General features: G+C 66.9%; 91 protein-coding genes, 1 tRNA gene, 1 pseudogene and 1 riboswitch. Of the genes and pseudogenes, 46 read left to right on the forward strand and 47 right to left on the reverse strand.

All coding sequences use genetic code 11. The features are described from left to right. From QZ951_RS18990 to QZ951_RS19000, 3 genes are all read left to right on the forward strand, one after another. On the forward strand, positions 1-825 hold an 825-nt coding region (locus QZ951_RS18990), incomplete at its 5' end, for an EF-Tu/IF-2/RF-3 family GTPase (RefSeq protein WP_293003487.1). A gap of 141 nt (positions 826-966) precedes the next feature. Further along, positions 967-2,802, forward strand: a complete 1,836-nt coding sequence (locus QZ951_RS18995; protein WP_293003488.1) for an AAA family ATPase — start codon at positions 967-969, stop codon at positions 2,800-2,802. Between the two features lie 576 nt (positions 2,803-3,378). After that, a complete protein-coding gene (locus tag QZ951_RS19000) occupies positions 3,379-3,780 on the forward strand; it encodes a hypothetical protein (RefSeq protein WP_293003489.1) in 402 nt (133 codons plus the stop codon). Positions 3,781-3,797: 17 nt separating this feature from the next. Here QZ951_RS19000 and QZ951_RS19005 read toward each other — a convergent pair whose 3' ends face one another. Further along, on the reverse strand, positions 3,798-6,389 hold the full coding sequence (locus QZ951_RS19005; protein ID WP_293003490.1) for a M36 family metallopeptidase: 2,592 nt from the start codon (positions 6,387-6,389) through the stop codon (positions 3,798-3,800). A 229-nt stretch (positions 6,390-6,618) separates the two neighbouring features. After that, positions 6,619-7,572: a helix-turn-helix domain-containing protein gene (locus QZ951_RS19010; RefSeq protein ID WP_293003491.1), complete on the reverse strand. Its 954-nt coding sequence runs from the start codon at positions 7,570-7,572 to the stop codon at positions 6,619-6,621. On the opposite strand from QZ951_RS19010, the gene QZ951_RS19015 reads away from it, so the two are divergent. Next, positions 7,521-7,988 carry a nuclear transport factor 2 family protein gene (locus QZ951_RS19015; protein ID WP_293003492.1) on the forward strand — a complete coding sequence of 156 codons (468 nt, stop codon included), beginning with the start codon at positions 7,521-7,523 and terminating at the stop codon, positions 7,986-7,988. The two genes, QZ951_RS19010 and QZ951_RS19015, sit on opposite strands and share 52 nt — an antisense overlap. Here QZ951_RS19015 and QZ951_RS19020 read toward each other — a convergent pair. Further along, on the reverse strand, positions 7,976-8,311 hold the full coding sequence (locus QZ951_RS19020; RefSeq protein WP_293003494.1) for a DUF4143 domain-containing protein: 336 nt from the start codon (positions 8,309-8,311) through the stop codon (positions 7,976-7,978). The genes QZ951_RS19015 and QZ951_RS19020 overlap by 13 nt on opposite strands. Before the next feature lie 175 nt (positions 8,312-8,486). Further along, on the reverse strand, positions 8,487-9,230 hold the full coding sequence (locus tag QZ951_RS19025) for a Sir2 family NAD-dependent protein deacetylase (protein ID WP_293003496.1): 744 nt from the start codon (positions 9,228-9,230) through the stop codon (positions 8,487-8,489). 187 nt (positions 9,231-9,417) lie between these two features. Between QZ951_RS19025 and QZ951_RS19030 the strand changes: the two genes are divergently transcribed. Further along, complete coding sequence (locus QZ951_RS19030) at positions 9,418-9,996, forward strand: glycine zipper 2TM domain-containing protein (protein WP_293003498.1); 579 nt, start codon at positions 9,418-9,420, stop codon at positions 9,994-9,996. Between the two features lie 86 nt (positions 9,997-10,082). Here QZ951_RS19030 and QZ951_RS19035 read toward each other — a convergent pair whose 3' ends face one another. The 3 genes from QZ951_RS19035 to QZ951_RS19045 all read right to left on the reverse strand — a co-directional run bounded on the left by QZ951_RS19035 (position 10,083) and on the right by QZ951_RS19045 (position 12,936). Next, a complete protein-coding gene (locus tag QZ951_RS19035) occupies positions 10,083-11,417 on the reverse strand; it encodes an MATE family efflux transporter (RefSeq protein WP_293003500.1) in 1,335 nt (444 codons plus the stop codon). Between the two features lie 457 nt (positions 11,418-11,874). After that, positions 11,875-12,231 carry a glyoxalase superfamily protein gene (locus QZ951_RS19040; RefSeq protein WP_293003502.1) on the reverse strand — a complete coding sequence of 119 codons (357 nt, stop codon included), beginning with the start codon at positions 12,229-12,231 and terminating at the stop codon, positions 11,875-11,877. A gap of 15 nt (positions 12,232-12,246) precedes the next feature. Beyond that, positions 12,247-12,936: a hypothetical protein gene (locus tag QZ951_RS19045; protein ID WP_293003504.1), complete on the reverse strand. Its 690-nt coding sequence runs from the start codon at positions 12,934-12,936 to the stop codon at positions 12,247-12,249. A 49-nt stretch (positions 12,937-12,985) separates the two neighbouring features. On the opposite strand from QZ951_RS19045, the gene QZ951_RS19050 reads away from it, so the two are divergent. Then, positions 12,986-13,264: an acylphosphatase gene (locus tag QZ951_RS19050; RefSeq protein ID WP_293003506.1), complete on the forward strand. Its 279-nt coding sequence runs from the start codon at positions 12,986-12,988 to the stop codon at positions 13,262-13,264. A gap of 66 nt (positions 13,265-13,330) precedes the next feature. Here QZ951_RS19050 and QZ951_RS19055 read toward each other — a convergent pair whose 3' ends face one another. Both QZ951_RS19055 and folE read right to left on the reverse strand, forming a co-directional pair. Then, positions 13,331-14,317: an acyl-ACP desaturase gene (locus QZ951_RS19055; RefSeq protein WP_293003508.1), complete on the reverse strand. Its 987-nt coding sequence runs from the start codon at positions 14,315-14,317 to the stop codon at positions 13,331-13,333. Positions 14,318-14,597: 280 nt separating this feature from the next. Further along, complete coding sequence (folE, locus tag QZ951_RS19060; protein ID WP_293003510.1) at positions 14,598-15,140, reverse strand: GTP cyclohydrolase I FolE; 543 nt, start codon at positions 15,138-15,140, stop codon at positions 14,598-14,600. A gap of 201 nt (positions 15,141-15,341) precedes the next feature. Here folE and QZ951_RS19065 point away from each other — a divergent pair, with 201 nt between their 5' ends. The 3 genes from QZ951_RS19065 (at position 15,342) to QZ951_RS19075 (ending at position 17,574) form a co-directional block, all read left to right on the forward strand. Continuing rightward, positions 15,342-16,142, forward strand: coding sequence for a ParB/RepB/Spo0J family partition protein (locus QZ951_RS19065; RefSeq protein ID WP_293003512.1), 801 nt, complete (start codon positions 15,342-15,344; stop codon positions 16,140-16,142). A gap of 120 nt (positions 16,143-16,262) precedes the next feature. Beyond that, positions 16,263-17,045, forward strand: coding sequence for a SprT family zinc-dependent metalloprotease (locus tag QZ951_RS19070; protein WP_293003514.1), 783 nt, complete (start codon positions 16,263-16,265; stop codon positions 17,043-17,045). Positions 17,046-17,172: 127 nt separating this feature from the next. Then, positions 17,173-17,574 carry a CBS domain-containing protein gene (locus QZ951_RS19075; protein WP_293003516.1) on the forward strand — a complete coding sequence of 134 codons (402 nt, stop codon included), beginning with the start codon at positions 17,173-17,175 and terminating at the stop codon, positions 17,572-17,574. Between the two features lie 23 nt (positions 17,575-17,597). On the opposite strand, the gene mnmG is transcribed toward QZ951_RS19075, so the two are convergent. From mnmG to vgrG, 4 genes are all read right to left on the reverse strand, one after another. After that, positions 17,598-19,487: a tRNA uridine-5-carboxymethylaminomethyl(34) synthesis enzyme MnmG gene (mnmG, locus tag QZ951_RS19080; protein ID WP_293003518.1), complete on the reverse strand. Its 1,890-nt coding sequence runs from the start codon at positions 19,485-19,487 to the stop codon at positions 17,598-17,600. Between the two features lie 125 nt (positions 19,488-19,612). Next, positions 19,613-19,942, reverse strand: coding sequence for a DUF962 domain-containing protein (locus QZ951_RS19085; protein ID WP_293003520.1), 330 nt, complete (start codon positions 19,940-19,942; stop codon positions 19,613-19,615). Positions 19,943-20,889: 947 nt separating this feature from the next. After that, positions 20,890-21,057 (reverse strand): hypothetical protein, encoded by a 168-nt coding sequence (locus QZ951_RS19090; RefSeq protein WP_293003522.1) that lies wholly within the window; start codon positions 21,055-21,057, stop codon positions 20,890-20,892. Between the two features lie 47 nt (positions 21,058-21,104). Beyond that, positions 21,105-22,679: a type VI secretion system Vgr family protein gene (gene vgrG, locus QZ951_RS19095; RefSeq protein ID WP_293003524.1), complete on the reverse strand. Its 1,575-nt coding sequence runs from the start codon at positions 22,677-22,679 to the stop codon at positions 21,105-21,107. Positions 22,680-22,746: 67 nt separating this feature from the next. Between vgrG and QZ951_RS19100 the strand changes: the two genes are divergently transcribed. Further along, on the forward strand, positions 22,747-23,793 hold the full coding sequence (locus tag QZ951_RS19100) for an SUMF1/EgtB/PvdO family nonheme iron enzyme (protein ID WP_293003526.1): 1,047 nt from the start codon (positions 22,747-22,749) through the stop codon (positions 23,791-23,793). Positions 23,794-23,797: 4 nt separating this feature from the next. Here the strand turns inward: QZ951_RS19100 and QZ951_RS19105 are convergent, their stop codons facing one another. The 11 genes from QZ951_RS19105 to QZ951_RS19155 form a co-directional block, all read right to left on the reverse strand. Then, complete coding sequence (locus tag QZ951_RS19105; protein ID WP_293003528.1) at positions 23,798-26,035, reverse strand: hypothetical protein; 2,238 nt, start codon at positions 26,033-26,035, stop codon at positions 23,798-23,800. Between the two features lie 5 nt (positions 26,036-26,040). Further along, positions 26,041-28,779 carry a type VI secretion system Vgr family protein gene (locus QZ951_RS19110; RefSeq protein ID WP_293003530.1) on the reverse strand — a complete coding sequence of 913 codons (2,739 nt, stop codon included), beginning with the start codon at positions 28,777-28,779 and terminating at the stop codon, positions 26,041-26,043. 229 nt (positions 28,780-29,008) lie between these two features. Next, positions 29,009-29,464 (reverse strand): T6SS effector amidase Tae4 family protein, encoded by a 456-nt coding sequence (locus tag QZ951_RS19115; RefSeq protein ID WP_293003532.1) that lies wholly within the window; start codon positions 29,462-29,464, stop codon positions 29,009-29,011. A 51-nt stretch (positions 29,465-29,515) separates the two neighbouring features. After that, complete coding sequence (gene tssH, locus QZ951_RS19120; RefSeq protein ID WP_293003534.1) at positions 29,516-32,230, reverse strand: type VI secretion system ATPase TssH; 2,715 nt, start codon at positions 32,228-32,230, stop codon at positions 29,516-29,518. Positions 32,231-32,244: 14 nt separating this feature from the next. After that, positions 32,245-33,369 (reverse strand): type VI secretion system baseplate subunit TssG, encoded by a 1,125-nt coding sequence (tssG, locus tag QZ951_RS19125; protein WP_293003536.1) that lies wholly within the window; start codon positions 33,367-33,369, stop codon positions 32,245-32,247. Beyond that, a complete protein-coding gene (gene tssF, locus QZ951_RS19130) occupies positions 33,333-35,177 on the reverse strand; it encodes a type VI secretion system baseplate subunit TssF (protein ID WP_293003538.1) in 1,845 nt (614 codons plus the stop codon). The genes tssG and tssF overlap by 37 nt, the downstream gene beginning before the upstream one ends. Positions 35,178-35,183: 6 nt before the next feature. Further along, complete coding sequence (gene tssE, locus QZ951_RS19135) at positions 35,184-35,690, reverse strand: type VI secretion system baseplate subunit TssE (RefSeq protein ID WP_293003540.1); 507 nt, start codon at positions 35,688-35,690, stop codon at positions 35,184-35,186. 111 nt (positions 35,691-35,801) lie between these two features. Further along, positions 35,802-36,308 (reverse strand): type VI secretion system tube protein Hcp, encoded by a 507-nt coding sequence (locus tag QZ951_RS19140; RefSeq protein ID WP_293003542.1) that lies wholly within the window; start codon positions 36,306-36,308, stop codon positions 35,802-35,804. A gap of 31 nt (positions 36,309-36,339) precedes the next feature. Further along, positions 36,340-37,833 carry a type VI secretion system contractile sheath large subunit gene (gene tssC, locus QZ951_RS19145; RefSeq protein ID WP_293003544.1) on the reverse strand — a complete coding sequence of 498 codons (1,494 nt, stop codon included), beginning with the start codon at positions 37,831-37,833 and terminating at the stop codon, positions 36,340-36,342. 3 nt (positions 37,834-37,836) lie between these two features. Then, positions 37,837-38,343, reverse strand: coding sequence for a type VI secretion system contractile sheath small subunit (gene tssB, locus QZ951_RS19150; protein WP_293003546.1), 507 nt, complete (start codon positions 38,341-38,343; stop codon positions 37,837-37,839). Positions 38,344-38,379: 36 nt separating this feature from the next. Beyond that, positions 38,380-39,219 carry a tetratricopeptide repeat protein gene (locus tag QZ951_RS19155; protein WP_293003548.1) on the reverse strand — a complete coding sequence of 280 codons (840 nt, stop codon included), beginning with the start codon at positions 39,217-39,219 and terminating at the stop codon, positions 38,380-38,382. On the opposite strand from QZ951_RS19155, the gene tssJ reads away from it, so the two are divergent. Genes tssJ through icmH form a run of 3 tightly spaced genes read left to right on the forward strand, consistent with a single transcriptional unit; the run spans position 39,183 to position 42,035 of the window. Then, positions 39,183-39,821, forward strand: a complete 639-nt coding sequence (gene tssJ, locus QZ951_RS19160; protein ID WP_293003629.1) for a type VI secretion system lipoprotein TssJ — start codon at positions 39,183-39,185, stop codon at positions 39,819-39,821. The genes QZ951_RS19155 and tssJ overlap by 37 nt on opposite strands. A gap of 30 nt (positions 39,822-39,851) precedes the next feature. After that, complete coding sequence (tssK, locus tag QZ951_RS19165) at positions 39,852-41,201, forward strand: type VI secretion system baseplate subunit TssK (protein WP_293003551.1); 1,350 nt, start codon at positions 39,852-39,854, stop codon at positions 41,199-41,201. A 39-nt stretch (positions 41,202-41,240) separates the two neighbouring features. Next, positions 41,241-42,035, forward strand: coding sequence for a type IVB secretion system protein IcmH/DotU (icmH, locus tag QZ951_RS19170; protein ID WP_293003553.1), 795 nt, complete (start codon positions 41,241-41,243; stop codon positions 42,033-42,035). Positions 42,036-42,071: 36 nt separating this feature from the next. On the opposite strand, the gene QZ951_RS19175 is transcribed toward icmH, so the two are convergent. The 7 genes from QZ951_RS19175 to QZ951_RS19205 form a co-directional block, all read right to left on the reverse strand. After that, positions 42,072-43,409 carry an NADH:flavin oxidoreductase/NADH oxidase family protein gene (locus QZ951_RS19175; protein ID WP_293003555.1) on the reverse strand — a complete coding sequence of 446 codons (1,338 nt, stop codon included), beginning with the start codon at positions 43,407-43,409 and terminating at the stop codon, positions 42,072-42,074. Between the two features lie 116 nt (positions 43,410-43,525). After that, positions 43,526-44,344, reverse strand: a complete 819-nt coding sequence (gene mutM, locus QZ951_RS19180; RefSeq protein WP_293003558.1) for a bifunctional DNA-formamidopyrimidine glycosylase/DNA-(apurinic or apyrimidinic site) lyase — start codon at positions 44,342-44,344, stop codon at positions 43,526-43,528. 86 nt (positions 44,345-44,430) lie between these two features. Next, positions 44,431-45,435: a DUF4340 domain-containing protein gene (locus tag QZ951_RS19185; RefSeq protein ID WP_293003560.1), complete on the reverse strand. Its 1,005-nt coding sequence runs from the start codon at positions 45,433-45,435 to the stop codon at positions 44,431-44,433. 75 nt (positions 45,436-45,510) lie between these two features. Next, complete coding sequence (locus QZ951_RS19190) at positions 45,511-46,887, reverse strand: Gldg family protein (RefSeq protein ID WP_293003562.1); 1,377 nt, start codon at positions 46,885-46,887, stop codon at positions 45,511-45,513. An 18-nt stretch (positions 46,888-46,905) separates the two neighbouring features. After that, on the reverse strand, positions 46,906-47,649 hold the full coding sequence (locus QZ951_RS19195) for an ABC transporter permease subunit (RefSeq protein WP_293003565.1): 744 nt from the start codon (positions 47,647-47,649) through the stop codon (positions 46,906-46,908). Further along, positions 47,649-48,614, reverse strand: a complete 966-nt coding sequence (locus QZ951_RS19200) for an ABC transporter ATP-binding protein (RefSeq protein ID WP_293003567.1) — start codon at positions 48,612-48,614, stop codon at positions 47,649-47,651. Before QZ951_RS19200 ends, QZ951_RS19195 begins: the two co-directional genes overlap by 1 nt. Positions 48,615-48,951: 337 nt before the next feature. Then, positions 48,952-49,833 carry a lysophospholipid acyltransferase family protein gene (locus QZ951_RS19205; protein ID WP_293003568.1) on the reverse strand — a complete coding sequence of 294 codons (882 nt, stop codon included), beginning with the start codon at positions 49,831-49,833 and terminating at the stop codon, positions 48,952-48,954. 47 nt (positions 49,834-49,880) lie between these two features. Between QZ951_RS19205 and dtd the strand changes: the two genes are divergently transcribed. The 6 genes from dtd (at position 49,881) to QZ951_RS19235 (ending at position 58,282) form a co-directional block, all read left to right on the forward strand. Next, complete coding sequence (dtd, locus tag QZ951_RS19210; protein WP_293003570.1) at positions 49,881-50,327, forward strand: D-aminoacyl-tRNA deacylase; 447 nt, start codon at positions 49,881-49,883, stop codon at positions 50,325-50,327. A gap of 4 nt (positions 50,328-50,331) precedes the next feature. Beyond that, on the forward strand, positions 50,332-50,574 hold the full coding sequence (locus QZ951_RS19215) for a hypothetical protein (RefSeq protein ID WP_293003571.1): 243 nt from the start codon (positions 50,332-50,334) through the stop codon (positions 50,572-50,574). Positions 50,575-50,646: 72 nt separating this feature from the next. Beyond that, a complete protein-coding gene (ttcA, locus tag QZ951_RS19220; RefSeq protein WP_293003572.1) occupies positions 50,647-51,588 on the forward strand; it encodes a tRNA 2-thiocytidine(32) synthetase TtcA in 942 nt (313 codons plus the stop codon). Then, a complete protein-coding gene (locus QZ951_RS19225; protein ID WP_293003573.1) occupies positions 51,578-52,525 on the forward strand; it encodes a TraB/GumN family protein in 948 nt (315 codons plus the stop codon). The genes ttcA and QZ951_RS19225 overlap by 11 nt, the downstream gene beginning before the upstream one ends. A 10-nt stretch (positions 52,526-52,535) precedes the next feature. Further along, on the forward strand, positions 52,536-54,290 hold the full coding sequence (locus QZ951_RS19230) for an autotransporter assembly complex family protein (RefSeq protein WP_293003574.1): 1,755 nt from the start codon (positions 52,536-52,538) through the stop codon (positions 54,288-54,290). Then, positions 54,287-58,282 carry a translocation/assembly module TamB domain-containing protein gene (locus tag QZ951_RS19235; protein WP_293003575.1) on the forward strand — a complete coding sequence of 1,332 codons (3,996 nt, stop codon included), beginning with the start codon at positions 54,287-54,289 and terminating at the stop codon, positions 58,280-58,282. Before QZ951_RS19230 ends, QZ951_RS19235 begins: the two co-directional genes overlap by 4 nt. Positions 58,283-58,289: 7 nt before the next feature. On the opposite strand, the gene QZ951_RS19240 is transcribed toward QZ951_RS19235, so the two are convergent. The 5 genes from QZ951_RS19240 to waaA form a co-directional block, all read right to left on the reverse strand. Next, positions 58,290-59,516: an MFS transporter gene (locus QZ951_RS19240; protein WP_293003576.1), complete on the reverse strand. Its 1,227-nt coding sequence runs from the start codon at positions 59,514-59,516 to the stop codon at positions 58,290-58,292. A 107-nt stretch (positions 59,517-59,623) separates the two neighbouring features. Further along, positions 59,624-61,345, reverse strand: a complete 1,722-nt coding sequence (locus QZ951_RS19245) for an ATP-dependent DNA ligase (RefSeq protein ID WP_293003577.1) — start codon at positions 61,343-61,345, stop codon at positions 59,624-59,626. Between the two features lie 18 nt (positions 61,346-61,363). Beyond that, complete coding sequence (locus QZ951_RS19250; protein WP_293003578.1) at positions 61,364-61,759, reverse strand: GFA family protein; 396 nt, start codon at positions 61,757-61,759, stop codon at positions 61,364-61,366. Positions 61,760-61,816: 57 nt separating this feature from the next. Then, positions 61,817-62,908 (reverse strand): ligase-associated DNA damage response exonuclease, encoded by a 1,092-nt coding sequence (locus tag QZ951_RS19255; RefSeq protein WP_293003579.1) that lies wholly within the window; start codon positions 62,906-62,908, stop codon positions 61,817-61,819. A 124-nt stretch (positions 62,909-63,032) separates the two neighbouring features. Then, the gene (gene waaA / locus QZ951_RS19260; protein WP_293003580.1) at positions 63,033-64,328 is read right to left on the reverse strand and encodes a lipid IV(A) 3-deoxy-D-manno-octulosonic acid transferase; all 1,296 of its coding nucleotides are present in this window, start codon (positions 64,326-64,328) and stop codon (positions 63,033-63,035) included. A 51-nt stretch (positions 64,329-64,379) separates the two neighbouring features. Between waaA and QZ951_RS19265 the strand changes: the two genes are divergently transcribed. Together QZ951_RS19265 and QZ951_RS19270 are read left to right on the forward strand one after the other, a co-directional pair. After that, positions 64,380-65,312 carry a hypothetical protein gene (locus QZ951_RS19265; RefSeq protein ID WP_293003582.1) on the forward strand — a complete coding sequence of 311 codons (933 nt, stop codon included), beginning with the start codon at positions 64,380-64,382 and terminating at the stop codon, positions 65,310-65,312. 4 nt (positions 65,313-65,316) lie between these two features. Continuing rightward, positions 65,317-66,393, forward strand: a complete 1,077-nt coding sequence (locus tag QZ951_RS19270) for a hypothetical protein (RefSeq protein WP_293003584.1) — start codon at positions 65,317-65,319, stop codon at positions 66,391-66,393. On the opposite strand, the gene waaC is transcribed toward QZ951_RS19270, so the two are convergent. Continuing rightward, complete coding sequence (waaC, locus tag QZ951_RS19275; protein ID WP_293003586.1) at positions 66,362-67,369, reverse strand: lipopolysaccharide heptosyltransferase I; 1,008 nt, start codon at positions 67,367-67,369, stop codon at positions 66,362-66,364. The genes QZ951_RS19270 and waaC overlap by 32 nt on opposite strands. A 225-nt stretch (positions 67,370-67,594) precedes the next feature. Here waaC and QZ951_RS19280 point away from each other — a divergent pair, with 225 nt between their 5' ends. The 10 genes from QZ951_RS19280 to QZ951_RS19325 all read left to right on the forward strand — a co-directional run bounded on the left by QZ951_RS19280 (position 67,595) and on the right by QZ951_RS19325 (position 80,134). Continuing rightward, positions 67,595-68,527, forward strand: coding sequence for a tetratricopeptide repeat protein (locus QZ951_RS19280; protein ID WP_293003589.1), 933 nt, complete (start codon positions 67,595-67,597; stop codon positions 68,525-68,527). 44 nt (positions 68,528-68,571) lie between these two features. Then, complete coding sequence (locus QZ951_RS19285) at positions 68,572-69,771, forward strand: L,D-transpeptidase family protein (protein WP_293003591.1); 1,200 nt, start codon at positions 68,572-68,574, stop codon at positions 69,769-69,771. A 92-nt stretch (positions 69,772-69,863) separates the two neighbouring features. Further along, the gene (locus QZ951_RS19290) at positions 69,864-70,679 is read left to right on the forward strand and encodes a TIGR00266 family protein (RefSeq protein WP_293003592.1); all 816 of its coding nucleotides are present in this window, start codon (positions 69,864-69,866) and stop codon (positions 70,677-70,679) included. Between the two features lie 5 nt (positions 70,680-70,684). Next, on the forward strand, positions 70,685-71,821 hold the full coding sequence (locus QZ951_RS19295) for a M48 family metallopeptidase (protein ID WP_293003593.1): 1,137 nt from the start codon (positions 70,685-70,687) through the stop codon (positions 71,819-71,821). A gap of 163 nt (positions 71,822-71,984) precedes the next feature. After that, positions 71,985-73,733: an ABC transporter ATP-binding protein/permease gene (locus QZ951_RS19300; RefSeq protein ID WP_366943993.1), complete on the forward strand. Its 1,749-nt coding sequence runs from the start codon at positions 71,985-71,987 to the stop codon at positions 73,731-73,733. 383 nt (positions 73,734-74,116) lie between these two features. Then, on the forward strand, positions 74,117-76,276 hold the full coding sequence (locus tag QZ951_RS19305; protein WP_293003595.1) for a DUF1631 family protein: 2,160 nt from the start codon (positions 74,117-74,119) through the stop codon (positions 76,274-76,276). Positions 76,277-76,501: 225 nt separating this feature from the next. Then, positions 76,502-77,335: a lysophospholipid acyltransferase family protein gene (locus QZ951_RS19310; protein ID WP_293003596.1), complete on the forward strand. Its 834-nt coding sequence runs from the start codon at positions 76,502-76,504 to the stop codon at positions 77,333-77,335. Further along, entirely contained in the window at positions 77,335-78,315 is a 981-nt protein-coding gene (locus QZ951_RS19315; protein WP_293003597.1) for an SDR family oxidoreductase, read from the forward strand. Before QZ951_RS19310 ends, QZ951_RS19315 begins: the two co-directional genes overlap by 1 nt. A gap of 172 nt (positions 78,316-78,487) precedes the next feature. Beyond that, positions 78,488-79,015 carry a Dps family protein gene (locus tag QZ951_RS19320; protein WP_293003598.1) on the forward strand — a complete coding sequence of 176 codons (528 nt, stop codon included), beginning with the start codon at positions 78,488-78,490 and terminating at the stop codon, positions 79,013-79,015. Between the two features lie 69 nt (positions 79,016-79,084). Next, positions 79,085-80,134: an oligopeptide/dipeptide ABC transporter ATP-binding protein gene (locus tag QZ951_RS19325; protein WP_293003599.1), complete on the forward strand. Its 1,050-nt coding sequence runs from the start codon at positions 79,085-79,087 to the stop codon at positions 80,132-80,134. 6 nt (positions 80,135-80,140) lie between these two features. Here the strand turns inward: QZ951_RS19325 and QZ951_RS19330 are convergent, their stop codons facing one another. Both QZ951_RS19330 and QZ951_RS19335 read right to left on the reverse strand, forming a co-directional pair. Next, positions 80,141-80,776 carry an FMN-binding negative transcriptional regulator gene (locus QZ951_RS19330; protein WP_293003601.1) on the reverse strand — a complete coding sequence of 212 codons (636 nt, stop codon included), beginning with the start codon at positions 80,774-80,776 and terminating at the stop codon, positions 80,141-80,143. A gap of 10 nt (positions 80,777-80,786) precedes the next feature. After that, complete coding sequence (locus QZ951_RS19335) at positions 80,787-81,569, reverse strand: M48 family metallopeptidase (protein ID WP_293003602.1); 783 nt, start codon at positions 81,567-81,569, stop codon at positions 80,787-80,789. A gap of 62 nt (positions 81,570-81,631) precedes the next feature. Here QZ951_RS19335 and QZ951_RS19340 point away from each other — a divergent pair, with 62 nt between their 5' ends. Together QZ951_RS19340 and QZ951_RS19345 are read left to right on the forward strand one after the other, a co-directional pair. Beyond that, a complete protein-coding gene (locus QZ951_RS19340; protein WP_293003603.1) occupies positions 81,632-82,120 on the forward strand; it encodes a DUF4864 domain-containing protein in 489 nt (162 codons plus the stop codon). Positions 82,121-82,189: 69 nt separating this feature from the next. Further along, a complete protein-coding gene (locus tag QZ951_RS19345) occupies positions 82,190-82,378 on the forward strand; it encodes a hypothetical protein (protein ID WP_293003604.1) in 189 nt (62 codons plus the stop codon). A gap of 123 nt (positions 82,379-82,501) precedes the next feature. Here QZ951_RS19345 and QZ951_RS19350 read toward each other — a convergent pair whose 3' ends face one another. The 4 genes from QZ951_RS19350 to QZ951_RS19365 all read right to left on the reverse strand — a co-directional run bounded on the left by QZ951_RS19350 (position 82,502) and on the right by QZ951_RS19365 (position 84,794). Beyond that, entirely contained in the window at positions 82,502-82,840 is a 339-nt protein-coding gene (locus QZ951_RS19350) for a type II toxin-antitoxin system RelE/ParE family toxin (RefSeq protein ID WP_293003605.1), read from the reverse strand. Next, positions 82,828-83,085, reverse strand: coding sequence for a type II toxin-antitoxin system Phd/YefM family antitoxin (locus tag QZ951_RS19355; protein ID WP_293003606.1), 258 nt, complete (start codon positions 83,083-83,085; stop codon positions 82,828-82,830). The genes QZ951_RS19350 and QZ951_RS19355 overlap by 13 nt, the downstream gene beginning before the upstream one ends. A 43-nt stretch (positions 83,086-83,128) precedes the next feature. Further along, positions 83,129-83,926: an SDR family oxidoreductase gene (locus tag QZ951_RS19360; protein WP_293003608.1), complete on the reverse strand. Its 798-nt coding sequence runs from the start codon at positions 83,924-83,926 to the stop codon at positions 83,129-83,131. Positions 83,927-83,990: 64 nt separating this feature from the next. Further along, on the reverse strand, positions 83,991-84,794 hold the full coding sequence (locus QZ951_RS19365) for an inositol monophosphatase family protein (RefSeq protein ID WP_293003609.1): 804 nt from the start codon (positions 84,792-84,794) through the stop codon (positions 83,991-83,993). Positions 84,795-84,877: 83 nt separating this feature from the next. Then, positions 84,878-85,120, forward strand: a riboswitch (cobalamin riboswitch). 59 nt (positions 85,121-85,179) lie between these two features. On the opposite strand from QZ951_RS19365, the gene QZ951_RS19370 reads away from it, so the two are divergent. Both QZ951_RS19370 and QZ951_RS19375 read left to right on the forward strand, forming a co-directional pair. Continuing rightward, a complete protein-coding gene (locus QZ951_RS19370; protein WP_293003610.1) occupies positions 85,180-87,063 on the forward strand; it encodes a TonB-dependent receptor in 1,884 nt (627 codons plus the stop codon). Positions 87,064-87,163: 100 nt separating this feature from the next. Then, positions 87,164-87,709 carry a cob(I)yrinic acid a,c-diamide adenosyltransferase gene (locus tag QZ951_RS19375; RefSeq protein ID WP_293003612.1) on the forward strand — a complete coding sequence of 182 codons (546 nt, stop codon included), beginning with the start codon at positions 87,164-87,166 and terminating at the stop codon, positions 87,707-87,709. Between the two features lie 34 nt (positions 87,710-87,743). On the opposite strand, the gene QZ951_RS19380 is transcribed toward QZ951_RS19375, so the two are convergent. From QZ951_RS19380 to QZ951_RS19390, 3 genes are read right to left on the reverse strand one after another with little or no spacing between them, the layout of a single operon-like run. Continuing rightward, entirely contained in the window at positions 87,744-88,535 is a 792-nt protein-coding gene (locus QZ951_RS19380; RefSeq protein WP_293003614.1) for a putative DNA-binding domain-containing protein, read from the reverse strand. Beyond that, positions 88,528-89,364 carry a DUF692 domain-containing protein gene (locus QZ951_RS19385; protein WP_293003615.1) on the reverse strand — a complete coding sequence of 279 codons (837 nt, stop codon included), beginning with the start codon at positions 89,362-89,364 and terminating at the stop codon, positions 88,528-88,530. Before QZ951_RS19385 ends, QZ951_RS19380 begins: the two co-directional genes overlap by 8 nt. A 28-nt stretch (positions 89,365-89,392) precedes the next feature. Next, positions 89,393-89,740 carry a hypothetical protein gene (locus QZ951_RS19390; protein WP_293003617.1) on the reverse strand — a complete coding sequence of 116 codons (348 nt, stop codon included), beginning with the start codon at positions 89,738-89,740 and terminating at the stop codon, positions 89,393-89,395. A 179-nt stretch (positions 89,741-89,919) separates the two neighbouring features. On the opposite strand from QZ951_RS19390, the gene QZ951_RS19395 reads away from it, so the two are divergent. The 9 genes from QZ951_RS19395 to QZ951_RS19435 all read left to right on the forward strand — a co-directional run bounded on the left by QZ951_RS19395 (position 89,920) and on the right by QZ951_RS19435 (position 100,801). Further along, on the forward strand, positions 89,920-90,837 hold the full coding sequence (locus QZ951_RS19395; protein WP_293003618.1) for an AraC family transcriptional regulator: 918 nt from the start codon (positions 89,920-89,922) through the stop codon (positions 90,835-90,837). Between the two features lie 96 nt (positions 90,838-90,933). Further along, positions 90,934-91,010: transfer RNA gene (locus QZ951_RS19400), tRNA-Ile, on the forward strand. A gap of 76 nt (positions 91,011-91,086) precedes the next feature. Further along, positions 91,087-91,710 carry a 2OG-Fe(II) oxygenase family protein gene (locus QZ951_RS19405; protein WP_293003619.1) on the forward strand — a complete coding sequence of 208 codons (624 nt, stop codon included), beginning with the start codon at positions 91,087-91,089 and terminating at the stop codon, positions 91,708-91,710. A gap of 61 nt (positions 91,711-91,771) precedes the next feature. Next, complete coding sequence (locus tag QZ951_RS19410) at positions 91,772-94,405, forward strand: fused MFS/spermidine synthase (protein WP_293003620.1); 2,634 nt, start codon at positions 91,772-91,774, stop codon at positions 94,403-94,405. 190 nt (positions 94,406-94,595) lie between these two features. Continuing rightward, positions 94,596-96,911 (forward strand): hypothetical protein, encoded by a 2,316-nt coding sequence (locus QZ951_RS19415; RefSeq protein ID WP_293003621.1) that lies wholly within the window; start codon positions 94,596-94,598, stop codon positions 96,909-96,911. 93 nt (positions 96,912-97,004) lie between these two features. Next, on the forward strand, positions 97,005-97,895 hold the full coding sequence (locus QZ951_RS19420) for a peptidylprolyl isomerase (protein ID WP_293003622.1): 891 nt from the start codon (positions 97,005-97,007) through the stop codon (positions 97,893-97,895). After that, positions 97,892-98,851: a HupE/UreJ family protein gene (locus tag QZ951_RS19425; protein ID WP_293003623.1), complete on the forward strand. Its 960-nt coding sequence runs from the start codon at positions 97,892-97,894 to the stop codon at positions 98,849-98,851. Before QZ951_RS19420 ends, QZ951_RS19425 begins: the two co-directional genes overlap by 4 nt. 28 nt (positions 98,852-98,879) lie before the next feature. Then, positions 98,880-99,278, forward strand: a complete 399-nt coding sequence (locus QZ951_RS19430; protein WP_293003624.1) for a hypothetical protein — start codon at positions 98,880-98,882, stop codon at positions 99,276-99,278. Between the two features lie 179 nt (positions 99,279-99,457). Further along, a complete protein-coding gene (locus QZ951_RS19435; protein ID WP_293003625.1) occupies positions 99,458-100,801 on the forward strand; it encodes a hypothetical protein in 1,344 nt (447 codons plus the stop codon). Between the two features lie 60 nt (positions 100,802-100,861). Here the strand turns inward: QZ951_RS19435 and QZ951_RS19440 are convergent, their stop codons facing one another. Further along, positions 100,862-103,780, reverse strand: a complete 2,919-nt coding sequence (locus QZ951_RS19440) for a penicillin acylase family protein (RefSeq protein WP_293003626.1) — start codon at positions 103,778-103,780, stop codon at positions 100,862-100,864. 118 nt (positions 103,781-103,898) lie between these two features. On the opposite strand from QZ951_RS19440, the pseudogene QZ951_RS19445 reads away from it, so the two are divergent. After that, a pseudogene (locus tag QZ951_RS19445) lies at positions 103,899-104,192 on the forward strand (VapC toxin family PIN domain ribonuclease); the annotation flags it as partial. 83 nt (positions 104,193-104,275) lie between these two features. Next, a complete protein-coding gene (locus QZ951_RS19450; RefSeq protein WP_293003628.1) occupies positions 104,276-105,310 on the forward strand; it encodes an NADP-dependent oxidoreductase in 1,035 nt (344 codons plus the stop codon). Positions 105,311-105,620 lie beyond the last annotated feature (310 nt).

The following is a 105,620-nucleotide window of genomic DNA, read 5'->3' on the forward strand; positions in this document are numbered from 1 at the left end:
CGCGAACTGCTCAACGGCTTCGTCGACTGGGCGCCCGGCCCGCAGCCGCGCACCGCCACGTTCAACGCCAACGAGCACGAGATCTATCCGGAGCACAAGAAGTTCAGCGGCTTCGTGTTCAAGATCCAGGCGAACATGGACCCGAAGCATCGGGATCGCGTCGCCTTCCTGCGGGTCTGCTCCGGCGTCTACCGGAAAGGCATGACCCTGCACTCGGTGCGCCTCGGCGGGCCGGTGCGGATCAACAGCGCCCTGACCTTCATGGCTAGCGATCGCGAAGCGGTGGAGGAAGCCTACCCGGGCGACATCATCGGCCTGCACAACCACGGCACGATCGCCATCGGCGACTCGTTCACCGAGGGCGAGGCGCTGAACTTCACCGGCATCCCGAACTTCGCACCGGACCTGTTCCGCCGCGTGATCCTGAAGGACCCGCTGAAGTCCAAGCAGCTCAACAAGGGTCTCGATCAGCTTTGCGAAGAGGGTGCCACCCAGGTCTACCGCCCGATCACCAACAACGACGTGATCCTGGGTGCCGTCGGCGTGCTGCAGTTCGAAGTGGTGCAGTACCGGCTGCGCGACGAATACAGCGTCGAGTCGATCTTCGAAGCCGCCACGGTCTCGACGGCGCGCTGGGTGTCCTGCGACGACCCAAAGAAGCTCAAGGAATTCCGCGACAAGAACGAGACCCGGCTGGCGATCGACCATGCCGGCTATCTGGTCTACCTCGCGTCGTCGAACGTCAACCTGTCGATGACCAAGGAACGGTTTCCGGACATCCGGTTTCTGGATACCCGCGAGCAGGGGGCGGCGGTGGAGCGTTGAGGTAGACGCTGGGCGGCAGCGGAACGACCTGCCTGAGTAGCGAGCGCTCTTCGCACGATGGCAAGTTTGTCCATCGCGTTTGTGCGCAAAGCGCATCCTACATTACTCCAGTAAGCACAACATCACGAGGAGCGGCCAGCCATGCGACTGCTGCATTACATCGAAATCGAGAATTTCAAGCGTTTCGGCGAGAGGCAGCGCATCGAGCTGGATCACCCGGCGGTACTAATAGGCCCCAACAACTGCGGCAAGACCAGCGCCATTCAGGCACTGGCACTTTGGTCCCAGGCGGTGCAAACCTGGTTCGACGCCAAGCGGGATTCGTCGGCCAAAGAGCGCACGGCTACCTCGATCAACCGTTTGAATATTGTGGCGGTGCCGGTTCAGCGCACGCGCTTCTTCTGGCACAACACCCAAGTGCGCAAAGGCAACAAGGAAATTCCGTTGATCATTACGGTCGGCGTGGAATTCAACGGGAATGTTCACGCGCTTCCGATGCGTTTCCGCAATCAGGGTGACGAGCTCGTGTATTGCACGCCGGACGATGCCGTACTCGCCGATCTTGCACTGCTGGGGTACGCCGCGAAGATCAAGGTGGAGCTGCTGTACCCGATGTCCGGGCTGGACACCGAAGAGCCGGTCCTGCAGCCCGGGCGCGTCGATGTGCTGCTTGGCCAAGGCCGCACGGCAGATGTGCTGCGCAATCTGTGCCTGACCGTTGCAAAGTCATCGACCACGGATTGGCAGCGCGTTGCCGCGCTGATGCAGCGACTGTTCAAGGTGGAACTAGGCACGCCCGAAGAAACCACACGCGGCAGCATCACGCTCAGCTATCGGCAGGCCGAGGTGAAGGAGGCGCTGGATATTTCGTCCGCCGGCCGCGGCATGTTGCAAATGCTGCTGGTGTTCGCGTACTTATATTCACACAAGGGTGGCGTGCTGCTGGTGGACGAACCTGATGCCCACCTGGAGATTCTTCGTCAGAAGCAGGTGTACGTGCTGTTGCGCGACATCGCCAGCGAAAATGGCTCGCAGGTGGTCATGGTCACTCACTCGGAAGTGATCTTGGACGAGGCACTGGACAAGAACCTGACCCTGCTGCTGGAAGGTCGCGCCGACGATCTGGCCCGCAAGCAGGATATTCGCAATAGCCTCAAGCACTTTGGGGCAGAGCATTACGTTAAGGCACGCCAACGCGGTTATGTGCTGTACGTCGAAGGCGGCACCGATGTGGACATGCTGCGGGCGCTTGCGCAGCGCCTTGAACACCGGGCTGCGGAGCTTTGGGATGAGCGCATCAACACTTTCTACGTGCAGAACAATTATCCGCAGCAGGATGCAGATGCAGAGTTGGAGCGAGTGGAGGGCGGCTTCGGCATTACTCCAAGGGACCACTTCAACGCGCTGCGCAATCTGCTGCCGACACTGCGAGGTCTCGCGATTCTCGATAACGACGGCCAGAACCGTCAGGACCGCGACGAAGGCTCGCTGACCCTGCGCTATTGGCGGCGCTATGAAGCCGAGAACTACTTCATTACCCCTGAACTGCTACGCCGCTACGCAAGAAGCCACAATCCACCCAATGATCTGTTTACCGACCAGGCCCACACGGCGATCGATGCGGCGCTGGTCGAGGTCATCACGGAGTCCGTGTTTGATGGCAGCCGGGAGGATTATCAAGCTTGGGCTGCTTCGCCCCCAGATGCTGCACGCTTGATATGGGAATCCAAGACCGAACGCCGCAAGCTGAGCGCGCTAGCAGAAGACTTCTTCCGTCGGTTGGCCCAGCGTACGGGTGGCGGCATGTTGCTAACCAAGGGCGAACTGCATCTCCTCGTCCCCTTCGCTGAGTTATCAGCGTCCGCCAAGGCCGAAGTGCTGGTCAAGCTGGATTTACTGGCGGACCTATTTCTTCAAGCGCAGCGAGCTCGGGACGCAATGCTGCCGGACGGGAGTGCGATAACGTCGCCCGGATGAAATCCAGGCTACGCGTGGTCTCTCACAGCTGGTTGCTGAGTAACCATACGGCTCGCATTGCGGCGGCACCGCACGAATTCACCCCATTTCGATTGCCGTCGCCTCCACACGCATAGCTTGTAATGAACGCACGATGTCGCGCCGGGAATTACGGTGACCCCTTCTCCAATCACGATGTCAGTCGAACGTCTCGACGCCGAGCACGGGAACGCACCAAGCCCTCCTTAAGCATCCAACCCCCTCAACCACTCATCCGTCGCCGCATCCGCCTGAAACATCAGGTTCACGCGCAGCGATCCGGCTGTGATGTCGGATGGCACTCTTGGGGTGGTGATCATGCTCAGCAGGTTGATCGGCTGGCCGTCGAGGCAATAGCATTCCACCAATGCTGGGCCCTCGTTGGTCGGGGCGCTCGTTACGGTGACACGTTACCCATTCACCACATCGTTCGGTCGAAGTTGATGCGATCGCCCACTGCCCTCCCCCGCTATCCCAAGGGAAGGAAGACCGGCCGCTCAAGCGCTCAGTCTTTCGCAGAGCCCCCAACGAGATCGCCTTCACGCCACCCGCCATCGGATGACGCTCGATGCGGTGATAGACAACAAACTCGGCATCCGGCTGCACATCCTCGTATGCGCAGTGGAAGCCTCGCTCGAGCTTCGGAGTGACGCTGCGTTTGATCTCGATGGCCTACGGGCCTTTGCCGGGGATGGTCAGCACGAGGTTGACCTCCGCACCCAAGGCGGTGCGGACGAGGCAGGCCTGCGCGCCGTCAGGGGCAGCGGCTACCTCGGCGATGGCGTCGGCAGGCCAGACCGCACCGGGCGTGCAGATCCCCGCAAAGCGATCGGCGATGTCCACCTGCATCGCGACCGGCTTGCTATCCGCCTGACGCAGCCATCTCGCCGGCCGCAAGTCTCGCCGTCAGACCGCAGAATCTGCGCCGGTCCTTTCAGCCAACGCCTCGCGCCAAGCTGACTCCGCCCGCGGCCGACTCAGCGCAGGATCGGCAACAGGCCGGGCAGAGACAGATAGCTTTCGCGGACGCCCCCGAAGTTCATGGAATTGCGATCCGGACCGCGGGCCAGCAGGCCCATGCCCCGGCGGGCAAATGCATCGGCGATGCGGGCGGCATCTCGGCGGTCGCGAGCGCGCGCGGCGGCGATGAGTGCATCGCGTGCTTCCAGCAGCGTCGGCGCGACGGGCGTCATCTTCAGGCCGGCGATCAGGTAGTCCTTCATTCGCGTCTGGGCTTCGAGATGGCTGTGGCGCGGATCGTTGAGCAGGTTGACGTAGGCTTCCCAGAGGGCGTTGCACCAGATGCTTCCGGCGTTGTGAACCTGCGAATTGGGCAGGGCCGCCGGCCCCGGATTGATCGGTGCGCGGTCGGGCAGCGGCTCGCCATCGGCGATGTGCCGGAAGGTCAACGGAAACAGGTCGAAGTCGGTCGAGTACGGCGCTCGGCGAATGCCGAAGTAGCCATTGCGGCTCGAGAAGTGCGACACGCCGTGAGCACCCTGATGACGATCGTTTCCCGGGATCAGGCGATCGTCTTCGCGAACCGACAGCAGCAGCGCATTGAAATCGCTCCAGCCTTCGCCCATCGCGCGGCCCTGCTGGTTGATCAAGCCCATCGAATCGCCGATCAGACGGTTGCTGGCGTAGTGGAACCACTCGTGGGCGACGATCTGGTTGTCCAGCGTGCTGTCGACGTCGAAGCTGGTGTCGCGACGCATGCGGATGCGCACCGGCCCGGCTGCCAGCCCACCGCGAAGGCGGTCGGCATCGGGACCGGACACGCTGAGCACCGGGATATCGACGCCGGGTGCCGCCATGGACAGGTTGAATGGCGTCGCGGCGCCCGACGTGAAAACCACGCCGACCGCGCCTGCCGCGTCGGCATTGATCACCTGCTGGGCCCCCGTGCAGGCGTTGGACGCGGTCAGCAGCGCAATGCGGCCGACGACCGCGGCGGGATCGAGCGACGCCGGCTGGCAGGCGTTGTTCTCCGCACTCCCCGCTGCGGCAATCGCAACCAGGTCCGCTTGCAGATCGAACCGCTGCGGGCCGATCACCGAGGTGCCAAACGGCAGCGAGCCGGCGATCGCCGCCGGTGCCGTCACCGTCACTTCGCCCGGTGCGGGCAGCGAGAAGTTGTAGTCCCACAGGAACATTTGCATGCGCGGCGACTGCCCGTCGGCCGGCGTTCGCATGTTCGCGTTGTTGCGGCCGCTGTAGTCCTGGCTTTCGGCGAGGATCGGGTCATTGCCGACACCGCCGCGTCCGTAATTGTCGGTCTGGGCGTTGCCTGCCGCTTCGTCGAAACCGTTGTCGTACCACCAGTCATGCAGCCAGTTGTTGACGTAGAACAGGTTGACGCCCGCGTGCTGGCGCTGCGTCATGGGTGTTGGGTCGCCGTCCACCGCATAGGGGTAGTCGAAGCTCGAGGAACCGCTGAGCGTCGGGCGCAAGTCGGCACTTTCGGGCGTGAAGCCGTCGGGTGCAGCGAGATCGAGGTAGGCGTCGACATTGTTGCCGCGGGTGACGCCGGCACCGGCCGCCAGCCAGGGATCGGCGCTGACGATCGGGCTGCTGGCCAGGGTCACCAGCTGGGTCGCCGCCCGTAATGGAGGCGCCTCGATATTCGGGAACCGCCCCTCGAACGGCACCAGCGCGTTGCCGCGCGGGCTGTCGAACGGTTGCCGGATGCCGTTGGCATCGGCGAACACCCGATAGCTGTACTCGGCGTCCTCGACCAGATTCTTGCGCGCCAGCACCTCGCCGTCGTCGGCGGCAATCACGCTGGCGTAGGCCAGCATCTCGCCGTCGTCACCGGCCTGCCCGGACAGCTCCACGTAGTACGCAGGCCGCAGCGTATTGCCGAGCGCGTACCACACCGGTTTGCTGCGCGGTGCCGCGTCGAACCGCAGCGTGCGGGTACGGGTTCCCGCGCGGGGGGAGGGGTCGAAGTGGGTGTAGTCACCGAACCGTCCTCCGGCCTTGAATGACGGCGTCACGGACCCGGAGCCGAGCAGATCGGCATGCGCCAGCTCCAGCGCGCGTTCGGCCGCAAGGCGATGGCCGCTGCCCGGTGACGATGTCGCATCGGCAAAACTGCCGGACGTGGCGACCAGCCGCAGATCGCGATCCATCATCACGTTCAGCTCCCGGCCCAGCACCGGCAAGCCGGCGTGTTGCTGGCGGAACCGCGCGATCAGGGCGCCACGCCCGGTGTCGTGCAGCTCGAACATCCGCGCGTCCGAGACTTGCGCGGCGGTGATCCGCAACGCGTCCTGTTGCGCGCGCAGGTAATGGCGCGCCGCGTCGCCCGCCGCCTGAGCAGGACGCAGCGGCTGCAGGCGCGCTGGTGGCAGATCGGCCGCCGGCCACAGGAAAGTGGCGGCACCGCGCGCGGCGTCGAACTCGGACGGAAGGCCGTCGAGCGTCGGCAGGCGAACGCGGGCAACGGCCGGATCGCTGCTCGCGCGAAGCTGCGCGGCCAGCGCGGCATCATGATTCGCCGGACCCGCCCAGGCGGCTGCGCCCACGAGAAAGAGTGCCGACACTCCGATCGAACGTGCATGCATGGGGCGTGATCCCGCAAGTGATGACCCGGGGATGACGACACTGCAATTGCGGCGGAGCAAGGATTCCGGTCAAGGCCGACAGCCCGAACCGATGAACGGCGCGTCAGTCCATTGCGCCGCAGCCCGCAGATTCACTGACGTGCTGGCCTGGAGTGACGGTGACACCTTGCTCGTTCACCTTATTGATTGACCGTCTCGACGCCGAGCACGGGCACGTCCCAAGCCCGCCTCAAGCATCCAACCCCCTCAGCCACTCATCCGTCGCCGCATCCGCCGGAAACAGCAGATTCACGCGCAGCGAACCGGCGGTGATGTCGGACGGCACGCCGGGGGTGGTCATCATGCTCAGCAGGTTGATCGGCTGGCCGTCGAGGGAATAGCGCTCCAGCAGCGCAGGTGCTGCGTCGGTCAGGGCGGCGGGTATCGCGAGCCATGCCTGCATGTGCGGATAAGCGGCGATGGCGCGGACCCGCGCGTGGCAGGTGGCGTCGCGCACAATGCATTGCCAGTAGCCGGGCACCCAGCTTTCGGGTTCGCGCATGTAGCGGACCAGACCGTCCGGATGAAAGCTGAGCGTCAGCAAGTTGCGCACCGGCTGGCTGCCGCCCGCATCGGGCCAGACGCTGGCGGGCAGTTCGAGCATCGCCAGCAAGCGTTCCAGCGGCGCATTGGTGGCGAGCACGTCGTAATCGGCGTCCAGCAGCATCGCCGGGTATGGCGCCTGCTGCTCGATCAGCCGCCATGCGGCCTGGCGGATCGGCGCGTAGGCGGCTTCGCGCAACGGGCCTTCGGGGACCGGCGGCAGGAACCCGGCAGCTTCGAACAGTGCGTTGCGATCGACCATCGACAAGGCCAGCGCGCCGGCAAGGCGAGTCAGCAGATCGCGGCCCGGCTTGGCGCGGCCGGATTCGAGAAAACTCAGATGGCGCTGGGTGGTGCCGGTGGCCGTCGCCAGATCAAGTTGCGACAGCGCGCGAACACGGCGGTGTCGGCGCAGCAGGTCGGGCAGCGTGTGGCTCATGCCGGAATCATGCGCGGCACGCGCGCGCGGTCGCCATTCCCTGCCGGGAATTGAGGCGGCGCGGATCGCCAGCGGATGCTCGTGTTCCCACTCCTTGGACGCGCACCGACATGACGGCACCGATCGACATCTTCCCCCGCTGGCAGGCCTGGATTGCTGCATTCGACGATGCGGTGGCCCGCGATGACTGGTCCGGGCTGGCCGAGTTCCTGACCGAGGACGTGGTCTACCGGGTCAGCGGCTCGCCGTTCGACTGCCATCTGCGCGGCCGCGATGCGGTGATCGCCGGTTTCGCGCGCTCGGTGCGCGGCTTCGACCGGCGCATGCAGCGGCGCGATTGGTCTGCGATCGGCATCCGTGTGTATCCGTCGGGTTACGTTACCTGTCGCATTCACAGCGCCTATCGCCTCGACGATGCCAACGCCATCTCCTTCGAAGCGACCGGACACTGGGGCTTTCGCGATGGCCGGATCGACCTGATGCTCGATTTCTACGACGACAGTCAGCGCGACGTGCAACTCGCCCTCGGTGCGCTGACGGCGCTGCAGGGCCATGTCGACCCGCGTTATGCCGACTGACGCAGCCGGTCGCAAAGTTCCACCAGCGAAATCGCCTCCACCCCACCTGCCATCGGAAATCGCTCTGCGCCGGGATAGACGACAAACCCAGCATCCGGCTGCACGTCCTCGCAGGCATGGTGGAAGCCGCGTTCGAGCTTCGGGCTGACGCTGCGCTTGATCTCGATGGCCCACGGGCCTTTGCCGGGAATGGTCAGCACGAGGTCGATCTCCGCACCGACGGCGGTGCGGTAGAAGCAGGTTTGCGCGCCTTCCGGGGCGGCGGCGAGCAGCGGTTCGATGACCCTGCCTTCCCAGCCGCTGCCGGCGATCCTCGGACCCAAAGCGGGATGTTGCGTTGCGGAATCGCCGTGAGACCTTGCCGATGCACCACATTCTTGGGTCGAAGTCGGTGCTGCGCGCCAATCGCCCCGTTACCAGCGCGTCTCCGCTGGCGCAGGGAAAAGGGCGCAGCAGATCAAGCGTCCGGCCGGTAGCGCGGACCGAGCCCCCAGGCCGCTACACAGGAAACAACGCCGCCAGGCCCACGGATGCCGGCAGCCGCAGCCGTTCGCCGTACAGCGCGGAAGCCTCGTTGTCTTCGGGATTGAGCTCGACCATGCGCGCGCCGCGAGCTCGGGCGCGTTCGGCGAAGCCGGCCGCCGGCCAGACCGCGCCGGAGGTGCCGATGCCGACGAACAGGTCGGCGTCGTCGACGAGCATCGCAGCGTGTTCGAACACGTCCGCGTTCACGGCGTCTTCAAACCACGTGATGTCCGGGCGCAGCCACGGCGCGCGCTCGGGCGAGTTGCCGGCGGCGCAGTCCGGGCAGCGGCGGCTGGCGAATGCGCTGTCCGCCATGTCTTCGCGGACGCCATGCACCGGGCAGCGCAGCCGCCACAGGCTGCCGTGCAGTTCGGCCGCGACGTGGACACCGGCGCGCTGCAGCAGGCCGTCAATGTTCTGCGTGATGACGTGGATGCCCGGGTGCTGCGCCTGCATCGCGCGGATGTGGGCATGGCCGGCGTGCGGCGCACAGGCGAGGACCTTGGCGCGACGCATTTCGTGGAAATCGAGCACGCGGGTCGGGTCGCGATCGAAGGCGCGCTGACAGGCGTAGTCCTGATAGCGGTAGTCGCTCCAGATGCCGCCGGCGCCGCGATAGGTCGGGACGCCGGACTCGGCCGACAGCCCGGCCCCGGTGAACAGGACGATGGTCGGAATCTCGCGCCAGGCGGCGATGACGGGGGCGTTCGGGGGCATGGCGGGCGTCGTTCGGAGTTGCTGGCGATGGATTTTCGGTATTCCGTTGCCAGAATGGCGCCTGAAGGTTGCGCGATTCGGCACCCTCGCGCGTCCGGGCGTTGGCGATTGAACGCTCAGGTTTCGTTCAGCTTCGGGTGCTAACCTCGCGTCACATTTTCACTGTTCACAGTTCACGGAGAGACCGATGTTCAAGAAATCGCTGCTGGTGCTGACCGTTGTCGCGCTGACTGCCTGCGGCCCGGCTCCGCAGCCGCCGGCCGATCCTGCCGCGACCGCGCCTGCCGCTTCGGCGCTGGATGCGCCGCCGGCCCCGGCTCCTGCGGCTGAACCCGCGCCGGCCCCGGCTCCGGTCGCTGCCAAGCCGAAGCCGCGCCCGCGCCCGGTCGAGCAGGCCGAGCGCGAGCCGGCCCCGCCGCCGGTGCGTGAAGTCTGCGGCGATTGCGGCGTGATCAGCGCGATCACCGAAGAGCGCCAGAAGGGCGAATCGTCTGGCCTCGGCGCGCTCGGTGGCGCGGCGGCCGGCGGTGTCGCCGGTTCGCAGTTCGGCAAGAAGTCCGGCAAGGTGCTCGCCACCATCGGCGGCGCGGTGCTCGGCGGTCTGGCCGGTCGCGAAGTCGAGAAGCAGGTGAAGGCGAAGACGGTCTACAACGTCACCGTCAGCATGGAAGCGGGCGGCAGCCGCACGACGACGGTGGATGCGCTGAATGGCCTGGGCGTCGGCTCGAAGGTTCGTCTGTCCGGCGGCAGCCTGATTCCGAACTGAGCCGCGCCCAGCTCGGGCCGGGCGCGCCAGCGCTGAGGCCCACGTAGCGCCCGAGGTCTGAGCCATTCGCGCCGAGCGCGGGTGGCTCAGACCTTTATTTTTGACCAGCGCTTTCGCATCCAGAGCGATGCGAACAGCGCAGTCTGCAGCGCGCGGTAGCCGGTCATCAGCATCCAGATCGCCGGCAGCCCGGTGCCAAGGACGATGCCGGCAGCGTACGCAGCCGGCAGGAACAGCCCCCATTGCAGGCCGACCGCGACCAGCGCCACCGAGGCACTGGCGCCGACGCCGAGCAACGCGTGCATCAGGATGAAGCCGAGGCCGTCGAGCGTGACGCCGATGCCGATCAGCCGCAGCGGGAAGCGGCCGATCGCCACCAGCGCATCGGCGGTGGCCGGGTCGTTGAAGAACACGTGCAGCACGGCATCGGTGGCGAACACCATCGGCAGCGCCAGCAGCGCGAACACCCACCAGGTGGCGCGGAACACGTCCCAGCCCCAGCGGTAGGCATCGTCCGGATCATGCCGGCCGAGCGCGCTGCCGGTCAGCGCGGCGGTGGCGAGGCCGAAGGCCATGCCGGGCAGCACGGCAGCCAGGGTCACGTTGATCAGGACATTGGTCACCGCCAGCTCCGCCGTGCCGATGTGGCCGATGATCCACAACAGCACCGAAAAGCCGCCGGCGAACAGCAGGTTCTGGGCGCACGACGGCAGGCCGAGCTTCAGCAGGCTTTTCAGCTGCTCCGCCGATGGCACGCGGCGCAGGAAACCGGCATTGCGGATGTTCGCCAGCGCCAGCCCGATGTAGGCCGCCGCCCCGGCGTAGGCGCTGATCACGTTGGCCAGCCCGGCGCCGCGCGTGCCCATCTCCGGAAAGCCGAGCTTGCCGAAGATCAGCAGCCAGTCCAGCGCGATGTTCAGCACGCACATGCCGAACAGCACCGCGAGGTAGAGCTGCGTGCGGCGTACCGCGCTCCAGTAGCCTCGGAACGAGAAATTGATGCCGACGGCGACGATGCCGGCCAGCCGGAACTGCAGGTAGGCCGTGCCTTCCGCGCCGACCGCCGGATCGGCGTACAGCGCGGCGAAGATCGCCGGCGCGCGTTCGATCAGCAGCAGCGACAGCGGCAGGCCGATCAGCACCGACAGCAGGATGCCGCCGTTCAGCGGGACTGCCGTCTCGTCATGCCGGCCTTCGCCATGTCGGCGCGCGGCCATCGCCTGCACTGCAGACGATAGTCCGGTGATCGCCGAAAACGCGGTGAAGTGCAGGAAGCTGGCGGCGCCGACGCCAGCCAGCGCCGTGGCGCCGAGATGGCCGACCATCGCCAGGTCGACCATGTTCAGCACCACCTGCGACAGCATCGCGCCGAGGATCGGCAGGGCCAGCCACCAGATTTCGCGGAAACGCTGAACGGACATGCAGCCAGACTCCGGCAGAGCCGGCGCGAAGCCGCTCGGCATGGGAACGCGGGGAAGGATCACGCCGGCCGCGTGCGACATCGATCGGCCGACCCGACGAAGGCCAGCGACCGGCGAACGCGCCGCCTGTTCCTGACCAGACGCGCGATGGTAAGCGCTGGATGTGACGTGCCGGGGATACAGGGAGTGGATCGTGGGCGTGGACCGTGCGCGCCGTTTGCTGCACCTTGTCATGCCCCGTGGGTGAAACCACCACACCCCCGTCGATTGCTGCACTGCGGGTCTAGGCAGCGTTCCGGAATGGGGCTACCTTCCTTTCACCCGGACGCCGCGACTGGCTCGCGATCCGGCCTTTCCGGTTCGCCACTGAAGACCGGACGATTTTTGGGGGGAGGGTTTGAGGCGGGGACCGCAAGGTTTCCGCCTTTTTGTTGGGCGATGCGCCCGACAGCGTGGCTCAGTCGCTGGTGAAGGTCAGCCTGTTGCCGAACGGATCCTTCACCGACAGATCGAGGCCCCACGGCATCGTCTCGACCTGCGGTCGGGCATAGCCGTACTGCTTGGCGCTCAGCTGCCGCTGCAGGGCGTGCACGTCGTCCACCGGAATCCGCAGCGCGGCACCGGGGCAGCAATCGCCGTGATGCTCGGTCAGGTGCAGCTCGCAGTCGCCGAGCGATATCCCCAGGTACAGCGGCAGATCGGGCTCGAAGCGATGTTCCCAGTCCACCGTGAAGCCGAGGAAGTCGACATAGAACGCCCGCGCCTTCGCTTCGTCGAAGATCCGCAGGATCGGGATCGGATGGCCGGCAGTCATCGGCGACGTTCCGGCCTAGACCGCTTTCTCTTCGGCGACATTGACCACCGCTGCCACCAGCTGGAACGGCTGCGGGCCGAGCAGCGCGCTCATCGCTTTCGGCAGATGGCGCTTGTCGACGTGGATCAGCGAGACCTGCGCGAAGCCCGGATGCAGGCCGCCGGTCGACCCGGCCCAGGTCTGGGCCAGCGGACCGTCGCCGGCGACCGTGGTGTCGATGCCGAGCGCGCGCAACTGCTCGCTTTCCGGCAGCAGCGCGCGGGCGCCGTCGACCAGATCGGCGGTCGAGGCGCGAACCTCGATCCAGCTGTTGATGTCATGGCGGATCAGCGGCGCGGCCGCGCGGCGCAGCGCCGGCACCTTCAGGCTCATTCGCAGCAGCCGGCCGACACCGGCGGCCGGCAGGCTGCGGCTGTCCGGGCCGCCGATCGCCTCGCGCGCAGATGCGGGCGGCGGCAAGGTGGTCAATGCGCTCGCGAGGTGCGCCTGCACATGCGCACGGAAGCGGAAGCGGCCGCCGTCGCCCAGTTCCTCGCTCAGCATCTCGATCTTCAGGCGCAGCAGCGGCGCGTCGAGTGTCTGACCCGGCAGTTCGGCCATCATCGAGAACGACTCGCGGCCGGCGAGGTCCATCGCGCGGGTGGCGACCGAATCGAATCCGTTCGCGAGGCGCCTGCGCAGTCGATCTATCATGCTATCGGCCATCTGTCCGGCTCCACGTTCCACGCTGTTCCGCGATTTTCCACGTTCATTCATGCAGGAATCTTACCGCTTCGTCGTCACCGGCCGGGTTCAGGGGGTCGGTTTCCGCGTCGCCACGCGGCGCAAGGCACAGGCCCTGGGCCTGATCGGCTGGGTCCGCAACTGTGCCGATGGCTCGGTCGAAGGCCTGGTCGCCGGCCCGCGCTTCGACGCCGTGCTGGCGCTGCGCGACTGGCTGCGTCGAGGCCCGCCCGGCGCGCAGGTCGAAACGCTGGAATGGCATGCGGTCGATGCGCCGATCGACGAGCCGCGTTTTCTCGTCCGGCGCTGAACGCCGCGCATCGCACATGAAAAAGCCGGGCTCCCGCGCGACGGAAGCCCGGCTGACCGGCCGAGATCAGATGGTGATCGTGCGGTCGTAGATGAAGTCGAAGCTGAAGTCGCGGGTACCCGCGGCCTTGCCGTCGAGGTAATCGGCCATCCGCGCCAGACGCGCCGGAATCTTCATCAGCTTGTCCTGGCATTCGCGGCCGGCGCCGGACAATCCCGTCAGCGCGCCGATCTGCCAGTGCTCCAGCAGTTCCTCGACGATCGTCTGGTAGTTGCGCGGGCCGTAGATGCCGGCACGGCGGACGACGTCGGACATGTGGTCGTAGCCCGGCATGTTGTGGCCGGGCATCGCCAGCGCCGGCATGACCTTGAGCAGCGAGTACAGGGCGTTGTCCGGATCACGCTCGAGGATGCCGCCGAAGCAGGCGCGGTAGAACGCGTAGTGGCGCGATTCGTCGCCGGCGATGTGGGCGAGGATGCGCTGGATGCGCGGCTCGTACTTCGCGCACAGGCGGCCGGTGTTGGCGTGGGCCACCTGCGTCGCCTTCTCCTGCATCGAGGTGTAGGCGAGCAGGCGATACGGATCCTGCTGCCAGTCCGGATTGAAGCCGGCCTCGATGTAGTGGTACTGCATCTTTTCCAGCGCGCCCATGTTGAAGATGCGGGCATCGCGGACGTAGTCGCGCATCGCGCAGCCGTGACGATCTTCCTCGGCCGTCCACATGTTGTTCCACGTGCTCCACGGCGATTCATTGCCGAGGTGCGTGGCGATCAGGCGATGGAAGTGCGGCAGCCCTTCCTCGGTCAGCAGGTTCAGCGCCAGCGCCACGCGGATGGTGTCCGGCAGGCCTTTCGCCGCTTCGCGGACTTCGGCCAGATCGGCGTCGGCGGCTTCGACATCATGAGCGTCGGCGCTGAGCAGTTCGTTCGGGAACCACAGCTTGCGGCGTTCGAGATGCTCGGCCGTCTGCTGCTGAACGAACGGCTGCAGATCGATCATCACCGCGATCTGATCCGGCGTGCCGAAGGTATGACGTGGCGCTGAACTGCCCATGGGGTGTGACTCCGAGAGCGCGCGCGGCCCTGATCGAGCCGCGCGAGAAAAACCTGAACGATTATAGGGACCAAGCGGCGAGGCGAGGCAACCCGGCAGCGCACGCAACGGCGCGGAAAATCACCTGATCGCCCGCCAAAACACGCCGATCTTCCCGAATCAGCCCTGCCGCCAGCGACAGTACGCCTCAGGCCCGAGTATCGACGCATTGACTGCGATCAATGCGCCTGCGGGCCCTCGACACCGCGGTCGCCGAGGGCGGCCGCAGAGGTTCGCCGTGTCAGCCGCGGATCAGCGTCAGGAATTCCTGACGGGTGCGGGGATCGTCGCGGAAGCGGCCGAGCATCATCGAGGTGGTCATCGACGAGTTCTGCTTTTCAACGCCGCGCATCATCGCGCACAGATGTTTCGCTTCCACGACAACGGCCACGCCCTTGGCGTCCGTCACTTCCTGCACGCAGTTGCCGATCTGCTGCGTCAGCTTTTCCTGGATCTGGAAGCGCCGCGCGAACATGTCGACGATGCGCGGAATCTTGGAGAGGCCGATGACCTTGCCGTTCGGCAGGTAGGCGATGTGGGCGCGGCCGAGGAACGGCAGCAGGTGGTGCTCGCACATCGAATACAGCTCGATGTCGCGGACGATGACCATCTCGTTGTTCGAGGTGGTGAACACCGCGTCGTTCACGAGTTCCTTCAGATCTTGCCGATAGCCCTGGGTCAGGAACTCCATCGCCTTGGCGGCGCGGTGCGGCGTGCGCAGCAGTCCTTCACGGTTCGGGTCTTCGCCGACGGCCTCGATGATGGCCTTGAAATGTTCTTCCACGGGGGTTCCTGTAATTGAATGAAGTCGCAAGAAGGCAGGATGGACCGGCGCGCAGGGGGCGGCGACACGGGATCCGGTATTCGGTCGAAAGCGTTGGAGCAGCTCGAAGGGGCGGGCGCGCGGGTCATGGCCGCAGCGCTTTGATGTTTCAATATGTGGATTATCCCACAGGCCGCAAGGCCCGTTGCCGCCGCCCGTGCCATGACCTCCGGCGATACCGTTCGCTACATCCCGCTCGACCTGATCCGCCCCGGTGTCACCCAGGCGCGGCGGCGCTTTGCCGCGGACGCGCTGCGCGAGCTGTCGGAGTCGATCCGCGAGAGCGGCATCATCCAGCCGCTGGTGCTGCGCTCGCTGGGCAGCGGCCCGCGGCGCGAGTACGAACTGCTGGCCGGCGAACGGCGCTGGCGTGCGGCCCAGCTCGCCGGGCTGCATGAAGTTCCGGCGCTGATCCGCGACGATCTGGACGAAGCCGAAGCTCGCGTTCTCGGGCTGATCGAAAACCTGCAGCGCGAGTCGCTGTCGCCGATCGAAACCGCCGAGGGCCTGCGCAAGCTCGGCGAAGCCCATGCGCTGACCCATGAAGCGATCGGCCTGCGCATCGGCAAGTCCCGCGTCTATGTCACCAACTTCCTGCGGCTGCTGGCGCTGGCACCGGCGGTGCAGACCATGCTCGACGACGGCAGCCTGAGCCTCGGCCATGCCAAGGTGCTGGCCGGCCTTGCCGTGCATCACCAGCTGCGCTGGGCGGAAGCCTGCGTGCGCGAACGCCTCAGCGTGCGGGCGCTCGAACGTCGGCTCGCCACCGGTGGCCAGGCCGCCGCGAGCGCACCGACCAAGCCCGACGACTGGCAGAAGCTCGCCAGCAAGCTGTCCGATCACTTGGGCTATCCCACCGAGTTCAAGCCGGGCAAGCAGGGCAGCGGCGAGCTGAGGGTGAAGTTCCACGACCTCGACGAGCTGGATGGTCTGCTCGCACGCATCGGTTATCAGGAATCCTGAGCCGCTGGCGCGATGCCTGCTAAGACTGGGGCGGCGTCGATCGACCTTTCGGCGCGCGTCGCCGCATACAATTCAGCCCACCGGACGTACTGACCTTCAACGCCGCCACTTCCCGTCTCCATGGCTGACCTGCTCGGACCTTTTGCGCCCCTGCAGCTGACCGAGCGTGTCAGCGCGCGGGCCAGCAACATCCGCATCGAAGTCCGTCCGGATGGCAACGTCCTGCTGGTCATCCCGAAGCGCGTGCCGCGCGCCACCGCGCATGCCTTCCTGAAGAGCCGCGAGGCGTGGATCCGGCGCAAGCTGGTCGAGCTCAAGTCCCGCGCCTCGCGCGTGCCGCTGCGCCCGGCCCTGCGCTGGGACGGCACCGACAGCATCCCGCTGCGCGGCCGCGAACTGCCGCTGAAACTTGCGATCGCCCGCATCGCCAAGCCGACGGTGCGCATCGATCACGCGATCACCGTGTTCTGCTCCGCGGCCGATGCTGCCCGCCCGACCGTGCTGGCCGCAGCCCTTCGAACGGCCATCGCGCGGCTGGCCCGCGTCGATGTCCGGATGCTGCTCGAAAGCGAATCGACGCGACTCGGCGTGGCGTTCACCGGTCCGCGCATCGCCGACCAGAAATCGCTGTGGGGCAGTTGCACGCCGGATGGGCTGATCAGCCTGAACTGGCGTCTGGTGATGGCCCCGCCGGAAGCGCTGCGCTACGTGGTGATCCATGAGCTCTGCCATCGCCGCCATCTCGATCACTCGCCGCGCTTCTGGCGACTGGTCGAGAAACAGATGGCCGACCACGCGCACTGGCGCGCGTGGCTGCGTGAGCACGGCGCGGCACTGCATTCCGTGCTGCCGAAGGCCGGCACCGTGCCACCGCCAGCCGGCCTGTTCGACGGCGCACTGTAAGCCGCGCCGCTTTCCCTCGGGCCGCGCCCGGGCAAAACGCTGACGTCATCTCCTCTTGGTTGTTTTCCGAACGCTGTGCGCGCTACTGTCACCCGTGCGCCACGATGCGCCGGGGGAGATAAACAGAATGGCTACACTGGACTCAGTGAAGGTGCGGGAATACATGACGACCAAGCTCGTCACGTTCACGCCGGACATGGAAGTGATGCAGGCGGTACACACGCTGGTCGAGAAAGGCATCTCCGGCGCCCCGGTGCTGGATGCCAAGGGCAACCTCGTCGGCATGCTGTCGCAACGCGATTGCCTGGACATCGCGCTGGTCGCCGCGCAGGACAGCTGCATCGCCGGCCCGGTCGCGCAGTTCATGAGCTCGAGCCCGGTCACGGTTGATCCGGACACCAATCTGACGCAGCTGGCGACGATGTTCACCACCGCGCCGTTCCGACGCTACCCGGTGATCGAGAACGGCAAGCTTGTCGGCCAGATCTCGCGATCTGACGTGCTGCGCGCGATCAGCCGCATGTGCTGACGCGCGTCGCGCACCCTGCTTCGTCAGGCGCTGCGGCGCAGCAGCCCCAGCTTCTTCAGGTGCACCAGCAGGATCGACACCGCGGCCGGCGTGATGCCGGAGATGCGGCCCGCCTGTGCGACCGTCTGTGGCCGATGGCTGGCCAGCTTCTGCCGCGCCTCGTTCGATAAGCCCGACACCGCCGAATAATCGAGATCGACCGGCACCGGCGCGTCTTCGTAGCGGGCGGCACGGGCAATCTCGTTCTGCTGCCGCTCGATGTAGCCGGCGTACTTGACGCGAATCTCGATCTGCTCCGCGACGGCGGCATCGACATCGGCCGGCATCAGCTGCAGGGACTTCAGCACGTCGACGCTGCCCTCCGGACGGCGCAGCAGTTCCAGCGCCGACGCGCCGTTGTCGGTCGGCGCCGGGCCGAACACGGCCACCATTTCCGGCGTACCGAGCTGCACCGGCTTCAGCCAGGTTGCCGACAAGCGCGCACTTTCCGTTTCGATCGCATCGCGCTTGGCACAAAACGCGGTCCACCGTGCGTCGTTGACCAGATTCAGCGCGCGGCCGACCGGCGTCAGTCGAAGATCGGCGTTGTCCTCGCGCAGCAGCAGGCGATGCTCGGCGCGCGACGTGAACATGCGGTACGGCTCGGCGGTGCCCCGCGTGATCAGGTCATCGACCAGCACACCGATGTAGGCCTCGTGCCGTGCCGGGCACCACGGTGCCTCGTCGCGCGACTTGCGCGCCGCATTGATGCCGGCGAGCAGGCCCTGCGCCGCCGCTTCCTCGTAACCGGTCGTGCCATTGATCTGCCCGGCGAAGAACAGGCCGTCGATGACCTTGGTTTCAAGGCTCGACTGCAGATCGCGCGGATCGAAGTAGTCGTACTCGATGGCATAGCCCGGCCGCGTGATGTGCGCGCGCTCGAAGCCCTTGATCGAATGCACCAGCGCTTCCTGGATGTCGTACGGCAGCGAGGTCGAAATGCCGTTCGGGTAGACCTCGTGCGTGTTCAGACCTTCCGGCTCGATGAACACCTGATGCGCGGTCTTCTCGGCGAAGCGGTTGACCTTGTCCTCGACGCTCGGGCAATAGCGCGGCCCGGTGCCTTCGATCACGCCCGTGAACATCGGGCTGCGATCGAATCCGCTGCGGATAATCTCGTGCGTGCGCTCGTTGGTGTGCGTGATCCGGCACGAGATCTGGCGCGGGTGATCGGCCACGGAGCCGAGAAACGAGAAGACCGGCGTCGGTGTATCGCCCGGTTGCTCGATCAGCCCGTCGTAGTCGATCGTGCGGCCATCGATGCGCGGTGGCGTGCCGGTCTTGAGCCTTCCCACCCGTAGCGGCAGTTCGCGCAGGCGCGCCGCCAGCGCGTTGCTCGGCGCATCGCCAGCACGACCGCCCTGATGGTTCGCCAATCCCACATGAATCTTGCCGGCGAGGAAGGTGCCCACCGTCAGCACCACCGAGCGCGCCATGAAGCGCAGGCCGGCCCGCGTCACGACACCACGAACCTGCTCGCCATCGACGATCAGGTCATCCACTTCCTGCTGGAACAGCTTCAGGTTCGGCTGATTCTCGAGCGTCTGCCGAACCGCCGCGCGATACAGCATGCGATCCGCCTGCGCCCGCGTCGCCCGCACCGCCGGGCCTTTCGACGCATTCAGAATCCGGAACTGGATGCCGGCGCGATCCGCCGCCTGCGCCATGACACCACCGAGCGCATCGATCTCGCGAACCAGATGCCCCTTGCCGATGCCCCCGATCGCCGGGTTGCACGACATCTGCCCCAGCGTCTCGATGTTCTGCGTCAGCAGCAAGGTCCTCGCGCCGCTGCGCGCAGCCGCGAGTGCGGCCTCGGTACCGGCATGGCCGCCACCGACCACGATCACATCAAACTGGTTGTGCTGCGCCATGCCGCCACCCGCGAAAACGCCGTTATCGCGCGAATTCTACGCGGCTGACGGCATGCGGAAGTCCGGGTGCACTGCCTGCATCGCGCTACCGGTAGGCGACTGACGCGCCCGGCCTCGCGGCTCGATCAGAACGGAATCCGCCCGATCAGCATGTCCTTGAACATCACAAAGTCCCCGGCAAGGCTGTAAAACGGCGCCTTGAACGTCGCCGGCCGATTCTTTTCGATGAAGAAATGCGCGTACCAGGCGAAGCCATAACCGAACAGCGGCACAAACCACAGCGACGCGTATCGCCCCGTGAAAAGCGCATAAGCCACCGTGAAGATGACGAGGCTGGTCCCGACAAAATGCAGCCGCCGGCATGCGCGGTTGGCATGCTCACCCAGGTAGAACGGATAAAACGCCTTGAAGCTCGCAAGATGCGGAGCTGGCTCAACGCTTGTGGTGTTGGTCATGGTGTAGCTCTCGGGGGGATGACGATCGTAGCGGCGGGCTCAATAGGTTCATCGGTCCCGGGTTGCGTCTCTCAACGTTCTCTGCTGTCAAATGCAACGTTGGTTGGATGATGGATGGAGGATAGCCAATTCTGACGATATTCGGTGAAAGCCTTGGATTGAAAACGCCAGCAGTTCGTTATTCGAAGTGCCTCGATCAACTCGTTCGCTTGGCTCATCAATGGCGCCGCTTAATTTTCTTGTAGGTCACTAAGAGCATCTGAGTTTCAGAGAGGGTGCGCGATCATCAATGTGCAGAGCGCTAATTTCAACGAAAGTACGAAGCACAGGTAGAATTCATTGGCTTTCTACGGCCTAGGCTTGCTGGCGCACAGAGAAAATTTCAGTTAAGTGCTTTTAACTGAGCTGTGACTTATTGATCCAGTATCTCGCTGCATCGGGCGATGGTCGTGCTCGCTATCCCCGATGACCGGAATTTCTTCGTAAAGCACTTGCACGGTCTATATACTCCGTCAATCGAATACCTATAAACAATCTTGTACTGTAAAGCGAGGCTGGCTTTATCCAAAACGGTGATATCAGGATTTATAGCGGGTGCCCTTTCGACTTCAAAGCTGAACCCCTGCGTCTCCAAGATTGGCTCCATGTACTGATTTGAGCTGGAGAAAAGCCAGTACTGGCAAGTGCCGATCCCCGAACAGTCGCCAACTGCGAGATAAGCCGCGGTAGATTTCAGCCGACCGATTGCTCGAATCTTCACGCTGGTGCCGGTGCAGTCAGAGTCTCCTTCGATACAGAACTCGGCAGGCCTTTTCGGCGAAAAGTAATGAGTTGAAAGATAGTCTGAGATCTTGTCGGTGACGTCTCCGGTTTCATCGCCCTGAACTAGGATTGGTGCGCATGCGATGAGAAGGAAAATCAGTCTGAACATGATCGAGTGCCTGAATTTATGCTTTGAGGTTGGTGATGCCGGGTGAGGGTATGACTTCGTCCGACATAGCGAAATAGGCGGCCTTGAAGAAGACCTGCCGGTTGTCAAGACCGAGCGCGGCCCGGTTTACCTGTCTGGTCACGTTGAGTACTTGCGCGTTGATTTGCGCATCGTCCTGCAGCATCTGGAAAGTACGAAGATCACTGCGTCGATTGATATTGATGAGACCATCTAGTATGCAGCGACATCCACCCGGGCCAATTGCTGGATGGCTTCTCGGGCATCGTGCGCTAGATGACCGGCATGCGTGCCGCCCGCGCGCGCATCCGCAGTGATCAACAAGCCTTGCCCAGCTCGGAGGCTGCCATACGCGCCCGTTGCCAGCCCGGTGCCGAGTCCGAGCGCGGCGCTGCGCTGATTGTCGATCTGGTGACGGGCATACCCGAGCGTCAGCACCGTGTTTGCCTGTGTCGTCTGCAGGTCCAGCCGAGGCTGGTCGATGCTGTCATCGAAGACCAGCTGACTATGGTCGCCTTGCCCGGACCGGCTGCTGCTGAGCGCCTGCGTCTTGATGCCGGACAGCACGCCCGGATGGCGATTGCCGGCATGCCAGGCCGGTGCGTTCGCGCTGGCGGCTGCCGCGGTCTGACCGATGCGATTGCCGGGGGCATCGGTCCGGCCGCGGCCGTTGTAGACGGCGCCGATGACCACCGGACGATCGATGTCGCCATCGACATGCTCGATCAGCACTTCCTGCCCGATGCGCGGCACGAACACGCCGCCCCAGTTCGCACCAGCGACGGGTGTGGCAACGCGAACCCAAGTGCCGCTGCCGTCATTGCCAGGCGCGTTGTCATCGCCAGCCGGATGTGATTCGCGAGATGCGCTCCGGCTACCGCGCTGCCAGTGGAATTGCACCTTGATCCGGTGATCGCGGTCCGTCGTGATGGCGGCGCCATCGAGGCCGACGACGGTCGCGCTGCTCAGCCCGCGCGTGGCGGGCTTGCTGATTGGGCTCGGCGCGCACGGAACCTCGGCGGGCAGCAGCCAGGCCGAATGACGGTAGAGCGGGGCATCGGCATCCTGACCTGATTCCGGTGAATCGTTCCAGCCGGATCCAAGCAGGCTCTGCAGCGCCTTGGAAAAGTCCACCGGCAGGTTGTTGCGTGCGGCGTGGCGAACCGACAGGGCAATCAGCCGGGCTTGGTTGAGCCGCGGATGATGGGCGACGGTCACGAAGCCGCCCGCGGCGAGGCGACGCAGCGTGCCCGCACCATCGATCAGCTGACGCTCGACCTGCAGCGCGCGGCCGAGCTGCAGCGCCAAGCGCTGCCCGTGTGATCGATCGACATAGCGATAGGCGCCAGGAACCTCTTGCTGGCTCAGCGCAGGAATTGCGCTGTCGTTCCCGAAACCATCGGACTCCGTATCAGCATCGGCTTCCACCGCTCGGGTGTCGAAGCTGACGCAGTCCCAACTGCCCAGCACAACGCGCTGGGCGCCCACGGCGGCACGCTCGTCGAACTGCTGGAAGCTGTCGTCAGACTTCGTGGTGCTGGCACGATGAAAGCGGACTGATCCCAGATCGGGGCCGAAGGCGCTGCCGTGATCGGCAATGACGAAACGATGGCGGCCGTAGGGCGACTCGGCCTCGCCCTCATGCTCGAACCAGCCGTAGAGGCCTTCTTCGGCCATCAGACGCTGTAGCACCAGCCTAGCGTTGCAGCCCAGTTGCTTTAAGCCCATGTCGTGGACGAGTAAATGCTGCGGGACGATACGTGTCAGCAAACGCACACACTCGATCACTCGGCAATATTTGCGATACTAGTCTTGGATCACCTGACTGGAACGGACTCCTGTGTCGAATCATCGAATGGCGAAAGCCGTCATTACCTTCCTGGCACTTTCATCGGCTTGTGCTGCCTCGCATTCACCATCGAAGACCACAACGGTCAAGATTCCAGCAGGTAGTGTGTATCCCGATACCATCAAGCATCCGCTACCTGAAGACCTATCCGGCTTCAAGCAGCCGGCATCGCTACTCAACGACCTAAAAACGATCACGACCGGAACCTTGGAAGAGCGGCTCCAAGCGCTCGTCGTCAAGTCAAAGCGTGATCAGGTATTCGTGAAAGGTGGCACGTTCCTGATGGGCGACTTCGGGCCGGTATATGAAGAAGATCGACTGCACTACGTCGGGCTGGATGCTAGCCCATTGCACAAGGTCACGCTCGATAGCTACTCGATCAGCAAATACAAGGTCACGTATACCGAGTTTGATCTGTATACGGAAGCCAATGGATTGCCGAAGATTCAGCAGAACCTGCCTTCCGGCTTCGCAACGATGCGCAACAGAATCGATACGCCGGCCGGTGTGACGTGGGAGCAGGCGAAAGCCTATTGTCAGTGGCTCGGAACCATTTCGAAGCTACCGTTCGATTTGCCGACGGAAGCCCAGTGGGAGTACGCGGCAAGGAACCGGGGAAAGTTTGTTTTGTTTGGGACAAATAACGGGCTTTTGGAACTTAATAAAAACTCGCCATCGGACCGATTCGCTGCACGAATTAACGATGATAATGCCCCCCACGCCTTTCCGATCGCACTTTTTCCCCCATCGCCTCTAGGGATATATGACCTAACTCCTAACTCCTTCGATTGGGTAGAAGATTGGTACGCAATTGATTACTACGAGCAGTATTCTGGCGAAAGAAATCCTGTTGGACCGACTACAGGTATTTTCAAGGTCGAGCGCGGGGGTGACTTTGGCCGCAGCTTCGAAGGCCGAGTTACGTCTAGGGAGTTCAATCCACCTGATGAATCAAAAATTGAGTTGCCCCAGCCCGATGGTCGAATTTTCCAAGGCGGAAGAACATCGGATGGCTTCCGCTGCGGCGCTCAAAGCACAAAGCGGGTTCAGTGAGCGATCACGCAAACATAGAAAGCTTGTTTCCAGCATTGTAATTGTAACCTCCTGCGATCATGTAACCAGGGTGATCACCCTTCTCGGCTCGTGATGCATATAGGCTGTGCGTATTGTCGATGAAGGGATAGCCTAGAATCGGTTTTTCGTAAAGGCGACTGTAGATATCTCGAAGAGTTGATCTGCTGGCATCGCTGAGCTGCCGATAGCGCCGATCAAATTGCTTGTCATAATCCTTGGGGTCATAGCCCTCATCCAGAAACCGCTCGACGAAGCCGTAATTGGCCTCCCACATTCCTTTGTGCTCAGTACAGGTAGAATTAAGACGGTCAAAGATATATACGAATTCTGCTTTGGATCGAATCTTCTTACAGATTGCAATAACTGCACTTTTACGGCGATCCAGATAAGAAAGCGTGAAGCCCTGATTGGCATACAGGAATAGGTTGTTGGTCATCGGCCCTTCGCGGGTCAGATGAAAAAGCCACGTAGCCTTGGCTTCGGGGGAGGCGTATTCCAGAAGCCTTGGGTTGGAATCGATAGCGATAGCTGTACCTGAACTCGTGACTTCCGATGTCCACGCATCGAGTAATTTATTCCGTATGGTAATGGCATCGTTGCCTAAAGCGGATAAAGATTCTTCAATTGCCTTCGCAGACAACGATATGTACTGCCAGGCCGCCTGCGCCGGTGCATCCATAAGCTCCGCTACTTCATACCCACACGCGTAAGCTGCAAATGCCATGTACTTGCAAAGCTCAAGGGTCTTCGCGACATCGACAGACAGTTCCAATTTGCCCTTAGCACCGGCACCGAGGCAGGCAGAGGCAGATGCGGTGATGTAAAACTTGCCTCGGTCAAACCCGATCCTGAACTCTGCTCCGGCGCCAGCCCCGGCTTGCAAATGGATGCCGGGTCCGATATCCGCCAGATTCACGAAGGCTTGTTCCTCGGGGCTATTCCACTGGAGAGCGCCCTTGATGCTGCCGCCGGCGCTGACGCCAGCAAACAATCCTGCGCTCCCGCCGCCTTCCGCACTCTGGCCGGACTTCTTCGCATCAGCCTTCAGCTGACCAATCTTGACCTGCCGTTCACCGGCATTCTTGAGAGGGGTGCCACAAAGCCCTGCCAGCCCCTTCACCAGATCGGTGTAATTGGCTTCGATGCCGAGTTCGGCGATCGCGCTGGTCCCAGCCATTGCAGTGAGCTCGATTTCGGCCGCAAATCGCATCAAACCAACAGGATATGCGAGCCCCGAAACTGGCCCGTAGCAAGCAAACACCCACCCTGCCTGATCGGGCCAGTAGCAGCTAGCCTTGATCTTGGCTTCGCCGATCATGAATTCGCCGCTGGCGTTTGCGCGCAGAGATGCTTTGCCTTTTAGGGGAGACCACTCGGCTTCCAGGCTAGCTCCTGCGAAGTACCGCAGGTACTGCGCCGCAGGTTCGATGGCGATCCAGTCGCGTCCTCCGCTGACCTGACTGGCCCAGTTGTCGAGCTGGGTTTTCAGGTATGCATTGAAATCGTTAGCCAGTGTGCCTTTCAGTTCAGGAGATTTCAGCAATTCCTCTTTGGCTTTGGCATCAAACTCGAACTTGTTCAACTGTTCGCGAAGCTTCTTGACATCGAGCTTGTTGTCCGTGGTTTTGGGCAACTCCTTTTCGAGTTTGTGCTTGATAACAATCTTGTCGATCACGTTGCCACGCACATAAGTCCATTTGGCAGTTCGACCTGATTTCGTCGGGTCTTTGCTGCTCGCCATGTTCGGGGATGTGCGGGCCACCACTGGAATAAGTTCCCAGATCTTGCCGCCGGTGTTGTCGAGCTTGCCAAGCGGCTTAAAGGCTTCGGCTAACGCTTTCTGCGATTGCTCAAGCTCTTGCTGTGTTTTTGCCAGCGCATCCTGCGTGCGCTTTGCCGCCACGTCGATCGAAGACGGCGGGCCGGGGACTGATGGAGAGGGTGCGCTCAGCGTCGCTTGCTGCGCTTCGAGGAATGTCAGCGTGGTGTTGAGATGCGCCTGTTTGGCTGTGCAGAAATTTCCGACCAGATGATCCAACAGCCGACATTCGTTCTCGAATGCGGTCACCTTGTCAGCGGCTATGAACAGAAAATCGTTGGTTTCGGGCCGGAAATACAGCTGCCCGCCTTGTGTAATCTTGGCTTTGACAACACTGCCGCTGACGGCGTTTAAGGTACCTAATGCGATTGGCGAATTTGCAGCGGTGCCAGCGTCGGCCATGGCAGTTACTCCAGATGTAGCTTGGCTTGATACTTCTTGGCGTTGGTAATCCGAGCGGTGCGGCCCTCAGCGTCGGTCACGCCACTGAATTCGAGACCGTTATCCAGAACGATGCGATAGCGGGCAAATGCAACCGGCGCTCCTGTTCGCTCGTCCTCAATTTGAAACTGCTCGTCGTAGATTTCCTTGGCCTTAGGCGATGCCGCCGCCTCAGCCGTGACCGACTGCGCCCCTGTCGCCTGCTTCATCGCCCCCTTGAAGCTGACCTTCCCCGGCGCATGCACTTCAATATTCCCGCCTTGCAACCGGATGTAAGCGCCCTGCGCGGTCAGCAGCAGGGAGTCCTTGGCTTGCAGGGTGACGCTGGCACTGGTCGATGAAACGCGAATGTCTTTGAGTGCTGCGAGGCTGGCGCGGTCGCTTTGGGCTTGCAGGCTGACCGGACCTTGCGCGGCATGAAGTTGAATACCGCTAAGAGGCTCCGGCGATCCGGCAATGGCGTCAGCGCCGTGCGTGAACAGCACGATGCCGTCTTTCGCGGCGACGCGTGTGGCACCTTGTGCGAGGGTTTCGATGGCGTGTCCAGCGACTTGGGTGAGATGGCTTCCCACAGCGTGCAGCATGGCGTCCGGGGTGACGGTGACGATGCCGCCGGGGGCGGAGACCGCGATCATCGGCTCACTCCAAGACAGACCGCTGCTCGAATCCGTGTGGCCGCGAAGCGCGGCCTGGCTGGTATTCAGCGAGTCGATGGTGTTCAAGCCTGTGTTGCCGTTCGATGCCGCCCGGGAAGTGCTGCCTGAGACACTGCCCCGTTGGCTCGACGCAAGGTCTGCGTTCTGTTTCCTCGCGACATCGGCCAATGCCTGCGCCAACTGCTCGGCATCGGCCAATTGCTGGATGGCTTCTCGGGCATCGCGCGCTTGATGACCAGCATGTGTGCCGCCCGCGCGCGCATCCGCCGTGATCAACAAGCCTTGCCCAGCGCGGAGGCTGCCATACGCGTCCGTTGCCAGCCCGGTGCCGAGTCCGAGCGCGGCGCTGCGCTGATTGTCGATCTGGTGACGGGCATACCCGAGCGTCAGCACCGTGTTTGCCTGTGTCGTCTGCAGGTCCAGCCGAGCTTCGTCGGTGCTGTCATCGAAGACCAACTGGCTATGGTCGCCTTGTCCGGAGCGGCTGCTGCCGAGTGCCTGCGACTTGATGCCGGACAGCACGCCCGGATGGCGATTGCCGGCATGCCAGGCCGGTGCGTTCGCGCTGGCGGCTGCCGCGGTCTGACCGATGCGATTGCCGGGGGCATCGGTCCGGCCGCGGCCGTTGTAGACGGCGCCGATGACCACCGGACGATCGATGTCGCCATCGACATGTTCGATCAGCACTTCCTGCCCGATGCGCGGCACGAACACGCCGCCCCAGTTCGCACCAGCGACGGGTGTGGCAACGCGAACCCAAGTGCCGCTGCCGTCATTGCCGGGCGCGTTGTCATCGCCAGCCGGATGTGATTCGCGAGATGCGCTCCGACTACCGCGCTGCCAGTGGAATTGCACCTTGATCCGGTGATCGCGGTCCGTCGTGATGGCAGCTCCTTCAAGGCCGACGACGATGGCGCTACTCAGCCCTTGCGCCGTCGGTTTCGCGGACGGGCTCGGCGCGTAAGGAATCGCGGCTGGCAGCAGCACGGCGCGGTTGCGATAGAGCGGCTCGTCATCCGGGCGCTGACGGGCACCTGCGATCAACGCCGGAACCATGCTGGTGCCCAGCAAGTGCTGCAAGGCGCGCGAGAAGTCGACCGGCAGATTGTTCCGCGCCGCGTGCTGCACCGACAGCGTGATCAATGCCGCGCCATCGTGAGTCGGATGCTGCGAGATCGTCATCCGGCTACCCGGTGCCAAGCGCCGGTGGCTGCCACCCGCATCGATCTGCCGGCGGCCGACCTCTTCTGAACGGGCAACGAGGTCCGCAAGCCGCTGGCCCTGCTCGCGGTTCGGGTAGCGGTACTGGCCCGGGCTGTCGTGCAGTGTCAGCGATGGCAGCGAACTGCCACCAGGGTCATGGCTCTCCGCTTCGACTGGCCGAGTATCGAGGCTGACGTAGTCCCAGCTGCCGAGCACCACGCGGTTGCTGCCGACGGCGGCGCCCGCATCAAGCTGCTGGAAGCTGTCATCGGCTTCGGTCGTGCTGGCGCGGTGGAAGCGAACGATGCCGAGATCCGGTGCAAAGGCGCTGCGGTGATCGGCAATGACCAGACGGTGACGGCCGAATGCGGGATCACGGCGGTCGCCCTCGTGCTCGAACCACGCGTACAGCCCCTCGTCGGCCAGCAGCCGCTGCAGGAACTGCAGATCCGATTCGCGATACTGAATGGTCAGGCTGCGCTGCGGGTAGATCGAGGCATCCTGCAACTGCCAGCGCCAGTCGGCGTGCAGCAGCGGATCATCGCGGTAGTCGCCCAGCAGTTCGTCGATGATCTCGATGACGGTCTGGTCCTGAAACACGTACGAATCGCGCCGATGGCCGAGAAACGCGAGCCAGGGCTCCACCGTGAGGCGGTAACGCGCGAGCCCGCCGTTGCTGCCGAGCTGTTCGATGCTGGTGACATGCCCGTGGAACGGCCGCAGCGCGGTACGCGAATCGGCGCACAGCAGTTCCAGCAGCACGGGGCTCGCCAGCAGTTCGTCGGGATCGAGATGAGCGTTGGTCGACAACGCCAGAATCTCGTACGAGAAGCCGGCGGCCGGCATTTGCCGGTCTGCGGGTGCCGGGCGGCCGGCGGCAACACCGGATACGGATTCGAAGCCATCGAAGCGTTCGACCGTCAGCACGTCCGGGCCGAGCCTCGTGTGCAGCCGGATCAGACGGGTGTCCTGCGTGTAGACGGCCAGCGCGGCACGCAGCGCTTCGATTCCCGCGTCGATCACGCTGCTGAACGCGTGGCTCATGGCGCGTATCCGTCAGGGCTCGGGGCAGGGCTCACGTCAGCTGCCACAGCTGCGCGCGCCGCGCCTGCGAGAGGTCGATCTCGCCGGCGGCGCTGTTGCCATTCCACAGTGTGGCCTGTCCGCCCTCGGCATGGCCCGGCAGCTCCAGCACGAGCAGCCCACGGCGGCGCGCCAGATCTCGCAGGCGCAGCGGCGCGCTGCTGAATTCGGCAGCACCGAAGCGGCGCTCGAGATACGCGGCCAGATCGTGGACCCGCGTGAAGTACCAGCCGCCGTCGGCCCCGGAAATCGTGCGATTGGCGATACGGGGAATGCGCAGCCCGCTGCGATTCAGCACAAAGCTGAGCCGTACGGCTGCCGGGTTGTCGATGGCGCCGCTGCCGAGGTTCAGACCGACGTTGCCACCGATCTTGCGGCCGATGAAATCGTTGCTGCGATTGATTTCCTGGAATCGCATCCAGGCCGTGTTGAACAGGGGACGGTTCACGACAGGCCCTCCATGGCCGACGGGACGCAGAATGAGGCCGCGCGCACGGGATCAGGCAATGTCATAGCGGAACTCGCCGTGCTTGCTGGCGCTGACCTTGATGCGCTTGATCGCTTCGCCGCTCGCCATTCGTGAGAGCACGACACCGGCGATTTCCGGCAGTAGCGTGCCGTTCAGGATGTGATCGACATTGCGTGCGCCGCTGTCGACCTCCGTGCAGCGCGCCAGCACGGCTTCCGGCAATGATTTCGCGACGCTGAACTCGGCCTTGTGATTTTCGAGGATGCGGGCGCGTATGCGGTCGAGCTTGAGGCCGATGATCTTGAGCAGGATCTCGTCGGCCAGCGGATAGAACGGCACCACCTTCATGCGCCCCAGGAACGCGGGCTTGAAGGCCTTGAACAGCTGCGGGCGAATCAGCTCGGCGAGTGCTTCCCAGCCCGGCAGCTCCGCGGCAGGTTTGTTGACGCAAGCCTGCATCAGCGCGGCACTGCCGACATTCGAAGTCAGAATGATGAGACTGTTGCGAAAATCGATCTCGCGACCTTCGGCATCGTCCATCACGCCCTTGTCGAAGACCTGGAAGAACAGCTCCAATACGTCCGGATGGGCTTTTTCGATCTCGTCGAGCAGCACGACGCTATACGGGCGTCGGCGCACCGCTTCGGTCAGAACGCCACCTTCGCCATAGCCGACATAGCCGGGCGGCGAGCCCTTGAGGCCGGAGACGCTGTGCGCCTCCTGGTACTCGCTCATGTTGATCGTGATCAGATTGCGCTCGCCGCCATACAGCACCTCGGCCAGTGCCAGCGCGGTTTCGGTCTTGCCGACACCACTGGGACCGACGAACAGGAAGACCCCTTTCGGCTTGTTCGGGTCTTCGAGCTGGGCCCGCGAGGTACGCACGCGCTGGGCGATCGCGTCCAGCACATGCGGCTGGCCGATCACGCGGGCTGACAGCCGTTCCTCCAGCGTCAGCACGGTGTTGATCTCGTCCGTCACCATGCGGCCCAACGGGATGCCGGTCCACGCCGCGACGATTTCGGCGACGACACGGCCATCGACTTGGACCGGCACCAGCGGTTCCTCGCCCTGCGCGGCGGTGAGTGCTGCCATGGCCGCATCCAGTTCGCTGCGCAGCCGCACGCGGTCAGCGTCCGCCAAGGCCGGAGCGGCGCTGCCCGCGTTCGACGGCACCGGCGACAGCTGCGCGATCAGCGGGTACACGCGGTCGGCAAGCTGCTTCTCGTCGGCCCAGCGCTGGCGCAGCGTGGTCACGCGCTCGTGCATGGAGGCCGTCGTCGCCTCAATTGCCGCGAGGCGAGCGGTCTGCGCATCGCCGACCGAGGCATCCCGAACGAGGGCCCGATGCTCGGCCTGCAGCCGCGCCAGCTGCTGTTCGGCATCCTCGATCACCGCGGGCAGACCGCTCTGGCCGAGCGCGACTCTCGCGCAGGCGGTATCCAGCACGCTGATCGCCTTGTCCGGCAACTGCCGGCCGCTGATGTAGCGCGCCGACAGCCGCACGGCTTCGGTGATCGCTTCGTCGAGTACGCGAACCTTGAAATGCGCCTCCATCAGCGGCGCCATGCCGCGCAGCATCGCGGCCGCCAGCGGTTCGCTCGGCTCCTCGACCTTGACCACCTGAAACCGGCGTGCGAGCGCTGCGTCCTTCTCGAAGTACTTCTTGTATTCGCCCCACGTGGTCGCGGCGATCGTTCGCAACTCGCCGCGCGCCAGCGCCGGCTTCAGCAGGTTCGCGGCATCGCCCTGACCCGCCGTTCCGCCGGCGCCGATCATCGTGTGCGCTTCGTCGATGAACAGGATGATCGGCTGCGGGCTTTTCTTGACCTCGTCGATGACGTTCTTGAGGCGGTTCTCGAACTCGCCCTTGACGCTGGCGCCGGCCTGCAGCAAGCCCAGGTCCAGTGTCCGTAGCACGACACCCTGCAACGGCTGCGGCACGTCACCCGCCACGATCTTGCGCGCCAGGCCTTCGACGACTGCGGTCTTGCCGACTCCGGCCTCGCCGGTCAGGATCGGATTGTTCTGGCGCCGCCGCATCAGGATGTCCACCAGCTGGCGCGTTTCGTCATCGCGGCCAATGACCGGATCGATCTTGCCGTCGCGCGCGCGCTGCGTCAGATCGATGGTGAACTGATCGAGCGCTGGCGTACGCGCGCGACCGCGATCGCCGGCAGGCGACGCCGAACCGGCAGCCGCTGCGTCGTCCATATCGCCATGGCTGCTCGCCAGCGGCGCGGTGTCGATCGGCCGAAAGCCCTGCTGGTTCTCTTCGGAACCGCTGACCAGCTGATGCAGCTTGTGCTTCAGCTCGTCCAGCGGAAAGCGGCCGAACAGCGGCGACCCGCGATGGGCCAGCTGTTCAAGATCGGGTGCGGTCAGCAGCGCGAGCAGGCAATGGCCGCTGCGCACGCGCGTGGTGCCCCCCTCCAGCGACGCGATCAGCCAGGCCTGCTCGAACAGCTTCGGCAGATGCGGGGACAGGACCGGCGTGCGCGTGTTGCCGGTCTTGAAGCGGCCGAGTTCGCGGTGCAGGTCGGTATCGAGCACATCGAGACTGACGCCGTAGCGCCGCGCCAGCAGTGCGAAGTCACTGGCGCTGTTCTCGGTCAGCGCGAGGAAGAAATGTTCGAGGTCGACCTCGTAGTGTCCGCGCGACAGACACAGGCTGGCCGCGCGTTCCGCCGCCTTGCGGCAGGTGTCGTTCAGCTTGCCGATGAGGACTTTCAGGTTGGTGCTCATGGATTAGGGGGCGCTCAATGCCATTGCGGCTGGATGTCGTAGCCGGCGTCGTCGCGATCGGCGTTCGGGGTTTCGCTGATCAGCCAGCTGTCGAAGCCGAGGCGGACGGATGCGTCGTCGACCAGCGAAGCCGGCCGAACCTCATCGCGCTGGAGGATCAGGCGAATCTCGTACTCGATCGGACTGCCGGTCAGCATCAGCAGCAGTCGCGCCAGCGATGCCGCCGCGTGGCCCTGCGGCAACAGCGCGTCGAACGCGTCACGCCGCAACGGACCGAAGCGGATCCGCATGCGGTTCTCGCGTTGCCAGACGCGGGTGCCGCACAGCGCGCCGTCGCCGAGACGTCGATCGTTGCGCCCGAGCACGCTGAGCTGCTCTTCCGGCACATCGAACCAGCGGCCGACGAACTGCGTGACGTCGACCGGTGCGCGGAAATAGGTCGACAACAGACCGCTGATGGTGCTGGCCGATTTGCCCGAGCCGCGCAGCACGCCGGCAAAGTGGGCGAGCGTTTCGTCGAGCACGCCGCGGCCGTCGTCGCCATGCAGCTGGTCGCGCAGCGAGGTCGACCCGAGCCCGATCAGGCTCAGCAGCATCGGCAGGAATCGCTCCCGCCGGTTTTCCTCGTACTGGAAATGCAGGCGGTACTTGAGCCAGGCCTGATAGAACTGGGCAGTCGCGCGGTGGCTGAAGATGTCGAGAAACGCGCGCGCCGCATGGTCGCGATGGAGCCCTTCGCGCTCGTTCAGCCGTTCGGTGTACCAGCGCGGCATCGCGCCCTGGTTGCCGACCATGCCGATGAACGATGGCACCAGGGTGGCGCGGTCAAAGGTGTCGACTGGCGGCGGGAGGGCCGCCTTCGGCCGCGCGCCAGCGTCGTCATCGACTGCATCGACGGCTTCGACGCCATCGATCGGCTTGATGCGCCAACGCAGGCTTTCAATCTCGCTGGATGGAAACGCCAGCGACAGCGACGTACCGAAGCGGATGCGCTCGTCGACGGCGGCGGCGTCGAGCGATGCTCCGTCGCGAAAGTACAGGCGCAGCAGCCGCACCGCCTGAAAGAACTCGAAGCGGTGCGGTGCTGCGGCCAGTTGGCCGATCACGCCAGACGCTGGCTGCCGTTCCGGGCCGGACATCGCAGAATCTCCTCACCATCCTTGTGGGCGCGCACGACCAGTCGCACGAAGCTGTTGGCGTGCACGTACTGCGCGAAAAAGTGGTCGAGCACGCTGGCAAACAGATGACTGCCGGTGCCGACATAACTGGCTTCGTCCAATGTCAGGCTGACTTCGAGCCCACGGACGAACACGGGAAACGGATTGCCGGGCAGCATGGCCGTGGATGGGCGCTGGCCGATCGACTGGATGCCGGCGATCTGGCGCCGATTGGCCGGGCTGCGCGGCAGGTCATACAGCGTCAGCGTTTCCTTCAGCGCATCGGTGCCGGCGGCGCTCAGCGACAGGTGATTCAGCGACAGATGCGAGATCAGCCGCCATTGCGCGCCACCACCCCGATCGACGCGGCACGTCGCGGTGGGCCGACGCAGCAGCTTGATCTTGCGAGCCGGCGAGCCGCCGTCGACGAACAGATCGCCGCCAGCCAGTCCGTACGGCAATTGCGACGGCAGATCACGGTTGGTGCAGGTGAGTTCGATCGACAGCGTTTCAGTCTTGTCGTCGAGCGGCCGGAAGTCGAAATCGACGATCGACAGCTCATACTCGTAACCCGGACTCAGGGCCGCAACCTCGTCATTGCGCTTCAGGTGCCAGAAGCGTCCATGCTCGGCGAAAGCTTCGGCATGGTTCAACGAGTAGAACGGCCGGTACTCGATCACGCTTTCGCCATGCGCGCTCTTTTCGACCTTGCGGACGGAGTTGATCCGGTAGACCTCGTAGGCATGGGCGCGCCTCGCGTCGGGGACGACGCTGTAACGCGTTTTCGTGCGCGTCATTCGAATGGGCTCGGCCGGCTGCCGGAACAGGTTGACCACCGGCGTGCAACCCAGCACGAAATTGCTGGCGGACACCCGTTCCAGAAGGCGTGATTCGTCGTTGCCGCGCGTCGCCGCACGCAGCAGCAGCTTCAGTTCGAAGCGACGGCAGCCGGCGGGCAGCAGCGGCAGCAAGCGATCCAGCCGGATGTCGATGAAATTGAATTTTTCCGGGAACGCGAAGTACTCGCTGAGCAGTCGATACGCGAGGTCCGATCGCGCGTCGTAGTCGAGCAAGCCTTCATCGGGTGCAAACCCGACGGGCAGCACGACTTCGTCGTCGATCGACTGCCAGCGCGCCTGATCGGGAAGCCGGACGGCGGCGCCGCCGCAGCGCTGGAACAGCGCTTCGCGGATCTGGCTGACCAGTGAGCTGTCGCCGTCGAGAAACAGCCGGACATGCGCCAGACCCAGCTGGTCGAGCGTGAGCTGCGCCGATCGGGTCTCGAAACTCAAGCTCAGGATCTGGCTGGCGTCGGTCACCGTGCGCAGGCCCCGCGCCGCGTCGACACCGTCCTCCAGCGCAGCGGCCGTCACCGCCAGCGGTGACAAGGTCACGTCATAGGCAGTGCGAAAACGGCAGGACACGCCCTTGACCGGTCGTGTGGCGAGCATCGTGCCGCGGGGCAACGTCATCGGCGCCGACAGCTGCGCATCCGCCTGGCCATTGTCGAAGCGCACGATCGAGCACGATGGAAACGGTCGCAGGTAATGCGGATACAGCACGTCGAGCATCGACTCCGTGATCTCCGGGAAGTCGTCGTCGAGCTTCTTGGAGACTCGGGCGGTCAGCAGCGCGAACGATTGCAGCAGTCGTTCCACGTGCGGGTCTTCGCAGGCCTCGCCGGACAGCAGCAGCCGCGCGGCCACTTTCGGGTAGGCCTCCGCAAACTCGCGGGCATGCCGACGCAGGAAGGTCAGCTCTTTTTCGTAATAGGGAAGCAGTTCGTGCACGAAGGTTCAGCCAGCGCGTGTGCGCACGATCGAGTACTGCGCCGACGACGGCTGCAGCACGGCATCGAAATTGACCGGCTCCGAGGCCGGATGGACCTGCAGCAGCGCCTTGATGTTGAAACGCAGGGCATTGACCGAGGTGGCGTCGAGATCGAGGTCCACCTGCACGGCACGAAGGCGAGGCTCGTGCACGAGGATCGTCTGTTCCAGCGTGGCACAGATCAGGCTGCGATCGGCAGGGCTGGTCAGGCTCATGCCGACGAAATCGGTCATGCCGAAGCTGAATACCGAACGGGCGACTTCCGGATAGTCGGCATAGTCGCTCTTGCGCAGGCCGGCGCGGCTGTTCAGCAGCGCCTCGAGGTCGCCGGCAACCGATTCCTTGAGTTCCTCGACGCTCCATTGACGAAGCGCGACCGGCTCATGCGACTGCTTCGGCGACTGATCGAACAGGCGTTCGAACAGCGTCGGCTTGAATGCCCGGCGAGTGGCCGCCGAACCGGAAATGGCCATGAATCACCCGATGACAGACGCTGGTCGAGTACGGTGTGCCGTCGCAAGCACAGATCGCAGCGCCAGGCTGCGATCCATGGGTTGCGTACGGCAACGACAGCCGGATGAGCCTCAGACGGCTTCCGTCGCCTTGTTCTTCGACAGGCTCCACATCTGCGGATTGCTCGCCCCCTTCTTGCCGTCGATGCCCTGGATCGTGTACGTCCACTTCACCGAGGCGTACTTCAGCGCGAAGGTCTCGGTCGGCAGGCCTTCGCCGAGGACCGATGGCGACACGCTCGAAATGATGGCGTTGTTCAGCACTACTTCGAGGTACTTGATCGCTTCCTTGCCGCTGGAGCGATAGAACTCGATGGTGACCTTCTTGAAGGTGTCGCCCTGACTGCAGGCCAGCCACAGCGACGGGCTGGTCGAGTCGATGTCCTTCACGAAAATCATGTCGCCGTGTTCGCAGCGCTCGGCGGTGTGGCCGCCAGCCGTGCTCGCCGTGGCCGAACGCGGCTGCGCGATGTTGTGGCTCCACGAATCGACTTCGAGCCAATCCTTGTGCTTGTCGTCACGCGATTCGCCAGTGATCTTGGTGTCGCCGTTCTCAAACTTCACGAAAATGAACTTCATTGGGGTTCCCTCCTCAATTGGTTACGAAAGATCAAGCTTTTGCTGATTGCGGCAACTCGGCCACCAGCCGCAGAGACACGGACAACTCGTCAAGCTGGAAATGGGGCCGAAGGAATGCCACGGCGCGATAAACGCCCGGCCGTCCTGCCACTTCTGCCACCTGGATCGATGCTTCTCGCAACGGGTACTGCGCCTTCACTTCCTGGCTCGCCGAGTCATCCATGACGACATATTGCGCGATCCAGTTGTTCAGGAAGGTTTCGACGTTCGAGGCCGACGCGAAACTGCCGATCTTGTCGCGCATCATCGACTTCAGATAGTGCGCAATGCGGGACACGGCAAAGATGTATTGCAGCTGTGCCGACAGCACGGCGTTGGCATTGGCGGCATCGGTGTCGTACTTGCGGGTCTTCTGGGCCGATTGCGCTCCGAAGAAGGCGGCGTAGTCCGTGCCCTTGCAGTGAACGAGCGGCATGAAGCCGAGATCGCTCAATTCCTTCTCGCGGCGATCGGTGATCGCGATTTCGGTCGGGCACTTATGGGCCACTTCACCGGCATCGGTCTTGAACGTGTGCGTGGGCAGACCTTCGACCAGACCACCACCTTCGACACCGCGGATCGCCGCGCACCAGCCGTGACGATCAAACGCTTCGGTGAGGCGCACGGCGAACGCGTAGGCGGCGTTGACCCACAGATACTTCGAATGATCGGATCCGTCGACTTCCTCGACGAAGTTGAAGCCTTCGACCGGTGTGCCATCCTTCGGGTTGTACGGCAGGCGCCCGAGGAAGCGCGGGACGGCGAGGCCGACGTAGCGTGAATCTTCCGACTCGCGGAAGGTCTTCCACTTCGCGTATTCGATCGTATCGAACAGCTTAGCGAGATCGCGTGGCTTGCCGAGTTCGGTGAAGGTGTCCAGTCCGAACAGTTCCGGTGCGGCCGCGGTGATGAACGGCGCATGGGACGCCGCGGCGATATGCGACATCTGTTCGAGGAAGTAGATGTCTTCCGGCTGTCGCGAGGTGCCGAAGTCGCCGACGAGCGCACCGAACGGCGCACCGCCGAAGGTGCCGAATTCCTCTTCGTAAACCTTCTTGAACAGCGCCGACTGATCGAAGTCGATCGCCGAACGGAAGTCGCGGGTCAGTTCTTTCTTGTTGGCATTGAGTACCTTGATCTTCAGGGTCGAACTGGTCGACGTGTTCTTGCACAGGTACTCGAGGCCGCGCCAGGCACTTTCCAGCTTCTGGAATTCCGGTGCGTGCATCACCGCGCTGAGCTGATCGGAGATCAGCTGATCCAGCTCTGCGACCCGCGCATCGAGCGTTGCCGACAGGTTTTCGGACATGACGACGGTGCCGGACATGACCTGCGCCACCAGCTCGCCGATGATGTCGCGTGCCCGCGCATGCTCGGTGGCCGATTTCGCCACGCGGCTCTGTGCCACGATGGTATCGAGCAGGCTGCTGGTGTCGTCGGCTGCGCTGCTGCCGACGCTTGAAACCGGTTGTGCCGTTGCGCTCATGAGCTACTCCTTGGACGCCGTTTCCTTGCCGAGCTCGGCAAGCTTTTCCGTGCTGCCGAGAACGTCCTGCAGCAGATCTTCCAGCTTGTCGTTGCCGGCCAGCTTGTTGCGCAGATCGGCGAGCTTCGAGCGCGCTTCAAGCAGCTTGCGCAGCGGTTCGACCTGCTGCACGACGGCTTCCGGCCGGAAATCTTCCATCTGCTTGAAGTTCAGTTCGACGGCGAACTCGCCGCCGTCACGCCCGAGCTTGTTCGGAACGCGGTAGACGGCACGCGGTGCAATGCCGCCGAGCACGTCATCGAAGTTGTCGCCGTCGATGCTGACGAAGCTGCGGTCCTTGATCCGTGGCAGCGGTTGCTCGGGATTGCCGGACAGATCGCTGATGACGCCGACGACGAATGGAATCTCCTTCTGTTCGATGGCGTCGCCCTTCTCGACGTCATAGGTCAGCTTCACGCGGGGCGCGCGGACCCGGCTGAGTCGCTGCTGCACGCTTTCCTTCTTGGCCACGGTCACTCTCCCTGTGTGTCAGTTGCTGCCGGTTATTCAGTTGCTGCGCAAGGCCCCGAATGGATCGGCGTTGTCAGCCGGTATGGGCGTCGGGGGAACGGGAACATTCGAGGCCGTGGCAGCCGGTGCAGCCGAGCCGGCAACGGGCGCTGGCCGCTTGGCGACCGGACGCTTGGCCGGTTTCTTCGGCGGTTCCGGTGGTGGCGGTGGCAGCAGCAGATCGGTCGACAGGCTTTCGCGCAGCACCAGGGCCAGACGCTGGGCTTCAGCCTGGGCGCTGGCGTTGAGATTCTGTTCGCCGCGCAGTTCGGTCAGCGAACGGATGGCGATTCGCAGCGATGCGACAACGGCGATGCTGCGTGCTTCCTGGCTGGCGGGATCGCGCTTCACGGCTTCTTCGGCCGACACGATCGCGGCGGGATAGTCGGATTGCTCGAATTGGAGTTGTGCGCGGCGCAGCCATGGACGAGCACTGACGGGGTTGTCCTTCGCCGCCTGATCCAGCACGCCGATGGCCTGCGAGGTCTGGCCGCTGCCGATCAATGCGTTGGCCTGTTCGACGGCTGCATCGGCATCCAGACGCGGAATTTCCGGCACGACGGGCGGCGTGGCGCACGCACTCAGGCCGGCGGCAATGGCCAGCACGACGATGGACGGCAGGGTCGTGAAACACCGTGGCATGACATCAAATCCTTTTGAAGTCGACTGGCGCAAGTGGACTCGCAATCCGCGACCCTTGCACCGAACACAATCCTTGTTATTGGTTACTCTATGTGCAGTCCCTGTAGCGCGCAACCAGCGTTTCAGGCTCCGCGAATCATCAAGGACGATGCAGCGTGATGCGCCACACAGTTCTGGCAAGGATTGCCGGCTCAACGGTTCCGAATCGATGGTTCACCGGTTTCGTGAGCACTGCCACGGCTCTGATGCTGGTGGCGTGCTCCTCCGCTTCGCGCCTGGTCGACGCACCGCTCGAGGCGATCGGCCTCGCCAAGCCTGTTCCGCAGACAGCCGCCGCACCACCGGTTCACCGGGTCAGACTCAGGATCGAGGCGGCGGCCAATCTCAACGCCGATGATCAGGGCCGCGGGCTGGCGCTGGTTGCACGTCTCTATCAGCTCAAGAACGCGACTCGCTTTGCCCAGCTGCCCTATGAATCCTTCGCGAATGCGGAGGCGGATCAAGCCGGATGGCAGGACGATGTCGTCAGCAGCCGCGAACTGATCCTGACACCCGGGCAACGCTTCGAGTCACTTGAAGTGCTCGATGCCGACACGCGACATCTCGGCATCGTCACGTTGTTCCGCCAACCTGCACCGTATCGCTGGCGGTTCGTGCTCGATGCCGCGGCGGCCGAGCAGAGTGGCGTGCTGATCGGCGCACATGCCTGCGCGATGACGATCACCGCGGGTCTCGTCGGCACCGATGGTGCCGGCCGAACGCTGGATCGCCTGCCGCCGGCATGCCCGAAGCACTGACATGGACGTCTGCCCAATCGTGAAACCGACATGAAGTCACCCGCGAAGATTTTCTGGGGCGAAGGCCTGTTCCTGAAGCCGCAGCATTTTCAGCGACAGGACCTGTATCACGAGGCGCGGCTGACGCAGATCGCGCGCACCCTGCATCCGTTTGCCTGGGGCCTGCGGGCGATGGCGGTCGATCAGGAAGCGCTCGCCAGCGGCACCCTGCGCCTGCAGGAGCTGAGTCTGGTGTTCCCGGACGGCGAGCCTTACACCGCACCGGACCAGGACGAACTGCCGGACGCGGTCAATCTCGCGAACCTGCCGGCCGGCAGCGACATGCTGACCTTCCACGTGGCCCTGCCGCCGGTGCGCGAAGGCGGCGGCAATGTCGCGTCGCGCGAGGCGAGCCCGGGCGTGCCGTCACGTTACGTGCAGCGCAATCACCGCATGTCCGATCTGTTCACTGCGGCGGTGGAAACCGAGGTCGCGACGCTGCGGCGGCAGGCGCGGCTGATGTCCTCGCAGGATGCGCTCAGCGACCTGATCTCGATGCCGGTGCTGCGCCTGCGCAAGACCGGCTCCGGTGACTGGCGGCTCGACAACGCCTTCATGCCGCCGACGGTCTCGATCGATGCCAATCCCAGCCTCCATCTGATGCTGCGGCGCTTGCTCGACATGCTGCAGGCCAAGGTCTCGGCGCTGTATGGCCATCATCGCGAGCCATCGAAGAACATCATCGAGTTCCGCTCGGGCGACATCGCGTCGTTCTGGTTCCTGCACACCGCCAGCGGTGCCTATGCCCAGCTGCTGCATCTGTATCACCAGTCCAGGCTGCATCCGGAACGATTGTTCGAGGCGCTGCTGACGCTCGCCGGTCAGTTGATGACGTTCTCGAATGCCTACCAGCTGGCCGATCTGCCGATCTATGCGCATGCCGATCCGGGCGCCGGTTTCCTGAAGCTGGACCGCATCATTCGCGATCTGCTGGAAACTGTGATCTCGACGCGCTACGTCGCGATTGCGCTTAGCGAAACCAAGCCATCGTTCCACAGCGGCCGGCTCGATTCGGACAAGCTGGCGCAGAACGCGACGTTCTATCTCGCGGTGTCGGCCGATCTGCCGCCGGCGGAGATCGTCGAAACCGTGCCGATGCGGATCAAGATCGGCGCGCCGGACGATGTCGAGAAGATCGTTGTCTCCGCCTTGCCGGGCATTCGCCTGACCGCGGCTCCGCAGGTCCCGGCGGCCATTCCGGTGCGCCCCGGTGCGTACTACTTCGCAGTCGACGCGCGCGGGCCGCTGTACGAACGCATGCTGAAGTCGCAGGCTGTGGTGGTGTACGTGCCGTCGAGCTTCCGCGAACTGAAGCTGGAACTGCTGGCGATCCTGCAGTGACCGCGCGTCATCCGGTTTTCATCGTCAAGGAGTGACGACATGGCTGCACCGAGCCTGCTGACCCCGTCGCAATCGCCGCTGAGCAGCGACATGACCGTGCGCCGCGTCGTGCAGCCGTCCGGCGCGCGCACGGCGAACTCGCTGGCCGATCTGATGTACGACGGCTTCTTCATGCTGACCCTGCTGCGCGCGCAGCACGCGCCGGGCGATCCGTCGACGTTCGCCGCACGGATCCGTACATTTCTCGATGATTTCGAGCGCGATGCCCGGCGCATCAATGCGTCGACCGAAGACATCTTCGACGCCAAGTACGCGTTCTGCGCCACGGTTGACGAAACCATCCTGCGCTCGAACCTGGCGATCCGCGCGCTGTGGGAGCGCCGGCCGCTGCAGCTCGTCTATTTCGGCGAGCAGCTGGCCGGCGAGCATTTCTTCGACAAGCTCGAAGCGCTGCGGGCCCGCGGCGCGCTGCGGGTGCAGGCACTCGAAGTGTTCTACCTGTGCCTGCTGCTCGGCTTCGAAGGCAAGTACGCGCTCGAAGGCTCGGAGAAGCTGGCCTACCTGAGCGCGCGCGTCGGCGACGAACTGAGCCACCACAAGGGCAAGCGCAGCGGCTTTGCGCCGAACTGGAAGGCACCGGATGCCATTCGCCATCGGCTGCGCGGCGAAGTGCCGCTGTGGGCCTTCGGCGCGGTGTTCGCCGTGTTCGGCATGGTCGCGTTCCTGCTGCTGCGCTGGCAGCTGTCGCGCCACACCGAGCAGACGCTGGCGGCGTATCAGCAGATCGTCGCGCAACCGCCGCTCAGCGCCAACATCACGATCACGCTGCCCTGAGCGCTGCTCTGGGCGCCGCCGTCGTATGGCGTGCGCTCAGCCAGCCGCCTTGCGGGCCCGGTGCATGCGCCACGCGGTCCGGTACTCGTCGAGCAGATAGCGCCAGAACGCGCCGAACACGCCGAGATTGAAGTCCGGCTTCTGGCCATCGGCCAGCCGCATCAACTGCAGGTAATACCAGCCCTGCTGGCCGAAGACGTTGATCAGCCGGAACAGGTGGACTTTGGTGGTCGGCGCGAAGATGCCGGGGCCGAGCTGCATGCGCTTCTCGTAGCGCGGGAATTCGCTGATGCTGCGGTTCAGCAGCCGTTTCGGCAGATCCGGTTCGCCGCACAGTGGCCGGCCGAGGCCGATGACATCGCAGTCGCCGCTGGTCAGGGCCTCTTCCATGCCGGCGCGGGTACGGAAGCCGCCGGTGACCAGCATCGGCATCTTCGCGACCTTGCGGATCGCGGTCGCGTATTCGAGGAAGTAGGCCTCGCGCCGGCGCGTACTTTCGAGCTGCTGGGCCGGCGCTTCCTGATCCGGCGCGCGATAGCCGGCCACGTCCTTGGCCTTGCCTTCGTAGCCGAGCAGGCGCGGCTGCTCGTAACTGCCGCCGGAGACTTCGAGCAGGTCGATGCTGCTGGCGTTGAGCCACTCGACGACCTGCAGGCATTCCTCGATGGTGAAGCCGCCCTTCTGGAAATCGGCCGAGTTCAGCTTGACGCTGATCGCGAAGTCGGCACCGACGGCCGCGCGCGTGGCCTTGATCGTTTCCAGCAGCATCCGCGCGCGATTCTCGAGACTGCCACCCCAGGCATCGGTACGCAGGTTGGTGACGCCGGACAGGAACGACGACAGCAGATAGCCGTGCGCGCCGTGGATCTGCACGCCGGTGAAACCGGCTTCGCGGGCGGTGGCGGCGACCCGGGCGTAGCGCTGGATGAAGTCGAGAATCTCGTCCTCGCGCAGCGCGCGCGGCGTGGCGTAGTTCGCCAGCAGCTTGAGCTGCACGGCGCTCGGCGCGAGCGGTTCGCGCGTCACGTACATCGGCGACTGGCGGCCGGCATGGCTGATCTGCATCCACAGCTGGTTGCCGGCCGCAGTGCCGGCACGTGCCCAGGCTTTGAGCCGCTGCATGGTTTCCGGATCGGCTTGCGCCGGGTCCAGCGCGACATTGCCCGGGCGTTCGAGCACGCGGCGGTCGATCTGGACGTTGCCGGTGATCAGCAGACCGCAGCCGCCTTCGGACCACTGCCGATACAGCGTCTCGTGGCGCGATGTCGGCCGCAGAAGCGCATCGGCCACGCCCTCGGTCATCGCGCTCTTGCACAGACGGTTCGGCAGCACGGTGCCGCAGGGCAGGGTCAGCGGTTGGGCCAGCAGGTCCATGGTCGGGCACGGTTTCAGGGGTGAAAGCAAACGCTAACCCGCTGAATCGCTGAATGAAAGTGCCTGCCTTGTCAGTTTCCGCCGGTTCGCCGCGGGCGCGCGGCTCCGCTGCACGCTCAGTGCTGGCAGCCCGGGCACCAGCAGCTGGCGCGGTTGCCGAGGCGGATGCCCTTGATCGTCGCGCCGCAGACCCGGCACGGCTGGCCTTCGCGGCCGTAGACGTAGAGATCCTGCTGGAAATAGCCGGACGCGCCGTCGGCGCCGGCAAAGTCGCGCAAGGTGGTGCCGCCCTGCGTGATCGCCTCGGTCAGCACCTCGCGGATGCGCATGGCCAGTCGCCCGTATTCGGCCCGCGTGACCTTGCCGGCCTTGCGCGTCGGCTTGAGGCCGGCACGGAACAGCGATTCGGCCGCGTAGATATTGCCGGCGCCGACGACGACATGCCCGTCCATCACGAAGTTCTTCAGCGGTGCGCTGCGGCCGCGCGACTTCTCGAACAGGTAGTCGCCGCTGAATGCGGGCGAGAACGGCTCGGGGCCGAGGGCGTCAATCAGCACATGGCCCGGTTCGCTGACCGGCCACGGCAGCACGGCGCCGAAGCGGCGCGGGTCGTGATAGCGCAGCAGGCGGCCATCGTCGAGGAACAGGTCGACATGGTCGTGCTTTTTCGCGTCCGGCTCGCCATCGAGCACCAGCACGCGGCCGGTCATGCCGAGGTGGATGATCAGGCGGTCGCCGCCGATCATCTGGAAAATCAGGTACTTGCCGCGACGGCTGACGGCTTCGATGCGCTGGCCGGTGGCGAAGGCTTCGAACGTCGGCGGCACCGGCCAGCGCAGGCGCGGATCGCGGACGACGACCCGCCGGATCTGGCGCCCGAGCACATGCGGCTCGACGCCACGGCGGACGGTTTCAACTTCAGGGAGTTCAGGCATCGCAACAGCCTGCCATCAAACGCAGGCCGCGTGGCGTTGCGCGATGCGCCGCTCGCGTCCCGCGAGGCGATCGATCGCGGGATGCCTCAGGGCGGCGGTTGCGCGCCGGCCGGTGCGGCGTCATCGGCCGGTGCCGCCGCGGCGTCGCCGGACTCTGCGTCCGGCGCGGCTTCGGCGTCGTCGGCCACCGCGTCCTTGAACAGGTCGACCGGTTTCAGCGGCTTGCTCAGGCGTTCGACGTCGGTCGGCACGAACTGGTAGCTCACCGGCACGTCGCGCCGCTCGAGGAAAATCGACTCACCCTTGCTGATGATCGCGTACCGCAGCGTGCTGCCGTCGGCGAGCGTCACGGCCAATGTCGGCTTCTGGCTGGCCTTGTCGTTCGGATCCGGTGGCAGCGTGGCGATCGCACGGACCTCGTGCCAGGCCTTGTTCATCTCGGCCAGATTCTCGGCGGTGGCCTGCGCGCTGGGCGGCGTGGCAATCCAGCCGTCACCGGCGGCATTGCGCTCGACTTTCAGTCCCGGCGCTTCGATGCGCATGATCTTCGCGCTCGCCGGAATCAGCGCCTTGTTGACCAGATCGGTGAAGTCGCCATCGATCGCGGTCGCCGAAAAGTCGTCGACGAGGCTGATCCGATTGTCGGCGACGCCCGGATTCAGCTCGATGTAGCGCGTGCGCTTCAGCGGCTCGATCTCGCCGACGCCGAGCGTCACGTCGTCGAGCTGCACGACGGTCTTCGCCGGATCCAGCCCGAGATCGGCGCGCTTGGCGCGTGCGGTGTTGATGCTGCCGCGGGTTTCGGTCGTGGCGAGCGCGGTCAGGTTGCCGATCTGGACCAGATCGGCCTGGATCCGGACCGGTGCCGTGAGGTCCCAGCCGGCCTCGCCGCGTTCGAGCACGATTTCCGGGCTGCCGATGTTCTTGAGCTTGATCCGCTTGATGTCGCCGGCGACCAGTTCGGTCAGCGGCGGCTGGCGCTCGATGGCCTTGGCGATCTTCTGCTCTTCCTGCTTCTGGTCGCGCACCACCAGCCAGATCAGCACGCCGACCACGACCAGCAGCACCAGGTTCAGGTATTTCTGTTTCATCGACGGACTCGGCCGAGCGAAAGGGGAGCGCTGCCGGCCCGCCGCGTCACCGCGCCGGGCCGGCCTGCGACAAGCTTACTGGCGGCGGCGGATCAGCCAGCGGCCCACGCCGAATGTCAGCAGCAGCAGCGGAATGATCGCGGTGAAGCCGGCGCCGTACAGCCAGTACGCCCACGGCGGCAGGAACAGCGAGACGTCCGGTGCGACCGGCACATCGATATTGATCTGGGCATCGCGCGACGACACCCACTGCACGATCGTCGTCGCCAGCTGCTTGTTGCCGTAGCGGCTGAGCATCAGGTCGGACAGGAAATCGCCGTCACCGAACAGCGCGATGCGCTGGACCCGCTTCGGCTGATCCTCGGTCGGCGGAATGTCGCGGGTCATCGTCAGGCCGATGGTCAGCGGGCCCGGCAGGTCGCCGGCTTCCGGATTGAACTTGACCTCGCCTTCGAGCTTGTTCTTTTCCAGCCAGGCATCGTCCTTGGTCTTGACGATCGGCACGTAGGTCCAGCCTTCGGCCTTCGGCACGTTCTGGGTATCGAACTCGATCGACCGGGCCAGCGGGAACGCGGTCAGGCTCTTGAATTCCTGGGTGACGGCATTCGGCGGGTAGCTGTTGGTGAAGAACACGGCCGGGCTCGGCGAGCCAAGCTGGGCGTAGTTCGCGAAGATCACCGTGCCTTCCTGCCAGCGAATGCCCAGCGTCTTGTCGAGATCGCCCATCGCGACCGGATAGTCCGGATCCGTGATCCAGAACAGGTTGCCGCCGTTCTTGACGAAGTCGTTGATCAGCTTCACTTCGCCGTCGGCCAGCGACTGCGTCGGGCTGGCCAGCACCAGCGCGGCGGCGTTCTCCGGAATGCGCGGCGTGTTCAGCAGGTCCAGCGGCAGCACCTTCAGGCCCTTCTGGGTCAGCGCTTCCCCGAGCTGGCTGATGTCGAACTGGGTCTTGCCGACGGCGACATCGGTGCTGCGCTCGCCATGGCCGCGGACGAACAGCACGTAGCGCTCGGTGGAATCGGCGAGACGCTGCAGCACGTTGCTGATCACCGTTTCCGACATCTGCACCAGCGATTCGTGGCGGCCCTTGTACTCGACCACCGCCTGACCGGGCTGGGTGACGTTGTACTCGCGTGCCCGGACCGGCTCGGCACCCGGATCGACGTATTCCAGCACCACGTTCTTCTTGAAGCGCTGGTAGCGGGCGATCATCGCCGCGATTTCAGTGCGGCCCTCGGTGCCCGGGTAGTCGAAGATCAGGAACTTGATCTCTTCGGGCATCTGGGCGAGCTGCGCCTGGCTGCCGGCGGTCAGCGTATTGCGGTTGCCGTAGGTCCAGTCGAGCTCGACCTTGTAGCGCGTCGACACGAACGCCGCGAGGCCGACGACGACGAAGATCAGAACCGTGTTCAGCGTGCGCTGGAAGCGCCGTGCGGAAGTCTTTTTCATGGGAAGAAGTGTCCGGGATCAGCTGCGTTCGCTGTCGAGCCGCAGCACGGCCAGCCACAGGAACAGCCCGGTGAAGAGCAGATAGAACACGACGTCGCCGGAATTGAAGATGCCGCGACGCATGCTTTCGAAGTGGCTGACGAGCGCCAGATAGCCGAGCACGTCGCCGACCCAGCCGTGCTGCGTGCCGAGGATCTGCATCATCCAGAACAGCAGCAGCAGGCCGAAGCTGCCGACCGCGGCGATCGTCGGTTCCTTGGTCAGCGTCGAGACGAACAGGCCGGCCGCGCCGAGCGACATCATCAGCAGGGTCAGCCCGAGCAGGCCGGCACCGATGCGGCCGAGGTCCAGATTCGAGCCGACCAGCAGCACCAGCGGCATCGAGGCCAGCAGCGCGATCGTCGCGAGGATGAACACCGACAGGCCCAGAAACTTGCCGAGCACGACCTGGATCAGCGACACCGGCGACGACAGCAGCAGGGTCAGGCTGCCGGATTTCCGCTCTTCGGCGAACAGGCGCATGGTCAGGATCGGCATGATCAGCAGCAGCACGATCGTCGCGAACGAATACAGGCCGCCGCCGATGTAGTCGGCCAGACCGGTGTACTTGTCCTGACCGCGCGGGTTCTGCGCGTATTCGAGGATCAGCAGCAGGAACACGACGCCGAGGATGGCCTGCATCACGGCCAGCACGGCCCAGGCCAGCGGGGAAACGAAGATGCGCCGCGCTTCGGTGCGGGCGATGGTCAGCGTGGTCAACATCAGGCGGCTTCCTGCGTCGGGGCGGCGGCTTCGGTATGCAGCACTTCGCCCAGCGTCAGCTCGACGAAGATCTCTTCCAGCGTGCGGACCTGCGCATGCAGCTCGATCAGGCCCCAGCCGCCGGCATCCGCCGCAGCGGCAATCGCCGCGCGCGGGTCTGCGGTGCCGACGACATGCACGCGGAAGTGCTGGCGCGGCGCCGGCTCGACCTTCGCGACGCCCGGCAGGGCGGCGAGGGCGGCGGCCTTCGGCGGATTCGTGAAGCCGACCAGCACGGTCTTGAAGCCTTCGGTGCCGGCGGCGGCTAGCGGCTCGGAATACACCACGCGACCGCGGTGGATGATCATCACGCGGGCACACACGGCCTGGATTTCCGGCAGGATGTGGGACGACAGGATGACCGAGTGCTGCTCGCCCAACTCCTTGATCAACTTGCGGATTTCGAGGATCTGGATGGGATCGAGGCCGACCGTCGGTTCGTCGAGGATGACCACGGCCGGGCGATGGATGATCGCCTGCGCGATGCCGACGCGCTGCTGGTAGCCCTTCGACAGGTTGCCGATCAGCCGCTTCGCCATCTCGTTCAGGCCGCACGAGGCCTTGGCGCTGGCCAGCGCGTCCTTCAGATCGGACTTGCGCACGCCGTGCAGGCCGGCGGCGTAGCGCAGGTACTCGTCGACGGTCAGTTCCGGGTAGACCGGCGGCTGTTCCGGCAGATAGCCGAGGCTCTTCTTGGCGCCGCGCGGATCGTCCGCCAGCGACACGCCATTGATCGTGACGTGGCCCTCGGTCGGTGCCAGCACGCCGGCCAGCATCTTCATCGTCGTCGACTTGCCAGCGCCGTTCGGGCCGAGCAGGCCGAGAATTTCGCCTTTGCGCAGCGTCAGGTTGACGTTGTTCGCCGCGACATTGTTGCCGTAGCGACGCGTCAGCCCCTGCGCCTCCATCAGGATGGGATTGTCCATTGAATTTTGAGGTCTGCCGAATGGAAAGCCGCGCGAAACCGCTCCAAAACCCACGGAGAACGATGTCGGTGCGGGATGCAGCGCCGGATTCTATGCGCCGCGCTAGTCAGATCAATAGCATGGACGGTGACCGGCGTTCCGGCATGAATCCGGATCAAGACCGCTTATCGCCCTGCAAAACCCTGCAACAGCACGCTAGTTCCGTGCAACGGCCGTCATTCTGCGCAATTCCAGCTTTCGAAACCGTGACGCGCCGGGCCTCCGGACGACCGGTCCAGGGTGCGGGTCCCCGCGATGTTTGCCGGAATGCGCCCGAATTCGCGGATTCCCGCCCGGATCACCGGCTGCGATAAAAGTCCGGTTCGCCGGGTGGGCGGCGGCGGAAGCGCCGGTAGCTCCACCAGTACTGCTCCGGCAGCGCCCGGACACAGGCTTCGACGCCTTCGTTCAGGGCGGCCGGGCCGTGCGCGGCGTCGGCGATCGCGGCCGATGCCGGCCACAGCCGGAAGCGGAAGCCGGCGGCGCGCGGCAGGCGCTCGGCGACGATGAACAGTACCGGCGCACCGGTGCGCGCCGCGAGCTTGGTCACCAGATCCATCGTGTTGGCCGGCATGCCGAACAGCGGCGCGAAAACCGTACCGGAGGATTCCGGTGGATCGTGATCCGGCAGGATGCCGACCATCTCGCCGCGCTTGAGGGCCGACAGCAGCGCCTTGACCCCGGCGCCGGTCGTCGGCACCGGCGTCACCGTCGGCCAGCGGGCGCGGCCGTCGCGGATCACGGCATCGGCGGCGCCCTTCTGCGGCTTGTACAGCACCGTCAGTGGCGCGACCTGCGCGCAGAAGAAGCTGGCCAGCTCCCAGGCGCCCTGATGCGGTGTCAGCAGGATCACGCCGCGACCCTGCGCGTGGGCGTCGCGAATCGTCTGAAGCGCACTTGTGTCGTCGAGCCAGCGGCGCAGGCGACGGTCCGGGCCGTACCAGATCGCCGGCGCTTCGAAGATCGCCTGACCGCTGGCCATCAGGCTGGCGCGGGCGATGCGGTGGCGCGCCTCCGGTGCGGCATCCGGCAGGCAGCGTTCGAGGTGCAGCACGGTGATCGCCCGGAACCGGTTCGGCAGCCGCCACAGCAGCCGCCCGAGGCCCGCGCCCAGCGCATGCAGCAGGCCCAGCGGCAGCTGGCCGAGCACGGTGAACACGACGCGAAGTACAGTCTGCATCCCGCCATTATCGCCCGACCGGGCCCCGCGCCTTCGATGCCCCTTCGATGATCGGACTCCTGCAACGCGTCCGGCGCGCCAGCGTCGAGATCGATGGCCGCACGATGGCCCGGATCGACCGCGGCCTGCTGGTGCTGATCGGCATCCAGCGCGGGGACACGCCCGCCCGCGCCTCGCGCCTGCTCGAACGGCTGCTCGGCTACCGCGTGTTCGAGGACGACACCGGCCGCATGAACAAGAGCCTGCGCGATCTCGGCCCGGAACGCGGCGGCCTGCTGCTGGTCTCGCAGTTCACCCTGTCGGCCGATACCGACAGCGGCACGCGCGCCAGCTTCACGCCGGCCGCGCCACCCGACGAGGCGCGCGCGCTGTACGCCGGCCTGGTCGCCGAGGCGCAAGCCATCTGGCCCGGTGCGGCCAGCGGCGTGTTCGGGGCGGACATGCAGGTCAGCCTCGTCAACGACGGGCCGGTCACGTTCTGGCTGGAGGCCTGAGCCGATGGCGACCGACGGCAAGGCCATCGTTGATGCCATGGACGACGACCCCAACGATGACCCATATCAGGCCCCGCGCCGCTGGGTCCGCGGCGACGAGGTTGCGAGCCTGGTCAAGCACATGGGCCGGGTGATTCCGGACAGCGAGTGGCGCGCGGCAGTCGATGGCCGCGGCGTGTCGGCCGCGCCGGGCCCGGCCGCCGCTGCGCCGCCCGATCCGTCCGCCGACACGACCGCCGGCGCCTGAGCCACGGCCCGCTTTCGACAGCGCCACGAGCCGTGCCGCATCATTCGCCGTCGCCAAACCGTTGAATCGCGCATGTCCGTTGCCCTGTCCGACCTGATCGCCCCCGCTGCCGCCGCTGCCCGCACACCCGTGCCGCCGGCGCAGCCTGCCGATGCCGAACGCGTCCGGCTGGAGCACAACAAGCGGGTCAAGCGCCTGCGCCGCCAGGTGGGCCAGGCGATCATGGATTACGGGATGATCCGCAACGGCGACCGGGTGATGGTCTGCCTGTCCGGCGGCAAGGACAGCTACACCCTGCTCGACATCCTGCTGATGCTGCGCGAGGCGGCCCCGGTGGATTTCGAGATCACCGCGGTCAATCTCGACCAGAAGCAGCCGGGCTTTCCGGAGCACGTCTTGCCGGAATACCTGAAGGCGCGCGGCGTGCCGTTCCACATCATCGAGCAGGACACCTACTCGGTGGTCAAGCGCGTGGTGCCGGAAGGCAAGACCCTGTGCGGCCTCTGCTCGCGGCTGCGGCGCGGCGCGCTGTATTCGTATGCCGAGGCTCATGGCTACAACAAGATCGCGCTGGGCCATCATCGCGACGACATCGTCGCCACGTTCTTCCTGAACCTGTTCTTCAACGCCAAGCTCGCGGCGATGCCGCCGAAGCTCAAGAGCGACAACGGCAAGCACATCGTGATCCGGCCGCTGGCCTATGTCCGCGAGGCCGACATCGTCGAGTACGCGGCCCACGAGCAGTTCCCGATCATCCCCTGCACCTTGTGCGGCTCGCAGGATCAGCTGCAGCGCGTGCAGGTGCGCAAGCTGATGAACGAGTGGGAAACGAAGTACCCCGGCCGCATCGAACACGTGTTCTCGGCGCTGAAGCACGTCAAGCCGTCGCAGCTGGCCGATGGCGAGCTGTTCGACTTCGCCGGACTCGACGGCGGCGGCGAGCGGCGCGACTGGCTGATGCCCGGTGCCGACGCGGCGTCCCGGCAGACGGCCGGAGACGCCGATGCCGAATAGCCTCGCGCGCCGCTGGCTGGCCGCTGCCGCGCTGCTGCTGACGACCGCTGCCAGTGCGGCGGCGCCGGCGGAAGCGCCGTTCCTGTGGCAGGTGCAGGGACCGAAGACCACGCATTACCTGCTGGGCTCGGTGCATCTGCTGCCGAAGGCGGTCGGACGGCTGCCCACGGGCATCCAGCAGGCCTTCAACGGCGCCGACGGACTGGTGTTCGAGTCCGACATCGACGCCCTCAGCGCGCCGGAGAACACCCGGCTGATGCTCGATGCCGCCAAGGCCCCGCGCGGGCTGAAGGCCGAGATTGCGCCGGGCATCTACGCGCTGGTGCAGGCCCGGGTGCGCCAGCTCGGCGTGCCGCCGGCGCTGTGCGAAGGCAGCCGGCCGTGGTTCTGCGCGCTGTCGCTGGAGCTGTACGCGTACCAGCGCGCCGGCTTCCGCGGCGAGTTCGGGCTGGACCGGCAGCTGCACGTGGCGGCCGAGCGCAGCAACAAGCCGCAGACCTGGTTCGAGCCGCCGGCCGTCCATCTGCGGCTGTTCACCAACATGCCGGTGGCGCTGTCGAAGCAGTTTCTCGAAGCCTCGGTGGCGGCGCCGACGTCGAAGGTCGACGAGCCGGCCGAGATGTTCCGCGCCTGGCGCGACAACGACACCGCGCGCATCGAAGGCCTGGTCGCCGAGATGAAGCGCGACTACCCGGCGATCTACGAACACCTGCTGGCCGGCCGCAACCGCGCCTGGCTGCCGATGCTGAAGACCATCCTCGACGGCCCGAAGCGGCAGCTGATCGTCGTCGGTGCCGCGCACTGGGTCGGCCCCGACGGCCTGCTGGCCAGCCTGAGCGCCGCCGGCTATCGCGTCACACCGTTCCTGATCGGCGATCCGGACGCGCTGGCGTCAAGTTCTGCAAAGCGTCACGAGCTGACCGCCGGAACTCGCTAGACTCCGGTTGATGCGGTTCCCGGTCTTTTCCCTGCTGCTGATCGTCGCGCTTGCCCAGCCCGCCTGGGCCGGCATCGACGTTCGCGTTCGGGGCCTCGGCTCTGACGAGCGCGACAACGCCTACGCCCGGCTGTCGATCCTCGAATACGCCAAGCGCACCGATGCCGACAAGGGCAGCTATGAAGTGTCCGATGTCGAGCGCCTGTTCAAGCAGGGCGAGGCCGAGATCAAGGGGGCCCTGCAGCCGTTCGGCTGGTACAACATCACCGTCACCAGCGAGCTGAAGGGATCGGCCCCGAACTGGATCGCCGACTACTTCGTCGATGCCGGGCCGCTGACCGCGATCACCCGGATCGACCTGCAGATCCTCGGCGACGGCGCCGACGAGCCTGCGCTGCAGAAGCTCAAGGAGCGGCCGCGGCCGCTGAAGCTCGGCGAGCGCATCAAGCACGAGGAATACGAGACGCTGAAGAGCGCGCTGTCGCAGACGGCGTATTCCGCCGGCCTGCTCGATGCCCAGCTGACCCGGCACGAGCTGCGCATCGACGTGCCAAGCAACACCGCCGAAGTGCTGCTGACGCTCGACACCGGCCGCCGCTACCGCTTCGGCGACATCGCGATCGACCAGCAGGACAGCCGTCTGCGCGAGTCCTTCCTGCGCCGCTATCTCACCTTCGAACCGGGCGAGACCTACGACCCGGCCAAGGTCCTCAGCACCCAGTTCGCGTTCAGCGATCTCGACTACTTCGACAGCGTCGACGTCGAATCGCGCAAGGATCAGGCGGACGCCGACCTGCGCATTCCGATGATCGTGCACACCACCGAGAAGGCCCCGCGCAGCTACAAGTTCGGCGTCGGCTACGGCACCGACACCGGGCCGCGCGCGAGCTTCGGTTCCGAGTTCCGCCGCCTGAACGATCTCGGCCACAAGCTGCGGCTCGATCTGCGGGTGTCGCCGGTGATCTCGACCGCGATCGCCGAATACCGGATTCCGTACGGCCGCAACCCGAGCGATTCGTTCAGCTTCACCACGCAGGCGCTGACCCAGAACTTCAGCGACGTGAAGGAAACGCTGTATCGCTTCGGCGCCAGCTACAACCGCCGCGGCCGGCTCTGGCAGCAGCGCGCCTACATCGACTTCACGTTCGACAACTACACGATCCGGCAAAGCGCGCCGCAGCAGTCGAAGCTGCTGGTGCCGGGCCTGTCGCTGACCCGCAGCATCGGCGATGACCCGATCTTCCCGAAGCGCGGCCTGTATGCGTTCTTCGATGTCCACGGCGGCTCCACCGCGCTGCTGTCGGACACCAACTTCGTGCAGGGCCTGATCAAGCTGCGCGGCACGCTGTACGTCGGCAATCGCGTGTACCTGCTGGCGCGCGTCGATCAAGGCGCGACCGCGGTCGGCAGCTTCAACAACCTGCCGCCGTCGCAGCGCTTCTTCGCCGGCGGCGACGACAGCGTGCGCGGCTACTCGTACCAGTCGCTCGGGCCGCGCGATGTCAACGGCCGCGTCACCGGCGGCAAGTACCTGACCACGGCCAGCGGCGAAGCCAACTGGTACTTCTACAAGACTTACGGGCTCGCCGCGTTCGTCGATACCGGCGGCGCCGGCGACAACCCGGTCGTCGATTTCAGCCTCGGTGCCGGGCTGGGCTTCCGCTATCGGGCGCCGTTCGGCGCGTTCGCGTTCGATCTGGCGCATCCGTTCGACGCCGGACAGTCGCCGGTGCGCTTCCACCTCGGCGTGAGGGTCGGGCTGTGAGTTCCGAAACCGCGTCACCGCCGCCGCCGTCATCGGCGCGGTTCCGCATCGGCCGCTGGCTGTTCGGCGTCGCGATCGGCCTGATCGCGTTCGTCGTGGCGCTGCTGGTGTTCGTGGCCGGCACCGAGCGCGGCCTGCGGTTCGGGCTGGCGCAGGCGGAAGCGCTGAGCGGCGGCCTGATCCGCGTCGGCAGCGCCAGCGGCCATCTGCTCGGCACGCTCGATCTGCGCGATGTCCGCTACACCGGCAGCGACGGGACCCTCGTCACCATCCGTCGCGTGCACCTGAAGCACCAGCCATCGGCGCTGCTGGCGCGGCGGCTGCACGTCGAGGAACTGCGGGTCGACACGCTCGACGTGACGCCGGGGCCGTCGAAGCCGCCGACCACGCCGCCGACGCCGACCACCCTGCCGGTGCGGCTGCCGCTCGACATCCGCATCGATGCGCTGACCCTGGACGCCTTCACCCTGCATCCGTCGCCGCCGGCGGCCGGTGCGGACGCGGCTGCGACAGCCGGCGAGCCGTTCGTGATCGCGCACGCCGAGTTCGCCGGCCAGTGGTTCGGCGACACGATCACGGTCGATCGGCTCGACACCGCGCTGGCGCTGACCGGCCCGATCGCCGCGGTGGCCAAGGCCCGGATGCGGCAGCAGGCGATCGATTTCGAGTCGCTGCAGGTCAAGGGTCCCGGCGAGATCGCCGCGCAGGGCCGCTTCGGCTTCGAAGCGGTGGCCAGCGACCTGAAGCTGACGTGGACCGGCCTGCGCTGGCCGTTCGTGCCGGTCGACGGCAAGCCGCCGCTGGCCAGCGACCTGAACGGCACGGCGGCGATCGGCGGCGGGCTGAACGCCTATACCTTCGACATCGCGACGACCGCCGTGCTGCAGGATCAGCCGGCCCAGCTCGCCGCGAAAGGCAGCGGCAGCCTCGCCGCGGTGCATCTCGATCACTTCGGGCTCGACACGCTGGCCAGCGAGCGCGGCGGCAAGCCGCAGCCACCCGGTGCGCGCGGCAGCGTGCAGGCGGCCGGCGATGTCGCCTGGTCGCCGCAGCTGACGGCGGACCTGAAGGCCACGTTCTCGAAGCTCGATCCATCGCTGTTCGCGGCGGAGTTTCCGGGCGATCTGAACGGCCAGCTCGACAGCCAGACGGCGATGACCGGCGGCGAGCCGGAAGTCACGTTCACTGCGGAGCTGAGCGACTCCTCGATCCGCGGCAAGCCGTTCTCGCTGAACGTGGCCGGCACCGCCGGCGCGCGCGACGTGAAGCTGCAGGACCTGCTGCTGAAAGCCGGCAAGGGCAGCGTGCGGGCAAAGGGCGCGGTGGTCTGGTCGCCGGCGCTGAAGGTCAATGTCGATGCCGACATCGCGAAGATCGATCCGGCGCAGTTCGTGCCGGAATGGCCGGGCGATCTGAACGGCCGCATCGTCGTCACCACCGACGCCGCCGACAACAGCCCGATCGTCGCCGATGCGGTGATCGAGAACTCGCGGCTGCGCGGCTATCCGCTGAAGCTGGCGGCGCTTGCCGATGTCGCGGGCGAGGTGGTGACGATCGAACGCCTGCGGCTCGAGTCCGGCGCGACCAAGGTGACCGCCAGCGGGCAGGCAAGCCCGCCGTTCGCGCTGAAGGGCGCGTTCGACAGCCCGAACCTCGGCGCGCTGCTGCCGGAACTGGGCGGCCGCGCGGCGTTCACCTTTGCGCTCGACGGCACGCTGGAGCAGCCGCATCTGGTGACGCAGGGCGAGGCCGGCGCGCTGCGCTACGGCGACCTGCGTGCGCAGCGCTTGAGCTGGAATGCCGATGTCGATCCGATGGTCGATTCCAAGATCGCGGTCGATCTGGCCAAGGCCGACGCCGGGCTGCAGATCGATCTGGTCAAGCTGCGGATGACCGGGCTCGAGGTCTACCACCGGCTGGAACTCGAGGCCGACACCGAGCGCGGCAAGGCCAATCTGGCCCTGCAGGGCGGCTACGACCGCGTGCGCAACGAGTGGGGCGGCGAGCTCGCCGCGCTGGGTCTGGCGCCGAGCAAGCTGACCGCGTGGGCGCTGGCCAAGCCGGCCGGCATCCTGATCGGCCAGAAGCGCCGCGCGCTGGAATCCGCCTGCCTGACCGGCAGCGGCGGCGAGGCCTGTTTCCAGCTGGAGCAGAACGTGCTGGCCGATGGCGCGCGCGTCGGCTGGAACATCAAGAAGCTGCTGATCGCGACCTTGCAGCCGCTGCTCGACCCGCAGATGAAGGTCGCCGGCAGTCTCGATGGCGAAGGCTTCGTCAACTTCACCGGCGGCGACGTGGCGCAGGCGCAGGCCGCGCTGAACCTGCGCGAGGCCTCGGTCGAAGTGCCGGATGCGCCGGTGCTGCGGCTGGATGTCGGCAGCCTGCGCGCGAACCAGTCTGCCGACGGCCTGCTGACCACGACCCTGGAACTGCGCGCGGCGCAGACCGCGATCACGGCCGACGTGGCCGCCGCACCCGGCCCGAGTTTCATGGAGCGTGCGCTCAGCGGCCGGATCGGGCTGGATGCGCCGAGTCTCGCGTTCCTCGAACCGCTGCTGCCGGCGCTGAACAAGCTCGACGGCAAGCTGAACGGCGCGTTCGGCGTCAGCGGCACGCCGGCGGCGCCGCGCCTGAATGGCGACGTGAAGCTGCGCGACGGTCAGGCGCGGCTGGTCGTGGCCGGCATCGACCTGAAGGAGGTCACGCTCGATCTGAACGGCGCCGGCGACGACCCGCTGAAACTGACCGGCAGCGCGAAATCCGGCACCGGTGCGCTGGCCATCGCCGGCACCATCGACCCGTATGCCCGGCCGATCCGCGCCGACATCACCGTGAAGGGCGACGAATTCCAGGCGATGAACACGCCGCAGGCCCGCGCCTGGATTTCGCCGGACTTGCGTCTGGTGCGCGACCTCGAAGGCCTGACCCTGAGCGGCACGCTTCAGGTGCCGCGTGCCGACATCACGCCGAAAGGCCTCGGCGGCGGCGGTGTCGATGTCAGCGGCGATCAGGTGCTGATCGGCGTCGAGCTGCCGCCGAAGGAGCCCCCGCTGAAGGTGTTCGTCGCGCTGAAGCTGGCGCTCGGCAAGGCCGTGCAGATCGAGGGCTTCGGCCTCAAGACGCGGATCGAGGGTGCCGTGACCCTGACCCAGCAGCCGGCGCGCGACGCGCTCGCCAACGGCGAGCTGCGCCTGATCGATGGCCGCTACAAGGCCTACGGGCAGGATCTGAACATCGAGACCGGGCGGCTGCTGTTCAGCGGCGGCTCGGTGACGACCCCGGCGGTGGACCTGTACGCCACGCGCAAGCCGCGCGAGGACATCACCGTCGGCGTGCGCGTGCGCGGCACGCTGGCGAAGCCGACGCTGACCCTGCAATCGAGCCCGAACCTGCCGCGCGAGCAGCAGCTGAGCTGGCTGGTGCTCGGCCGTTCGCTCGAAACCAGCTCGACGCAGGACCGCAGCCTGGTGTCGAGCGCTGCACTGAGCCTCGGCCTTGGCGGCGGCGACTACGTGGCCGGCCTGCTCGGCAAGAAGATCGGGCTGGATCAGCTGTCGGTCGGCGGTGCCGCCGGCAGCGGTTCCGAAGTGGCGGCGAACGCGCAGAGCATCAGCGGTGCCCAGAGCGCCGGTGCCGGTGTCGATGCCGGCGCGCAGGCGGCGCAGCTGACGCTCGGCAAGTACCTGACGCCGCGGCTGTTCGTCAGCTACGGCATCAGCCTGTTCCAGGATGGCTACACGTTCCGGATGCTGTACACGCTCGGCCGCGGCTTCAAGCTGTCGACCGAAAGCGGCACCGCGAGCGGCGGCGATGTCATCTACACGACCGAGCGCGGCAAGAAGGCGCCCGGCACCGTCGTCAAGCCGGGTGTCGACGCCGCACCACAGGCCGGCCCGGCCCCGGACCCGACGCGCACGCCGGACGCGATTCCGGCGCCGGAACCGGTGACCGATCCGGATGCCCTGCCGGTGGCACCGAAGGCCGTGCCGTGACCGCGGCTCAGGCCGGCTGCGGCGTTGGCAGCGTTGCCGGCAGCTTGGCCTCGCGTACCGGCAGGCAGAACGCGGCGGCGATCAGCGCCAGCACCAGGTCGGCGATCCACATCCACGCGTAGTCGCCGAAGCGGCTGATCGCGATGCCGCCGAGCCAGGCGCCGAAGAAGCCGCCGATCTGGTGGCTGAGCAGCGTCAGCCCGAACAGGGTGCCGAGATGGCGCGTGCCGAACAGCTTGTCGACGAGGCCCGCCGTCGGCGGCACCGTGGCCAGCCAGGTGAAGCCGAGCGCGGCGGCGAAGGCGTAGAACGTCCACGCGGTGCGCGGCAGCAGCAGGAACAGGCCGATGAACAGCGCCCGCGCGGCATAGACCGCGGCCAGCACCGTCTTCATCCGCATCCGCTGGCCGAGGGCACCGGCGGTCAGGCTGCCGGCGATGTTGAACAGGCCGATCAGCGCCAGCGAGGTCGCCGACACCCCGGCCGGCAGGCCACACAGCGCGACCTCGCCCGGCAGGTGCGTGACCAGAAACGCGATGTGCAGGCCGCAGGTGAAGAAGCCGAGATGCAGCAGCCAGTAGCTGCGATCGCGCAGCGCGATGGCGATCTGTTCGGACAGCGTGATCGGCGCCGGCCCGCCGGCCGGCTCGGGAAGCGCGGGGCCGCCGAGCGCTCGGGCCAGCGGCAAGGCCAGCAAGGTGCTCGCCGCCATCGACCAGAGGGCCGCGACCCAGCCGAATGCCGCGATCAGCGCCTGCACGATCGGCGCGAACGCGAACTGCCCGAACGAGCCGCCGGCATTGATGAAGCCGGCCGCGAACGCCCGGCGCTCCGGCGGCAGTTGCCGGGATGTGGCGCCGATCAGGATCGAGAACGCGCCGGCCCCGGCGCCGGCCGCGCTCATCACGCCGAGCCCGAGGGTCAGCCCGAATTCCGATGGGAACAGCGCCGCCACGCCGAGGCCCGCGGCCATCAGCAGACTGCCCCAGACCACGACGGCGACCGCGCCGGCCTTGTCGGCAATCGCCCCGAACACCGGCTGCACCGCACCCCAGACGAACTGGCCGATGGCGAGCGCGAAGCTCAGCGACACCACGCCGATGCCGGTGCCGTCGACGATCGGCCGGATCAACAGGCCGAGCGACTGCCGCGCCCCCATCGTCAGCGCGAGAATCGCGGCCGCGGACAGCATCAGCAGCCAGACGGCGCGGTTGCCGGGAGAAGACGGATTCATGGGGCGCGGCGAAGGGACCGTGGGTGGCGAAATGCTAGCGCACGGCGGCTGTCCCGAACCCGAGCGGCGCGTGACGTCGGCGGCGGCGGCGAATCCGCAAGGTCCCGTCAGCGTTTCAGGAACGCTTTCAGATCGGCCAGCGTGTTGGCTTCGCGCGTCGGCTTGTCGGTGCGCCAGCGAGCGATGCGAGGGAAGCGCAGCGCGATGCCGGCCTTGTGCCGGGTGCTGGCCTGAATGCCTTCGAACGCGATCTCGAACACCTGCCCGACCTCGGCGTTCGCCGCGACGCTGCGCACCGGCCCGAACTTCTCGCGCGTGTGCTGCTTGATCCAGTGATCCATCTTGTTCAGCTCGGCATCGGTCAGGCCGGAATAGGCCTTGGCCACCGGCAGCAGCAGGCCTTCGCCGGGGTTCGGGCCTTCCCAGACGCCGAGCGTGTAGTCGGTGTACAGGTTGGCGCGGCGCCCATGGCCGGCCTGCGCGTAGACCAGCACGCAGTCGATGGTCATCGCCGCAAGCTTCCATTTCCACCACGCGCCGCGCTTGCGGCCGGTCTGGTAGCCGGAATCGAGCGACTTCAGCATCAGACCTTCGACGCCGCGCTCGCGGGCTTCGGCTCTCGATGCAGCCAGCGCGTCCCAGCGGTCGGCGATCACCGGTTCGGACAGCTTCAGCCGTGCCGCGGCCGTCTCCGTGACGATCGCTTCAAGCTGCGCGCGCCGCTCGGCCAGCGGCCGGCTGCGCCAGTCCTCGCCTTGCCACTCGATCAGGTCGTACGCGACGAAGGCGACGGGTGCCTCGGCCAGCAGCTTCTTCCCGACGGTCTTGCGCCCGATTCGCGTCTGCAGCTTGGCGAACGTCAGCACGGCGGTGCCGTCATGCGCGAGGATTTCGCCGTCGAGCACGGTGCCGTCCGGCAGCCGCGCCGCCACGGCCTCGATTTCCGGGAAGCGGCCGTTCAGCATTTCCTCGCCGCGCGACCACAGGAAGGTCTGCCCGGCGCGACGGATCAGCTGGCCGCGAATGCCGTCCCATTTCCACTCGGCGAGCCAGGCTTCGACCGGCCCGAGCCCGGACGGCAGGCCGGCGTCCCAGACCGCGTCCGGCGCATCCTCGATCGGGCTCGCGAGGCAGAACGGGTACGGCTGCGACGGATGGGCCTCGGCGCTGCCCGGTGCCAGCAGCGCGGCGAAGGCGTCGGCCGCGCTATTGCGATGGCACGCGAGCGAGTCGCCATCCATGGCCGGACGCTCGCGGCTGCTGCGAGCGGTGCTTGCAACGCGCAGCCACTCGCCCATCAGTCGTTGCGCGATCAGGGTTTCGTCGAGCCCGGCGTGCAAGGCCAGCGCCCGCGCCGCCAGTCCGCTGGACACGCCGACCCTGAGCGCACCCGTCAGCAGCTTGTTGAACAGGAAGCACTCGTCCAGCGGCAGTCGCGCCCAGACGTCGAGCAGCGCGGCGCGCTGCGCGTCGAGGTCGCGCTCGCGCAGGGCCAGCAGCCACGCCACCCAGTCGGCGAGCCCGCGTTCGATCATCGGCTGCGGGCGCTCGGCGCGATCGAGCAGCAGCGCCAGCGTTTCGGCCAGATCGCCGACATGCGCGTAGCACTCCTCGACGATGCCCGGTGCCAAGCCGGTCGCATCGCTGATCCAGGCGCGCAGCTGGGTTGGCGCAATCAGCCGCTTCAGCCGCTGCCCGGTCAGGAAGTACAGGCCCCAGGCCGCATCGGCGGCCGGCGCCTCGGCGAAGTACGCGCGCATCGCCTCGACCTTGGCCGAGGTGCCGCGGGTATCGTCGAGCCGGCTGTAGAGCGCGGCGAAGCGCTTCATCGTCGAAGCCGCGCCGGCTCAGTCGTCGCCGAAGCGCGGCAGGCCGTCATCGCCGCTCGTGTCCCAGTCGGCCTTGGCACTCAGCAGGTAGTGATAGTCCGGCGTGCGGCCGGCTGGCGCATCGAGCGAGCCCAGACGGATGCGGACCAGATCCGGATAGGACGCCGATTCGCTGTAGACCGGCGAGCCGCAGTTCGAACAGAACCAGCGCTGCTTGCCGGGGCTGGAGGCATAGGCCTTCAGCGCCTCGACGCCGGCGAGCAGCCGGAACTCGCTGCGCGGCACGGGGGCGTTCGCGGCAAACGCGGTGCCCGACGCCCGACGGCACATCGAGCAGTGGCACAGCCCGATACGCGACACGGGCTGATCGAATTCGTAGCGGATGGTTCCGCAGAGGCAGGCGCCAGTGGGCATCGCAGGTCTCGGGATCAGGTGGGTCCGATGCGGCGCGGCCGCCGCAGGAGCGGGATGTTATTCGCTGCCGGTGCCGCCGGCATCGGCTTCGGCAACGGCGGCGTCCGGGCTTTCGGCGGCATCCGGGACTTCGGCATCGGTCGCTGCCCCACCTTCCCCTTCGAACTTCGTCGCCAGCATCGACGCCTCGATGCCGCGCGCGGTCAGGTGTTCGATCAGGGCGTCGCCGTGGCCGTGGGTGACCAGCACGCGCCGCGCTCCGGTGTCGTCGATGGTGCGCAGCAGCGAGTCCCAGTCGGCATGGTCGCTCAACACGAAGCCACGGTCGTACGCGGCGCGGCGCTTGCCGCCGCGCACGCGCATCCAGCCGCTGGCGAAACCGGTCGAATACGGGTGGAAGCGCTTCATCCACGGCGTGCCGCCAGCGCCCGGCGGGGCCAGCACCAGTTCGCCGGCGAACGGGGTCCCCTTCTTGATGTTGGCGATGGTCTCGGTCGGCAGCATGCGGATGCCGGCGTCGCGGTAGACCTTGATCAGCCCCGGCATCGCGCCGTGGACGAAGACGCGCTCGTCGGTCAGCTGTGCCAGTTCGGCCAGCAGGCGCTGGGCCTTGCCGAGCGAGTAGCAGAACAGCACGGCAGTCTGGCCGTCGCGCTTGCAGGCCTGCCACCAGTCGAGGATTTCGACGGCGGTGTCGCGGGTGTCGGTCCAGCGGTAGATCGGCAGCGCGAACGTCGCTTCGGTGATCCAGGTGTCGCAGCGGAACGGCTCGAACGGATCGCAGCTCGGGTCCGGATCGCGCTTGAAATCACCGGACACGCCCCAGACCCGGCCGTCGTCATGCTCGATGCGGACCTGTGCGGAGCCCAGCACGTGGCCGGCCGAGTGCAGCGACACGGTGACGTCGTTGAAGCGCAGGCGCTCGCCATAGGCCAGCGGCGTGATCGCGGCCTGCCGGCCGAGGCGTTCGCGCAGCAGGCCGAGCCCGCGCGCCGCCCCCCAGTAGTGCGCGCTGCCGCTGCGGGCATGGTCGGCGTGGGCGTGCGTGATCACCGCTTTCGGCACGCCGCGCCACGGGTCGATGTGAAAATCGCCGTGCGGGCAGTACAGGCCCTCCGGCCGCACGATGACGAGATCGTTTTCCCTCATGGAAGCGTCCCTGCGGCAGTGCCCGGCCCGGCCATCCATGGCCGGGCGCGCTCCGGCGGCGAGCCGTGCTCGCCGACAACACCGTCGCGCCCTTCCGGCCGCACGATGACGAGATCGTCCGGCCTCATGCGGATACGCCCGGGCGCTGCCCGTCGAGCAGCGCCAGCAGCTTGGCCAGCGCGCCGCGATTGGCGCGCACGGCGGCTTCCCCGGCCTTGCCCATCGTGTGGCGGCGCAGGTCGTTGCCGAACAGCACGGCGGTTTCCTCGGCCAGTTGCGGCGCGTCATCGATCTGGATCGCCGCGCCGCTGTCGATCAGCAGCTTGCGCGCAGCCTCGAAGTTGAACATCGCCGGGCCGAACAGCACCGGCAGGCCGATCGCCGCCGGTTCGAGGATGTTGTGGCCGCCGATGGCGACGAGGCTGCCGCCGACGAACGCGACATCGGCCATGGCCAGGTAGAGGAACATCTCGCCCATGCTGTCACCGAGGAAAACCTGAACTTCATCAAGCGCTTGCGGGTAGCCAGACTTGTCCAGCGCGGCCAGCCGCGTGCGCCGCTCGGCCTTCAGGCCGCTGTCGACGATCTGGCGCCAGATGCCGTCGAAACGCTGCGGATGGCGCGGCACCAGCACCAGCAGGGCATCGGCATGCAGTTCCAGCAGCGCGGCATGGGCCGACAGCGCGGCCGCTTCCTCGCCTTCGTGGGTGCTGGCGGCGATCCACACCGGACGCTGGCGGCCGAAGCGCTCGCGCAGGTTCCGGCCGTGGAGGATCGGCAGGTCCGGCAGCGTCAGGTCGAACTTCAGGTTGCCGACCGCCTGCACCCGCGTGTGCGGCGCGCCGAGCGCGATGAAGCGTCCGGCGTCGGCTTCGCTCTGGGCGGCAATTGCGGTGCAGTGCGCAAGCGTCGCGGCGGCGAAGCCACGCACCGCGGAATAGCCGCGGAACGATCGGGGCGACAGCCGGGCGTTGGCAATCGTCAATGGAATCATGCGCTTGGCACATGCGGCGAACAGATTCGGCCAGAGCTCGGTTTCCATCACGATGGCGTGCCCCGGGCGCACGCGGTCGAGAAAGCGGGCGACGGCGTCCGGCAGGTCATACGGGGCATAGCTGTGGCGCACGCGGTCGCCGAAAGCGGCGGCGATGCGCGACGAGCCGGTCGGCGTGGTGGTGGTGACCCAGACCCGGCCGGCGCCGTGGCGGGCGATCAGCGCCTCGATCAGCGGCTGTGCGGCGAGTGCCTCTCCGACCGACACCGCATGCAGCCACGCGCCGATGCCGTCGGCCCTCGGGACGAAACCGAAGCGCTCGGCCAGCCGCCCGCGATAGGCCGGCAGCAGGCGGCTTTTCCACAGCAGGCGCAGCAGGACGAACGGGGCTGCGAGGTACAGCAGGACGGTGTACAGGGCTCTCACGTCGACAAGCATGGGGGGCGATGCCGAGGCGTGCAACGCTAAACTCCCGCGATGACTCCGACCGACCCGTCCGCGCCACTGCCGCGCGCCCTGCTGCACCCGCGCTGGTGGTTGGCCTGGGCGCTGTTCGGCATCGGCCGGGCCTTGTGCTGGCTGCCGGTCGGCACGCTGCTGGCGATCGGCTCCGGGCTCGGCTGGCTGGTCTGGCGGCTGCTGCCGAGCCGCCGCCGCATCGTCCGGATCAACCTTCGGCTGTGCTTCCCGACGATGGACGAAGCGACCATCGTGCGGCGGGTCGAAGGCCACTTCCGGGCGCTGGGCATGGGCCTGTTCGAGACCCTGCTGGCGTGGCTGGCGCCGGACGACAAGCTGCGCGACCGCATCGAGCTGCGCGGCGTCGAGCATCTGGATGCCGCGGCGGCGGATGGTTCCGGCGTGCTGCTGCTGACCGGTCACTTCACCACGCTCGAAATCGCCGCGCGGGCGATCTGCCTTGCCCACCGGCCGTTCCATGCGATGTACCGGCCGGCCGACAACCCGTTCGTCAACTGGTGGATGCATCGCTGGCGCGAACAGCGGTCCGGCCGCCCGGCGCTGCCGAAGGACGATCTGAAAAGCCTGCTGCGGGCGCTGCGCACCGGTGGCGCGGTCTGGTACGCGCCGGATCAGACGCTCGACGTGCCGGGCGCGATCTTCGTGCCGTTCTTCGGCGTGCCGACCCTGACCCTGACCGCGACCACGCGGCTGGCGCAGCTCGGCCGCTGCAAGGTCGTGCCGTTCTTTCCGGAGCGCATCGACGGCCGCTATGTCGTCACCATGGGCCCGGCGCTGGACCAGTTCCCGAGCGGTGACGACGAAGCCGACACCGTGCGCGTCACGGCCCTGCTCGAAGCCGCGATCCTGCGCTGCCCCGAGCAGTATTTCTGGACCCACCGCCGGTTCAAGTACCGGCCACCCGGCGCGCCCGATGTCTACGCCCGCTGAGCCGATGCCGGACGTCGCTATCGACGACGCAACCGTCCGCATCGACGTGATCAACCCCTGGGGCCGCGATGCGCGGGTCGACTGGCGTGGCGGACTGACCGCGCCCGGCGCGCCGGGTCATCCGCCGATCAACTACTGGGCCTGGGCGGCTGCGACTGGCGGCGAGTTCCACCAGCGGCCGGAAACGGTCACGACGGCGCCGGACGCCGTCGTCGTGCTGCTGCGCTGGCGCGGGCTGGCCAACCTGCGCGCAGTGCGGCAGCTGAAGTCGCGCGGGCTCACCGTGTTCGTCAGCTGGAAGGAAAGCGGGGCCGCGCAGATCGCGCAGCAGTTGCGCTGGCCGTGGATGCGCTGGCTGCACCGCCGGGTGCTGGCCGCCGCCGATGGCGCGTTCGCGACGACCGAGCCCGGCAGCCGGCATTACCTCGACTATGGCCTGCCGCCCGCCCGTGTGCATGCGGTGCCGACGCCGTATGCCTTCGATGAACCGGGCTGGGATTTCTCGCAGCCGGATGCGGCGCGCAGTGGCGTGATCGTCGGCACCCGGCAGTTCGACGTGCCGTCGCGCCGTCATGCCGAGGCGCTGCAGCTCGCCGGCCGCGTCGCCCGCGCCGCGAACTGCCGGCTGACCGTGTTCAATCTCGATGGCCCGGCCGGCCGCGCCCGGGTGCAGGCGCTGACCGGCGAGATTCCGGCCGGCATCCGCTGGATCGAGCAGCGGCTGGCCTATCCCGATTTCCTGCGGGAGATCGCCGCGCATCGGCTGGTGCTGCAGCGCGATGCCGGCTGGGTGCCGGGGCAGATCGCCGGCGATGCGCTGCTGTGCGGCATCGTCAATGTCGGCGGCAACGGCGCGGTGCAGCGGCTGGCGTTCCCGGAATTCGCCGAGCCGGAGTGCAGCGAGGCCGCGCTGGAAGCGGCCGCGATCCGGCTGCTGACCGATCTACCGGCGTGGCGCGAGGCCGCGCAGGGCGCCCGCGTGCGCGCGCAGCATCTGGGCCTTAGCTTCGCGTCTAGCCGCGCGCGGCTGGCGGCGGTGGTTCGGGCGACTAACGCGTTGGCGGCGGCGGCATCGCGCTGAGCGCCTCGATCACCCGGGCCACGGTCACCGTCAGCGGCCGCGCGCGGTCGATCGTCGTCGGTGCGTCGGCATTGCACAGCCAGACCTGATTCCGGCCGAACGCGCCGGTGATCTGCGGCAGGGTCGGGCCGTACAGCGACAGGCCCGGCGTCGCCAGGGCGGCGGCCAGATGCATCAGCCCCGTGTCGACGCCGATGACGCGCTCGGCATGGGCGATCCAGCCGGCGATCGCGGTCAGCCCGAGCTTCGGCAGCACGCGGCTGCCCGGGGCGGCGGCGGCGATGGCATCGGCATCGGCGCGTTCGCCGTCGTTGCCCCACGGCAGCACCGGCGTCAGGCCGGTGGCGACGAGATGCCGCGCCAGCGCCTGCCAGTGCGCGAGCGGCCAGCGCTTGGTCGGCCAGGTGGTGCCGTGCAGCAGCAGCGCGTACGACGCGTCGAGGTCCGGGCGCGGGAAGCGCTGGCGGTCGACGCCGGCATCCGGCGCGGTCGCGAGATCGTCCGGCAGCGCGTAGCCGAGTGCCGCGGCGAACAGCCGGCGGGTGCGGGTGACGGCGTGTTCCGCGCCGTGGCGCGGCACCGGCAGGCGGCGGTCGTAGAACAGCGAGGCCAGCGGTTCGCGCGCCGAATGCCAGTCCGGTCCGGCGCTCGGGCCGTCGGCGCGGCTGGCGAGGAAGGCACTTTTCACCAGGCCTTGCGCGTCCAGCACGAGGTCGTACCGGGTTTCGCGCAGCGCCGAGCGGAAACGCGACCAGTCGCCATTGCGGATCGTGGCCAGCGGCGCCTTGCGCCAGCGCCGCAGCTCGCACGGGATCACCCGACGGACCGCGGGGTGCCAGCCCGGAATCTCGCTGAACGCGCGTTCCGACAGCCAGTCGATCGCGAGTCCCGGTCGCGCGCGGGCGGCATCGGTGATCGCCGGCAGCGTGTGGATCAGATCGCCGAGCGAAGAAGTTTTGACGACAAGCAGGGACATGACGGCAATCGCGGCGGGAATCGGGGCATTTTTACAGGGATTCGACCGACGGTCGGCTCCGTTCTAGCTGATATATTTCGCTCCGCCGCGGGGCACGCGAGACGTGCGGGCAATCGGGCGACCGGTTCGGGAACACCCCGAACCGCGCGTGGATATTCATTCGGAATTGAATTCTGGCAGGGGCACGGCGTGAATCGGACAGTACGCAGCAGCGCGGCAATCTTGATGGCAGCGGTCGGTTTCGCCTTTTATGCGCAGGCCGCCACGCCAATTGAAGAAACGCAGAGCCTGATCAGTCAGGGCGATCTCGACGGCGCGCTGAAGCGCATCGACCGCTTCCTCGCCAGCAGCCCGCAGGACGCCGAAGGCCGCTTCACCCGCGCGCTGATCCTGGTCAAGCAGAACAAGACCAACGACGCGATCAAGGCCTTCACCGACCTGACCCGCGACTACCCGCAGATTCCCGAGCCGTACAACAACCTCGCGGTGCTGTACGCACAGGCCGGCGACTACGAGAAGGCACGCGATGCGCTCGAAGCCGCGCTTGCCACCAACCCGAGCTATGCCACGGCCCACGAGAACCTCGGCGACATCTACGCCGCGCTCGCCGGTGCGGCGTACAACCGCGCGCTGGCGCTGGATGGCTCGAATCAGGCGACGCGCTACAAGCTGTCGCTGCTCAGCGGCATCAATGCCGGTCCGGGTGCGGTGAAGGCCGCCGCCGCCGCGCCGCCGGCCGCGGCACCCGCCGTCGCGGCGGCACCGGCACCGGCCCCTGCCGCTGCGGCGCCGGCACCGGCGGCGGCAACCCCCGCGGCCGTGCATGACGCCGTGGTCAAGGCGCTCGATGGCTGGGCGCTGGCGTGGTCGAACCGCAATGTCGATGGCTACCTCGCCGCGTACTCGCCGGAGTTCAAGCTGGATGGCGGCCTCGGCTTCGCCGAATGGCAGGCCCAGCGCCGCGTGCGCATCGGCAAGGCCAAGTCGATCGCGGTGGCGGTGATCGATCCGGACGTGCAGACGATCGACGCCAACCGCGTGCGCGTCAGCTTCACCCAGGATTACCAGTCGGACACGATCTCGGACAAGGTCGTGAAAGTCGTCGAACTGACGCAGAGCAACGGAAGCTGGAAGATCACCCGCGAATCCATTCGCTGACAGGCGCGCGACGGCTCGTGAATGATCGCGGCGCGCGGCGCCGGTTGGCCGCCGCGCTTCTGGCCTGGTTCACCAGTGTCGGTTTCCTGAATCTGGCGCAGGCCGCGGACACGGCGGCCACCGCCGGCGTCGATCATCCGGAAGCCCGTCTTGCCGCCGCGATCGACGCGATGCAGGACGGCCGCTACGCCATCGCCACCGAAACCCTGCGCAAGCTACTGAAGGACCAGCCGAATTTCCGGCTGGCGCAGCTGCTGTACGGACAGGCGCTGGCGCTGCGGTCCGGTGCCTGCATCGGCTCGCCGCTGGCCGATGACGAAGACCCGAAGCTGCGCGACCTGCTCGCCGAGTACCGCGTTCGCCATGACAGCCAGCGCGCGCTGCCGCCGCCGGGCCAGGTGCCGGCGATGCTCTTGAAGCTGTCGGACGAGCTGCGGCATGCCGTGGTCGTCGACCTGTCGAAAGGCCGCACCTACGTCATCGAGAACGACCACGGCAGCCTGCGCACGATCCGCAACTTCTATTCGGGCATCGGCCGCAGCGGCTTCGGCAAGCAGAGCGAAGGCGATCTGCGCACGCCGGTCGGCATCTACCGGATCACCGGCTGGATGAGCGATGACGCGCTGCCGCCGCTGTACGGCGCCGGCGCGCTGCCGCTGAGCTATCCGAATTCCTGGGATCGGGCGCTCAGCCGCACCGGCGGCGGCATCTGGCTGCATGGCGTGCCGCCGGAAACCTACGTTCGCGCGCCGCGGTCCAGCGAAGGCTGCGTGACCTTCGCCAACGGCGATCTGCTGGCGCTGCGGCAGCTGGTGACGGTGGGCGGGGCGATCAGCGCCACGCCGGTGATCCTCGCCGACAGCGTCGACTGGCAGCCGGCGGCGAAGCTGGCCGGCGATCGCGAGCGCCTGACCCGCACGATCGAGGGCTGGCGCAGCCGCTGGGCGGCACTCGATACCGAGGCCTATCTCGATCACTACGCGAAGGATTTCCGCACCGACGACGGCCTCGACAAGGCCGCGTTCACCGATTACAAGCGCAAGGTCAATGCCGGCAAGCGCCGGATCGAGGTCGGCGTCGACGATCTGAGCCTGTTCGCCTATCCCGGCGAGCCGGGGCTGGTGCTTGCCCAGTTCATGCAGAACTACCGCAGCGACAACTTCACCTCCAGCTCGCGCAAGGACCAGTACTGGCGCCGGCAGCCGGACGGCCAGTGGAAGATCGTTCGCGAGCTGAATCGCTGAGGCCGGCGGCACCGGCAGCACGAAAGCACCGCCGGTCACCGGCTATCCTCCGTGCACAGCCGTCGTGGCACGGCCGACCGGAGCAGTGACGCATGACCATGGACGCGATCGAGTACCGCATCGAAGGCGACGACCTGCAGTTCGTCGAGATCCGGCTGGAACCCGGCCAGTGTGCCGTCGCCGAGCCGGGCGCGATGATGTACATCGACGACGGGATCGAGATGAGCACCGAGCTCGGCGATGGCAGCCGCCGCGCCTCGAACTTCTTCAGCCGCCTGTGGCGCGGCGTCCGCCGCAAGTTCAGCGGCGAATCGCTGTTCAGCGCCATCTTCGAGAACACCGCCACGACGCCGCGACGGGTCGCGATTGCGGCCGCCTCGCCCGGACAGATCGTGCCGATCGACCTGCGCGCCGTCGGCGGCGAGCTGATCTGCCAGGCCGGGGCCTATCTGGCAGCCGCGCGCGGGGTCGAGATCGGCGTGGCGCTGCAGAAGCGCCTGCGCGTCGGCTTCCTCGGCGGCGAGGGCTTCATCATGCAGAAGCTGACCGGCGATGGCATCGCCTTCGTCCACGCCAGCGGTGCCTTGACCCAGATGCAGCTGGCACCCGGCCAGAGCCTGCGCGTCGACACCGGCTGCCTCGTGGCGCTGCAGACCTCGGTGCGCTACGACATCCAGTACGCCGGCCGCGTGAAGACCGCGCTGTTCGGCGGCGAAGGCCTGTTCTTCGCCCAGCTGACCGGGCCCGGCACGGTCTGGCTGCAGTCGATGCCGCTGAAGCGCCTGAGCCGCACGATGCTGGGCTCGGCGATGGCGGCCGGCCGCCCGGCCGGCGCGCTCGGCATCGTCTATGTCATCGTCATCGGCATCATCGTGCTGGTCAACATCCTGCGCAGCGGCGGAGTGTGAATCGCATGAATGGACGTTTCGCCGCGCGCTTGTACGCCCCGCACCTGCCATCGGCCGGTATCGCAGTCGACGCCACCTTCGTCGGCAACCGCCTGCATGTCGATGGCAGCGACGCGCATCAAGTCGATGCCAACGCGATCACCGTGCACATCGGCGGCTTCGATCACGACCAGCTGCAGCTGTGCTGGACCTCGACGCACGGCCACGCCGCCGTGCAGTGGGCGTTGACGCCGGTTGACGCCGCGGCGCTGGCCACGGCGCTCGGCACCGCACCGGCGGCGCTGGAACCGGCGCTGCGCAAGTTTCGTCGCCGCGGCCAGCGCATGAGTGCCAAGTGGTGGCTGCTCGGCGGCACTGCTGCCACGCTGGTGCTGGCGATCGTCGCGGCCTGGTGGAGCTACGGCGCGCTGCTGGACTGGGCCGCGAGCCGGGTGCCGCCGGAGGTCGAAGCGAAGCTCGGCGAAGCCACGGTTTCCGAGCTGCGCAAGGCCGGCAGGCTGATCGACAAGGGGCCCGCAGTCGATGCCGTGACCGAAATCGGCGGCAAGCTCACCGCCGGCTCGCGCTACCAGTACCACTGGGCCGTGCTGGATGAGGCCAGCATCAACGCGTTCGCCGCGCCCGGTGGCCATGTCGTCGTCCATCGCGGGCTGATCGAGGCGGCGAAGACGCCGGAGGAACTGGCCGGCGTGCTCGCGCACGAGGTGCAGCACATCGAACAGCGCCATACCCTGAAGGCCATGATGAACGGCGTGGGCTGGGCCGCGCTGTCGACCGCCGTGCTCGGCGATGTCAGCGCCATGGTCGGCGTGCTCGCGTATCAGGTCGGCACCTTGAGCTACAGCCGCGATCTGGAAGCCGAGGCCGATCGCCTCGGGCTGGCCGCGCTGGTCAAGGCCGACATCGCGCCCGGCGGCATGGTCGATTTCTTCCGCACGCTCGAGCAAGAGGGCGAGAAGGGCGGCACCGCAGCCCCGATCGCGCTGCTGTCGAGCCACCCGGCCACCGACAGCCGCATCGCCGCGATCGAGGCCGACATCGCCCGGTTGCCGGTGAAGACCTATCCGCCGCTGGCCATCGACTGGTCGGCGGTGCAGGGCAGCCTCGGCGACGACAAGGCCGATTCCGCCGCCGCCGAATGACGGCCGCCGGCCGGGAGCCGGTTGAATCAACCGCGTTCAGCGCAACATAGCGAGGTCCTTCTCGTGGATTCACGCCTTGTCCCGCCCCATGCGCCGCACGCCCGATACTGGTGACACCGCCGGCGAAGCCGTCATCGAACCCTCGCTGAGCAAGGCGCTGGTGATGCTGAAGCCGTATCTGGCGGAGTTCCCGGGGCGGCTGGCCCTGGCGCTCGGCTTGCTGTTCATCGCCAAGATCGCCGGCGTCTGGCTGCCGCAGCTGATGAAGCAGCTGGTCGACGGCCTGACGCCGAAGGAAGGCCTGGTGCTGGTGGTGCCGGCCGCGCTGCTGCTGGCCTACGGCGCATTCCGCTTCCTGAACGTGCTGCTCGGCGAACTGCGCGATCTGGTGTTCGGCAAGGTCGCCGAGCGCGCGCAGCGGCGGGCCGCGCTGAGGGTGTTCGAACACCTGCACCGGCTCGATCTGGAGTTCCACCTGTCGCGCCGCACCGGGGCCCTGAGCCGCGACATCGAGCGCGGCGTCGACGGCATCAGCTTCCTGCTGCGCTTTCTGACCTTCAACATCGTGCCGACGCTGTTCGAGATCGCGCTGGTCGCCGCCATCCTGTGGAAGCAGTACGACGGCCGGTTCGCGGCGATCGCGGCATTGTCGGTCGTGATCTATGTCGGCTTCTCGGTCTGGGTCACCGAGTGGCGCACGAAGTTCGTCCGCGCCGCCAACACCATGGATTCGAAGGCCAACACCCGCGCTATCGATTCCCTGCTGAACTACGAGACGGTCAAGTACTTCGGCAACGAACGCTGGGAAGCCGACCGCTACGACGACAGCATGGCCGCGTGGGAAAAGGCGACCTCGCAGAACCGCATGTCGCTGTCGGCGCTGAACACCGGGCAGGCGCTGATCGTCGCCGGCTCGATCACCGCGATGATGTGGCTGGCGGCGTCGCAGGTGACCCTGGGCGAGATGACGGTCGGCGGTTTCGTCGCGGTCAACGCCTACATGATCCAGCTGTTCGTGCCGCTGAACTTCCTCGGCTTCGTCTACCGCGAGATTCGCCGCGCGTTGACCGACATGCAGAAGATGTTCGGCCTGATCGACCAGCCGCCGAAGATCCGGGACCAGCCGGACGCCGCGACCCTGACCATTCCGCGCGGCGTGGCCAGCGCCGAGATCCGCTTCGACGACGTGCGCTTCGCCTACAGCGCAGCGCGGCCGATCCTGCGCGGCGTCAGCTTCACCATCGCGCCCGGCCGGAAGCTGGCGGTGGTCGGCGCCAGCGGCGCCGGCAAGTCGACCCTGGCGCGCCTGCTGTTCCGCTTCTACGACCCGGACGGCGGCGCCATCACCATCAACGGCACCGACCTGCGCGCGATGACGCAGGACAGCCTGCGCCGGATGATCGGCGTGGTGCCGCAGGACACGGTGCTGTTCAACGACAGCATCGAATACAACATCGCCTACGGCCGGCCGGGCGCCAGCCGGGCCGACGTCGAGCGCGCCGCCAAGCTGGCCCATCTCGATGGGTTCATCGCCCGGCTGCCACAGGGCTACGACACCCAGGTCGGCGAGCGGGGCCTGAAGGTCTCCGGCGGGGAGAAGCAGCGCATCGCCATCGCCCGCGCGCTGCTGAAGGATCCGCCGATCCTGATCCTCGACGAGGCAACGTCGTCGCTGGACTCGGCCGCCGAGGCCGCGATCCTCGACGCGCTGCATGCGGCGACCGAACGGCGGACGACGCTGGTGATCGCCCACCGCCTGTCGACGATCACCGACGCCGACACGATTCTCGTGCTTGATCAGGGACTTGCCGTCGAGCAGGGGAGCCACGCCGAGCTGCTTGCGCTAGGAGGGTCCTATGCGCGATTGTGGAATTTGCAGCTGCGCGAAGGCATCACGGCGACGGCGACCTGATGGCGGCGTCGCCGGCAGCGCAGTCGGCCGCCATTGGCTTCGGCCGGCGCCGCTGAAAATCCCGAGCCGCCGGCCGAGTCTCGCGTCCGCGCGATAACTTGCAAACATGAACAAGTTTTAACGATATTTCATCGAGTGCCGTCAAAAACCACACTTTCCGAATAATACGGTGTCAGGACATCATGTTTGACCGTTCGTCAGAAACTCCAGTGCGCCGATAACGAGGCATTTTCGTAGAGTATTTTGACTAGCGGGCGACGCGTGGGGAGTTTCGCTCTCTACAGTGCGGTCATGAGCCGTATGCCCTCCAGAGCCCTCTCGACGCTGCCGCCTTCGTGCGCGGCCCGCGAGTGCCCGTGGCCGAACGACGGCGGGGCCGCGCGATGAGCGCCAAGGCCGGTTTCAGCGCCAATCCCAAGGTCGTCAGCCTGCTGCGCGGCAAGCCCAAGGCCAGCGACGCGACGGTGCAGCTGGTTGAATCGCTGAAAGCGCAGGTGATCGATGCCCTGCGCGATCGCCTGAACGTGATGTTCGACGGCGCCGACGATCTGCTGTTCGAGTTTGCCGAACGCGCCAGCAACAACAACGACCGCCGCCTGTTCTTCGACACCATGCGAGCCGTTCGCCTGGGCCGCAAGAACATGCTGACGCAGTTCTGCGATGCCTACGGTGCCAGCTTCGGTGCCGCGCCGACGCCGAGCATCACGCCGATCTCCGCGCGCGTCGAGGAAGAAGACCTGTCGCTGCAGAAGACCGAATCGGTCGAGCTGACGATCGCCGTGTCGAACATGGCGACCAAGGCCGAGGGTCTCTACAAGCAGACGCTGTGGGAAATCAGCGGCCGGGTGAAGTCGCTGATCGACGACTATCAGGCCCCGATCTCGCCCGAAGCATTGGCGCCGGCGACGATCTGCAAGGCCTTCCGCGATGCCGCCGAAGCGCTGAACATCGAATTCGCGGTCGAACTGGTGGTGTTCAAGCTGTTCGACCGGCTGGTCATCAGCGAACTGAACGATCTGTACACGCGGATCCTGCACTTCCTGAAGCAGAGCGGCGTGCGCGCCGCCGCCACCGGTTTCGTGCAGGGCAGCCGCCCCGGCCTCGGCGCGCCGAACGATGCCGGTTTCGAAGACAGCGTCGAAGCGCCGTCGTCGGTTCCGCCGTCGCTGCAGGCGCCGTCGCCCGCACCGGGTTTCAGCGGCGCCCGCGGTCCGGCACCGCTGTCCGGCGGGCCGGCGCGCGAGGCGGCACAGGAATTCCGGGCCCCGGTCGGGCTCGCGGCGTCGATGATGATGTCGCCGTCGCTCGATCCGCAGACCTTGGCCAGCCTGCAGCGCATCGGCGCGGTGCCGCCGAATCTCGCGACCTACAGCAACGCCAGCCTCGCGGCCGACCTCGCCGCAGCGGCGCAGGGTCAGGTCATCGTCGGCTGGACACCGCGCCAGACCACGGCCTACGTGCAGCGCGCCAGCCTCGTCGGCCACATGTTCAACGACATCCTGGCCGACCAGCATCTGCCGAACGCGCTGCGCACGCAGTTCGACGGCCTGCGCATGTCGACGCTGAAGGTCGCGCTGAAGGACATCGCGTTCATCTCCGATCCGGATCACCCGGTTCGCAGCCTGATCAACGAGCTGGCGACGATGGCGTCGACCGCGCGCGCCGGCGGCCCGGCGCACATGGAGCGCATTGCCGAGCTGGTGGCGCAGATCCAGAAGCAGTTCGACATCGCCGCCGAATCGCTGCGCAAGCCGCCGCCGGAAATCGAGCTGGTCGGCACCGATCAGGCCGAGCGTTTCATCGAGCAGCAGATGGCGCAGGCTTCGCAGCGCCGGCAGGCCATCGTCAAGAAAGTACGCCGGATCATCGCCGAGGAACTTCAGTTGCGCACGCGCGGCACCACCGTCACCGACGACGTTCGGCCGCTGCTGAACTCGCTGTGGGCACCGATGATGGCGATGCACCTGCTGCATCACGGCCCGGAAAGCGCGGAATGGAAGCGCGGCATGGCGCAGCTCGACCGCGTGCTGCAGATGCTCGACCCGGCGCGTGAGGAACTGCGCGGCGAACCATCGGTGCGCGGCCTGCGTGCCGAGCTGGAATCCGAGTTCACCGCCGTCGGCCTCGCGTCCGGCCGCGTCGCCGAAGCGCTCGATGGCTTCGAGCGGGCGCTGAAGCTGATCAAGCCGGGCCTGCCGGTGCCGGACCCGGCGCTCGACAATCTGGCGCCGCCGGTGAACCTGCACGTGCCGTCGGCCGCCGGTGCGCCGGAAGGCGCGAGCGAACTGCTGGAGCAGCTGATCCAGCCGGGGGCGTGGTTCCTGATCCACGACCCGGATCGCGGCGAAAGCCGCTGGATGAAGGCCGTGGCGTATTACGCCGGCCTCGATTGCGCAGCGTTCGCGGAGTTCAACGGCAGCAACACGCTGCTGCTGAAGTCGCGGATGCTGCTCGACGATCTGCTGGCCCGCCGCACGGTGCCGGTCGATCTCGGCCCGACGGCGCGCGGCGCGCTCGACCGCTATCTGGCGCGCGCAGCCTGAGCAGCCGGGCAACGCCCGGCACGCGTGGACGGCGGTTTCCCGGATCCATCACCGGCATCTCGGCCGCCGTGATGGCCGGGTCGGCGGCATGGCGAATCCCCGGAATTCGAGATTTCCGTGGTCGCAGCCTTCCCGGAACCCGACTTTTGCACTAACTTGATGCACAGCGGCGGCTCAAGGCTCGAAGCGATTTTCGGGTCGGCACGCGGCATCGATTCCATCCCCATGCTCAGTCTTGGCTCGCTCGATTTGAAGCAGCGCATCGCCACGCGTCTCGTGACGCCGGAAATCGAAGCGCTGGTCGCCAGCATTCCGAAACCGCTCGGCAGCTTTGGCTACGACCCCTGGGGCTACAACGAAGACACGTTCAAGGTCGCGCTCGGCGCCGCCCGGCTGCTGTACGACCACTACTTCCGCGTCACCGCGCACGGCCTCGAGAACATTCCGAGCGAAGGCCGCGTGCTGATCGTCGGCAACCACAGCGGCCAGCTGCCGATGGATGGCGCGCTCGTGGGCGTTGCCGCGGCCACCAATCCGTTCGGCCCCCGGCTCGCGCGCGCGATGATCGAGCGCTTCTTCCCGACCGTGCCGTGGCTCGGCAACTTCCTGAATGCGCTCGGCGGCGTCATCGGCGATCCGGTGAACTGCTCGAAGATGCTGGACATGGACGAAGCGATCATCGTCTTCCCGGAAGGCGTGCGCGGCTCCGGCAAGCTGTACAAGAAGCGCTATCAGCTGCAGCGCTTCGGCAACGGCTTCATGCATCTGGCGATGAACCATCGCGCGCCGATCGTGCCGGTCGGCATCGTCGGCTGCGAGGAAACGATGCCGGCGCTGGCCAACCTGTCACCGATCGCCAAGCTGCTCGGTCTGCCGTATCTGCCGATCGTCCCGAGCCTGCTGCCGCTGCCGGCGCGGGTCTATCTGAATTTCGGCAAGCCCATGCATTTCTCCCCCGCGGCCAGCGAGGCCGAAGTGACCGAACGCGTCGAGGACGTGAAGGCGGAACTTCGCACGCTGATCCAGGCCGGCCTCGCCGAGCGCACGAGCATCTACTGATGGCGACCAAGACCTCCACCCGCAAGTCGGCCGAAGCGAAGAAGACCGTGCTGGTCACCGGCGCCGCCGGCTCGCTCGCGAAGCGCGTGATCGCGAAGCTGCACGGGCGCTACAACGTCATCGCCGTCGATTTCCGGCGCAAGGTCGAGACCGACGCCGGCATTCCGAGCTACCTCGTCGAACTGCACAAGCGCGGCTTCGAGGACATCTTCGCCGAGCACCGGATCGACGCGGTGATCCACATCGGCCGCATCTTCGCGCACGAGAAGACGCGGCAGCAGCGCTACAACGCCAACGTGCTGGGCTGCAAGAAGCTGCTCGAGCTGTGCCGCAAGTACAAGGTCGGCCAGGTGATCATCCACTCGACCTACTTCGTCTACGGCGCCAGTGCCTACAACCCGGCGCTGATCGACGAGGACGCGCCGCTGAAGGCCAGCGAGGTGACGCAGGATCTGGTCGATTCGGTGGAGCTCGAAAGCCTCGCCAACATCTACCTGTGGAAGCACCCGGAGCTGAACATCACGATCCTGCGCCCGTGCAACGTGCTGGGGCCGGGCGTGCGCAACAGCATGTCGATCCTGTTGTCGCGCAGCCTGGTGCCGGTGCTGCTCGGCTTCTCGCCGCTGATGCAGTTCCTGCATGTCGACGACATGTCCGAGGCGATGGTGCTGGCGTTCGAGCAGAACAAGCCGGGCATCTACAACGTCGCCCCGGACGATTACGTGCCGTATCAGGAAGCCGTGAACCAGTGCGGCTGCCGCAAGCTGCCGGTGTTGAGCGTGCCGCCGAGCCTGCCGAAGCTGGTGGCGACGATGCTGAACTGGAACGCCTTCTTCCCGCCGTACCTGATCAACTATTTCAAGTACCCGGTGATCCTCGACGGCCAGCGCTTCCGCGATACCTTCGGCTGGAAGCCGCGCCGTAACCTGAACGACATCTTCACCTACTACCGCAAGCAGAAGCTGGTCGCGACCGGCTGAGGCAGCGCCCGACGGTGCGGCAGCGGACAGACGTGCGTCGCCCGCGGCGCGATTCGATGCGGCTTGCGGGGCGGCTATCGACCGGCGCGGCAAATGCAATGAAACGGATGGTCGCGGCCGGCGGTCACATCGGTATGCTGCGAGCACCATCCCCACGTCCACCGGAGTCTCCATGAGCAAGGACAAGTCGAAATCCAAGTCGAAGGCCGACAAGGCCGCCGCCGGCCCGTCGTCCGGCATCGACATCGGCATCGGTGAAGTCGACCGCGCCGCCATCGCCCACGGCCTGTCGCGCCTGCTGGCCGATGAGTACACGCTGTACCTGAAGACCCACAACTTCCACTGGAACGTGACCGGTCCGATGTTCAACACGCTGCACCTGATGTTCGAAGGCCAGTACACCGAAGCCGCGCTGGCGGTCGATCTGGTTGCCGAACGCATCCGCGCGCTCGGCTTCCCGGCACCGGGCACCTATGCCCAGTACGCCAAGCTGTCGAGCATCGAGGAAGACGAAGGCGTGCCGCCGGCGATGGAGATGGTCAAGAAGCTGGTCAAGGGCCACGAGGCCTGCGCCCGGACTGCCCGGTCGGTGTTCCCGCTGGCCGACAAGGCCAGCGACGAGCCGACTGCGGACTTGCTCACACAGCGCCTGCAGTTGCACGAAAAGACCGCGTGGATGCTGCGCTCGCTGCTCGAATGACCGGGCGCGGGAAGCCGTAAAATGACAAGGCCGACGGGAAGTCGGCCTTTTTCTTGCTCGCTGCAGATCATGGCAACCGTTCCGCTACTGTCCGTCCGTCGCCTCCGGGTCCACTACCCGAAACGCGGCCTGCTGCCATGGAACCGCCCGGGGCTGGTCCGGGCCATCGACGATCTGCATTTCGACCTGCAGCCGGGCGAGACGCTCGGCATCGTCGGCGAGTCAGGCTGCGGCAAGTCCACGCTCGCGCGGACGCTGGTCGGCCTGCAGGCCGCCACCACCGGCTCGATCCGCTACGGCAATCAGGAGTTGATCGGCCTGAGCCGGCAGGACTGGAAGCCGCTGCGCCACGAGATCCAGCTGGTCTTCCAGGATCCGCTGGGCTCCTTGAGCCCGAAGATGAAGGTGGCCGACATCATCGCCGAGCCGCTGAAGGCGCTGATGCCGCAGCTCGGCGCCGAGCAGCGCCGGGCCAAGGCGCTGGCGCTGATGGAGCGCGTCGGTCTGGGCCCCGAGATCGCCGATCGCAAGCCGGCCGAGCTGTCCGGCGGGCAGGGCCAGCGCGTCGGCATCGCCCGCGCGCTGATCGTCGAACCGAAGCTGCTGATCTGCGACGAGCCGGTGTCCGCGCTCGATGTCTCGATCCAGGCCCAGATCGTCAACCTGCTGGCCGATCTCGCGCGCGAACGCCAGCTGGCGATGATCTTCATCGCCCACGATCTGGCCGTGGTCCGGCAGCTGTCGAACCGCGTGCTGGTGATGTATCTCGGCAAGGTCATGGAGCAGGGCCGCGCCGAGGATGTCTACGCCCGGCCGCGCCATCCGTACACTCGCGCGCTGCTCGAAGCGGCGCCGGTGATCGATCTCGACGCCGTCACCACTGCCGCTGAGGAAGCCGGCGGCGAGGCGAGTGCCGACCGCCCGGCACCGGCCGTCAAGCGCAAGCGCCGACGCCTGCTCGGCGGCGATTCGCCCGATCCGGCGCAGCCGCCGATGGGCTGCGTGTTCCACCCGCGCTGTCCGCTGGTCGAACACGCTTGCGTGCAGGCCGTGCCGCTGCTGCGGCGGGTCGACGGCGAGCAGTACGCCGCCTGCCATTTCGTCGCGGCCGGCGGCTGAGCGTCGTCAGCGCCGCGTGCTCAGCATGCGCGCTGCCATCGGGCAACCCGCGGCGTCCGGCAAGGCCTGCAGGCCGGTGACGACGCCGTCCTGGTCGGCGGCCGAGCGGTTCTGGCTCAGCTTGCGCTTGCCGACGATGCGGCTGATCACGACTTCGATGCCGACGATCGCGCTGATCAGCTTGCGCGTGTAGTCGGCCGGCGCATCGGCCATCCGCCACGGCTCGGCGAAGCCTGCCTCGTGCGCGGTGGTCAGCGCGTCCAGCTGCGCGTGCAGCCAGTCGGCGTCGTCGACGATCTCGAGCGTGCCGTGGACATGCACGGCCTCGTAGTTCCAGGTCGGCACCACGCGCGGATCGCGCGCCTTGCTGGCGTACCACGACGGCGAGACGTAGGCATCGACACCAGCGAACACCAGCAGGGTCTCGACCTCCGGCCGGAAGCGCTGCCAGATCGGATTGGCCCGGGCGACATGGCCGCGCAAGGTGCCGAGGCGCGAGGCCTCGGCATCGAGCAGCATCGGGATGTGGTTGGCGTCGAGGCCGTCAGCGGTCAGCGTGACGATCGTCGCCAGCGGCCGCGCCCGGATCAGCGCGTGCAAGGTCGCCAGATCGGGCTCGGCGAACTGCGCCGGCACGTACATCGATTGGATCTCAGCGGCAGTTCGGCTTCTTGCCGCTGGCGCGCGCCTGCTGGTAGACCGGCAGATCCTGCGGCAGCCGCGCTTCAATTTGGCGGATGCGGGTTTCGTCCGACGGATGGCTCGATGCGAACTCCGGTGGCTTCTCGCCGCCGACGCGCGCCATGTTCCGCCACAACTCCGCCGCCTGAGACGGATCGAAGCCGGCCTTGGCCATGTAGTCGAGGCCGAGCAGATCGGCTTCGCTTTCATGCGTGCGCGAGAACGGCAGCAGCACGCCGTACTGGGCGCCGACGCCGAGTGCCGACATCAAGGCGCCGCCGCCGGCGCCACCCCCGACGATGACATTGGCGAGGCCGAGGCCGAGATCGGTGACCTGCTGCTGCGACACGCGCTCGTTGGAATGGCCGGCGATGACATGCGCCACTTCATGGCCGATGACGGCCGCGAGCTGGTCCTGCGTCTTGGTCACCGCCAGCAGCCCGGTGTAGACGCCGATCTTGCCGCCGGGCAGCGCGAAGGCGTTGACGTCCTTCGACTCGAACACCCGCACTTCCCAGACGCCGCCGATTTCATCGGTGATCGCGCGCGCCACGCAGTTCACGTAGGCCGTGGTCCTGCCATCGGACGAGACCGGCGTTTCCTTCGAGGTCTGCTGGAAGCTGGTGACGCCGAGCTGCGCGAGCTCGTCGTCCGACACCAGCTTCAGCTGGCTGCGGCCGAGCGGCGACGTGGCGCAAGCGGTGACGGCGGCCGCCGCGACGGCGGACAGCAAAACGGTTCTTGAAGCACGCATGATCTGGCTCTCCGGGCCGCGTACCATCCGCGGGTGGACATGATTCTACTGAGGAACACGGGATGACTCCGAGACCGCTGCCGAAGCCGATGGTTCTGCTGCTGGGCCTGTTGACGTGGAGCCTGGCCCTTGCCGCCCACGCCGCCGATGCTGCGCCGAAACCGGATCCGTCGCTGTCGCCAGCGGACGTCGTGAAGATCCAGCTGAACGCGCTCGCCAATGTCGACAAGCCGTCCCGCGATGCCGGCTTCGAGACCGTGTTCGGCTTCGCCAGCCCCGGCAACCGCAGCCAGACCGGCCCGGTGAAGCGCTTCGCCGCGCTCGTGCGCGAAGGCTATCCGGCGCTGCTGAACCATCGCAGCGCGACGCTGGCCGATACCGTCATCCAGCGTGACGAAGCCGTGCAAGGCGTTGAAATCATTGACCGTGTCGGCGTCATGCACCGCTACGTGTTCCTGCTCAGCCGCCAGACCGAGCCGCCGTACCGCGACTGCTGGATGACCGACAGCGTGATCCAGGCGCCGGAAGGGACGCCGGAAGTGGCGACCTGAGGGTCTGTTGCGAGATGGCCGACTCGTCGGCGCACCCTGTTCCATTCGACAAAGCGGCCGGGAGGGCCCATGGACGTTCCGAGCGAAGGCGGATTCGCCGTAGGGTGGATCACCTTGTCCCTGATCAATTCCGGACTGGCGCAGGGCAAAGGGCACCCGGGACTGCTCTGGTGGCTGGCGTCGATGCTGCTGGGCCCGATCGCAACGCTGATCATCGTCGTCGTGCCGCGAGTCATCGAGACGCCGCCCGGCAAGTGACGGGCGGCGTATGGCTTGGGTGTCTCGCAGCAGACTGCGCTGCCGTCGTAAGACTGAACGATGAACGGCAGCGTGATTCAGAAACTGCAGGGCGCGAAGGGAGTGGCGGCCCGAGGCGTTGACTCAGCCAGCCTGATCGGGATCGGGATCGGCAGCGTCGAGTCGATCGGCGCGAAACAGCCGTTCGCTGCGCATGACGTGCAGCAGATAGACGATCTGGCGCTCGGCATCGTGCCGGTAGAACACGCGACACGGTGTTTCGACCAGTTGCCGATACCGGGAATCACCGAGTTCCGGGACCGGCGGCCCGCTCAGCGGATGGTCAGCAAGCTGCTCCACACGATCGAACACCCGTTGGACCAGCTTGCGCGCCGCGTCGAAGTTGTCGAGGGCGATGTAGTCGGCGATCGAATCGAGATCCGCCAGGGCCGAGTCGGTCCAGACCAGTGTCAGGCCAGCCATCGCGCCATGCGCTGACGGGCCTCGGCCTGACTGGCCACGCGGCCTTCGTCGACAGCGCGTTCGCCGCGGGCAATGCCTTCGAGCAGCTGCATGCGCCGCTGCAAGTTTTCGAAGCTGTCGACATCGACCAGATAGGCGCTCGGCAGGCCATGCTGGGTGATCAGGATCGGCTGGCGATCACGTTCCAGATCGGCCAGAAGTTCGGTGGCCTGCCGTTTCAAGGTGGTGACGAGTTCGGTACGCATGCAGTGATACTAAAGTGGCACTTGTGCGGGCGGCAAGCGGTCCTTAGCCACCCATCGCCTTCTTCAAGCCCATGCTCATCGCCGACACGCCGCCGAGCGACCAGCCGCCGTCGACCGGCAGCACCACGCCGGTGATGTAGCGCGCCATCGGGCTGGACAGCCACATCGCGGCTTCGGCGATGTCGTCGGTGGTGCCGTAGCAGCCGAGCGGCACGCTCTGCGTGATCAGCTCGTTCGCGCGCTCGTTCGGCGCCAGGCGTTTCATGCCTTCGGTGCCTTCGATCGGACCCGGCGCGATCGAGTTGATGCGGATGCCGACCGCGCCCCATTCGAGCGCCGCCACGCGGGTCACCATGTCGACGCCGGCCTTCGCGGCACAGACGTGCATCTGGAAATCCATCGGAATCCAGGCCTGCGGCGCGCTGATGTTGATCACCGATGCGCCCGGCTTGGTCAGGTACGGAAACGCCGCGCGAACGACATGAAAGGTACCGAGCAGGTCGATGTCGACCACCGACTTGAAGCCGTTCGGCGAGATGCCCATCGCCGGCGACGGGAAGTTGCCGGCGGCACCGGAGATCAGCACGTCGAGCGTGCCGAAGCGGCTCGCCACGTCCTTGAACGCGGCGTCGACGGCGGTGTAGTCGCGCACGTCGGCGGCATAGCCGATGGCATCGCCGCCACGCGCCTTCAGCGCTTCGACCGCCGCGTCGACCTTCTCCTGCTTGCGCGACATCACCGCGACGCGGGCGCCGGCCTTGGCGAACGCATGGGCAATGCCGAGGTTGATGCCGCTGGTGCCGCCGGAAACGAAGACGGTCTTGTTCGAATAGTCGTACATGGCAGGTTCCTGAGAGCGAGAAGGCGTGCGGCAGGCGCTTGCGCGCCCGAGGGACATCGAAGGGTCAGGCGGGCGGCGTCCAGCGCAGCGCGTCGAGCACCTGGCCGTGCAGGCCCGGTGTCGCGGCACAGACGCTGGTGGTGTCGAGGCCGAGCGGCCGGCCCTGCAGGTCGGTGAAGACGCCGCCGGCTTCATGGACGATGACGCTGAGCGCGGCGATGTCCAGAATGTTGACGTCGGATTCCACCACCGCATCGATCTTGCCGCTGGCGAGCAGGTGGTAGTGCAGGAAATCTCCGTAGCCGCGAATCCGGTGGACCTGTCCGATCAAGCCACCGAGCCGCGGCCAGGCGTCGCTGCGCGCCAGCCGCGCGAGATTGCCGGTGGAAAGGGTTGCCTTCGCGATGGTGTCGGTCGCGGCGATCGTCAGGCGCTGGTTGTCGCACCAGGCGCCGTGGCCCTTCTCGGCAAAGATCACCTCGCCCAGCGCGCCGTCCCAGCACGGGGCCGATGACACACCGAGCACCAGTTCACCGCGCTTCATCAGCGCGATCTGCGTGGAGAACATCGGGTAGCCGCGGACGAAGCTCTTGGTGCCATCGATCGGATCGATCAGCCACAGGTGCTCGTTGTCGCCAACCTCGCGCCCCAGCTCCTCGCCGTAAAAGCCGTGGTCCGGAAAGTGGCGCTTCAGCACGGCCTTGATCGTCGCTTCGGCGGCGATGTCGACTTCGGTCACCGGGCTCGCGTCGGCCTTGTAGTCGACCGAAAACTGGCCGCGATAGGCGCGGCGGATGACGGCGGCGGCGGCTTCGGCCGCTTCGAGCGCGGCGGCAAGCAGGGGGCTGGTCGGGGCGGGGCTGGTCAACGGGGGAGGCTCCGGGGCAATCCGCGGACTTGGCGGTGGCGAATGATAAACCGCCGCTTTGCGCCGAATTCGTACGGTGCATTACCATCGCGGGGTTCGCAGGTGCCCTGACCCCCGCTCGATACCGGGATCAGGGTTAAACGGGAAGCCGGTGCGCGTCGAATCACTTCGATCGCAAGCCCGGCACTGCCCCCGCAACGGTGAATGGGAGTACTTCGGTCACCCGCCACTGGATCGCAACCCGATCCGGGAAGGCATCGAAGGAAAGTGCGCATGCGCACTTTCGCCCATGAGTCCGGAGACCGGCCTGGAACGAGCCCGTCCGCATGTCGCGGGCGGGTCACCCAGATTGCGCCTGCGGGGACGCTGGCGCGGGAGAATGTCGATGAAATCCGCCTGTCTTGCGGCGCTCGCTGCAGCGCCTTTGCTTTGCCTTGCCCAGAACCCCGCCGCCAACACGGCCGCCGACCTGCTGCCGGTCAGCGCGGCCAGCGTGGCGCTGGACCCGGTGATCGTCACCGCCACGCGCACGCCGCAGTCGCAGTCGAACGTGCCGTCGGCGACCATCGTCATTGATCGCGCCCAGATCGAGGCGGCGCAGGCCGGCGACATCGCCGAACTGCTGCGCTTCAACGCCGGGCTCGACATCGGCCGCACCGGCGGCCCCGGCCAGACCACCTCCGTGTTCATCCGAGGCGGCGAGTCGAACCACACGCTGGTGCTGATCGACGGCGTGCGCGTGAACCCGGCGACGTCCGGCGGCGCGGCGCTGCAGAACCTGTCGCCCGAGCTGATCGAGCGCATCGAGATCGTCAAGGGACCGCGCTCGTCGCTGTACGGCTCGGACGCCATAGCCGGCGTCATCAACATCATCACCCGCTCGCCGGAGCAGCAGCAGATCGGCGCCAGCGTGCGCGGCGGCTCGTACGGCACGGTCGATGGCAGCGCGCGCTACGCCAACCAGATCGGTGCCTACGGCTTCTCGATCGACACTGCGCAGCAGACCGCCGACGGCTTTCCGGCCTGTGCCGGCGCAGACGGCAATTCCGGCTTCCGCAACAACACCATCAACGCCAAGGCCACGGCCGATCTGCGCGTGGTCTCGCTCGAAGCCCGCGCCTACAACGCGCAGGGCAAGACCGAGTACTTCGATTCCTGCAGCCCGCTGTTCGGCCTGAACGCCACGGCACAGGACTTCCGCAACCAGACGCTGGCGGTCAGCGCCAGCACCAGCCTGCTGCAGAACTGGGACACGACGCTGACCTTGAGCCGCGGCGAAGACCGCGTGCGCCAGTACGCCTCGGACGACTTCACGCGCACCATTCGCCCGCAGATCGACTGGCAGAACACCGTCACCGTGCTGCCGGGCCTGCGCGCGCTGTTCGGCGGGCAAGTGACCAACGAGCGGATCGATGCGCTGAGCTTCGGCAGCGTCACGAAGCAGACGGTGGATCTGGTCAACGGCTTTTTGCAGGGCCAGTACGACGATGACCATCATCACGTGCTGCTCGCCGGCAGCGTGCTGAACCACGACGCCTTCGGCAGCCGCTTCACCTACAACGCCGAATACGGCTACGACCTGTACACGCGGCCGCTGTACAAGACCACGCTGGTCATCGCCGCCGGTTCCGGCTTCCGGGCACCGGATGCGACCGACCGCTTCGGCTTCGGCGGCAATCCCGATCTGGCGCCGGAGCGTTCGCACAACGCCGAAATCGGCGTGCGCCAGCGCTGGGGCGCATTCCAGACCTGGGATGTGCGCGCGTTCCGGACCCGCATCCGCAACCTGATCAGCGTCGAGTTCGATCCGAACAACGATCCGAACGTCGATTTCGGCTTCCGCGCCGTCAACGTCGATCGCGCGAAGAACGAAGGCCTGGAACTGACCTATCGCTACGCCGACACGCGGTGGAGCGGCACCGTCACCGGCATCGTCCAGAACCCGAAGGATCGCAGCGACGACACGTCCCTGCTGCGCCGCGCCCGCCGCAGCGTCACCGCGCAGCTGCGGCGCGAACTCGGCCGGTTCTATGTCGCCGCCGATGTCCTCGGCACCTCGGATCGCGCCGACATCTCCGCCGCCACCGGGGCCGACACCAAGGACAGTGGCTACGTGCTGCTGAACCTCGGCGCCGGCGTGAAGCTGCCGCAGGGCTTCACCCTCAGCGCGCGCGTCGAGAACCTGCTCGACCGCGATTACCAGACCGCCGCCGGCTACGAACAGCCGGGCATCGCCGGCTATGCCACGCTGCGCTGGGACTATCGCTGAGCCTTTGCTGCAACGCCTTCCCCCGCTCGCGGGGGAAGGCTCCACAGCAAAAAATCGGGGTCAGATACACATTAGCCGCATCACCGGATCACGCAAGACCATGGGCAACAGACTGTCGAAGATCGTCACCCGCACGGGCGACAAGGGCACCACCGGGCTGTCCAACGGCGAGCGGGTGCCGAAGACGCATCTGCGCGTCGGAGCGATGGGCGACGTCGATGAGCTGAACTGCTGCATCGGTCTGGTGCTGGTGCAGACGCTGCCGGACAGCATCCGCGAGCCGCTGGCGCGGACCCAGCACGAGCTGTTCGATCTCGGCGGCGAGCTGTCGATGCCGGGCTTCGAGCTGGTCAAGGAAAGCTATCTGGCGCGGATCGACGGCGAGCTGGAAATCCTCAACGAGACGCTGCCGCCGCTGAAGGAGTTCGTGCTGCCGGGCGGCAACCCGGCGGCAGCGGCGGCGCATCTGGCCCGCGCCGTGGCCCGGCGGGCCGAGCGCGCGGTCTGGGCGCTGAGTGCGGAGGAAACGGTCAGCCCGCTGGTGCCGCAGTACCTCAATCGCCTGTCGGATTACCTGTTCGTCTGCTGCCGCGTGCTGGCGCGGCAGGACGGCGGCACCGAAGTGAGCTGGAAGCGCAGCGACTAGGCCGCCTGCGGGCCGCGATGCCCGTGCGGCCCGTTCATTCCGGGCCGCGCGGCTTCGTGCCGAGGATGATGCCGCGTTCTCTCAGGGTGTCGAGAATCTCGCCGCCGGCATTGATCACGAGGTCGACGTCGTCCTGCTGCAGTTCCTCGGCGATCTGTTCGAGCAGCGCGACGCCGGTCGCCTCCGGCTGCTCCTCGATCAAGGTCAGCAGGCGCGCGGTGACGGCATTCACTTCGAGAAACTTCACGTCGTCGTCGGCATTGCGATGGACGACGAGACAGGTCTGCATCGACGGCGCGACACGCGGCTGATAGTCCGGCCCGATGCGATGCACCGGCCAGTCGTAGACCAGCGTCCAGCAGAGCGGCGACAGCCGCGGCACGCCGCCGAGCAGATCGCCATGCCGCGACGCCTGCACGGCTTCGGGTGCCGGGTCTTCCGCCGTGGCCAGCGCCAGTTCCACCCATTCGTAGTGCGCCAGCTGCGCCATGAACGGCAGATCGTCCGGCTGCGGCGGGCGTTCGCCATCGAGCCAGTCGACGAACTCCTCGGCCAGCCGGCGGAACAGCGGCGTGCTGGCGGGATGGTCGCGATAGAACGCGCGCACCAGTTCGCGCCAAGCCTCGTCGGCCAGCAACTGCCGCAACACCGGAAAGGCCCCGGCCAGCAGGCCTTCGACATTGCCGACGAACAAATCCCGATAGACGGCCAGCTGCCGCTCGTCGACACCGTCCGGCAGCGGGTGCTGCGCGCGATCGAGCGCGGGGTCGCGCAGATGGCGGGCGAACGCCGCCTGCAGCGCGCGAAGTTCGCGGGTATCAGCCATGGGCGGCTGCCTGCAGCGCCGCCACGCGGCCGACTTCCGTCATCAGCTGCGGCAATGGCGGAATGTTGAAGTCGCGCTCGAGCACCGTCGGCCGCGGGCCGAAGCGGGCATAGGCCTGCGCCAGCAGCGACCAGACCGGATCGATCACGTCAGCGCCGTGGGTGTCGATCAGCAGGTCCGGCGCTTCGATGTAATGGCCGGCCACGTGCAGCGCGCGCACGCGCGCCGCCGGCAGTGCCGCGATGAACGCAGCGGCATCGAAGCCGTGGTTGACGCTGTTGACGTGGACATTGTTGACGTCGAGCAACAGCGCGCAGTCGGCCTCGTCGAGCACGGCGGTGATGAACGCAAGTTCGCTCATCTGCGCGCCGGGCATGGCGTAGGCGCTGACGTTCTCGATCGCGATCTGGCGTTCGAGCAGCGCCTGCACGCGGCGAATGCGCGTGGCGACGTGCTGCACGGCCTCGTCGGTGAACGGGATCGGCATAAGGTCGTACAGGTGCCCGCGCTCGTCGCTGCAGGCGCTCAGGTGCTCGCTGTAGTCGGCGATGCCGTGCACATCCAGGAAGCGCTTCACCTGCAGCACGAACGCCTCGTCGAGCGGCGCCGTGCTGCCGAGCGACAGGCTCAGGCCATGGGTCGCGAACGGGAAGCGCTCGGTCAGCGCGCGAAACTGCCGGCCGAGTCGCCCGCCGAGCTGCATCCAGTTTTCCGGCGCGACCTCCAGAAACGCCGGCGCCGCCGGAGTACCGGGTTCGACCGCCGCCAGCTCGTCCAGCAGGGCGCGGCGCAGGCCGAGGCCGGCACCGCGCACGGCGGATCGCATCATCGAGCGGCGATCCGCCCGCCGTGGCGGCTTACTTGGCCTTCGGCGCCGCGCCGCACTTGCCTTCGCCGCAGGCGTGTTCGGCGGCGGTCTTGGCCGGTGCTGCCGCAGCCGCGGTCTTCGCGGTGCCGGCGGCAGCCGCCTTGGCCGGGGACTGCTTGTCGCCTGCTGCTGCCGGCGTCGCTGCCGTCTTGGCCGGCGCGGCGCCGCACTTGCCTTCGCCACAGGCGTGTTCGGCGGCCTTGGTGTCACCGGCGCTGGCCACCATGTAGCCGGAGGCGAGGTCGGTGGCGACGAACAGCGAACCGGCCTGCGCGCCGCCGCCGAGGGCAAACGCGGTGCCGAGCGCGATGGCCAGCGGCTTCTTGGAACGATTCATCAACGGGCTCCAGTCGATCGAAAACGGGGAAATCGGGACCCGAACGATACCAAGCCTGCCGCGCACCGTGCATCGCCGTGCAAATCGTTACAAGCAAAGTCCGGCCCGGGATGCGATTTCCTATACTGCCGCCACCGTCGGCATCGCCCGGCCCCGACCCGAGTTCCCCGCCGCCCGCAATGCTCGACCGCTCCGCCGAAGCCGCCTTTGCCGCCGTGCTCGGTGCGCATCAGTTGCGCGCCTACATCAGCGACAACCCGCACTACTGCGGCAGCTTCGTCGAGCCCGAACGCGGCTGCGAGCACGGCATGTTCCACCTGATCGACGAGGGCGATTGCCTGGTGCTGCTGGCCAACGGCAAGGACACGCTGCGCCTGAACTCGGGCGATCTGGTGGTGTTTCCGCACGGCGCGGCCCACACCCTGTGCAGCCCGCCGGATTCCGACCACGGCCCCGCCGCCAACCGCTTCACCTCGATCCTGTGCGGCGAGTTCGAATTCGCCACCGGTAGCCGCAACCCGATCCTCGACGCGCTGCCGGAGTGGATCGTCGTGCGCGAAGCCGACAGCGGCTCGCAGTTCCGCCATCTGGCGCGGCTGATGTCGCACGAGGCGCGGCAGGAATCGTTCGGCCGGCAACTGGTGCTCGACAAACTGGCCGATGCCCTGTTCGTGATGGCGCTGCGCCACCACATCGCCAGCAGCAACGAGCGCCGCGGCCTGATCGCCGCGCTGATCGACCCGCGCATGGCCCGCGTGCTCGAAGCCATGCACGCCGAACCCGGCCGCGCCTGGACAGTGGCGATGCTGGCGGATCTCGCACATCAGTCGCGCACCGCCTTCGCCCAGCATTTCAACGAAGTGCTCGGCGTGAGCCCGTACCAGTACCTCACCAAGTGGCGCATGGCCGAAGCGCTGCGCCTGCTGCGCGATCCGAAATCGAGTGCGGCGACGATCGCCGAGAAGCTCGGCTACCAGACCGAAGCCGCGTTCCGCCGCGCCTTCAAGAAGATCCACGGCTACGGCCCAGGCCGCGCCCGCCGCGCCGCGCGCAGCGCCCAGCTCGGCGCGATGCCGGCGGACATCGACGAAGACTGAGACCGACACCGCGTCCGCCGTTCCGTCGCGTTGAACGCCCCACGGCACGGCCCGCGGACGCTGGCACAATACGGCGCACCCGTCGTCCACGAGCACGGGCCTTTAGCTCAATTGGTCAGAGCAGGGGACTCATAATCCCTTGGTTGTCGGTTCAAGTCCGACAGGGCCCACCACGTCGTGCCACGAAACCGTCACGGACCGGCTGCCAAGCTTTGCGGCACTTCCCGCCGCCTTGCCTGCCTCATCCCGATGGATGAACTGATCAGCCTGTTTCCGACGCCGTTCCTGCGCTGCCCGGCGGCCTTGAGCCGGCCGCTGGTCGAGGGGCTGATCACGCATTTCGTCGACAAGGCGACGCGGGACAACAACTCGTCCGCGCGCCTGTCGCATACCGAGATGCTGAAGCCGAGCGACAGCCCGCTGTTCGTCGAGGCGGCCGGTCTGATCACGCCAAAGCTGGTCGATTTCGGCGCGCAGATGTTCGGCGAGCGGATCGGCTGGGCGCTGAAGGAGATGTGGGTCAACGTGCTGGCGCCCGGCGGCCATCAGGCGATGCACAACCACGCCAACAGCTTCATTTCCGGCGTGGTCTATCTGACGCCGACGCATCCGGGCTCGCAGACCGTGTTCATGAAATCGCCCGGCGGCCATGACTTCGCGTTCCGGAACGACCATGCCCGCGTCACGCCGGGGCCGTTCAGTGCCGACAAGTGGATCAGCCCCGCGCCATCCCCCGGCGATCTGGTGCTGTTTCCGAGCTACCTGATGCACGCCGTACCGCCGAACCGGGGCGAGCGGCGCATCACCCTGTCATTCAACGCGATTCCGGCGCGACTCGACTCCTGGGGCTACACGATCGGGTTCACCGGATGACGGTGACGCGGCGCGGGCAACGCGCACTCGGAGCTCGATCCGGACGAGGCCGCGCCAGCGCATGACGGCAGCCGCGCGCCCGGCCGCGACGCGGCTGCTGATGACGGCATCCGGCTTCGCCGGACTTGGCTACCAGATCGTCTGGACCCAGCAGTGCGGGCTTTGGCTCGGCCACGAGGCAGCGGCGGTGCTGGCGGTGATCACGGCGTTTTTCGGCGGGCTGGCGGCAGGCGCACTGCTGCTTGGCCCGCGCATCGAGCGCAGCGCGCAGCCGGCTCGCTGGTATGCCGCCTGCGAACTGGTGGTCGCGCTGTGGAGCCTGCTGCTGATCGCGCTGATGAGCCCGTTCGGCGATCTGGTGTTGCAGCTGACCGGCGTCGCGCCATCGGCGCTACGGCAATGGAGCCTCGCGTTCGGCGCGACGTTCGTGCTGCTGCTGCCGGCGACCGCGGCCATGGGCGCGACCTTGCCGGCGATGGCCGGCATCGCCGCGCGATGGCCGACGGCGGCGGCGCCGCGCGATCGCTCGATCGCCGCGCTGTATGCCTGCAACACGCTCGGGGCCGTGATCGGCGTGCTCGCGATCGCGTTCTGGCTGGCGCCGACGTTTGGTTACGCACGTACGGCGGCACTCTGTGTGGCGCTGAATCTGGCGTGTGCGGTCGCCGCATGGCGGCTTTTCCGGACCGCGACCGGGCCTTCGGCAGCCGCCCGGTCGGCGCAGCAGCAGCCAGCGTCTGCGGGATCGTCGATCTCGGGCGCGGGCTCGCGCGGCCTGCTGCTGCGCTTCGCCGTCACCGGGCTGCTCGGCATCGGCTACGAGGTGCTGGTGGTGCGGGTGCTGGCGCAGGTGGCCGAAGACACGGTCTACACGTTTGCGCTGCTGCTGGCCGTTTATCTCGTCGGCACCGCGGCCGGGGCGGCGATGTACGCGCGCCGCGTCCACGCGGCCCGTGCGCCGAGCCATGACGACGAGCCGGTGCGGGATCGCCTGCTGGCCGCGCTCGCGATGGCCTGCCTGATTGGCACCGGCTGTCTGTGGGGCGCGGAAGCGCTGAAGACGTTCGTGCTGCAGCAACTGGGCACGCACATGGCGACGGCCCTGCTGGCGGAAGCCGTGCTCGCGCTGGTCGCGTTCGGACCAGCAACGATGGTCATGGGCGCGCTGTTCAGTCACTTGAGCGCGATGGCTTCTGCGCAAGGGCTGAGCTTCGGCCGTGCGCTGGGCGTCAACACACTGGGGGCGATGACCGCCCCGTTGCTGTTCGGCGTGCTGCTGTTTCCGGCGCTGGGGCCGAAGGCAGCGCTGCTGCTGGTGGTGGCGGGCTATCTGCTGCTGATCGACGTGCGCCAATGGCGCCGCGCGCAGGTGATGGTGCCGACCGCCGCGCTGGCCGTGGTCGCCGTGCTGGCGCCGCCGCTGGCCTTCGTCGACGTGCCCGACGGCGGTCGCGTGCTGCGCTATGCCGATGGCGTGATGGCGGCGGTCAGCGTGGTCGAGGATGCCGATGGCGTCGCGCGGCTGCGCATCGACAATCGCCAGCAGGAAGGCAGCAGCGCCACACGGCGCGTCGATGCGCGTCAGGCCCTGCTGCCGGTGCTGCTGCACCCGGCACCGGCGCGGGCGCTGTTTCTCGGACTGGGGACCGGCGTCACCGCATCGTCGGCGGCCGAGGTGCCGGGACTTGCGGTCGACGCCGTGGAACTGCTGCCGGAAGTGATCGCCGCGGCGGCGCTGTTCCGGCCGGAGGCGGCACCCAGCCCGCGCCTGCACGTGCTGGCGGCGGATGCCCGGCGCTACGTGCGCGCCAGCGACGCACGCTACGACGTGATCGTGTCCGACAACTTCCACCCGGCGCGCAGTGGCTCGGGCGCGCTGTACACGGTCGAGCATTTCCGCGCGGTGCGCGAACGCCTGCGCGACGACGGCCTGTTCTGCCAGTGGCTGCCGCTGCATCAGCTCGATCTCGCGAGCCTGCGCAGCATCGTGCAGTCGTATCTCGTCGCGTTTCCGAACGCGCGCGCGCTGCTCGCGAACAACAGCCTGCAGACGCCGGTGCTCGGGCTGATCGGTCGGCGCGATGCGGATGGCTTCGCGCCGGCGCGGCTGCGGCCGCCGATCGAACGCGCGGCGGCGAGCGCGGCCACCGGCCGTCTGGGGCTCGACGACGAGTGGGCCGTGCTCGGCAGCTTCATCGCCGGGCCGGAAGCGCTGCGACGTTACGCCGGCGATGCCGCGGCGAACACCGACGATCATCCGGTCGTGGCTTATCGCGCGCCGCGCCTCGCCTATGCGCCGGATTCGCGGCCGCAGGATCGCCTGACGACCCTGCTGTCGGCGCTGTCGATCACGCCGGACGAACTGCTGACGCCGGCCGCGAACACGCCCGAGACGGCGCGGCGGCTGGCCGCGTACTGGCAGGCGCGCGATCGCTTCATCGCCTCCGGCCGGAATGTGCGGCCGTCGTCCGATCCGAGGCAGATGGCGGCACAGGTCGCCGAGCCGCTGCTCGCCGTGCTGCGGATCAGTCCGGACTTCCGCCCGGCCTACGACCCGCTGCTGCTGATCGCCCGCGGACTGGCGCGGGTCGACGTCGACGCCGCGCGCGAACTGCTGAACGCGCTGCAGCGGGCACAGCCGGCGCGCCCGGAAGCGTCGGCGGCCTTGCTGGACCTCTCCGGACCGGCGGGCTGAGCGGCGCAGGTCCGATACACCCGGCGCGAGGCGACACCGCCGCCGTCCGTCGACACGAGGCGCAGCCACGACGCTTTGTCATCGTTGCTTCACGCGGTTGTTACGTTGGCAGCCGATGCTTCCGACACGCTGGCGAGCCTCTTTGCGGGGCATCGTCGCGATCAAAAAAATCAAACCATCGGAGCGAACAATGCGAGTCAACTCGAGTCTCAGAAGGACGCCGCTGGCGCTGGCCATCACGGCCACGTTCGGCGCAGGTGCCGTGGTCGTGGCCCCGGTCGTCGCGGCGCCGGCCGCCCGCACGGCGGGCACTTACGTGGCCGGCGATTTCCACAACCACACGACCTGCTCGGACGGGTCGATCTCGATGCAGAAGCTGCTCGGCAAGTCCACCGACGTGGCCGACGGCAGCTTCGGTCTCGACTGGTTCGTGCAGGCCGGCCACGGCGGCAGCGGCAACCGCAACTGCACGCTGGCCGAAGATGAAACGCTGAGCACGCCAGCCTATCCGACGACCAATCAGGGCCCGACCACGACCTGGCTGAACACCATTCCGCCGATCCAGCCGAAGGGTCTGGTCGCGGGTGCCGCCACCCCGACCAATCAGGTGATGTGGCGCTGGCAGTCGATCCAGGAATTCCAGTATCCGCTCGTCGAATACTTCAACGCGCTGAAGAATCGCCCGCTGTTCCTCGGCATCGAGTCGGTCGTCGCCGGCCATGAACATTCGTCGATGTCGATCATCACCGGCCAGATTCCGGCCCTGCTGAATCCGGCCACGTTGCCGACGGCGCCGGTCATCGCGCCGAACACCAGCCGCTATCTCGCGCTCGGCAACGCCAACGGTCTGGCGCAGTGGGAATACTGCTTCGACCGCAACGACACCGACACCAGCCGCGGCAACAACACCGTCGGCTCGACCGTCGGCAACAACTGGGATTGCTCGGTCGGCGGCAGCCTGAATTCGCTCGATCCGAGCTGGAACGCCACGGCGCAGAAGCTGATCCCGCTCACCGGCGCCGGCGTCGGCCTGCGCGGCCACAACAAGACCGTCGAAGCGGTCCGCTGGATGGTGCAGAACCACCCGAACGGCAGCTACTACGTGCCGGCGCATCTCGAACGCGCCGGGCCGTTCAACCCGAACGGCAACAACGGCTTCAACATCGAACACCTGCGCAACCTGAACAACGCCGGCCCGAATGTCGCGTTCGGCTTCGAGACCCAGCCGGGTCACGGTGCCTCGTCGGATCGCGGCGAATACGCCGTGCTGCGCAACAACTTCGGCACCGGCGTCGGCCAGGTCGACTCGGTGGGCGGCACCACCTATGGCGGCACCGGCGTCTACGGCGCGCAGATCGGCGGCGTCTGGGATGCGCTGCTCGGCGAAGGCCGCAACTTCTGGTTCTTCGCCAGCTCCGACTGGCACAACCGCGGCCAGTTCGGCCCGGATGACCGCCGTTCCACGCAGGACTTCTACCCGGGCGAATACCAGCGCAACTACACGCTGGTGCGCAGCCCGGAACGTCGCGAAGGTCTGCGCCGCGTCACCGACAAGCTCAGCCCGCAGTCGATCGTCGATGGCCTGCGCACCGGCAACAACTTCGCCACGAGCGGCCAGCTGATCGACCGTCTCGCGTTCGTCGCCTGCGCCTCGTACAACCGTCTGGGCCAGTTCGCGAGCAATCTCGAAGTCGAAACCCGCGCGCGCATCGCGGCATCGAACAACACCGATGTCGACGCGCCGAACTGCGCCAACATGGGCGAGAAGCTGGTGATCCGCCCGGGTGCCGAAGTCGTCGTGACCATCGTCGTGCGCGATCCGGAAGGCGTGAACTACTCGCCGTACACGTTCCCGAACCCGTCGCTGAAGCAGGTCGGCATCACGCAGCCGCTGAACCGCCCGGTGCTCGACCACATCGACCTGATCTCGGGTCTGGTCACCGGCTATCGCACGCCGGGCTCGCCGGACTACGCCGGCGAATGGCCGCGCAACACCAACTGGCTGCGCGCCGATGGCACCACGGCCGGCCTGTCGGTCGTGCCGAACGCCGCCCGCAACCTCAGCGCCGGCGTGCTGCGCAGCTTCAATGGCAACGGCAACCAGGGCTGGCGCCAGGTGCGGTCGGCGATCGACGGCACGCAGTATCTGGTGATGACGACGCGCATCTCGGCCGATGCGATTCCGTCGCAGTACCTGCGTCTGCGCGGCACCAACCTGCCGCCGGCCGTGCCGTTCGAGACCGATGCCAGCGGCAACCCGCTGGCCGATGTCTACACCAACGCCAGCAACCCGAACCGCCTGACGATTCCGTGCACCACCGCGCACAGCGCCAACAGCCAGTTCGATGGCTGCCCGGATCATCTGGAACTCGGCGGCCCGAACAGCCCGCTCGCGGGCCAGCCGACGGTGTCGTATGACGTCGCCGCGTGGGCGGATCTGTGGTTCTACTCGAACCCGATCTACATCGAGGCGCAGGGTGGCGTGGTCGTGGCCGGCGTGAAGTAAGCCGCAGGCCTGGCCCTGCAAGCGGGAGCGTCGCGCACTTTGCGCGGCGCTCCCTTTTTCCGTTTTCAGCGTTTCGCTTTCGCTCGATCCCCCATGTCCAAGACGCACCCGGCGGCCTCTGCCGCCACGCCTTCCCGCACCCAGCCCGCCTGGCGCCCGATGCCCGCATGGCTGCGTGAACCGCTGCTGCATTTCCAGATCCTCGGGGCCGTGCTGTTCGGCATCGATCACCTGCGCGCCGCCGGCCGCGACACCTCGCACCTGATCGTGGTCGGCGAGGACGTCGACCGCGAAGCCCGCACCTTGTTCGAGAAGTCGCGCGGCCGCGCGCCGAACGCCGACGAACTGAAGGCGCTGCGCCAGGTCTGGCTCGACAACGAAGTGCTGTATCGCGAAGGCCTCGCGATGCAGGTGGACCGCGGCGATACCGCGATCCGCGAACGTGTGATCTTCAAGGCGCTGAGCGTGGTCGATGCCAACGTCAAGCTGCCCGAGATCAGCGATGCCGATCTGCGCGCCTGGTTCGAGGCCCGCCGCGCGAAGTACGACGAACCGGCGCGCTACGACTTTCAGGAAGCGGTGCTCCCCGGCACGCCGAGCGAGGCCGAGGTCCGCACGTTTGTCGCCGCGCTGAACGGTGTCGCGGCGGGCGGCACGCCGGGCAGCGCGCAGGCGGACCTGCGCGTCTACAAGGGTCGCCCGAAGGCCAATCTCGATCAGAGCTTCGGCGCCGACTTCGCCGCCGCCCTCGCGGCCTCGGCCCCGAACGAATGGCACGCCCTGCCGACGCGTGACGGCTGGCGCGCGATCCGGCTTGATGCCATCGCCCAGCCGCAGCCGGCGGACTTCCTCGAACTGCGCGGCATCGTGCTGCAGGACTGGAAGGACGCCGTCGCATCCGATCAGCGCACGGCCGCCGTCCGCGAGATGGCGAAGAAATACACGATCCGCATCGGGTCGCCCGCCTCGACGGCGGCGCCATGATCGCCCGCTGTTTCGCGGCATTGCTGGCGCTGCTCGCGGTCGGGCCGATGACCGCATCGGCACACGAGATGAGCATGGCCGAGATGGAAGTGCGCGAGCTGTCGCACGGCGAATTCCTGTGGCAATGGTCCGCCCGGAATGACAAGCGCGTGGTCGCCGGCGAGCTGGTGCCGCAGTGGCCAGCCGGGTGCAGCGCCGACGGCAACCTTCTGCATTGCGGCAAGGGCGGGCTCGACGGCGAGCTGTCGATGGAAGGCGTCGGCGAGCGGTATTCGGCCGCGATGATCCGCGTGTTCTGGCTCGATGGTCAGAACCGCGTCTACACCCTGACCGGCGGCCAGCCGAAGGTGCGGCTGTACGGTGCCGCGAACGACACGCGCGGGCAGGGCGAGATCGCGTCGGCCTACACCCGGCTCGGCTTCGAGCACATCCTCGCCGGGATCGATCACGTCGCGTTCGTGATCTGCCTGCTGTTCCTCGTCGGCTTCCAGCGTCGCCTGCTGCTGACGATCACCGCCTTCACCATCGCCCACAGCCTGACCTTGGGCTTGAGCGCGCTCGGCTGGCTGACCTTGCGCTCGCCGCCGGTGGAGGCGACGATCGCGCTGTCGATCATGCTCGTCGCCAGCGAAGCGCTGCATCAGCGCCAGACGCTGTCACGGCGCTGGCCGGCGCTGGTCGCGTTCCTGTTCGGGCTGGTGCACGGTCTGGGTTTCGCCGGCGCGCTGAAGGACATCGGCCTGCCGCCGGATCATCTGCTGGTGGCGCTGCTGACGTTCAACATCGGCGTCGAACTCGGCCAGCTGTTCGTCGTCGGCCTGTGCTTTGCGCTGCTGATGGCGTTGCGTCGCCTGCCGCAGATCGAACGCGCACGCCGGCCGGCGCTGTACGCCATCGGCAGCGTCGCCGCGTTCTGGTCGATCGGCCGCATCGTCGCGATCTTCGCCGCGGCCTGATGCCCGGCCCCCGATTCCCGGAGTCTCGATGAACCCCGCTCGAACCCTGGCCTGCCTGCTGATGCTGTCGCTGCCGGCGATGGCGGATACGCCCGTCGCCATGCCTTGCGAAACCGCCACCACCGGCGGCGATGTGCTGGACCTGCGCTGCCGGCTGCCGGCCACCGGCGCGGCCCGGCATTACCGGCTCACCGCGTACTTCTCCGGCGGCCACGACGACACGCAGGCCTCGATCCGGCCGCTGCCGGGCGGCGCGCCGCCGCCGTGCAGTGCCGACAGCAAGCTCAGCCTGTTCGGCGAGGATGGTGATGTCAGCCTGCATTGCCGGGTGGCGACCGCAGACGTGCCCGGCACGCCGCCGGTGCTGGCGCTGCGCCTGCTGTGGACGCACGCGCAGTTCGAGCGCTACGAGCTGCTGCCGGACTGATCGCGGCGGGCGCCACGGGCCGACGTCCGGGCGCCCATCGGCATGACCGGTTGATTCCGGCCATGGCCAGCGTCGCGTCATCGCGATTACCGTGTCGACAGAACAGCTGCGCATGCGTCGAGCGGGTCGGCGACAGCACGCGCCTCGACTCGTCCGGCTCGGTCAGGGAGACATTCGCCATGCGTCATGCCGTCGTCGCGATGCGCCGCCTGCTGGGCGGCTGCGTGTTCGTGTTGCTGGTGCCCGGTGTCGCGCGGGCACTGATTCCAACGCCGATCGGCACGCCGAGCGTGCTGGCCGATTTCTCGACCACCTCCGATGTCGCCGCCGCACCGGACGGCCGTCATGTCGTCGTCGGCCTGCGCAACGCCGACGAGCGTTACGCGATCCAGCGTTTCGATGCCGCCGGCAACGCGCTGGGCGCGCCGATCTCGGTACCGCTGCCGGCGGCGAACCGAATTGCCGATGATCCGCGCGTCGCGATGGCCGCCGATGGCAGCTTCATCGTCGCGCAGGCGCTGCTCGAACCGTCGCCGATCACCGATCGCGATCCGCTGCTGCCACGCAATCAGGACCGCACGACGATCACCATCAACCGCTACGACGCCAGCGGTGCCCGCATCGGCAATGAGCTGATCGTCGATGCGTTCAACGCCATCCGCAGCTTCGCCAACGATCCGGACATCGACCTGTCGATGGCACCGGACGGCCGCTTCATCATCGGCTGGCGCCGTTCGAGCACGTTCGCCATCGGCACGTTTCCGCTGAACGGCGGCAGCGTGACCGACACGTTGCTGGCGCGCCGCTACGGCGCCGATGGCCAGCCGCAAGGCGCCGCCAACAGCTTCGCGACCACCACGTCCTTCCTGTCGCTGGCGCTGGAAGTCGCGCCGACCCTGTCCAACCCGGCCGTGGCACTCGATGCCGGCGGTGGCTACACCGTGGCCTGGGCATTCCGGCCGGCAGGCGAGATCACGCCGCAGCGGGTATTCGCGCAGGTCTTCGGCCCGGCCGGCCTGCCGACCGGCTTGCGCCTGACGATGAACCAGCAGCCGTTGTCCACGGCACTGTCGGTGGCCACCGTCGACCTCGTCAGCCTGTCGTTCGGCGGGCGCCTCGTGATCTGGGATGGCTGCTCGGTCGGCGTCTGCTCGCGCGGCATCACCGCGGACGGCCGCCCTGACGGGCTGGAGTCGATGTCCGGCATCGGCACCGATGCCTTCCTCGGGCCGCTGGTCGGCGGCCGGGTCTATCCGCAACTGGCCGCGTTCCCGAACGGCCTGACCTACGCCGTCTGGCGCGCGGCGTCCCGCGACAGGTCCAGCGATTACCTCCGGCAGGTCAACGGCACCGATGCGCCGATCCCGACGACGGTGCCGCTGCGACAGACGCCGGATGGCTTCCGCGCGGCCGGGCAGGCACGGCTGGCGGTTGATGGCAGCCGCCGCCTGTACGTGCTGCGCGCCGCCACGCCGCCGAATGCCGCAACCGTGGTCGAACTGCTGCGCTACCAAGCGCCCTGAGTTCGCGCCTGAGTACTTGCGCGCCGCCACACGCGCGCGGCGGCGCGCAGGCCGCATCGGCTACGGTCGCTCGTAGCCGACCCTGTGCACCCAGGTGCCGCGGTTCTGGTACGGCATCGTCACGCAGGCGGTGCCGGGCAGGGTGCTGGAGCCGGGGCCGATGACGCCGGTCAGCGAGCACAGCTGGCTGCGCGGGTGGATGCGCCGCGCGCGGTCGAGCGTGGCCGGTGTCAGTGCCGCACCGTTGTTGAACTGCATGGCGATCGAGGTCAGCGCGCGGTTCAGCGCGGCCAGCATCACGTCATCGTGGCCGCGGCCGCCGCTGTAGTCGCGGCGCACGGCGAGGCCGGAACTCGTGGGATCGATGATCCGCGTGATCAGGTTGTCCATCACGCTTTGATCGAACACGTTGCCGCCGACGCCGGACACGCGGTCGAACACCGTCAGCCGCCCCGCGTTGTCGCGGCCGCTGCCGGGAATGATCACGGCGTTGCGGAACGCGCCGAACAGTTCTTCGCGCATCGCGAACACGAACTCGCCGAATATCGTCGCCGCCGGGCCATCGGTGGCGTTCGGGTTCTGCAGGTCGATCGCCGGGCCGTAGTGGCTCGAATCCCAGCCGTTCAGCACCAGATCGAGCGCGGCGCGCTGCGTGGCATCGAGCCGGCTCGCGGCCGTGGTGCGGAAGCGCCGCAGCGCCGGCAGGTACTCGCGGGCGCGGATGTCGCGGGTGCCGGCGCGAATGTCGATGTCGCGCAGATCGGCATAAGTCCAGTCGCGCCGGGTGGCGACCAGATCCAGCAGGTTGGTCACGCGCTGGCCATGGCCGCCCGGGCGTGACGAATAGCCCAGCCCTTCGCCATCGAGCCAGCCATACGCGGGCTTGTTGTTCCAGTTCGCGAGATAGCCCTGCTCCGGGTCGATGACCTGCGGCACTTCATCGAAGCGGAGCCAGCCGCTGGCATCGAACTCGCCGGTGCCGGGTGTCGGCAGACGCTGATCGGTTTCCGGATGCCGCCGGATATGCAGCCCCGGATGCCAGTACGCGATGTGGCCATCGCGTGTGGCCACGGTCACGTTCTCGTTCCAGGTGACGGTGGCAACCGCCGCGCGGAACTCGTCGAGATTGCGCGCGCGGTTCCATTCGCGGATGCCTTCCAGGGTCTGCGTCTCGCGCTGGAACATGCCGTACTGCACGCTGCGGGCGAGGCCGGCCGTGTCATCGCGCGCCACCACCGGGCCATGCACCGTGCGGCAGATTTCCACCGTCTGCGACAGGATCGCCGGCCCCACCGGAATGCCGTTGGCCGCGGCGCGATACGGAATGCGCTCGCTGCGGCAGCTCATGGCCTTCCACTGGTTCTGGTGGCGGTACTGGTTGCGCGTGCAGGTGTTCGCGGCGATCTGCGAGGTCGAGCAGATCGTCTCGATGAAGCTGTCGATGGTCTTGCTGTAGCCGGTGGTCAGACCCCACGCGGTGTTCTCGGTGTAGCCGATGCCGACCACCGGCAGGATCGGCACCGAGCTGCCGCGCGCGTTGTAGCCGTTCGGCCCGTGAATCTCGTATTCGACCAGCAGCTCCGGATAGCCGTAGCCGAGCTGTGGCCCGCTGATCAGCAACGTGCCGCGATCACGCGTGCGGCTGGGTGCCAGCGCCACCGCGAACGAGCCGCCATGCAGGTGCTGGCGGAATTCGTACAGGCTGCGCAAGGTCGTGCGGATGAGTCTGGCGACCTGCTGCGCGCGATCGGCGAACACGGCACTGGCCTGCTTCGCGTGGCTCGACACCTTCGCCTGCGGCGCGGCGATGTTGCCCGGCTGCCACTTCACGTCGGTTTCGCCATCGCGACCCGCCGCGCCGAGCGGGCCGGGCAGGCTCGGCTGGCCGCACGGGAACGGCGCTGCGGCAGCGCCGGTGCCGGGACCATCGGCCAGGGTATCGGGCAGGGTCAGTGCCCAGTCGGCCACGCGGCGGAACACGGCATCGCGGTTCGCCGGTGGCGTCGATTGATTGGAGAACGTGCCCTCGCTGCGCGGCACGGTGACGGCGGCGTTCGGGTCCTCGTTCCAGGCCATGTCGTCGAAGGCGTCATAGGCAGCGGCGCGCGAGCCCAGCTGCGTTTCGAGCGCGCGCAGCATCCGCACGTTCTGCATTTCGTTGCCGCCCTCGGCCGCGACGAACCGGGTGATGAAGACACCGGCGGCCAGCACGTCCTTCACCGTGAACGGAGCCGGTGTCGTCGTCAGCAAGGTGTACTCGGCCGGCAGCGATTGCAGGCGATTGCGGATCGCCTCCTCGCGCCAGGCGTTGGCGCCATCGACATAGCCGAGCACCGAATCCTTCGAATCCTGCGACAGCTGATCGAAGAAGCCCTGATATTCGGCATCGCTGTAGGTGATCGTCCGCTGCTGGATATCGGCCGCCACGCCGCCGCAGCCGGTCAGTTCGGCAAAGCTGCCGGTGCCCATGCGCCGCACCGCATCCATCAGGAACAGCCGATCCTGCGCGATGGCATAGCCGACGCCGTACCAGAGGTTGCGCACGGTATCGCCGTAGATGATCGGCACGCCGTAGCTGTCGCGATAGATCTGCACGCCGGCAATCGGCGATACCGGCGTGCCCGGCCGCGTGCCGAGCGTCGCCGGCTTGGCATCGAAGTTCCAGTACAGCAGGCGCTGATCGTCCAGATGCTCGCCGTACGCGCCGGGGTCCGTGCTCAGCAGGCCGCGCGCCTGCCCGGCCAGCGACACGAAGCCGCTTTGCCCCGGCCCGAGCGTGGTCTCCGCCTTCAGCACCAGCGTTGCCGGATCGGCCGGGCCGCCGTTGCCGCCGGGTGCCGGCGGTGTGGGATCGCTCGACTGCGCGCAGGCGGCCAGCACCGCCAGCAACGCCGCCTGAATCGATGGCGCGATCAGCTTCCTAGCCGACTCCCGCAGCCCGCGGCCACCATCACGCACACCATCCCTGAGCTGCTTCATCGTCGTGGTCTCCCGAGCCGTATCGACAGGCGCGTCGTGACTGCTGCGCGCTGATGGATCATACGGCGGCCGCCGGACAACACGCCGTTCAGGCAGCATCAAGCCCCCCGCCACCGACATCTCCGTCGCGCTGCCGTGTCTTTGCGAGCCCGTCCGGGTCCTGCTCAAGGTTTATGGCTTGTCGCGCACGCATGTCGCGGCAGCGATCAGGCCCTTGTTCGCCATCGGCAAGGTCGAAGCCGATCGGCCAGCCGCCGAAACGGGACTCACCGTGCTCGAAGCCGGCGGCGATTTCGCGGATGGCGTGATCGCCCATGACGGCAACCGGCTGGGCGGACAAGCCTTCGTCTCGTTCGACCGGCAGGCGGTCACGCGGCTGCAGGCCGCCGGGCTTGCGGCGCGAATCGCGTAATCCGTTCCGTGCAACAGTGCGGGGACCGATGGCGTTCGCGAGCGCCACCCGCCAACGAAAAGTCCATTCGCGAGGAGAGCCCCATGGCACAGACCGCCCAGCACAACCGCCAGATCGTCCTCGCCCAGCGCCCTGCCGGTGCGCCGGATGCCAGCACCTTCCGCCTGGAAACCAGCATCGTCCCGACACCCGGCCCCGGCCAGATGCTGCTGCGCACGCTGTGGCTGTCGCTCGATCCGTACATGCGCGGCCGCCTGAACGAAGGCCCGTCGTACGCCGATCCGGTCGCGGTGAATGGCGTCATGTGCGGCGGCACCGTGTCAAGAGTCGAAGCCTCGAACGTCGCCGGTTACGCCGTGGGCGATCTCGTGCACAGCTACGCCGGCTGGCAGGACTACGCGTTGTCCGATGGCAGCGACGTCATCATCAAGCTGCCGGCCGGTGCGACCCATCCCAGCCACTACCTCGGCGTGCTCGGCATGCCCGGCTTCACCGCGTGGCACGGCCTGACCAACATCGGCAAGCCGAAGAAGGGCGAAACCTTCGTCACTGCCGGCGCCACCGGCGCCGTCGGCCAGATCTCCGGCCAGCTCGCCAAGCAGGCCGGCTGCCGCGTCGTCGGCATCGCCGGCGGTGCCGCCAAGTGCGATTTCGCCGTGAAGGAACTGGGCTTCGATGCCTGCATCGATCACCACGCGCCAGACTTCGCCGCCCAGCTCGCCGCCGCCTGCCCGAACGGCATCGACATCTACTTCGAAAACGTCGGCGGCACCGTCTGGGACGCCGTGCTGCCGCTGTTCAACCTCCACGCCCGCGTGCCGGTCTGCGGCCTGATCGCCCACTACAACGGCGAAGGCTTCACCGGCGCCGACCGCCTGCCCGGCACCATGTTCTCAGTGCTGGTCAAGCGCCTGACCTTCACCGGCTTCATCATCTTCGACCAGTACCCGACCTACTACGGCCAGTTCCTGAGCGAAATGACCAACCACCTTGCCAACGGCACCGTCAATGTCCGCGAGGATGTCGTCGCCAGCCTCGAAGACGCCCCGGCGGCGCTGACCGGGCTGCTGGCGGGCAAGAACTTCGGGAAGGTGGTGGTGGAGGTGGCGGGTGGGTGAGTGGAGGAGTCGCGCTAGTTGAGGTGGCCGTCGTCGCGCCTGATGCTGGTGAAATCCTCTAGTCGACTCCGCACGCAACGTACAAGTCGCGCTCAAGACGAGCGCGACTTGGTGTGCCAATTCGAATGTCTTAAATCAGCCCAACGCAGACTTTCGTTTTTGAGCAAGTCACTTGCTCCCCACTATTGAGCCGGCATTGAAATATTGAACTGATGGTGCCGCGTAGAGTCGGAGTTTGCATGGACAAAATCGACTCTCGAACGCTGCCGGTGGAGGCGCTCAACGAGCGGCGCCGCCGGGCGGTGAAGAT

It is taken from the genome of Nevskia sp. (genome assembly GCF_021732705.1).
Classification (GTDB): domain Bacteria; phylum Pseudomonadota; class Gammaproteobacteria; order Nevskiales; family Nevskiaceae; genus Nevskia.

What these genes read in the sequence shown, in the direction of transcription:
- QZ951_RS19280 (WP_293003589.1), top strand. Translation starts at nt 67,595, where the DNA reads ATGGCAGCGGTCGGTTTCGCCTTTTATGCGCAGGCCGCCACGCCAATT.
- QZ951_RS19250 (WP_293003578.1), bottom strand. Translation starts at nt 61,759, where the DNA reads ATGCCCACTGGCGCCTGCCTCTGCGGAACCATCCGCTACGAATTCGAT.
- QZ951_RS19050 (WP_293003506.1), top strand. Translation starts at nt 12,986, where the DNA reads ATGCAGGAATCTTACCGCTTCGTCGTCACCGGCCGGGTTCAGGGGGTC.
- tssJ (WP_293003629.1), top strand. Translation starts at nt 39,183, where the DNA reads ATGCGCCACACAGTTCTGGCAAGGATTGCCGGCTCAACGGTTCCGAAT.
- QZ951_RS19385 (WP_293003615.1), bottom strand. Translation starts at nt 89,364, where the DNA reads ATGATGCGATCCGCCGTGCGCGGTGCCGGCCTCGGCCTGCGCCGCGCC.
- QZ951_RS19240 (WP_293003576.1), bottom strand. Translation starts at nt 59,516, where the DNA reads ATGAATCCGTCTTCTCCCGGCAACCGCGCCGTCTGGCTGCTGATGCTG.
- QZ951_RS19325 (WP_293003599.1), top strand. Translation starts at nt 79,085, where the DNA reads ATGGCAACCGTTCCGCTACTGTCCGTCCGTCGCCTCCGGGTCCACTAC.
- QZ951_RS19190 (WP_293003562.1), bottom strand. Translation starts at nt 46,887, where the DNA reads ATGAAAAAGACTTCCGCACGGCGCTTCCAGCGCACGCTGAACACGGTT.
- QZ951_RS19270 (WP_293003584.1), top strand. Translation starts at nt 65,317, where the DNA reads ATGCCGGACGTCGCTATCGACGACGCAACCGTCCGCATCGACGTGATC.
- QZ951_RS19375 (WP_293003612.1), top strand. Translation starts at nt 87,164, where the DNA reads ATGGGCAACAGACTGTCGAAGATCGTCACCCGCACGGGCGACAAGGGC.
- QZ951_RS19350 (WP_293003605.1), bottom strand. Translation starts at nt 82,840, where the DNA reads ATGGCTGGCCTGACACTGGTCTGGACCGACTCGGCCCTGGCGGATCTC.
- QZ951_RS19415 (WP_293003621.1), top strand. Translation starts at nt 94,596, where the DNA reads ATGCGAGTCAACTCGAGTCTCAGAAGGACGCCGCTGGCGCTGGCCATC.
- QZ951_RS19025 (WP_293003496.1), bottom strand. Translation starts at nt 9,230, where the DNA reads ATGCCCCCGAACGCCCCCGTCATCGCCGCCTGGCGCGAGATTCCGACC.
- QZ951_RS19420 (WP_293003622.1), top strand. Translation starts at nt 97,005, where the DNA reads ATGTCCAAGACGCACCCGGCGGCCTCTGCCGCCACGCCTTCCCGCACC.
- QZ951_RS19205 (WP_293003568.1), bottom strand. Translation starts at nt 49,833, where the DNA reads ATGCAGACTGTACTTCGCGTCGTGTTCACCGTGCTCGGCCAGCTGCCG.
- QZ951_RS19030 (WP_293003498.1), top strand. Translation starts at nt 9,418, where the DNA reads ATGTTCAAGAAATCGCTGCTGGTGCTGACCGTTGTCGCGCTGACTGCC.
- QZ951_RS19085 (WP_293003520.1), bottom strand. Translation starts at nt 19,942, where the DNA reads ATGACCAACACCACAAGCGTTGAGCCAGCTCCGCATCTTGCGAGCTTC.
- QZ951_RS19380 (WP_293003614.1), bottom strand. Translation starts at nt 88,535, where the DNA reads ATGGCTGATACCCGCGAACTTCGCGCGCTGCAGGCGGCGTTCGCCCGC.
- icmH (WP_293003553.1), top strand. Translation starts at nt 41,241, where the DNA reads ATGGCTGCACCGAGCCTGCTGACCCCGTCGCAATCGCCGCTGAGCAGC.
- QZ951_RS19390 (WP_293003617.1), bottom strand. Translation starts at nt 89,740, where the DNA reads ATGAATCGTTCCAAGAAGCCGCTGGCCATCGCGCTCGGCACCGCGTTT.
- QZ951_RS19000 (WP_293003489.1), top strand. Translation starts at nt 3,379, where the DNA reads ATGACGCTCGATGCGGTGATAGACAACAAACTCGGCATCCGGCTGCAC.
- QZ951_RS19410 (WP_293003620.1), top strand. Translation starts at nt 91,772, where the DNA reads ATGACGGCAGCCGCGCGCCCGGCCGCGACGCGGCTGCTGATGACGGCA.
- QZ951_RS19450 (WP_293003628.1), top strand. Translation starts at nt 104,276, where the DNA reads ATGGCACAGACCGCCCAGCACAACCGCCAGATCGTCCTCGCCCAGCGC.
- QZ951_RS19355 (WP_293003606.1), bottom strand. Translation starts at nt 83,085, where the DNA reads ATGCGTACCGAACTCGTCACCACCTTGAAACGGCAGGCCACCGAACTT.
- QZ951_RS19065 (WP_293003512.1), top strand. Translation starts at nt 15,342, where the DNA reads ATGACCTCCGGCGATACCGTTCGCTACATCCCGCTCGACCTGATCCGC.
- QZ951_RS19140 (WP_293003542.1), bottom strand. Translation starts at nt 36,308, where the DNA reads ATGAAGTTCATTTTCGTGAAGTTTGAGAACGGCGACACCAAGATCACT.
- QZ951_RS19225 (WP_293003573.1), top strand. Translation starts at nt 51,578, where the DNA reads ATGCCGAATAGCCTCGCGCGCCGCTGGCTGGCCGCTGCCGCGCTGCTG.
- tssK (WP_293003551.1), top strand. Translation starts at nt 39,852, where the DNA reads ATGAAGTCACCCGCGAAGATTTTCTGGGGCGAAGGCCTGTTCCTGAAG.
- tssG (WP_293003536.1), bottom strand. Translation starts at nt 33,369, where the DNA reads ATGTCCGGCCCGGAACGGCAGCCAGCGTCTGGCGTGATCGGCCAACTG.
- QZ951_RS19255 (WP_293003579.1), bottom strand. Translation starts at nt 62,908, where the DNA reads ATGAGGGAAAACGATCTCGTCATCGTGCGGCCGGAGGGCCTGTACTGC.
- QZ951_RS19370 (WP_293003610.1), top strand. Translation starts at nt 85,180, where the DNA reads ATGAAATCCGCCTGTCTTGCGGCGCTCGCTGCAGCGCCTTTGCTTTGC.
- QZ951_RS19300 (WP_366943993.1), top strand. Translation starts at nt 71,985, where the DNA reads ATGCTGAAGCCGTATCTGGCGGAGTTCCCGGGGCGGCTGGCCCTGGCG.
- QZ951_RS19265 (WP_293003582.1), top strand. Translation starts at nt 64,380, where the DNA reads ATGACTCCGACCGACCCGTCCGCGCCACTGCCGCGCGCCCTGCTGCAC.
- QZ951_RS19345 (WP_293003604.1), top strand. Translation starts at nt 82,190, where the DNA reads ATGGACGTTCCGAGCGAAGGCGGATTCGCCGTAGGGTGGATCACCTTG.
- mnmG (WP_293003518.1), bottom strand. Translation starts at nt 19,487, where the DNA reads ATGGCGCAGCACAACCAGTTTGATGTGATCGTGGTCGGTGGCGGCCAT.
- tssH (WP_293003534.1), bottom strand. Translation starts at nt 32,230, where the DNA reads ATGAGCACCAACCTGAAAGTCCTCATCGGCAAGCTGAACGACACCTGC.
- QZ951_RS19055 (WP_293003508.1), bottom strand. Translation starts at nt 14,317, where the DNA reads ATGGGCAGTTCAGCGCCACGTCATACCTTCGGCACGCCGGATCAGATC.
- QZ951_RS19035 (WP_293003500.1), bottom strand. Translation starts at nt 11,417, where the DNA reads ATGTCCGTTCAGCGTTTCCGCGAAATCTGGTGGCTGGCCCTGCCGATC.
- ttcA (WP_293003572.1), top strand. Translation starts at nt 50,647, where the DNA reads ATGTCCGTTGCCCTGTCCGACCTGATCGCCCCCGCTGCCGCCGCTGCC.
- QZ951_RS19310 (WP_293003596.1), top strand. Translation starts at nt 76,502, where the DNA reads ATGCTCAGTCTTGGCTCGCTCGATTTGAAGCAGCGCATCGCCACGCGT.
- mutM (WP_293003558.1), bottom strand. Translation starts at nt 44,344, where the DNA reads ATGCCTGAACTCCCTGAAGTTGAAACCGTCCGCCGTGGCGTCGAGCCG.
- dtd (WP_293003570.1), top strand. Translation starts at nt 49,881, where the DNA reads ATGATCGGACTCCTGCAACGCGTCCGGCGCGCCAGCGTCGAGATCGAT.
- QZ951_RS19195 (WP_293003565.1), bottom strand. Translation starts at nt 47,649, where the DNA reads ATGTTGACCACGCTGACCATCGCCCGCACCGAAGCGCGGCGCATCTTC.
- QZ951_RS19090 (WP_293003522.1), bottom strand. Translation starts at nt 21,057, where the DNA reads ATGCTGCAGGACGATGCGCAAATCAACGCGCAAGTACTCAACGTGACC.
- QZ951_RS19045 (WP_293003504.1), bottom strand. Translation starts at nt 12,936, where the DNA reads ATGGCCGATAGCATGATAGATCGACTGCGCAGGCGCCTCGCGAACGGA.
- QZ951_RS19245 (WP_293003577.1), bottom strand. Translation starts at nt 61,345, where the DNA reads ATGAAGCGCTTCGCCGCGCTCTACAGCCGGCTCGACGATACCCGCGGC.
- QZ951_RS19315 (WP_293003597.1), top strand. Translation starts at nt 77,335, where the DNA reads ATGGCGACCAAGACCTCCACCCGCAAGTCGGCCGAAGCGAAGAAGACC.
- QZ951_RS19405 (WP_293003619.1), top strand. Translation starts at nt 91,087, where the DNA reads ATGGATGAACTGATCAGCCTGTTTCCGACGCCGTTCCTGCGCTGCCCG.
- QZ951_RS19040 (WP_293003502.1), bottom strand. Translation starts at nt 12,231, where the DNA reads ATGACTGCCGGCCATCCGATCCCGATCCTGCGGATCTTCGACGAAGCG.
- QZ951_RS19395 (WP_293003618.1), top strand. Translation starts at nt 89,920, where the DNA reads ATGCTCGACCGCTCCGCCGAAGCCGCCTTTGCCGCCGTGCTCGGTGCG.
- QZ951_RS18995 (WP_293003488.1), top strand. Translation starts at nt 967, where the DNA reads ATGCGACTGCTGCATTACATCGAAATCGAGAATTTCAAGCGTTTCGGC.
- QZ951_RS19200 (WP_293003567.1), bottom strand. Translation starts at nt 48,614, where the DNA reads ATGGACAATCCCATCCTGATGGAGGCGCAGGGGCTGACGCGTCGCTAC.
- QZ951_RS19440 (WP_293003626.1), bottom strand. Translation starts at nt 103,780, where the DNA reads ATGAAGCAGCTCAGGGATGGTGTGCGTGATGGTGGCCGCGGGCTGCGG.
- QZ951_RS19175 (WP_293003555.1), bottom strand. Translation starts at nt 43,409, where the DNA reads ATGGACCTGCTGGCCCAACCGCTGACCCTGCCCTGCGGCACCGTGCTG.
- QZ951_RS19075 (WP_293003516.1), top strand. Translation starts at nt 17,173, where the DNA reads ATGGCTACACTGGACTCAGTGAAGGTGCGGGAATACATGACGACCAAG.
- QZ951_RS19330 (WP_293003601.1), bottom strand. Translation starts at nt 80,776, where the DNA reads ATGTACGTGCCGGCGCAGTTCGCCGAGCCCGATCTGGCGACCTTGCAC.
- QZ951_RS19340 (WP_293003603.1), top strand. Translation starts at nt 81,632, where the DNA reads ATGACTCCGAGACCGCTGCCGAAGCCGATGGTTCTGCTGCTGGGCCTG.
- tssC (WP_293003544.1), bottom strand. Translation starts at nt 37,833, where the DNA reads ATGAGCGCAACGGCACAACCGGTTTCAAGCGTCGGCAGCAGCGCAGCC.
- QZ951_RS19215 (WP_293003571.1), top strand. Translation starts at nt 50,332, where the DNA reads ATGGCGACCGACGGCAAGGCCATCGTTGATGCCATGGACGACGACCCC.
- QZ951_RS19425 (WP_293003623.1), top strand. Translation starts at nt 97,892, where the DNA reads ATGATCGCCCGCTGTTTCGCGGCATTGCTGGCGCTGCTCGCGGTCGGG.
- QZ951_RS19005 (WP_293003490.1), bottom strand. Translation starts at nt 6,389, where the DNA reads ATGCATGCACGTTCGATCGGAGTGTCGGCACTCTTTCTCGTGGGCGCA.
- QZ951_RS19320 (WP_293003598.1), top strand. Translation starts at nt 78,488, where the DNA reads ATGAGCAAGGACAAGTCGAAATCCAAGTCGAAGGCCGACAAGGCCGCC.
- QZ951_RS19430 (WP_293003624.1), top strand. Translation starts at nt 98,880, where the DNA reads ATGAACCCCGCTCGAACCCTGGCCTGCCTGCTGATGCTGTCGCTGCCG.
- QZ951_RS19100 (WP_293003526.1), top strand. Translation starts at nt 22,747, where the DNA reads ATGGCGAAAGCCGTCATTACCTTCCTGGCACTTTCATCGGCTTGTGCT.
- QZ951_RS19070 (WP_293003514.1), top strand. Translation starts at nt 16,263, where the DNA reads ATGGCTGACCTGCTCGGACCTTTTGCGCCCCTGCAGCTGACCGAGCGT.
- QZ951_RS19295 (WP_293003593.1), top strand. Translation starts at nt 70,685, where the DNA reads ATGAATGGACGTTTCGCCGCGCGCTTGTACGCCCCGCACCTGCCATCG.
- QZ951_RS19105 (WP_293003528.1), bottom strand. Translation starts at nt 26,035, where the DNA reads ATGGCCGACGCTGGCACCGCTGCAAATTCGCCAATCGCATTAGGTACC.
- waaC (WP_293003586.1), bottom strand. Translation starts at nt 67,369, where the DNA reads ATGTCCCTGCTTGTCGTCAAAACTTCTTCGCTCGGCGATCTGATCCAC.
- QZ951_RS19305 (WP_293003595.1), top strand. Translation starts at nt 74,117, where the DNA reads ATGAGCGCCAAGGCCGGTTTCAGCGCCAATCCCAAGGTCGTCAGCCTG.
- QZ951_RS19110 (WP_293003530.1), bottom strand. Translation starts at nt 28,779, where the DNA reads ATGCCGGCCGCCGGCTTCTCGTACGAGATTCTGGCGTTGTCGACCAAC.
- QZ951_RS19230 (WP_293003574.1), top strand. Translation starts at nt 52,536, where the DNA reads ATGCGGTTCCCGGTCTTTTCCCTGCTGCTGATCGTCGCGCTTGCCCAG.
- QZ951_RS19335 (WP_293003602.1), bottom strand. Translation starts at nt 81,569, where the DNA reads ATGCGTGCTTCAAGAACCGTTTTGCTGTCCGCCGTCGCGGCGGCCGCC.
- QZ951_RS19010 (WP_293003491.1), bottom strand. Translation starts at nt 7,572, where the DNA reads ATGCAGCAATCCAGGCCTGCCAGCGGGGGAAGATGTCGATCGGTGCCG.
- tssE (WP_293003540.1), bottom strand. Translation starts at nt 35,690, where the DNA reads ATGGCCATTTCCGGTTCGGCGGCCACTCGCCGGGCATTCAAGCCGACG.
- QZ951_RS19435 (WP_293003625.1), top strand. Translation starts at nt 99,458, where the DNA reads ATGCGTCATGCCGTCGTCGCGATGCGCCGCCTGCTGGGCGGCTGCGTG.
- QZ951_RS19360 (WP_293003608.1), bottom strand. Translation starts at nt 83,926, where the DNA reads ATGTACGACTATTCGAACAAGACCGTCTTCGTTTCCGGCGGCACCAGC.
- QZ951_RS19015 (WP_293003492.1), top strand. Translation starts at nt 7,521, where the DNA reads ATGACGGCACCGATCGACATCTTCCCCCGCTGGCAGGCCTGGATTGCT.
- QZ951_RS19290 (WP_293003592.1), top strand. Translation starts at nt 69,864, where the DNA reads ATGACCATGGACGCGATCGAGTACCGCATCGAAGGCGACGACCTGCAG.
- QZ951_RS19185 (WP_293003560.1), bottom strand. Translation starts at nt 45,435, where the DNA reads ATGAAACAGAAATACCTGAACCTGGTGCTGCTGGTCGTGGTCGGCGTG.